The sequence below is a fragment of the Kribbella jejuensis genome, from assembly GCF_006715085.1.
Taxonomy (GTDB): Bacteria; Actinomycetota; Actinomycetes; order Propionibacteriales; family Kribbellaceae; genus Kribbella; species Kribbella jejuensis.
On record NZ_VFMM01000001.1, the window covers coordinates 1,806,764 to 1,921,867 of the forward strand.

The window sequence follows — 115,104 nt, forward strand, 5'->3', positions numbered from 1 at the left end:
CCGAGGTCGCCGAGCTGGTCGAGGATGCGCCAGCTGCCGGCGACCAGGCTGGTGAGGTACTCCTCGTTGTCGGGATAGAGCGGCGCGCGCCAGGCCGAGATGAGCACACTGGCGGCCGACCGGGCCAGGACGAGCTCGCCGATCAGCTCCACCTCGGCGGGCTCGAGCGGCAACACCTGCTGGTAGCCGTCAAGGAACCGGCGGGCGTCGGCCCACAGATCGTCGCCGGACTCGCGCAGCAGAGAGGTCAGACTGATCGCCAGCTCGGCGACCCGGGCGGTGTGGTGCATGTCGCCGAAGTCGATGACACCGCAGATCCGGTCCTCGGCCAGCAGCAGGTTGCTCAACGTCACGTCGCCGTGCAGGGCCGACGCGGGAAGCTCGCGGGTCGCTTCGTCCAGACCCGCGAAGCGATCGAGCAGCCGATGCATCGGAGCGCGGCGGCGTACGTCCGGCAGGTGGTCCGCGTACGGGCGCAGCTCGGCGACGTGGCGCGGGTCCCAGTCGAGCCTGCGGTGCGCCGCCGGGTGCCCGAAGCCCTGGAGCGCGCGGGTCAACCGCGCGCCGATCACACCGAAGCCGGCCGCGAACCAGCTCGGCAGAGCCGTCAGATCGGCCACCTCGCCGGGCAGGACCGTGATGACCCGGACCAGATGAGCGCGGCCGTCCGCGGCCTGAACGGTGGTGACCAGCTTGCCGGTCGTACCGGGGATCAGTCGCGGGATCGGCAACTCCGGGTCGACGACGGCGACATGCTCCATCGCGGCGCATTCCATCGCGATCTGGTCCGCGTCGTCGCCCGTGTTCGACACCTTGACCACGAGCCGCCGCCCGTCGGCCGCGGCGAGGAAGTTCCGGTCACGCTCACTCCGCAGCTCACTCACCACGGCATCCAAGCCGTACTCCGACCGCAACAACCGCGCCGCTGTACGACCGTCGACCGCCGGCGGATCCTCCAGCATGCTCGCGGTCTGCCCCGCGCCGTACGTCATGTCATCGGCTCCTCGACCGTCGGTAGGTGGAACGGCAGCGCCCCGCGCCGGTCATGAGCACCCGGGGCGCTGCCGGCTCAGGTGAGGACGAGTGGCCCGGCGTCGATCAGCAACGACGGGACGACCACGCTGTCCATGAAGGTCTGGTCGCCGATCTCGCGGACCGCGCCGACCGCCAGTACGGCGTTGAGCACCTCGTCCATCCGGAAGGTGAAGCGAAGCTGCGGGTGCCAGGCGACCGGCTTGCCGTCCTCGGCCCAGTAGGTCGCGTCCCTGGTGGTTCCGGTGACCAGCGTCTGCTTGGGGTGCAGCACCCGCAGGTAGTCCAGCCGGTTGACCACCAGACCGCTGCCGCACTCCGCGAGCAGCTCGTCCTCGGTCGCCTCACCGGCGTCGAGCAGCAGGTGCGACGGCACCGGGTCGCCCCCGAACCGCCACCCGTCCGGAACTGCGTGACCGGTCGGCACACCACCGGTCAGGCCGGCCCGGCGCCGGTCGGACACCACACCGGTCAGCACACCGCGGTCGATCAACCGGGTCCGCCGCCGAATGTTGCCTTCAGCATCAAATCCGCTGAGCAGTCCGGCGGTGTCGGTGGCGTCGTCGACCAGCGTCAGCTGTTCACTCACCACCTGCTGTCCCATCCGCCCGGCCAGCACCGACCGGCCGCTCGCGTAGTGCTGGGCGCCGAGGGCCCAGTGGCCGAAGGTGGCGATCAGCGTGTTCACCGCCGACGGCTTCAGCAGCACGCGACAGGTACCGCGGAAGGGCTCGCGGACCGGCAACGGGCGCAAGGCGTCCCGCAGCCGGCCGGGAATGTCGCCGACCGGGATCAGGTCCGCGTCGCGGTGTACCAGCTTCACGCTCGCGGACTGCTCGTCCTGCTTCGCGATCGCCTGGATCGATGCCTTCGTCAACGTTTCGGACCGGAACAGGCCGTCCGAGTCCGCGACCACCCGGTCCAGTACGTCGTACCGAATCGCACCGCCGAGGCGCGCGGACTTGTCGAGGCCGTCGCGCACGGTGGTGAACCACTCGTGCCGTACGGCGGGATCGCAGTCGATGATGGACCTCGCCGGCTCCACCACAGGCTGCTCGAGCTCGGGCGTCGCACCGGACGGATCCACCGGCGGCTCGGCGCCCTTCGCCGCAGCCGGGAGGTCGGCGAGGGCCGCGGTCAGCCGGTCCGCAAGGACCTGGACGGCTGCGGGCTCGAGAGTCTCCAGCGTGCCGCCTGCGGTCCGGCCGTTCCGGTTCACCTTGACGCGCACCCGGAGCCGGCGTTCGCTGTGCTGGGCGGTGATCTCGGACTCGGCGTACCGGAGCAGTTCGGCGTTCTCGCCGAGCACGTCCAGCCGGGTTCCCGGGCCGAGGATGCCGAGCGCCTGCTCGATTTCTGTCCGCTCGATGCTCATCGTCCCACCTGCACGTTCTGGAAACGGCCGGGCACGGTGCCGTGCCCGACGTGGGCCACCTGCAGCGGCTCGCCCTTGTTGCACGACGGAACGCCGTGCACCCTCCACTCGTCCTGACCGCCGAGCGCGTCCAGACTCGCCCAGAACTGCGGGGTGACGCTCTGGTAGCTGCAGTTCTTGAGCAGCCGGCCGAGCTTGCCGTCGCGGATCTCCCAACCGAGCTCGGTGGTGAACCGGAACGACATCCGCTGGTCGTCGATCGAGAAGCCGCGGTTGGTGTCGACCAGGATGCCGCGCTTGGTGCCGGCGATCATCTCCTCCAACGAGGACTCCCCCGGCTCCAGGCAGATATTGGTCATCCGCACCAGCGGCAGCCGCTGCCAGCCGTCGGCGCGGGACGCACCGGTCGGCTGGTCGCCGAGGGCGGCCGCCGACTCGCGGCCCGACATGTAGCCGAGGAAGATGCCGTCCTTGATCAGCTGCGTGCGCTGCGCCGGCACCCCCTCGTCGTCGTACCCGAACGAACCGAGCCCGCCGGGGATCGTCGCATCGGCGTACGCCGAGACGATCGGCGAGCCCCACCGGAAGTTGCCGCGCCGCTCGGGCGTCGCGTACGTCCCGCCGGCCAGGCTGGCCTCGGTACCCAGCGCCCGGTCGGCCTCCATCGGGTGGCCGGCGCACTCGTGCAGCACCATGGCCAACTGGTTGCCACCGGCAATGAGTGTGGTGACCTCGTCCGGGCACTGCGGCGCGGTCAGCAGTGCGACCGCCTCGGCCGCGACCCGGGCCGCGTTCTCCACCAGGCCGAGCGACTCGACGTGCTCCCAGCCGGCGGTGGCGAAGTCCCCGCGCTGGCCGCGGATCTGCCGCGGCACGCCCTGCGGGAACGACCGGCGCTGCAGGTCGTCACCGTTGCCGGCGTTCACCATCAGGCCGCCGCCGCTCTCGGTCAGGGTCTGCTCGATCAGCGCGCCCTCGGTGTTCGCGAACACCTTCTCGTCGCGGTAGAGGTCGATCGACGCCTCGATCTGCTGGACCAGCGGACCGGCCGTCGACGCCTCCTTGACGGTGGCGGACAGCAGGTCGAGCTTGCTGGACAGCGGAACCTCGAACGGATCGATCCGCAGCGGCGACGACCAGGTCGCCCGGGTCATGACCGGATCGCCGAGCGCGACGTGACCGCCGCCACCGGCGGCGCGGGCCTGGCCGACCGCCTGTGCGATCACGCTGTCGAGGCCGTCCGGGTCCAGTCGGTGGGTGGCGGCGAAACCCCAGTGGCCGCCGATCAGCACCCGCAGCCCGAGGCCGAGCGAGTCGTCGTACCCGACCTCCCCCGGGCCGTCGAGCTCGACCAGGACCTGCTCATGGGTACGCCGGACCACCCGGATGTCGCCGTACTGGACGTCCGCGGGCAACAGCGCCAGCACGGTCTCGGCGGTATCTCGCATGTCTCGGACCTCCGATGGTGGGACGAGGTGAAACCTCACCGTAGCAGACACTACGAGATTTTGAATAGAGGTCGTGGATGCTACAGAACGGAGGTGGCGGACAGCGAACGGCCCCGGTCCGCGCGAACGCTTTCCGGGGCCGATCGTCAACAGGAGCAGGGGTTTCAGCGTTTCTTCGGCCGGACGTCGATGACCAGACTGATGCTGAACGCGGCGACGATCAGCGCGCCACCCAGCAGGGTCAGCCCGGTGTCACCGAAGAGCTTGGCGGTCATCGCGACGAACAGCACGACCAGGGCCAGCACCACGGCGACGGCGATCTTCCAGTCGTCACCGATGATGAAGTCGTACCAGAACTGGGCGAAGGACTTGAGGAACTTCATTTCCGCACCTCCACGGCGATGTCGGCCGAACCCGCCGGCGCCGCAGCGACCGGTTTGCGCAACGCGGCGACGAAGATCCGGCTGAGCAGCAGCCAGGCGGCGATCAGGACCAGGATCATCAGGTCGTGGCCCGGCCAGTTCAGGCTCTCCCGGCCGTCGCGGAAGATGCCGATGCCCTCGACTGCCCAGTAGGTACCGAACGAGGCGAGCAGCAGGCCGACGCCGTACTTCAGCAGGTTCTCGTTGATCATCGACAGCGGCCGGCGCAGCGCCACCGCGATGCCCAGCACGAGGACCACGGCCGCGGCGGCACCCAGACTGGCCGCCGGGATGTTGTTCGCATTGAGGCCGAAAGTCAACACGATGAAGACGACCTCCATCCCCTCGAGGAACACGCCCTTGAACGAGACCATGAAGCCGAACATGTCCAGGCCGCCCCTGGTCTCACCGGCCGCCTTCGCCGCCTCCACCTCCTCGCGGTAGATCGCATCCTCGTCGTGCACCGCCTTGCGGCCGGACGATCTGAGGATCGCCTTGCGCAACCACTGCAGTCCGAAGATCAGCAGCAGGCCTCCGATCGCGAGCTGCAGCGCCGACTCGGGCAACCAGGTCGCCAACGCGTAGCCGGCTGCCGCGGTGACCACCGCGAGCGCACCGAGGGCCGCGACCGTGCCGACCAGCGCGGACTTCCAGCCCCGGGTATAGCCCATCGCCATGACGATCGTGGTGGCCTCCACCATCTCCACGAAACACGCGACGAACGTCGCGACGATCAATCCCCACGTTGCCGCGTCCATCTCTCACATCCTCTGGTTGATGAAACATATGTTGCACGCAACGATAGTTACCGCGTTCTGAACGTGTCAATGCGCCGTGGCTTGCGCCGGACGCGGCCGATCCGGGCGTGCCGAAGCACCCGAGATGATCAGGGAGTCACCTCGGGTGCATCGGGAACCGGAGTCAGGCCAGGGCCGCCGCCAGCGTGCTCGCGGAGATGTTGCCGCCGCAGGACACCACCGCGACCCGCTTGCCCTCCAACTCGGTACGCCGGGCCCGCGCGGCCGCGAACGCCATCGCGGCCGAGCCCTCGATCAACTGGTGCTCGGTGTCGATGACCGTCCGCAGGGCGGCACTGATCGCATCCTCACTGACCAGCACCCAGTCGTCGACCAGCTCACGACACAGGTCGAAGGTGATGCTGCCCGGCTCGACGCTGCCCGCCGTACCGTCGGAGAGGGTCTCCTGGGCGTCGACCTGGACGATCTTCCCGGCCCGCACCGACGCAGCCATCGCGTCGTCGCGGACGGGCGAGGCGCCGTACACCTTCAGTTGTGGCAGGTGCTTCTTGAGCACCGAAGCCACGCCGCTGACCAGCCCGCCGCCGCCGACCGCGACGACCACCGCGTCGAGCGGGTCCGAGCCCAGCTGTTCGAGGATCTCCACAGCGACCGTGCCCTGCCCGGCGATGATGTCCGGGTCGTTGTACGGCGGCACGTACGTCAGGCCATGCTCGTCCGCGTAGGCCCGTGCCTTCGGCTCCAGCACCCCGGAGTCGTTGCCCTCGGCCCGTATCTCCAGACCGAGCCGGCGCAGCGCGGCGACCTTGCTCGGCGACGCGTTCTCCGGCAGGTAGACGATGCCGCGTCCGCCGAGCGTCGCGAGCGCGTTCCCGACCCCGAGTCCGTGGTTCCCGGTCGAGGCGGTCACCACTCCGGCCCGCCGCTGCTCGTCGGTGAGGGTGAGGATCTTCGCCAGCGAACCCCGGGCCTTGAACGACCCGGTGCGCTGCAGGTGCTCGCTCTTCACCAGTACGTCGGCGCCGAGCTCGTCGCTGAACGCGCCGTACCGGACGAACGGCGTGGGCGGGAGATGCGCACGCAGCCTCGGGGCCACCCGTTCGGACCGCTCAGCGGCTTCCGCGGGAGTCAACGTCATGCGGTTCTCCTATCCGGTTGCCACTGACAGCTGGGCCCGAAGCCCGGCGCGCAGCGGGATACACATCGGTTTACCACTCACCGGGTGCGGCACGACCTTGGACTCCACCCCGAAGACGTCCCGGATGATGTCGCAGGTGAAGACGTCTTCCGGCGATCCCTGCGTGACGAGGGCGCCGGACTTCATCACGAACACGTGGTCGGCGTACTCCGCGGCCATGTTGAAGTCGTGCAGCACCATCGCGACGGTCTTGCCCTGTTCCTGGTTCAGCTGGTGCAGCAGGTCCAGCACCTCGAGCTGGTAGGCGACGTCCAGGTACGTCGTCGGCTCGTCGAGCAGGATCAGGTCGGTGCCTTGAGCCAGGCACAACGCGATCCAGACCCGCTGTCGCTGGCCACCGGACAACTGGTCCACGTGCTGGTGGCGCAGCTCGGCGGTGCTGGTGACGGCCATCGCCCATTCGACGGCCTCCTTGTCGTCCGCGCTCGGCACCTTCAGCGAGGTGCGGTGCGGGTGCCGGCCGAACCAGACCAGATCCTCGACCGAGATCGACTCCGGCGTGACCAGGACCTGCGGCAGGATCGCCAATAGCCGGGCGACCTCCTTGGTCGGGGTGTCCTGGATCGACTTGCCGTCGAGGATCACGCTGCCCTTGGCCGGTGGCAGCAGCCGGGCCAGGGCCCGCAGCGCGGTGCTCTTGCCGGATCCGTTGGGGCCGATCAGCACGCTGACCTTCCCGTCGGGAATGGTCAAGGTCAGATCGCGAGCGATCACCTTCTGGTCATAGGCGAGCTGAACGCCTTCTGCCTGCAGACGCATGGCGGGTCTCCTACTTTCCGGTCTTCACGAGCAGGTACAGGAAGTACGGGCCACCGACCACGGCAGTCACCAGGCCGGCCGGAATCTCCAGCGGCGGCGCCAGACCACGCCCGATCATGTCGGCGAACAGCATCAGCAGTACGCCGAACAACGCGGCCGCCGGGATCGACGCCAGGTGCTTGCCGCCGAACACGCGACGAGCCATGTGCGGAGCGATCAGCCCGACGAAGCCGATCGTGCCGGCCACCGCGACCGCGGCCGCGGCCAACGCGACCGCGAACAGCAGCAACAGCCGGCGCGTCTTCTCCACCGGTTCACCGAGGCCCGCGGCCAGGTCGTCGCCGAGGCCCAGCACATCGAGCTTGCGCGCCCAGACCACGATCAGCGGTACCAGTACGAGCACCCAGGGCAGGGTCTCCAGGACGGCACTCATCGACCGGCCGAACAAGCTGCCGGTCAGCCAGATCAGCGCCGCACTGACGTCGAGCGGTTTGCGGACCAGCAAGAACCGGATGCCCGCCTCGAAGGCCGCACTCACCGCGATACCGACGAGCGCGATCCGCACCGGAGTCGCGCCACGCCGGTACGCCAGCAGGTACACCAGCGCCGCGGCTGCCAGACCCCCGGTGAACGCCGCCGGTACGACGGCCACCACCGGTACGCCGGGAATCGCGAGCAGCAGCAGCATGCCACCGAAGCCCGCCCCCTTGGTGACACCAACGATGTCCGGAGCAGCCAGCGGGTTGCGGATCACGCCCTGCATCACCGCGCCGGACACCGCGAGCGCCGTACCGATCAACCAGCACAGCAGGACCCGCGGCAACTGGAAGTCGAACACGATCGCGGCCGCCTGGTCGGACTTGTCGCCGACCAGCGCGTGCAGCACGTTCCCGAACGACACCTGGGTCGCCCCGACCTTGAGGCTGTAGATACTGAGCAGGACAGCCAGCGCGCCGAGCGATCCCATCAGAACCGCAGGATGCCGCTTGGCCAGCGACGTACGCCGGACATGCTGCGCGACGATCGAAGTACTCGTCATGAGCTCACCTTCTGTCGACGGGCCAGGTAGACGAAGATCGGTGCGCCGAGCAGGGCTGTGACCACACCGGCGGGTACTTCGAACGGCGGCTTCACGTAGCGGGACACGATGTCCGCGTACAGCACGAGCACACCGCCGCCCGCAGCGCACAGCGGCAACAGCACCGTGTAGCTGGAACCGACGACGCGGCGCATGATGTGCGGCACGATCAGGCCGATGAACGCGACCGGCCCGGCCACGGACACGGCCGCGCCACACAGCACGATCACCAGCACCGAGCCCAGCATCCGGGTCCGTTCGACGTTCTGACCCAGTCCGCGAGCCATGTCGTCGCCAAGAGCCAGCAGGTTCAGCGGCCGGGCCATCGCGAACGCACCGAGCAGCCCGAGCACCAGCCACGGAAGCAGGTTGCGTACGTCCTGCCAGCCGGCGAAGTTGACGCCGCCGACCAGCCAGAACAACACGCTGTCGGTCGAGTTCTCGTCGAAGATGATCAGCACCTGGGTCAACGAGATCAGCAGACTGCTCGCTGTCACACCGGCCAGCGCGAGTCGCACCGGACTGACCCGGCCACGCCCCGAGCCGGCCAGCAGCATCACCGACACGCCCGCCGCGGCCGCGCCGCCGAACGACAACAGGATCGTCGGCGCCCCCGACAGCGAGGGCACGACGGTGATCGCCAGCACGACGACGAACACCGCGCCGGCGTTCACGCCCATGATCTCCGGCGCCGCCAGCGGGTTCGCGGCGACCGCCTGCATCAGGGCGCCGGCCACCGCCAGGGCGGCGCCGACGCAGAGCGCCAGCACCACCCGCGGCATCCGGATGGACTGCAGGATCAGTTCGTCGGAATCGTCGGCCTTGAAGATCGCCCCGGGCAGGTGCGACAACGAGATGTGCTGACTCCCGATCGACACGCCCCAGAGGAATCCCGCGACGACCAGCACGAGCAATACCAACGACGCCCAGGCGACCCGCTGCTTGCTGGTGACGATCTTCGGACGCCGGTGAGCAGCGTCGTCTGTCGGTTGGGGCGCAGTGCCCACGGACACGGACATGTCACTTCCCGTAGAGGAGTTTGACAGCTTCCTGGGCGACCACTTCGGAGGCGATCAGACCTCGCGACCGGGACCACTCGTTCGGGTCGACGTCGTAGGTCGCGTTGTTCTTCACCGCCGGAATGTCCTTCCACAGCGGACTCTTCTTCCACTGGTCCCGCAGCGTCGGTCCGTCGTTGGCCGCGATGAACATGATGTCCGGTTTGGTGACGACCAGTGTCTCCAGCGTGAGCGAGACCGACGCGTCCCCGGAACTGTCCGGCAGCGGTGACTTGATGCCGATCGCGGACAGGACTCCCGGGGTGTAGGCCTTCGGGGGGAACCCGGTGAAGCCCTTCTCCGAGGCGCGGACGAACAACGCCTTGCGGTTCTCGCCGGCCGGCGCCATCGCCTTCAGATCGGCCATCGTCTTGGCGTGCTCGGACAACCGGGTCTTCATCTGGTCGCACTTGTTCAGCGCGATGGCGGTCGACATCTCGCTGTCCAGCACCTGCTGGTAGTTGCCGTTCAGGCTGGCGTAGGCGATCGTCGGCGCGATCTTCGACAGCTGTGCGTAGATGGCCTTGTGCCGGCCGCTGTCGGCCACGATCAGGTCCGGTTTCAGGGCCGTGATCACCTGGATGTTCGGCGTCGCCCGCAGGCCGACGGACTTGTACGTGCCGACCTTGTCCCGTAGGGCGGGAATGATCCGCTTCGGCTGGTTGTCGTCGGCGACGCCGACCGGTGACATCCCGACCGCGACCAGCGCGTCGACGAACGAGTACTCCAGCGCCACCACCCGGGTCGGATTGCCGGTGATCGTGGTGCTGCCGAGGTCGTGCTTGATCGTGCGGGTCGGCTTGCCGCACTGGTCCAGGTTCACGTCCGGGCTGACGCCCTCGGCGGCGGCCGCGCGGTCGGCGTTCGGAGCCGCGCCGGTGGACGGCGAGGCGGAGCCGCCACAGCCGGCCAGGGCGACCGCGGCGGCGGTCAGGGTGACGGCGACGGCGAGACGCCGCAACCGCGAGGTTCGGTGGGACATGGCATTCGCTCCTGAGGTCGACAATGCCTTGCAGGGATGGGATTCATCCGGCCAGGGAGACGGAAGGGGTGCGGGACAGGGCCGGTTCGCCGACGTCCGGGCGGTCGGACGGACCGGGGCCGTCGTACAGGTTCCAGGGAGCCTGCTGGTAGCTGTTCGCGCAGGGCAGGCCGGGAGTCAGCCGGTACGTGCCAGTGGTCAGGTCGACCAGGCTGGACACGATCGTGGCGTAACGGTCGAGCTCGTGCCGGCGCGGATCGACGTGCTGGCAGACGGCGTTGGGATGACTGAAGTGGTCGCTCATCGTGGTCTGCACGATGGTCTCGACGGCCTTCTCGGTGGTGCCGTCGCGGCGGACCTGGTCCAGGCCCTCCTCGACGCGCGGCACCCGGTAGAGCGAATCCACCGAGAACGGCCGGTAGGTGTCCTCGAGCTGCGGTGGGACGAAGGCCTGGAAGTGGTTGCCGTGGACCAGCAGTCCGTCGGTCGGATACATCCAGCCATGCCGTCCGGGGGTGGTCTCGACATCGATGGCGAAACCGTCGCGGTGGGTGAGAAGCAGGTTGCTCGACAGGCTCTGGCGAACTCCGAAGACGACCTGCAGGGCGTCGTACAGGTCCCAGCTCTCCAGCACCATCCGGCGGACGAAGGTCCCCGGTACGGCGAGGCCGCGGCCGAAGCCGGCGCCCAGCCCGTTGGCGTTCAGGGACAGACCGGCCGAGTTCGCACCGTGCCGCGCGAGCTGACCGGCCTCGACGTGCCCGATCACCGTCGGCTTGCCCGGCTGGGAGATCCGCAGCAGCACGATGGTGTCGGCGACTCCGGCCCACAGGTCCCAGTTCTGCCCGGACCAGACGTGCCCGAGCGGATTGGCCGCCGGGAGGATCGCGAACGACGTACAGCCGTCGTCACCTCGGCCGTCGTCCTCGAACGGGTTGCCGCGGGTCAGTTCGCCGCGGCTGTTCAGCGCGAGGATCTCGGCGAACGTCCGGCCGGATCCCTCGGCGATCCCCCGGACCTCCTCCAGCAACTCGGGGGCGTGCGGCTCGATCACCGGGACCCAATGCGGAGCGCGCTCGAGGACCTCGGTCCAGGCCAGGCCGGTGGCCCGCGGGACGGACTCGGCGTAGAACCCCAGCGAGCGCTCGATCAGCGTCCGCGCGGCCTCGCCGTACTGGCGGCCGCGATCGCGGGCGTCGGCGCCGGAGATCTCGATGGTCGGAAGGTGTGCCACGGAAGTCGCTCCAGGGAGTGAGTGGTAGCTGGACACGCGCCGTTCGTTGTGTTCACTACGAATATTCGTCTGACGGTAGTGATTGCTACAATCCCTGTCAACGGGTCGGCTCATCGTTTACCTGCCGGTGACACAGCTGACCGGATGACATGATCTGCGTACTGATCTGCGTACTGACAGGAACGACTGGGAGCCGGAGGAGCCGATGTCCGAAACCAAGGCGCCCACCCTGCCGGAGCGGGTGGCGAGCCGGATCGACTCGTTGACCGCGACCGAGCGGAAGATCGCCGAGTACCTGTCGGCCCATCCCCAGGAGGCCGCGTTCTCGTCCGCCGAGGAGCTCGGCCGGGCCACCGGGACCAGCGACGCCAGCGTGGTCCGCACCGCCAAGGCCCTCGGCTTCGACGGCCTGCCGGGGCTGAAGCGGTCGCTACAGGGTGAGCTGCAGGCGCTGCTGAGCCCGGCGAACCGGCTCAGCAACAGCCTCGCGTCGTTCGACGACGGCGCCGAGGGCATCCTCACCGCGACCCTGCGCGACCACATGGAGCGGCTCGAGCAGGCCGAACGAAGCATCGACCCGCAGGCCTTCGCGCACGCCGTCGAGCTGATCGACTCCGCTCGCGAGACGATCATCTGCGGCTTCGCTGGCCTGGACGGTGTCTCGGCGTACACCGCGACCCACCTGACCCGCATCGGCCGCCGGGCCCGGGCGGCGTCCGACACCGGCTACCGGCTCGCCGACCGGTTGCTGATGCTCGGCCCCGAGGACGTGGTCGTGGTGATCGCCCACAACCGGATCATCGTGGAGACGCGCGTCATCCTCGATCTGTGTGCCGAGGTCGGCGCCCGCGCCGTGCTCATCACCGACACCCTCGGCGAGGCACTGCGCGACCAGGTCGACGCGGTGCTGTCGGCCCCGACGAGCCGTCCGGGGACCTTCACCAGCCAGGCGACCGTGCTGATCCTGCTCGAGGCGCTGGTGATCGCGGTGGCCGCGCGGGACCAGAACCGCTCGCTGCGGACGACCGACCGGATGAACCAGCTCCGCGAGGAGCTGATGGGCTTCTCCCGCGCCGACGAGGTGGCGCTGAACCTGCCGGCCGCGCGCCGCGACCGCAAGCGCGACGCCTAGATCTTGCCCTCGGTGCGCTCGTAGACGTCCGCCTCGAACTCCTCCAGCAGCCGCTCGCAGTCGGCCACCTTGGCCCTGGCCAGCTCCTTGCCGTCGGCATCCATCCAGTCGCGGTCCTCCACCTTGGCGAGCCAGCGGCGGAGCTTCTCCAGGTCCTGGCGGATCTCCTCGGCCTCCTCGAAGGTGTAGTTCTCCCGGAACCGCTCGAACTCGATCTCCTTGACGAACTTGGTCTCGCACTCCTCGACGATCTCGGCGTACTCCTTGGCCGACTGGACCCGGAAGCCCTCGACGAACTGCTCGCGGGCGTCGTCGTCCACCTCGGTCAGGGTCAGGAACACGCTCGAGCCACCCAGCTCGGTGACCCGCTCGCGGACCTTCTCCATCCCGGCCCGCAGCTCGCCGCGGTCCGGTAGCACGCACACGGCCTGCTGCACGTAGAACCCACCCAGGCGCTTGAGCTCCCGCCACACCGCGACCCGGGCCCGGGAAGACTCGCTCGGCACCTTGTAGATGAGCAGCAGCCAGCCCTCGGAGCTCTTGGTCTTGGTACGTCGGGTCGCCATGCCGGACAGGTTATCGGCTGACACAGGACCGCAGTCCGTCGACGAGGTACGGCATCACCTCCTGCCAGTCCGCGACCAGACCGACGTCACAGTGCGCGAAGATCTCCGCGGCCGGGTCGGTGTTGATCGCGACGACGGTCCCGGCGCGGCTTGCGCCGGCCAGGTGGTTCAGGCTGCCGGACAGTCCGACGGCCAGGTACAGGCGCGGGGCGACGCTCCGGCCGGTGATGCCGAGTTGGCGCCCGTGCGGGAGCCAGCCCTGGTCGGTCACCTTGCGGGTGGCGGCGAACTCCGCGTGGAGCAGAGCGCGGACGGGCTCCAGTTCGTCGTACTTCTCCGGCGGTACGCCGCGGCCGACGCCGATCACGACCTCCGCCCGGTCGAGCGCATCGCCGTCGTCTCCGGTACGTCGCTGGGTCCTGGTGATCGCGGCGTCGGGCTCGACGTGGAGGATGTGCTCCTCGAGCGGACGGTCCGCGCGTGGGGCGCGGAGCGGCAGGAGGCCGGTCCTGAGGGTGGCGATCTGCGGGGAACCGTGGCTGACGATCTCCGCGAGCGTGCCGCCACCGGACGGTTTCAGCCCGCTCAGCCGCCCGTCCTTGGCGGACAGGCTGACGAGGTCCGACATCAGCCCGGCGTCGAACGCGACTGCAAGCCGGGCCAGGACCTCGCGATCCCACGGCAATGCGGCACCCAACACAGCCCAGGGCGGCCGCGGTTCCATCCACTCCCACAGAGCCCGGGCCACGGACCGCGGTTCGTCGGCGTCCAGCGTCACAACCGAGTCAGCACCCCAGCAAGCAAGATCGCTGTCCCCGGCAGCCGATCTGACGGCGACCACCTCGCCACCAACCTCAGCGGCAAGCCCAGCAGCCGCCCCGAGCAAAGCACGCGTCCCCTCCACCGGCCCCGGCCCAACCAACACCGCTACCCGCGCCGCGGCGGGCGCAGCGGTGGAGGCCACGGCGGGCTCCTCGTCTGTTCCTCCGCCGCGACGCCCGGAGGGCGTCGCCTTGTGAGGGGCGACAGGTTCTGGGTGGGTGGTGATGGGGGCGGTGAAGCAGCCGCGGGTGAGGAGTTCGGCGATTGCGCGGTCGGCCTGGATCTGGGGTTGGCCGCGGAAGATGACGGGGTTGCGGGTGCGGGGGGCGGGGTGGACCTGGGCGACCTTGGTCGGGCTGGCCGCCAGGCCCCACGAGCCTTCGGTGAGGTCGGCCGTGGTGACCCGGCGGACCGTGTCGGGAGACGGCCAGGTGTCGGCAGGAGCCTTGGCGGGGTCACAGGAGCGTTCGGCTACTGCGACGACCGCGGGGAGGTCGATGGCGACCGATTCCGTCCCGGTGTCGTACTGAACGGTGGTCCGCAGCCGGCCGTCGACCGGATCCAGAGTCAGCACCGGACCGGTGAACGGCAGGCCGAGGAGTTCGGCGAGCATCGCGCCGACGGCTCCGGTGCTGCCGTCGACCGAACTGTTGCCGACCAGGATCAGATCGGGCGGATCGTCGAGCAGCCGGATCGTGGCGGCCAGCGCGCGAGCGGTCACCAAACAGTCCGATCCGGCCAGCGCCGGATCCGACAACTGCACCGCATCGTCGACACCCCACGCCAGCGCCTCACGCAGTACGTCGACGGCAGCAGGCGGGCCCATGGTGATCGCCGTACTGCGGCCACCTGTCGCATCCGCCAGCCGCACCGCCTGTGCCACGGCCCGGCGGCACCACGGGTTCATCTCTGCGACCGCACCGGCCCGTTCGAGCCGGCCGTCGGCGTCGAGACGGCCGCTGTGGTCGCCCTTGGGCACCTGCTTCACCAGGGCCGTGACCACGAGACTCATGACAAGCCTGTCCCGACCGCCAGCCCGATCGCGAACGTGACCGCGGCCGAGATGCCCCCGAGGAGCAGCTGCCGTCCACCGCCGTACCAGAACGGACGGGCGGTGATCTTGCCGACGATGCCGCCGGTGACGACCAGACCGAGCGCGCTCAGCAGCAACGCCGGCAGCACCGAGCCGGCCCCGAAGAAGAACGGCAGCAGCGGGATCACCGCACCGATCGCGAAGGCCGCGAACGACGAGCCGGCCGCGACCCACGGCGACGGCAGATCGTTGGGGTCGACGCCGAGCTCTTCCCGCACGTGCACGTCGAGCGCGACCGCCGGGTTGGACGTCAGCTCGCGCGCGACCTCGGCCGCGAGCTCCGGACGCAGCCCCTTGGCCTCGTACATCATCGCGAGCTCGCGCTCTTCTTCTTCCGGGTGGATCTCGAGCTCGCGCCGCTCGACCGCGATCTCGGCCTGCATCAACTCGGTCTGGGACGACACCGAGGTGAACTCGCCGGACGCCATCGAGCACGCACCGGCGACCAGCCCGGCCAGCCCGGTCATGATCACGACCTTTCCGGTCGCGCCGCCGCCGACCACACCGGCGACCAGGGCGAAGTTCGAGACCAGGCCGTCCATCACGCCGAACGTCGCCGGCCGCAGCCAGCCACCGGTCACATCACGATGCGAGTGGTGGATCTCGGGGGTTTCGGTTTCCGCAACATCCGCGGTCATCAGAGACAGTCCTTCCGCAGGGTAGGTGAGCCTTGCCGCACCAAGGTTTGCGTAACCTCAGTTAAATTGCATCACCTGTTACACAAGTCTATTCGTTACTTCTGGCTGGCGCCAACGGCACCACGGTCCGCGGCCGACAGGTGCTGCACGGTCACTCCGGTGGCGGTCATCGTGCGAGTCACCGCGCGGCCGCCGTAGACCCAGTAGATGACCAGCTCGTCGCTGCCACGGTTGACGAACTGATGGGGTACGCCGGCCGGCACCCAGGTCGCGTCACCCGCCTCCAGGTCGATCCGTTCGCCGTCGATCACCGCGGTCGCCTGCCCGGCGAAGACCAGTACCGATTCCTCCACGTTGTGCGAGTGCATCGGAATCTCGGTGCCCACGGCAAAGATCGTCGTCCCGGTGGTGATCCGGTTCGCGTCGGTGTTCCACGCGCCGACGTACGGGACGGTACGGACGCCGCTGCCGCGGTCGAAGACCTCGGTCTGATCCGGCCGGATCACCAGCCGGGGCGGGGGTTCCGGGGACCAGACGGTCTTGACGTTCATGAACTCGCGCATCCCGTGGACGCCGAGTTCACGGCCGTACCCGGACTGCTTGATCCCGCCGAACGGCAGCCGCGGATCCGACGCCACCATCGCGTTCACGAAGACCGCACCGGCGTCGATGCGCCGTACCAGGTCTGCGGACCGCTCGGGTGAGGTCCACAGTGATGCACCGAGACCGAACTCGGTCTGGTTCGCCAACCGGATCGCCTCGTCGGCATCAGCGGCCCGGACGACCGCCGCGACCGGACCGAACGTCTCCTCGTCGAACGCCGCCATTCCCGGCAGCACGTGGTCGAGAACGGTCGGCAGGTAGTAGTAGCCCGGCCCGGCCGGGGCTCCCCCACAGACGAGGGTGGCTCCGGCTTTGACGGTACGGCGTACCTGGTCGTGCAACGTGTCGCGCAGACCGTCACGGGCGAGCGGGCCGAGCGTCGTCTCGCGCTGCAGTGGATCGCCGACGACGAGATTCTCGATCTCGGCGGTGAAGAGACCGACGAACTCGTCGGCGACGGACTCCTCGACGATCAGCCGTTTGGCGTTCACACAACTCTGGCCGGTGTTGAGGAACCGCGCCTTCACCGCGGCCCGAGCGGCCGCTGCGAGGTCGGCGTCGGCGAGGACGACGAACGGGTCGGATCCGCCGAGCTCGAGGACCTGCTTCTTCAACGCCCGACCGGCCTGGGTCGCGATGATCCGGCCGACCTCGGTGGAACCGGTGAACGTCACTGCGGCGATCCGGTGGTCGGTGATCAGCGCGGCGACCTGTTCGGTCTCGACCAGCGCGACCCCGATCAGGCCGCTCGGCATTCCGGCGTCGGCGAGGACCGACTCGATCGCCAGCGCGCACTGCGGCACGGTGTTCGCGTGCTTCAGGATCGCGCCGTTGCCGGCCGCGAGGGCGGGGGCGGCGAAGCGGAAGAACTGCCAGAACGGGAAGTTCCACGGCATCACGGCGAGGACGACGCCGAGTGGTTCGACCTCGATCCGGCCCTGGGCGGTGACCTGCTCGGCGGCGAGGAAGCCTTCGGCGTTGGCCGCGTAGTACTCGCAGGTGATCGCGCACTTCTCGATCTCGGCCTCGGCCTCGGTGATCGGCTTGCCCATCTCGGTGCTGATCAGCTGCGCGAGGCCGTCCTTGCGCGCGCGCAAGGTGTCGGCGATCGACTGCAGCAGTGCGGTACGTTCGTCCACGGAGGTCAGCCGCCAGTTGCTCTGGGCAACCAGTGCGGCGCCGAGCAGGCGGTCGACGCGGTCTTCGTCGTACGGCTCGAAGCTCGCGAGTTGCTCGCCGGTGGCTGGGTTGATCGAGGCGATCACAGGGTCTGCCCTTCGCTGAGTCTGTGCAGGACGTAGGGGAGTACGCCGCCGTGCTGGTAGTAGTCGTGTTCGCGGGGTGTGTCGAGGCGGACGCGGAGCCGGTACGTGCGGCCCGCGGACCGCGCGGTGGCGAAGCCGTCGTCGTGCAGCTCGATGTCGATGGGGTCCTCGCCGGTCAGGTCGCCGCCTTCACCGGGCAGGAACTCGAGCGGGAGGATGCCGAGACCGACGAGGTTGGAGCGATGGATCCGTTCGAACGACTGCGCCAGGACTGCGCGAATGCCCAGCAACGCAGGGCCTTTGGCGGCCCAGTCGCGCGACGAGCCGGTTCCGTATTCCTTGCCTGCGACGACAACCATGGGTACGCCGGCGGCTCGGTAGGCCATCGCGGCGTCGTAGATCGAGATGATGGCGCCGTCGGGACCCCGGGTCAGCGGGCCTTCGACGTCGACGAGCTGGTTGCGCAGGCGAACGTTGCCGAAGGCACCGCGCATCATCACCTCGTGGTTGCCGCGGCGGGAGGCGTAGGTGTTGAGCTCGGTCACGCCGAGATCTCGCAGGTAGCGTCCGGCGACACTGTCCGGCGGGATGGCGCCGGCCGGTGAGAGGTGGTCGGTCGTCACGGAGTCCCCGAGCCGCACCAGCGCGCGGGTCCCGGTCAGGTCGCCGGTCGGTCTGGTGAAATAGTCCGGTCGGCGGAGGTACGTCGAGTTGCCCCAGGCAAACGTCTCGCCCGGCGGGGCGTCCAGGTTCTGCCACCGTTCGTCGCCGGTGAACAGGTCGTCGTACGCGTGCTCGAACAGTTCGGGCACGAGCACGTCCCGCAGTACCGCGTCGATCTCGGCCGGTTCGGGCCAAAGGTCACGCAGGTACATGTCATCGCTCAGCGGCTCGGTCAGCAGGTCGATGTCGATCCGCCCGGCCAGCGCGTACGCGATCACCAACGGCGGCGAAGCGAGGTAGTTGAGCCGCACGTCGGACTGGATCCGGCCTTCGAAGTTCCTGTTCCCCGACAGCACGGCCGCGACCGTCAGATCCTGCTCGCGCACGGTCCGCGCGACGTCGTCGATCAACTCACCCGACGCGCCGATACACGTCATACAACCGAATCCGGTCAGGTGGAATCCCAGCTTCTCCAGGTACGGCGTCAGACCGGCCGCCTGCAGATAGTCCATCACCACCCGCGACCCCGGCGACAACGTCGTCTTCACCCAGGGTTTGCTCACCAACCCGCGCTCCACAGCCTTCTTCGCCAGCAACCCGGCCCCGACCATCACCGCCGGGTTCGACGTATTCGTGCAGGAGGCGATAGCGGCAACCACCACAGCCCCATGCCCCACGGCCGAGTTGGTGCGGGTGCCGGGCGGTAGTTCGTCTTCGGCGGCTTGTTTCGTGTGAGTCAGCGGGATGCGTTGGTTGGGGCGGCGGGGGCCTGCGATGGAGGGGACGATGGTGGACAGGTCCAGCTCGACGTGTTCGTCGTACCGCAGCTCGGCTGCGGGGTCGTGCCACAGGCCCTGCTCCCGAGCGTAGGACTCGACCAGGGCGACCTTCTCCGCCGAGCGGTTGGTGAAGCGGAGGTAGTCGAGGGTGCGGTCGTCGATCGGGAAGTACGCCACGGTGGAACCGAACTCGGGGCACATGTTCGCGATCGTGGCCCGGTCGGTGACAGGAAGCCCGGCGAGCGCCGGACCGGTGAACTCGACGAACTTGCCGACGACTCCATGCGCACGCAGCGTCTCGGTGATGGTGAGGACCAGGTCGGTCGCCGTGACACCGGCCGGCAGCACCCCCGTGACCGACACACCGACGACCGGCGGCAGCACCATCGAGACCGACTGACCGAGCATCGCGGCCTCAGCCTCGATACCGCCGATACCCCAGCCGAGGACGCCGAGGCCGTTCACCATCGTGGTGTGCGAGTCGGTCCCGAGACACAGATCCGGGAACACCTGACCGTCACGCTCGTCGACGACCCGCGCCAGATGCTCCAGGTTGAGCTGATGCATGATCCCGGCTCCGGGCGGGACCACCTTCAGCTGCCGGAACGTCTGCTGTCCCCAGCGCAGGAAGCGGTACCGCTCGGCGTTCCGCTCGTACTCGCGGGCCACGTTCAGCCGCAACGCGTCCGGCCGGCCGAACACATCAGCGATCACCGAGTGGTCCACCACGAGCTCCGCCGGGATCACCGGATCGACCAGCGCCGGATCCTTGCCCAGCGCAACCATCGCGTCCCGCATCGCCGCGAGGTCGACGAGTACGGGTACACCGTTCGTGTCGTGCAGGAAGACCCGGGACGGGTACACCTCCAGCTCACCGGTGATCCCCGGCTCCCAGTTCCGCAGTACGTCGCTCGCCGTACCGTGCCGCAGCGCGTTCTCCAGCAGGATCCGCAGCGTGCGGGGCAGGTGATCGGGTGCGATGCCCGCGAGCCGCTGGATCACGTCAGCTCACCGATGACGGCCTCGGCGAAGGCCGACGTACCAACTGTTCCGCCGAGGTCGGCAGTTCGCGTACCCCGGGCGACGGTGGCCCGGAGCGCCTGGTCGATCAGGCCGGCCGCGTCGGTCGCACCGAGCCAGTCGAGCAGCATCGCGCCGGAGGCGATCATCGCGGTCGGGTTCGCCAGACCGCGGCCGGCGATGTCCGGCGCCGAGCCGTGCGCGGCCTGGGCCATCGCCCGGTCGAGCGAGGCGTTGATGGACGGCGCGATGCCGAGCGAGCCGGCCAGTTCGCCGGTCAGGTCGGACAGGATGTCGCCGAACATGTTCTCGGTCACGAGTACGTCGAAGTCCGCGCCGTGCCGGACCAGGTGGACGGTCATCGCATCGATGTGGAAGTCGTCGACCTGTAGTTGCGGGTAGTCGGCCGCGATCTCCCGGCAGATCTCCCGGAAGAGGCCGGTCGTGGTCCGCAGCACGTTGGCCTTGTGCACGATGGTCAGGTGCCGGCGCCGCCGGAGCGCGAGCTCGCACGCCTGCCGCGCGATCCGCTCGATCGCCGGCCGGGTGAAGATCCCCATCGCGATCGCGACGTCCTTGGTGGGCATGAACTCGCCGGTGCCGCGGTAGGTGCTGCGGTCGGCGTAGAAACCCTCGGTGTTCTCGCGCACGACCACCAGGTCGAGCCCGGGCACCAGCGCGGGCGTCCCCTCGAAGGCCCTCGCCGGCCGGATGTTCGCGAACAGGTCGAAGTGCTTGCGGAGGAACCCGCTCGGGTTCAGCCGGGCCCGGTGCGCGGCCGGGTACGACGCACTGTCGTGCGGACCGAGCAACCACCCGTCGAGTTTGTCCAGTGTCTCGACCGTGACGTCGGGCAGCGCACTGCCGTGCGTCTCGATCGCCGCGGCGCCGACCGGAAGCGGCACCCACTCGACCGGCTCTGCGCCCGTCGCATTCAGCGCCGCGTCGAGCACCTGGACCGCTGCCGGAACGATTTCCGGCCCGATGCCGTCGCCGTCGAGGACTCCCAGTCGATACGCCATGAGCACGAGTGTGAGTCGTTATAACGACTCACGTCAAGGATACCGTTGCGGTCGTCTCGCGCCTTGATATGCTGCGATCCGGCGTTATAAGCGATCGGAGGTAGGTGTGACGAAGGCGGAGACTGCCTACGAGCTCGTCCGCGACCAGGTGCTGCGCGGCGATCTGCTGCCGGGTGCGGTCATCCCGCAGGCCGCACTCGCCCGCGAGCTCGGTGTGAGCACCACCCCGTTGCGCGAGGCGCTGCGCCGGCTGATGACCGAAGGACTGGTCGAGCTGGACGCACACCGCGATGCTCGCGTCACCCGGTTGACCCTCGAGGAGGCGCGGGACCTGATCGAGGTACGCCGCTCGCTCGATCCGCTGGCGGCCGGCCTGGCAGCAGAACGCCGTACTCGCGAGGACCTCGCGCTGATCCGGCAGACGGCCGACGAACTGCGGCCGCTGCGCACCGATCCCGGACCGGCGGAACTGCTCACGCACCGGCGGTTCCACGTGGCGATCTACACGGCCTCGCACAACCAGTTGCTGATCCAGAGCCTGGACAGCCTGTGGGACAAGGCCGACCGGTACCGGCGGCTCGCCCTCGAGGACGGCCGGACCGAGTCTGACCTGGACCGCACGCACTCCGAGCACCGCGCCCTCGTCGATGCGATCGCCGCCGGCGACTCCGCCACCGCCACGACGGTCATGCTGGCCCATGTCGAAGCCAGCCTCGGCGCCCGCGCGGTGGCCCAGCTCACGTCCGCGGCCGCGGAGCCCGCGGCCCGCTCACTGCGGGGCATCCGAGGAGGACGCGCATGACCGGCGCGCTGTGGACCGGTTTCCGCCACCGCGAGGTCGATACCAACGGCTGGTCGACATTCTGGCGACTGGATCCGCGTGGTCACGACTTCGGTCTGAGCGACTGGATCGGCGCCCCGGACCGCCCGGGCCACCGACTGTGGGAACGTGCCGCGACACCAGCCGGAGTACGTGCGGCCTGGCGTACGTCGGCCGCGCGGGTCGAGCTCGACGTACGTGCCGGCCTCGGCATCTATGCGCGGTTGGCGCCCGTCGATGTGCTGGTCGACGGCGAGCTGCACCACCGGTGCGAGCTTCGCGAAGGTGAGCAGACGTTGCGGATCGCGCTGCCGGCACGCACGTCCACGGTGGAGATCTGGCTGCCACAGTCCGGATCGATCGCGGTCCGGGAGCCGGCATTCGACGGCGCCGCCGAGCCGATCGCGCCGAGCGGACCGCGATGGATCACCTACGGCAGCTCGATCACCCAGTGCAGCGGCGCCGCCGGACCGTCGGAGACCTGGCCTGCCTTGGTCGCCCGGCGGCACGGCTGGGATCCGATCGTGCTCGGGCTGTCCGGGGAGTGCCATCTCGACCCGATCGCGGCGCGGACGATCCGCGACACCCCGGCGGAGCTGATCTCCCTGTGCCTCGGCATCAACATCTACGGCGGAGCGACGTACTCCGGACGCACGTTGCCCAGCGCGGTCGAGGCGTTCGTCGCAACAGCCCGCTCCGGACACCCGCGGACGCGGGTCGTGGTGATCACTCCCCTGCTGGTCCCGGACCGGGAGGGCGAAGCCAACGCGGTCGGCCTGACCCTCGACGACGTCCGCGACTGTGTGACGCGCGGCGCTCAGGTCGATCCTGCCGTCGAGGTGATCGACGGCAGGAAGATCCTGACCACCGACGAAGCCCGGGCCTTGTACACAGACGGTCTGCACCCGGGCCCCGACGGCTACCGCTTGATCGGCGAGCGTCTCGGCGAGCTACTCACGCCGGCCTGATCATTCCGTGGCGCTCAGGCTGGTGCCCAGGGCCTGCCAGTCGAGGACCGGGGCGGCCAGGTGGCTGATGGTGGCGAGGAGGCCCAGGCGGGCGGCGCGAAGGTCCGGCTCCTTCGCCATCACGAGGATGTCGTCGAAGAACGCGTTCACCGGCTCGACCAGGACCGACGTGGCGGTGACGAAGTCGGCCAGACCTGTCGGCGCCTGGCCGATCTTCTGGACTGCCTCGTGCAGTGCGACCTCGGCCGGCTCGGTCAGCTTGCTCGCGTCGTACGTCGGCTCCGTGCCCTCCGGGACGATCCGCCGAACCCGCTGCAGCACCGCGACCAGATCGGCGAACTCGGCGTTCCCGACGAGCTCCTGCAGCGATTTCAGGGTCTCGTCCGCCGCCGCCGGAGCGGTTGCCAGCGGCAACACCGCGGCCACCTGCAGGTGGTCGTCGCCACGATCGAGCAGCTGCTGCTCGTACCGCCGTACGGTGAACTCGGCAACGTCCTCCAGCGACTCCGCCGGTACGTCGATGCCCTGGGCACCGATCTCCGCCGCGGCGGCCTGCAGGCCGATCGGCACGGTGATGGCACTCAGCGTTGGGTGCTCGCGCAGGATCGCGACCACCCCCGCGGCCGCCCGCCGCAACGCGAACGGGTCCGAGCTACCGGTCGGCTTCGCCCCGACAGCGAACAACCCGGCGAGCAGATCGAACCGGTCCGCCAGCGCGAGCAGCGCACCCGGAGTCGTGGACGGGACCGGATCACCGGCCGACCGCGGCAGCTCCATGTCGAACAGTGCCTGCGCGACCGCGTCGCTCTCGCCCGCCCGCTTGGCGTACTCCCGCGCCATCGTGCCGGCCAGGCTGGTCAGCTCGACCACCATCTGCGACCCGAGGTCGAACTTCGCCAGCTCCGCGGCGCGCTGCAACGTGGTCAGCTCGTCGCCGGTGAGATCGATAATCGCGGCCAGCTTCAGCGCGATCCGGCCGATCCGCCCGGCGCGGTCCGCCATCGACCCGAGCCGCTCCTCGAAGGCCAGCTTCTCCAACTCGGCCTTCATCGACTCCAGCGGCGTGTCGAGGTCGGCCCGCCAGAAGAACGCGGCGTCCTCGTAGCGGGCCCGCAGTACGGCCTCGTTGCCGGCCCGGACCACGTCCTCGTCCACCGAACCGTTGGCCACGGCAACAAAGTGCGGGAGCAACTTCCCGTCGTGGTCCCGCACCGGCAGGTACCGCTGGTGCTTGCGCATCACGGTGGTCAGGATCTCGCTCGGCAGGTCCAGGTATTCCGGGGCGAACCCGCCCAGGATCGGCGTCGGCTCCTCGATCAGGTTGACGATCTGGTCGACCAGCGCGGCCTCACCGTCGACGTCCACAGTGCCCTGCACCTTCGCGGACAGGTCGGCCGCGGCCTCGACGATCGTCGCGCGGCGCCGGGCCGGGTCGGCCTCGATGCCGTGGATCCGGAGCAGGTCCAAGTACCCCTCGGCGGACGCGATCTCGACCTTCGGCTGCGCGGCGGTCCGGTGCACCCGCGTCGTACGGCCGGCGGCCAGGCTGGAGACGGAGACCGGGACGATCTCGTCGCCGAGCAGCGCGACCAGCCAGCGGATCGGCCGGGTGAAGGACAGCTTGGCGTCGTTCCACCGCATGTTCTTGTCCGAGCGCAGGCCGGCGACGATCTCGCTCAGTACGCCGCTCAGCACCTCGGCCGCACCACGACCCGGGTCCGGCTTGGTGACCGCGACGTACTCGACGCCGTCGACCTCGAGATCGTGCAGCTCGCTCTCGTCGACCTTCTGCCCGCGGGCGAACCCGGCGGCGGCCTTCGTGAGGTTGCCGTCGGCGTCGTACGCAGCCGACTTCCGCGGACCGCGCACGACTCGCTCCGCGTCCGGCTCACCCGCGTGCACGGAGGCCACGAACGCGACCACCCGGCGCGGCGTCGCGTACGTCGTGATCTTGCCGTGCTCGAGCCGCGTCGCGGCCAGCTTCTCCTCCAGTGCGGCCTGCACTGCCGCCGCGGTCTTGGTGACCTCGGACGGCGGCATCTCCTCGGTGCCGATCTCGAAGGTCAGCTGCCGGGTCCCACTGATCACCGGGAACTCGGTCGGCTCCGGCGCCGCCGGCGGCAGCTCCGCGAGACCGAGCGGGTGCTCCAGTTCCGCGCGGCGCTCGGCCCACAGCCGCGAGACCTCGCGCGCGAGCGTGCGCATCCGGCCGAACGCCTTCGCGCGTTCCGTCGTACTCACAGCACCGCGGGCGTCCAGGACGTTGAACGTGTGCGAACACCGCAGTACCTGGATGTGTGCCGGCACCGGGAGCCGGTCGTCGATCATCCGGCGGGCCTCGTTCGCGTACTCCTCGAACAGCCGCTTCTGCGACTCGACGTCCGCGTCGTCGAGGTAGTACCGGCTCATCTCGTACTCGGCCTGGCCGAAGGCCTCGCCGTACGAGATGCCCGGCGCGTAGGCGATGTCCTTGAAATGCGAGACGCCCTGCAGCGCCATCATGATCCGCTCGATGCCGTAGGTGATCTCCACCGACACCGGGTCCAGCGTCATCCCGCCGGCCTGCTGGAAGTACGTGAACTGGGTGATCTCCAGTCCGTCCAGCCAGACCTCCCAGCCGAGACCCCAGGAACCGGTCGCCGGGTTCGCCCAGTTGTCCTCGACGAAGCGCACGTCGTGCGCATCGATGTCGATCCCGAGCGCCTCGAGGCTGTCCAGGAACAGTTCCTGCGGGTTGCCCGGGTCCGGCTTCAGCACGACCTGGAACTGGGTGTGGGTCTGCAACCGGTTCGGGTTCTCGCCGTAGCGGCTATCGTCCGGCCGGACACTCGGCTCGACGTACGCGACCCGCCACGGCTCGGGACCGAGCACCCGCAGGATCGTTGCCGGGTTCAGCGTTCCGGCACCGACCTCGGTGTTGAACGGCTGCACGACCATGCAGCCCCGATCGGTCCAGTACTTCGTCAGCGCGAGCAGCGCGTCCTGCATGGTGAGCACAGCAAACCTCATGCCATCGTCTGGGGGTTTCCGGTCACGAAGTCTATTCGCTGCGTGTCGGTGCTATTCCCCGGATTGCCAGAGTGAGCAGTCGGGCAGCCTGATCGGGGTCGTCGCCGCTGGCCAGCGAGATGCCGTTGGCCAGCTTGAGCAGGTCCTCGATGCGGGTGTCCTCGGGTACGACGTCCTCTTTTTGAGCGCGGTCGAGGAGCTTCCGGCCGGCGGTCAGCAGGCGGGCGTGGGCGTCCGAACCGCAGTCGCCGCTCATCACCAGCGCCGTCGCCAGACCGCGGCTCCCGGTCGCGTGCGCCACCACGGTGTGCAGCCAGGACGTCAACGCCTGCAGGGGATCCGGGTCGTCCAGCAGCTCGGTGGCCTGTGCGCAGACCGCGTCGATACTGCTCCGGAAGACCGCCTCCAGCAGGGCGATCCGGCCCCCGAAATGCCGATGCAGCGTCGCCGAGCCGACCCCGGCACGCCGGGCGATCTCCTCCAGCGAGGCGTCCGCGCCGTACTGCCCGACCACCTCGGCCGCAACCGCCACCAAGCGATCGCGGTTGCGCTGCGCGTCAGCTCGCATCTCGTCTTTTCCTTGCGTAACCGGGGTGGGCCCCCATATCGTACCGGACATAAATGGGGGGCAACCCCACTTAAATCTTCAGGAGACCGTTCGATGCGTATTGGTATGGCTTTCGGCGACGTCCGCGGACCGAGCCCGCTCCCCGTGATCACCCGCCAGATCCACGAGGCAGCCGCAGCCGGGGTGCGGTCGGCGTGGATCTCGGACGGGGTCGGCTGGGACGCCCTGACCGCCCTCGCCGCCGTCGGGCCGGTCCCGCCTGGGTTGGAGCTCGGCACCGCGGTCGTCCCGTTCCCCCAACGGCACCCGCTACTGCTCGCCCGCCAGGTCCTCACCACCCAGGCGGCCTTGGGCCACCCCCTCACGCTCGGCATCGGCGCCGGCATCGCCCGGATGGTCGAGACGATGTACGGCTTCCCGACAACCCGCCCGGCCGCGCGCCTCCGCGAGTACTTGGAGGTCCTCCACCCCCTGCTCCAGGGCAAACCGGTCGACCACCACGGCGAGTACTACACGGCAGTAGCCGAGCTGACCCGACCCACAGCCGGCCCCGGAGCCGGCGCCGACGGAGTCGGCCTGCCGGCCCCATCGGTTCTGGTGGCTGCGCTTGGGCCGGTGATGTTGAAGGTGGCGGGCGAGTTGGCGGCCGGGACGGTCACCTGGATGACCGGGCCGCGGACGCTCGGCGAGCATGTGGTGCCGGTGATCACGCGGGCGGCAGGTGGGCGGGTGCCGCGGGTGGTGGCGGGGTTTGCGGTGTGTTTGACATCGGACGAGGACGCCGTACGGGCGCGGTTCGGGGCGGAGTTCGCGCTGGCGGGGCAGGTGCCCGAGTACCGGGCGATGCTCGACCGGGAAGGGGCCGCGGGGCCGGCCGACGTACTGCTGGTCGGGGACGAGGCGGCGATCGCCAAGCAGCTCGACCGGATCCGCGACGCCGGCGCCACCGACGTGATGCTGGCGCCGATCGGCACAGCGGACGAACAACGCCGTACGACTGAGTTCTTGTCTACTATCGGCGGGTGACGGTTACTGATGCCGGTGGGGTGGTCGACGCGGTTTGGAGGATCGAGTCGGCTCGGATTATTGCGGGTGTTGCGCGGATCGTGCGGGACGTGGGGCTGGCGGAGGAACTGGCTCAGGATGCGCTGGTGGCGGCGCTGGAGCAGTGGCCCGAGTCGGGCGTACCGAAGAATCCGGGCGCCTGGTTGATGGCGATCGCGAAGCGCCGGGCGATCGACCTGATCCGGCGCAAGGAGACCTACCAGCGCAAGCTCGCCGAGCTGGGACACGAGCTTGAGATCGACGGCGACTCTGTCGAGGACGATGTCGAGGCGATTCTCGAGGACCACATCGAGGACGACTTGCTCCGCCTGGTGTTCACCGCGTGCCACCCGGTACTCACGATGGACGCCCGCGTCACGCTGACGCTCAAGCTGCTCGGCGGCCTGAAGACCGACGAGATCGCCCGCGCGTTCCTCGCCCCGGAGGCGACGATCGCCCAGCGCATCGTCCGGGCCAAGCGCAACCTCGCGAAGGCCGGGGTCCAGTTCGAAGTACCGTCCGGCCCCGACCTGCTCGACCGCCTGCAATCGGTCCTCGAAGTCGTCTACCTCATCTACAACGAGGGGTACTCCGCGACCGCCGGCGACGACTGGATGCGCCCGGCGCTGTGCAACGAGGCGATGCGCCTGGGCCGGCTGCTCGTCGAGCTGATGCCGACCGAACCCGAAGTACTCGGCCTGCTCGCCCTGATGGAGCTCCAGTCCTCCAGAGCGAACGCCCGCACCGGCCCCGACGGGGAACCGGTACTGCTGCTCGAACAGGACCGCCGCCGCTGGGACCGCCTGCTGATCCGCCGCGGCCTCGAAGGCATCGAGCGCGCCTGGGCCCTGGAGAAACCACCCGGCCCGTACCTGCTCCAGGCCGCGATCGCCGCCTGCCACGCCCGCGCCGCCGACCCCGACGACACCGACTGGGCCCGGATCGCGGGCCTGTACGCCGTCCTCGCGCAAGTCACGCCGTCGCCGGTGATCGAGCTCAACCAGGCGGTCGCGATCTCGATGGCGTTCGGCCCAGAACGCGGACTGCAGGCCGTCGACCTGCTTGCCGACGACCCGTCGCTGCAGGACTATCACCTGCTCCCGAGTGTCCGCGGCGACCTGCTGTTCAAGCTCGGCCGCCTGGACGAGGCCCGTGCCGAGTTCGAGAAGGCGGCCGCGCTCACCCGCAACGAGCGCGAACGCAAACTCCTGCTCGAACGCGCCGCCGCCTGCTGACCGCTCCGAACACTACTTGTGCCGGCGAGCCATCCACGCCGCAGCAGCAACGCCGAGGGCGAACGCACCGCCGACCGCAGCGACGGCCCTCGGGTGCCGCTTACCGACCGCCGGCAACTCCTTGACTGCACCAGGCACCTGCTTCACAGCACCAGGCACCTGCTTCACCGCACCGGGCACCTGCTTGACCGCCTGCTCCGCGGTCTGCTTGACCGCCTGACCGGCATGCCCCGCGGTTTCCTTCACCGCCTGCCCGGCGTGCCCGGCGGTCTGCTTCATCGTCTGCCCGGCGTGGCCCGCGGTCTCCTTCATCCGGTGTGGAACGTTGAGGCGCCGGCTCAGCTCCTGCACGGTGTCAGCCAGGTGCTGCCGGGTCTGTTCGAGATCGACGCGCAGCGTCTCGCTCTCGGACATCGGCTCGCGGTGCGCTCCGTTCTTGGTGGTACTCACGAAATGACCTTCCCTTCCGGATGGTGCCCCTTGAGTGCTTCCAGGTCGTCGTGCATGCCGTCGACGGCACGGGTCGGCACCGGCGGACCGGCACGCGTCACGTGCCGCTTGCCGAGCAACGCCGCCACGGCCGCGATCGCGAACAACACAGCGGCCACGATCAGCGCCGACAACCAGGCGGGCAGCGCGGTCGCGAGTCCGAGGATCGCGGCGGCGATCAGTGCGCCGAGGCCGTACAGCGCCAGCGTGCCCGCCCCGCCGAACAAACCGGCGCCGACGCCGGCCTGCTTGCCCTTCTGTTTGAGCTCGACCTTGGCGAGTTCCAACTCGTCACGAACCAGCCGGCTCAGGTCGCTGGTCGCCTGGCTGACCAGTGCCCCGACGTGCGTGCTCTCCTCGATCGGTCCGGCCCGGTGCCGGACGATCTCCGGACGTGTCGTCATGATCGCCTCCCGTGTTCGGCTTCACGCCCGGTACCCAGATCACGTTCCGGCACGCGCGAGTATCCGAATCGAAGTGATCTGGGTCACACCCTGTCGATGACTACCCGGCACGGTCGACGCACGGGTGAACACTTCGACAGTTCGACAAGGAGTCAGGAAATGAACACAGTGGTTTCCAAGGACGGTACGACGATCGCGTACGACCGGCGCGGCACCGGCCCAGCCCTCGTACTGGTCGACGGAGCGCTCTGCTCCCGCGCACAAGGCCCGATGCCGGCCCTCGCCGAGGCGCTCGCGGACCGCTTCACCGTCTACAACTACGACCGGCGCGGGCGCGGCGACTCCGGCGACGCCGGTGAGTACGCCGTCGACCGCGAGATCGAGGACCTGGCCGCGGTGATCGAGGCGGCGGGCGGGTCGGCGTACGTCTACGGCTCGTCGTCCGGTGCGGCGCTCGCGCTGCGGGCGACGGCCGCAGGGCTGCCGGTCGAGAAGCTCGTCGCGTTCGAGCCGCCGTACGTCGTCGACGACAGCCGCAAGCAGATCCCGCGCACCTGGGCCGCGGACCTCGAGGCGCTGGAGCCGGCCGCGGCGATCAAGTACTTCTTCACCAAGGGCATCGGGTTGCCGGCCGCGTTCGTCACGATGATGAAGCTGATGCCGGCGTGGAAGCCGATGAAGGCGCTGGCGCACACGCTGCCGTACGACGCTCAGGTGCTCGGCACGAACTGCTTCGGGGATCCGATGGACGCGGCGCAGTGGGCGCCGATCGACCAGCCGGTCCTGGTGGTCAACGGCGGGAAGAGCCCGGCGTGGATGAAGACCTCGACCCGCGCGCTCGCGGCCGCCGTACCGGGTGCGCGGCACACCGAGGTGCCGGGGCAGAACCACGTGATCAAGGCGTCGGCGATCGCTCCGGTGATCGCGGACTTCTGCCAGTGAACCGCCAGGCCATCACAATCGCGCCCGCCCGCCCGCGACGAGCGGGAAACGGGCGGGCGCGAGCGATTGCGACGGCCTGCGCGTCCGGTGTCAGGCGCCGGTGATCAGCGCGGCGGCGCCGGAGCGGGCCGCGTCGAAGCGGGCCTGCGCATCGGCCCAGTTCACGACGTTCCACCAGGCCTTGACGTAGTCGGGCTTGACGTTCTTGTACTGCAGGTAGAACGCGTGCTCCCACATGTCCAGCATCGCGATCGGGATCTGCCCGGCCGGCAGGTTGCCCTGCTGGTCGTACAGCTGGTGGATCAGCAGCTTGCCGCCCAGCGCGTCCCAACCGAGGATCGCCCAGCCGGAGCCCTGGATCGTGGTCGCGCTCGCGGTGAAGTTGGCCTGGAAGGCGTCGAACGAGCCGAAGAACTCGTCGATCGCCGCGCCCAGCTCGCCGTCCGGCTTGTCGCCACCGTCCGGGGACAGGTTCTTCCAGAAGATGGAGTGGTTGACGTGCCCGCCGAGGTTGAAGGCCAGCGTCTTCTCCAGCCCGACGATCGCGCCGAAGTCACCCTTGTCGCGGGCCTCGGCCAGCTTCTCCAGGGTGTCGTTCAGACCCTTCACGTAGGTCGCGTGGTGCTTGTCGTGGTGCAGCTCCATGATCTCGCCGGCGATGCTCGGCGCGAGTGCACCGTAGTCGTAGGGGAGGTCGGGAAGCGTGTACGTGGTCAACTCTGCTCCTTCGTCGGGGCCCCCGCCCGGGGGCCGATATCTCCGATGCCCAAGTCAGCGGCACCAGCTTGAAACTTCAACCACGGTTGAGGTCAAGTAGCCACGCGGGCGACGCGGCACCTGCCCGGTGCCCGATGCGACCGCGGTCGACCCGCGCACCCACCGGACACCCCCAGCTTCACATACTCCACCTCACGATCCACGCGCGAGTCTCACCTCGGACTGTGGAGAACTTCCAACTGAGCCCGCAGCACCTTCACGAACGCGTCCGGTACGTCGGCGAAGCCGGTGTGGCCGCCCGGGTAGCGGGTGGGTTCGACGCCGAGCCGGTCGGCGAGGGCGGTCGACGTACGGTCGCAGAGCTGGCCGGTCGATTCCTGCCCGATGCCGACCACGATGTCGGCCTGGCGGAGCTTGGCCAGGTCCGGGAGCCAGGTGATAGTCTCGCGCATCTCGTGGCCGAACCAGAACCGCTCGGCGGCCACCTGGACCGGATCCCGGTCGCCGCCGAACATCAGCTCGACCACCTCGTCGGGGATCGGGATGTTCGCGCCACGGAAGAACTGTTTCCACGCGCCGACCACGTCGCCGGCCAGGTAGTCGGCCATCTGCCGCTCGGCCATCGCGAGCAGTTCATCGGCGTCCGGCAGCAACCGGCTGAGCGGCGGCTCGTGCGCGATCACGGTCCGCACGACCTCCGGGTGGTACTGCGCGAGCGCCAGCGCGCTGACCGCGCCGCCGCTGGATCCGAGAACGACGGCAGGCCCGGCGTCCACATGCCGGATCAGAGCCGCCAGGTCGTCGGCGCGCTGGTCCGGTCGCGACGTACCGCCTGGGCTCAGCGTGCTGCGCTTCACGCCGCGCGGGTCCAGCGTCAGCACCGTGTAGTCCGGCGCCAGCAGGTCGGCCAGCGGGGCGAACGCGTCCGCGTCCATCGGTGCGCCGACCAGGACCACCAGCGGTCCGTGGCCGCGCACCTCGTAGTACAGCTCTGCGTCGGAGACCTTTAGCAAATTGTTCATGCCCCTCCCACGAACGGGAGGGGCAGGAATGGACGTCAGCTCGCGAACAGGTCCGAGTCGAAGTCCGCCTCGTCGACGACCCGCCGTACCTCGACCTCGTCGCGGAGTGCCTCGGCCAGCCGGGCGGCCCACTCGATCGCCTCGTCGCGGTTGCGGACCTCGACGACGATCACGCCGCCGACCAGCTCCTTGGTCTCCGCGAACGGGCCGTCGGTGACCGTCCGCTTGCCGCCCTCCACCTTCACCCGGGCGCCGAGCGCGCTGCGGTGCACGCCTTCGGCGAACAGCAGTACGCCGGCCTTCGACAGGTCCTCGACCACCTGCCCGACCGCCTCGCCGACCTCCGCCGGCGGCAACTTCCCCGCCTCGCTGCCCGCATCGGCCTTGTTGATGATCATGTAGCGCATCGCTGCTGCTCCCTCGTCGTGTCGATCGATACTTACTCTCACGTCGAGCGGGTCGTCCCGGGATCGACACTCGGGATCAGAAGAGTTCTAGTTCGGTTGGTCGCCCGAGGGGTTGTAGGCGCAGGCGTCGGCGAGGTTCTGCGTGGGGCCCGGCGGCGGGGTCGTCGTGACGGTGGCCGGCTTGCGCCGGGTCGTCGGCTTCGCGACCGGCGTGGTGGCCGGGGCCGGGTTGGTCTCGAGGGCCTTTTGGACGGTTTCGCGGAGCGCCTTGTAGTCGGGGTGCAGGTACTTGAGCCGGAGTTTCTCCGAGTCCAGCGTGATGTTGGAGACCGTCGCCGACTTGACCTTGAGCGCGAGCTCGACTAGCGCGGGCAGCAGCTCCTGCGGAATGTCGGTACGCAGCAGGTGCTGACCGGCCTTCGCGATCGCCTTGTACTTCGTGACCAGCGTCTGCGGATCCGCCGCGTCGACGATCGCCTTGATCACGCACCGCTGCCGGACCTGCCGCTGGTCGTCGTCGGCGCCGTACCGGCCGCGCGCGAACCACAACGCGTGCCGCCCGTCCAGGTGCTGCCGCGGGCCGGGCTCGATCCATTCCTTCGGCGGGATGTGCGAGCTGCTGATGCCGCCCATCGCGACCCGCTCGTTGACGTTCACGGTGATGCCGCCGAGCGCGTCGACGATCTCCGGGAAGCTTTGCAGGTTGACCTGCAGGTAGTAGTCCAGCTTCAGCCCGGTGGCCTCGCCAACCGATTGCTTCAGTACGTCCGCACCCTCGTTGTCCGAAGGCCCGAGGATGCCGGGGTGCGCGTCCGGGATGTTCTGGTACATCGCGGTCAGCATCCACTCCAGCCGGCCGTCCAGGCTCAGGCCCTCCTTGCCGAACCCGTCCGGGTAGAACTTGTGCAGCGGCGAGTCGGCCGGGAACGGCATGAAGGTCAGGTTCCGCGGCATCGAGATCAGTGCGGTGTTCCCGGTCCTGGTGTCGATGCTCGCGACGATCACTGTGTCGGTCCGGACCCCCTCGCGGCTCGGGGCGTCGTCGCCGCCGAGGAGCAGCAGGTTGAGCCGCGGGCGGTCCTCCCACGGGTCCTTGACGTTGACGGTCGTCGGCCGGGTCGCGCTCCTGCTCTCGGCCTGTCCCTGGAACACGTCCTGGACGAGGGTGCGCTGCGCGAGCACACTCTGGACGCCGATCGCCGACGGGGCCGCGATCCCGAAGCACAGCACACCGACGAGCAGCGCGCCGACCACCCGGCCGCCGGTCCCACCCGTTGCCGGACGCAACGAACGGTGCGAGGCAACGATCACCACGATCCACAGGAACCCGAGCAGGCCGATCGCGACCGAGGTGATCAGCAGCCGGCTCGGTACGACGGCTGCGGCGAGGACCTGGTCGCGCCGGGTCAGGCCGACGTACACGCCGAGGCCGACCAGCGCCAGGAACACCGTGAGCACGAACGCACCAAGCTTCCGGCGCCCGCCGACGATCAGTCCGAGTCCTGGGAGCAGTGCGCCCAACAGGGTGAACCCCAGCAACTTCGGCATCGACCGCGGCCGCCTGGCCGTTGCGCGCGCACTACCCATCGGCTCCCCTGTCCACCCCGTTTGTTCCAGTGTGCCTCGCCCCGGCACACCTTCACCTGTTCAGACGTGTTACAGGGTGATTCGGTTGTCGAACAATCCGGTCGCGCGGGGTAGCGGTGGGGGCTAGGTTGGGCGGTTGTGCGGATTCTGATGCTGGGCGGGAACGGGTTTGTCGGGCGTGCGGTCGTTGACGACGCACTGGCGCGCGGCGCGGAGGTCGCGTCGTTCAGTCGCGGGGTGAGCGGTACGCCGCTACCACCAGGCGTCACGCAGCTCGTCGGGGACCGGACTGCGGGCGACTACTCGGCGCTCCGGGACGGCGAGTGGGACGCGGTCGTCGACACCAGCGGGTTCCGGGCGCGGGACGTGGAGCAGGCGATGGACATCCTCGGGGACCGGGTCGGACGGTACGTGTTCGTGTCGAGCCATGCCGTGTACGTGCGCGACCTCCCGGCCGGGACGGACGAGACCGCGCCGCGCCGTCCACCGATGCGCGATGCCGACGTACTGACGAACGACACGTACGGTCCGTGCAAGGTCGCGTGCGAGGATGCGGTCGTCGAACGGTACGGCGAACGCGCGACGCTGATCCGCCCGGGCCGGGTGACGGGCCCCGGCGACTCCTCCGGTACGGCGCTTTACTGGATCCGCCGCGGCGCGCGCGGCGGCCGGATCGCGCTCCCGACCAAGCCCGAGGCTCCGTTGCAACTGATCGACAGCCGCGACGTAGCGCGGCTCATCACCCAGCTGATCACAGACGACCGCTCCGGCGCCTACAACGCCGTCGGCCCCGACAGCACGATCGCCGAACTGATCCACACCGCCGCCGACCTCTCCGGCACCAAGGCCGACATCATCCCGATCCCGTTCGACGCCGTGCCGCCCCGCTTCCCCCTCATCGACCCCGAATCCGAATGGGGCGAGCGCCGCCGGAACCCCACCAGGGCCCGCGAAGCCGGCATGCCGGTCACTCCCCTCCGCACCACAGTCGAAGACGTCCTCCACTGGGACAACGCCCGCGGAAACCCCGACCTGAAGCTCGGCCTGACAACCGAGCAAGAGCAGCAACTCCTCGCCGACCACTAGGCGCGCGGCAAGCCCGACTCCCTCACCCTCCCCCAGTCCTACTCGGGGAGAGCGAGGGTTCGGCCCGCGTCGCGAGCTGCGTTGATGGAGCGGGTGAGGGTGTCCATGAGAGCCGTAGCTTCGTCGGTGAAGCCTTGGACCACGGAGGTGTCGCCGGCTGGTTCGGTGCGGGCGAGGAGTTCTATGTAGCGATCACCGTCTTCGAGGGCGGCTTCGGCCCGGAGGGCGGCGTCGGCGGAGCGGACGCGGTCGGCGTACTGATCCAGCAGGTCGACCTTGCGTTTGATGGCTTCGACCGACAGCGCCAGAGCACGACGCTGCGGACCGAGTACGGCGTCGAGCTCGGCCGACTTCGCACCACCTGCGATGTCCTTCTGCCGTGCCCGCAGTACGGTCTGCTCGCGCAAGACCTGCGCGATGTCCCACAACTGTTCCGGCAGCACCAGCTCGTTCTTCACGTCGTCGAGCAGCCCGCGCTTCGTGACCGTTGCCTCCAGCACCGTTTTCACCGCGCGCTGCGCCCGCCCGAGCAGCAATCCGGCCTCGCTGTCGAAATCCTCCGGTAGCAGGTACTTCCCGTGCTGCCGGCGTACCGCCTTGTGCCCGCGGTCCTCCCCCATCGTCTTCGCGAGGATCCCGCCGGTCGCCACCACCGCGACCCCGGCCAGTACGAGCGCGGACCACGCCGCGACCGCGGTCGGCAACGTCGCCGCCATCACGATCAGCGCGAGGATCCACCCGCCGACACACACCGCGATCCACACCAGCAACGTGCCGAACGTGTTCCCCGGCGCCACCGACCACGACGTCTCGCGCTTCGGCCGCGGCGCGTCGGCCGCCACGAACAACTCCGGCCTGCGCTCGTACAACCGCCGTACGCCTGCAGGCACACCCGGTGCGAACACAGGCTCCATCGCCACCTCCGGAGAAGTCGTCACCACTCAGCGTAGTGGCTGATCACCCGCGACCAGTACGGGTTCACCGTCGCGCCTCCAACCCGTCCAGAAACACCCCCAGCCCGAACTCGAACAACCGGTCCAGGTCGTAGTCGTAGTCGAACCGGTCTGCCAGCAACTCCCGGAACGCACCCAGGTTCCCCGCCGCGATCATCGCCGCCAACTGCTCGCCCTGCTGCGTCGCCCACTCGTCCGCGGTCACGCCGGTGTCCTGCTCGGCCTGCGCCTCGGCCTCCATCACCAACGCGATCCCCCGCACGTACGCGAACAGGCTGATCACGGTCGACAGCCGCGCCTCCTTCGAGAACCCGCGCAACGCCCCGAGCACCGCGTCGGTATGCGGCAACAACCGCGGCACCAACTGCGGCCGGCTCAAACTGATCGCACTCGCGAGCCAGAGATGCCTGCGGTACGCCGCCCAGTGCACGCGCGCGACCAGTGCGACCACGTCCCGCCAGTGCTCCGGGAGCTCCCCCAGCGGGAACTCTCCGATCGCCTCGTTCACCATCTGTACGACGAGCGACTCCTTGCCGCCGACGTAGCGGTACAGCGCCATCGTCGACACCCCGAGCTCACTCGCGATCCGCCGCATCGACAACGCCGCGAGTCCGTCAGCGTCCGCGATCGCGATCCCGATCCGGACGATCTCGTCCCGATCCAGGCCGTCCGGTACGGCGGCAGCGGTACGACGCGAGCGCGGCGGCGGGCCGACCACCGTGCCGATCCCGGGCGAGGCGTGCACGAGCCGCTCCGCCTGCAGCGCCTGCAACGCCTTCGTCGCGGTCGCCATGGCCACGCCGAAGTCGCGCACCAGCGCCCGCGTCGACGGCACCCGGTCCCCCGGCAGCAGTTCTCCTACCTCGATCCGCCGCCGCAGTTCCGCTGCGATGACCTGGTACGGCGCCTCACTCATAGCGCCCAGCCTAGTGCGCATACGACGTACGCGCACTAGGCAGTGAGATCCCGTTGCCGCTAGCAAGCACCCGGCGACCCCGTGCCGGTATCCGTAGCACCGTGTCAAGATGGGCGGCATGCTGCGCGAACTGCAACTGACCGGCAACCCGGACGCCGACAAACTGCTGAACGACGACCCGTTCGCCTTGCTCGTCGGGATGCTGCTCGACCAGCAGTACCCGATGGAGCACGCGTTCTCCGGACCGCTGAAGATCGCGAACCGGATGGACGGTTTCGACCTGCACAAGATCGCGGCGACCGACCTGGAGACGTTCGTCGAGCTCTGCGTCACCCCGCCGGCCATCCACCGCTACGGCGGCTCGATGGCCCGCCGGGTGCACGCGCTCGCGCAGGAGATCATCGAGAAGTACGACGGGGAAACCGCGAACATCTGGCTCTCCGGCCGCCCGAAGCCCGACGGTGCCGAGGTACTGAAGCGGCTGAAGGCGCTGCCGGGGTTCGGCGAGCAGAAGGCGAAGATCTTCCTGGCGCTGCTCGGCAAGCAGCGCGGCGTGGCGCCGAAGGGCTGGCGTGAGGCGGCCGGCAGCTACGGCGACCGCGGTTCCCGGCGCTCGATCGCCGACGTCACCGATGCCACGTCGCTGCAGGAGGTCCGCAACTTCAAGAAGGCCGCGAAAGCCGCCGCCAAGGCCTGATTCACGCGACATCTGCACCCGATCTGTTGCAGGTCCGACGCGGGATGTCCCTTGTACTCCAGCGATTCCCTGCGAACTCCGCCGTACGCACCTATCGTTACAAGGGCAGCGGGAGGGAGCGCTATGGACATCCGGGATCTGGATCGCAGGGCCGGTGCGGTGCTCGGCGAAGTCGTCATGCAGGTGCGGCCTGAACAACTGTGGTTCCCGACACCGTGCCCCGACTGGACCGTACGGGGGCTCATGCGACACCTGGTCAGCCAGAACAACGGCCTGGCGACGGCCGCGACCAACGGCTCCGCGTCCGTGCACGCCTGGAACGCCGGCCGCCTCGCGGACAACCCGGCCGGCGCCTACCGCCGCTCGAACGTGCGGGTCGCGGACGCCTTCGCCGACGGCGGCGCGCTGGATCGGCTGGTGGAGGTGCGCGAGTTCGGCTCGTTCCCGCGCCGGATCGCGCTCACCTTCCACCAGCTCGACTGCATCGTGCACGCCTGGGACCTGGCCCGCGCGATCGACGTCCCGTACAACCCGCCGCCGGACATGGTCGAGATGGCGCTCACGCTGGCCCGCCGGATCCCCGACACCGACGCGAACCGCGGCCCCGGCTACGCCTTCGAACGCAGTGTCAAGGTCTCCGGCACCGCCTCCGACCTCGACCAGCTACTCGGCCTCCTCGGTCGCAACCCGGACTGGGTCTCGCCGCTCGACTGAGTAGTCGGGCAGGTCGATCGCGTCCGGTTTGCCACCGGCCATCTTCTTCAGTGCGCCGGACATCGGTTTCGACGTCATCACCCGGAGCACGAAGTCGCGGTACGCGATCCCGAACGCCGACATCGGCATCGCCATCTTGATCCCGCCCGGCGGCAGCTCCATCCGCTGCGCGACGTACGCCTGCATCCGCCGCTGGTACGCCGGGAACGCCTGCGTGTGATCGCCCGCCGCCGCAGCGAGCTCGCCCGCCAGGACGTACGCCCCGACGATCGACAGCGCGGTACCGTGGCCGGCCATCGGCGAACCGCAGTACCCGGCGTCGCCGACCAGCGCGACCCGGCCCCGCGACCACTCCGGTACGACCACCTTGCTGGTGGTGTCGAGGTAGAAGTCGTCGGCCGCGTCGAGGCCCTTCAGGACCTGCGGAGTGTGCCAGCCGAGCCCCTCGTACCGTTCGCGGACGAGCCGCTTCTGGGCGTCGACGTCGCGCCGGTCGTAGCTGAGGATCGGCGAGCGGAAGCTCAGCAGGGCCTTCGCGTACCGCGGGTCGCGGTCCGGCCGCAGCGCCACCCAGCGACCGCCGGGCGCGGTGTAGATCTTCATCCAGTCGTCGAGGTTCTCCGGCGTCTCGATCGTGAAGTACGACGTGTAGCCGCCGAGGTGCTGCACGAACTCCTCCTCGGGCCCGAACGCGAGCCGCCGGACCCGCGAGTGCACCCCGTCCGCGCCGATCACCAGATCGAACCGCCGCTGCGTCCCACTCGCGAAGCTGACCTCGACGCCGTCGGCGTCCTGCTCCAGCGCCTCGATCGAGTCGCCGTACCGGAACTCGACGTCGCTCGCGGCCGCGGTCAGGAGCTCGGCCAGGTCGCCGCGGAGGATCTCGATCTCGGCGACCGGACCGGCGCCGTCGAGGGCCTCCATGTGCATGGTCGCGGCCGTCCGCCCGTCGGCCCGCACGTACGCGAGCCCGCGCTCGCGCACCTGCCGCTCGGCCACTGCTGGCATCAACCCCATCCGCTCGGTCACCACCCGGGAGACGCCCCGCAGATCCACGGTCTGCCCACCCGGCCGCGGCCCCGGCGCGATCTCGACGATCGTCGGCGCGAACCCGAACCGCCGCAACCAGAACCCCAACGCCGGCCCGGCAATCCCAGCCCCGGAAATCAACACAGTCTTCATCTCTGCCCCTTAGAACTAGTGCGCGTACGCCGTAAACGGTGCACTAGTTCCAAGGTGGAGCGCCAGCGCGCACTAGTGCACCGCGCCGAGGTGCACCAGGCCGGGAGACCGGCGCGGACCTGTGCCACTCACCAAACGCGAACCGAGGCCGTCCGCGGCCCACGTTCGAGCGTGACGGCGTCCGCGGCGGGCCGGTTGGTGAGTGGCTCAGGTCCGCCTCAGAGCGTGAGGGCGAGTCGGGTTGCCTGTTCTATGGCGCGTTTGGCGTCGAGTTCGGTGGCCACGTCGGCCCCACCGATCAGGTGCACTGGGCGGCCGGCGAGTGCGGCGACCAGGTCGCGGAGTGGTTCCTGGCCGGCGCAGATCACCACGTTGTCGACCGCCAGCACCTGCGGCTTCTCGTGTTTCGGGCCGAAGCTGATGTGCAGACCTTCGTCGTCAATACGCTCGTAGTTGACGCCGCGCAACTGCTCGACCTGCTTGTTCTTCAGCACAGCGCGGTGCACCCACCCGGTGGTCTTCCCCAGCCCGGAGCCGATCTTGCCGGCCTTGCGCTGCAACAAGTACACCTTCCGCAGCGACGGCTCCGGCCGCGGTACGGCCAGAGCGCCGGGCAGTTGGGTCGGATCACCGACACCCCATTCCGCCTTCCACGCCGCGAGATCCGGCGACCTCGTGGTCAGGAACTCGCTGACATCCACCCCGATGCCACCGGCTCCGATGACAGCGACCGAGTCCCCGACAACCGCGCCGTCGCGCACCACATCCACGTACGAAAGCACCTTCGGGTGGTCGATCCCGGGGATCGCCGGCACCCGCGGTACGACGCCGGTCGCGAGAACGATCTCGTCGAACCCGCCCAGATCGTCGGCATCGGCCCGCCGGCCGAGGTGCAGCTTCACGCCGGTGAGCTCGATCCGGCGACGGTAGTACCGGATCGTCTCGGCGAACTCCTCCTTGCCCGGGATCCGCTGCGCGATCCCGAACTGCCCACCGATCTCGTCCGCCGCCTCGAACAACTCGACCCGGTGTCCGCGCTCGGCCGCCGTCACCGCGGCAGCCAGCCCGGCCGGACCGGCACCGACGACCGCAACGTTCTTCGTCCGGCGGGTCGGCAGCAACCGCAGCTCGGTCTCGCGGCCCGCCCGCGGGTTGACCATGCAGCTCGCCTTCTTCTTCGCGAACACATGGTCCAGACACGCCTGGTTACAGGCGATGCAGACGTTGATCTCGTCGGCCCGGTCTGTCGTTGCCTTGAGCACCCACTCGGGATCGGCCAGGAACGGACGGGCCATGCTCACCAGATCCGCGTCGCCGCGCGCCAGGACCTCCTCGGCGACCTGCGGCAGGTTGATCCGGTTCGAGGTGACCACCGGGATGTTCACATGCGGCTTGAACGCGGCGGTGATGCTGGTGAAGGCCGCTCGCGGTACGGACGTGACGATGGTCGGCACCCGCGCCTCGTGCCAGCCGATCCCGGTGTTGATGATCGACGCCCCGGCCGCCTCGATCTCCTTGCCCAGCGCAACCACGTCGTCCCAGGTCTGGCCGCCTTCGACCAGGTCGGCCATCGACAACCGGTAGATGATCAGGAAGTCCTGGCCGACCCGTTCCCGGGTACGACGGACGATCTCGACCGCGATCCGGCGCCGGTTCTCCGCGCTGCCACCCCAACGATCGGTCCGCCGGTTCGTCCGCTCGGACAGGAACTGGTTGATGAAATACCCCTCGGAACCCATGATCTCGACGCCGTCGTACCCGGCCTCGCGGGCGAGCGCCGCGCAGTCGACGTACGCCGTGATCTGCCGCCGGACGCCGCGATCCGAGAGCGCGCGAGGTTTGAAGGGGTTGATCGGCGCCTTGATCGCGGAGGCCGAGACGCTGAACGGGTGGTACGCGTACCGCCCGGCGTGCAGGATCTGCAGCGCGATCCGGCCGCCTTCGGAATGCACCGCGCCGGTCAATTGCCGATGCTGATGGGCCTGCCGTGTGGTCGTCAACCTCGATCCGAACGGCGTGAGCCGGCCGGCGCGGTTCGGCGCGTAGCCGCCGGTGACCATCAGGCCGACGCCGCCGCGCGCCCGCTCCGCGAAGTACGCGGTGAGCTTGGGCAGATCGCTCAACCGGTCCTCGAGCCCGGTGTGCATCGACCCCATGATCACCCGGTTGGGCAGCACGATGTGCCCGAGATCAAGTGGTTCCAGGAGATGCGGGTATGCAGTCATCGGCTGTCCTTCCGGAGAGCGTGGATCACCTCGTCGCACCAGGCGACGAAGGACTCCTCGGCGCGGATGCCGCCGCGCAGCACGAGGTACTGGTGCAGGTCGCGGCCGTGCAGCGTGGCCGGCTTCGGGAAGTCGCGCTTCTGGATGCCGCGGTAGATCTCGAGCCGGGTCGCATGTTCGGCCCGATGCCGTTCGACCTCCTTCAGGACGATGTCCGGAGAGCCGATCGAGGCGCCGCGGAGCTTCACGCCCAGGCTGTCCCGCAGTACGGCAGGGTCCTCCGGCTCGGCCAGCCACCGGGTCAGCTCGGCCTTCCCGGCCGCGGCGATCCGGTACACCTTCTTGTCCGGGCGGCCGTCCTGCGCGATCTCGGTGTGCTTCACCCAGCCGGCCTCGTCCATCCGCCGCAGCGTTCGGTAGATCTGCTGGTGGGTGGCCGGCCAGAAGTACCCGATCGAACGGTCGAACCGCCGGGCCAACTCGTACCCGGAACCGGCCCGCTCGGTCAACGAGACCAAGATCGCGTGCTCCAGCGCCATGCCCGGAGCCTACCTATGCAACTCGTTGCACTGCACCTGATTGCATCTCAGGTCACATCATTTGTCCGGACCTGCCTTGCCCGGGCTGAGAGAATTGATTGCAGACGCCTTGTATTTACGACCAATGGAGTACCTCATGGACGCCCAGGCCCACCCGACCAAGACGACGCTGCCCGGCATCGGCGTCCGCTACGACCTGGTCACCGAGTCCGGCAAGCACGTGTCGGTGGTGGTGCACAACGACGGCCGCCGGTTCCTCGGGTTCCACAAACCCGACGACGACGACACGTGCCAGGCGTCGGTTCCCTTAGGCCCGAGCGACGCGGCCGCGCTCGCCCAACTGCTGCTGCCCGAGCAGATCGATCCGGTCCGCGGTGAGATCGAGATCGACCTGGTCACCGAACACATCCCGGTCAGCGCCCGCTCGCCGTACTCCGGCCGCACGCTCGGCGACACCCAGGCCCGCAGCCGTACCGGCGCCTCGATCGTCGCGGTGCTGCGGCGTACCGGCGCGACTCCGTCGCCGACCCCGGACTTCCGGTTCGCCACCGGCGACACGCTGGTTGTCGTCGGCACCCGCGAGGGCGTCGACGCGGTGGCCGACCTGATCGCGGGGGGCTGAGTATGCACGAAAACATCACCGCCCTGCTGATCGAGCTCGGCGCGGTCATCCTTGCCCTGGGCATCCTCGGTCGGATCGCCGGGCGGCTCGGCTTCTCCCCGATTCCCCTTTATCTGTTGGCCGGGCTCGCATTCGGGCACGGCGGTCTGTTGCCACTGGCAGCGAGTGAGGAGTTCGTTGCCACCGGCGCCGAGATCGGCGTCATCCTGCTGCTGTTGCTGCTCGGGCTCGAGTACACCGCCTCGGATCTCGTCGGCACGTTGAAGACGCAGTACGTCTCCGGGGCGGTCGACTTCCTGCTCAACGCGTTGCCGGGTGCGGCCGTTGCATTGCTGCTCGGCTGGGGCCCGGTCGCGGCGGTCGCGCTGGCAGGTGTCACGTGGATCTCGTCGTCAGGCGTGATCGCGAAGGTGGTCGGCGACCTCGGCCGACTCGGTAATCGTGAAACGCCTGTGGTGCTGGGGATTCTGGTCCTCGAGGACCTGTCGATGGCGGTCTACCTGCCGATCCTGACCGCGCTGCTCGCGGGCGTCGGGCTGGCCGGCGGGAGCGTGACGTTACTGATCTCGCTCGGTACGGTCAGTGTGGTGCTGTTCGTCGCGCTGCGATACGGCCGGGTGATCAGCCGGGCCGTGTCGTCGGACAACCCCGAGATGCTGCTGCTCGTCGTCCTCGGGCTGACGCTGCTCGTCGCCGGGATCGCCCAGCAACTTCAGGTGTCGGCGGCGGTCGGGGCGTTCCTGGTCGGGATCGCGTTGTCGGGCGAGGTCGCGCACGGTGCGCGCAACCTGCTCAGCCCGCTGCGGGACCTGTTCGCGGCGGTGTTCTTCGTGTTCTTCGGGTTGAGCACGGACCCGCGGAAGATCCCGCCGGTGCTGGCGATCGCGTTCGCGCTGGCCGTACTGACGACGTTCACGAAGATCGCGACCGGCTGGTTCGCGGCGCGCCGCGCGGGCATCTCGACGGCGGGCCGCTGGCGTGCCGGCGGGACGCTCGTCGCCCGGGGCGAGTTCTCGATCGTGATCGCCGGTTTGGCGGTCGGCGTGGAGCCGAAGCTCGGTCCGTTGGCGACGGCGTACGTGCTCATCCTGGTCATCCTCGGGCCGATCGCTGCCCGCTACACCGAACCGCTCGCCCGCCGCCTCACCCGAGCAGCCACGCCCGCCGCCGCGGCGCCGGCGGCCGAGCGGCTGGAGGAGGACCCCGCCGGCACCTGAGGCGGACCGCCCGCACTCATCAATCCTCGAGCCGGGGCGCGCGACCGCTCGCCAAGGGCGTGAACGCGCCCGCGCCGCGTCAGTTGATGAGTGCCTGGCGTCCGGCTTCGTGATCGAGCAGCGCCCGTTTGCGTTCGATGCCGCCGCCGTAGCCGGTCAGACTGCCGGTCGACCCGAGCAGCCGATGGCACGGCACGATGATGCTGATCGGGTTCTTCCCGTTCGCGAGCCCGACGGCGCGCGCGGACTGCGGTTTCAGTCCGAGCGCGTCGGCGAGCCCGCCGTACGTCGTGGTCTCGCCGTACGGGATGTCCTGCAACGCGGTCCAGACCTGTCGCTGGAACGGCGTACCGACGAGATGGAGTGGTACGTCGAACACCGTCCGCCCGTGGTGGAAGTACTCGTCCAGTTGCTCCGCGACCGCACGCAGAGTCGAGTCGTCGCGGTCGCCGAATCTGGCCTCGTGGGGCCGGTAGCGCTGCTGGTCCATGTACAGCCCGGTCAGCTCGCCCGCGTCGGTGCCCACGAGCGTGAGCGGACCGACCGGGCTGTCGACGACGGCGTACGTCACCGAGTGGACTCCCACTGCGCGCGGTCGATGCGGTAGAGCACGTGCCGCTTGAGCCGGTGCCCGTCGTCGAGCCGCGGGTGGTCGAAGTCGCCGGCTTCGTCGTGCACCATGCCGATCCGCTGCATCACCCGCTGCGACGGCACGTTCGTGGTCGCGGTGAACGAGACGATCTCGTCCAGCCCGGCCGGACCGAACCCGTACGCGAGCGCCGCCCGGGCCGCCTCGGACGCATAACCGTTGCCCCAGGCACCCTTTGCCAGCCGCCAGCCGATCTCGACCGCCGGCATGAAGTGTGCCTCGAAGCTCGGCACCGACAGCCCGGTGAACCCGATGAACTCACCGGTCTCCCGCACCTCGAGCGCCCACAGACCCCAGCCGCGCTCGTCGATCAGCGGCAGGTTCCGGTCGATCAGTGCGTCGCTCTGCTCGCGCGTCTGCGGCGCCGGAAAGTGCTCCATCACCGCCGGGTCAGCGTTCAGCGCGGCAAACGGGTCGCGGTCGGAATCGCGCCACTGGCGCAGTAGGAGACGGTCGGTGGACAGCTCAGTCATGCTCGCTCCGGGGCAGTTGGATCACCTGGTACGTCACGTCGTCGGCGGCCGGGATCTTGTTGATCGGGTGGTCGCCGGTGGCCCACAGGTACTGCACGGCGTACGCACGCCAAGGCCGCCACGCGCGGGCGTGGTCGGTCAGTGGTTTGGGGGCCTCGGGCAAGCCTAGGTCACGGGCGGCGTAGCGGATACCGAGATCACTGGCCACGAAGGCGTCCGGGTCGCCGAGGGCGCGCATCGCGATCGACTCGACCGTCCACGGGCCGATACCGGGCAGGGCGGACAGTTGCTCGCGGGCGCGGTCCCAGTCGGCCCCGGCGCCGAGGTCGATGTCGCCGTTCGCGAGGGTGCCGATCAGCGTGGTGAGTGTCGTCCGGCGGGTCTTCGGGAACTTGAGGGTCTCCGGGTCGAGGTTCGCGAGCGCCTGCATCGTCGGGAACAGGTGCGTGAGGCCGCCACCGGGGTCCTCGATCGGTTCACCGTGCTGCAGGACCAGGCGGTGCGCGTGGGTGCGGGCCGCGGCGGTCGACACCTGCTGGCCGAGGACCGCGCGAACGGCGAACTCCTCGCCGTCGACCGTGTGCGGGACCCGCCGGCCCGCAGCCTTCGCGATCAGCGGTGCGAGCACCGGGTCCTCGCTGAGCAGGTCGTCGACGGCGATCGGATCCGCGTCGAGGTCGAGCATCCGGCGGCAGCGGCTGATCGCGATCGCGAGGTCGCGCTGATCGGTGAGCGAGAGCTGGCAGGCGATGTGGTCGGGCATCGGCTTCAGCGCGACGACGCCGTGACCGTGCGGGAGCCGGAGCGTCCGGCGGTAGTGGCCGTCGCGCCATTCCTCTACGCCGGGTACGCCGGTCGCGATCAGGTGGCCGAAGAGGTTGTCGGGCGCCAACGGCGCGCGGAACGGGAGGCGGAGCGAGATCGTGCCGGGCGCGGCGGACGACGTACCCCTGCGGGCCCGGCGGCGGAGTTCGGTCGGGGCGACGGCGAAGACCTCCTGCACGGTCTCGTTGAACGTCCGTACGCTGGCGAATCCGGCCGCGAACGCGACGTCGGCCATCTGCAGCTCGCTCGTCTCGATCAGCAGCCGGGCGGTCTGTGCACGCTGCGCGCGGGCGAGCGCGAGCGGCCCGGCCCCGAGCTCGGCCAGGAGTTGCCGTTGCACCTGGCGCACGCTGTACCCGAGCCGGGCGGCGAGTCCTGGTACGCCGTCACGGTCGACGACGCCGTCCGCGATCAGCCGCATCGCGCGGGCGACCAGGTCGGCGCGGTCGTTCCACTCCGGCGAACCCGGGCTCGCGTCCGGCCGGCACCGCTTGCAGGCGCGGAACCCGGCCTGCTGGGCGGCGGCCGCGCTCGGGTAGAACCGCATGTTCTCGACCTTCGGCGGCACCACCGGGCAACTCGGCCGGCAGTAGATCTTCGTGGTCAGCACCGCCGTGAAGAACCACCCGTCGAACCGCGCGTCCTTCGACTGGACCGCGCGGACGCACCGCTCCCTGCACTCGTACACGCCCTCCAGCATCCCTGCCGCCACCGACAATCACTAGCGGATTTACGACATGGAGGTACGGCGCTCGATCAACTCTTCCGTCGACGCCTGGTACGCGTCGGCGGCCTGCGCGAAGTAGCGGAAGAGCGTGGCCTGTTCCGATTCGGAGTACTCGGCGATCACCGCGCCGATCCGGCGACGGGCGCCGGCGACGGCCTTGTCGACGTTCTTCGGCGGCTTGCCCAGCTCGACGACGACCTTGCGGCGGTCGTTCGGATCGTACCCGCGGCGGACGTGCCCGCGCTGCTCGAGGCGGTCGATCATCCGGGTGGTCGCGCCGGTGCTCAGGCCGGTCCAGCGCGCGAGTTCGCCGGAGGTCAGCGGTCCGGTCAGGTCGAGCAGGTTGAGCACGAAGTAGTCGGTCGCGTTCAGTCCGGCCGCCTCCGCGCTGGCCAGGCTGTGCAGCACCAGCGCGCTCAGGTACCGCCGGAAGACGGCGCTCGGGTCAGTTGACACGACTGGACACCTCCGGGTTGAATATCTGCATCAGTGCAGATAATGCTTCAGATCAGATACTGCAGAGGAGAAGATACCATGGAGCAGACCCGGATTCTCGCTGTCCTCGATCGGCTGGCGGCGGCGTGGGAGCGTGGCGACGCAGCGGCGTACGGGCGGGAGTTCACGGCGGACGCGTCGTACGTGACGTACGTCGGGACCGTGTATCGCGGCCGGGACGACCTGGCGGCGGGGCACGCGGCGCTGTTCGGCAAGTTCCTCAAGGGCACGCGGATGTTCGCCGAGGTGGTCGAGGTGCGGCTGTACGACGCCCGCACCGCGGTCGTGGTGACGCGGGGCGATGTCGGGAAGAAGCGGCCGCGCCGGTTGTCGAAGGTGCAGACGTTCACGCTGGTGCTCGAGGACGACGGCGAATGGCGGATCGCCGCGTTCCAGAACACCAAGCACCACACGCTGATGGAGGCGGTGTCGTTCCGGATGCTGCCGGCGAGTGCGCCGCGGTAGCGGTTTTGCGACGCGAGGATCCGGTGTCGGATTCTCGCCAGCTTCCGGGCCGCCGGGCCGATGAACTTGAAACATGAACGAACTACTTGGCAAGAAGGCACTGGTGACCGGCGGCAGCCGCGGGATCGGCGCGGCGACCGCTGTCGCGCTGGCGGAGCGCGGGGCCGACGTCGCCATCACGTACAGCACGTCCGCGGATGCGGCGGCGACAGTGGTGAAGGAGATCGAGGGGCTCGAACGGCGCGGGTTCGTGTTCGCTGTCGACGCGGGTGACGCCGTCGCGGCGGGGGACGGCGTACGGCGGGCCGCAGAAGCCCTTGGTGGGTTGGACATTCTCGTGAACAACGCGGGCGTCGGCGCGATCGCTCCGATCACCGACCTGTCGCTCGAGGACGTGGACCGGGTCCTGGCCGTCAACATCCGCGGGGTGTTCGCGACCACGCAGGCCGCCGTACCGCTGCTGTCCGACGGTGGACGTCTGATCCACCTGGGCAGCTGCGCCGCCGGCCGGGTGACGTCGCCCGGGATGACGCTCTACGCGATGAGCAAGGCCGCGCTGGTGGGCCTCAGCAAGGCGCTCGCCCGCGAACTCGGCGCCCGCGACATCACCTCGAACGTCGTCCAACCAGGCCCCATCGACACCGACATGAACCCCGCCAACGGCCCGTTCGCCGAACCCCAGATCGCCGACCTGGCCCTCTCCCGCTTCGGCACCCCCACCGAGGTAGCCGCCGCCATCACCTACCTGGCCGGCCCCCAAGCCGCCTACCTCACCGGCACCGAACTAACCCTCGACGGCGGCCACACCGCCTGACGTACCGGCAGGTGCATCATCGGAGCATGGTGCACCTGCCGAACCGTTGACAGCGTCGCGGGGGCGGGGGAGACTGCGGGGGATTTGAACGTTCAAACGGTGGTGGGAGGTTGTGTGGCTACGTTGAAGCAGGTGGCCGCCCACGCTGAGGTGTCTGTGCAGACGGTGTCGAATGCGTTGAACGCGCCGCATCGGCTGCGGGCGGACACGCTCGAACGGGTGAACCGGTCGATCGAGCTGCTCAACTACCGGCCCAATCGTAACGCGCGCAGTCTGCGGACCAGTGCGGTCGAGCTGATCGGGTACTGCGTGCCGAACTGGCCGCACCAGACGCATCTCGTGATGGACCAGTTCCTGCACGCGCTGTGCGCCGCCGCGGAACGTACCGGGCGGCACATCCTGCTGTTCACGGCACCGCCCGGTGTCGACGGCATGCCGACGTACGACGATCTGCACGCCCGGCGGATGGTCGACGGGTTCGTGCTGTCGCAGACCGAGACACACGACCCGCGGCACGGGTGGCTGAAGGACGAGGGCATCCCGTTCGTCAGCTTCGGCCGCGTGTGGAAGGAGTCGACCCAGCCCGGACCGTGGGTCGACGTCGACGGTGCGACCGGTTCCGCGATCGCGGTGCGGCACCTGTACGACACCGGCCGCCGCCGGATCGCCTTCCTGGGCTGGCCGAAGTCGTCCGGGCTCGCCGAGGACCGGGTCGCCGGTTGGCGTACGGCGTGCAAAGAACTCGGCCTGCCGACCAACGGGATGGCCGTCCGTTGCCGCGAGGACAGCATCGAGGAAGGTGCCCTCGCCACCGCGCGACTGCTCGACTCCGGCCGCGACCTCGACGGGATCGTTGCCCTCAGCGACGTTCTCGCGCTCGGCGCACTGCGCGAGCTGACCGCGCGCGGGATCGTGCCCGGCCGCGATGTGGGCGTCGTCGGGTATGACGACTCCCCGCTGGCCGAGGTCGTCTCCCCCGGCCTGACCAGCCTGCGGCAACCGATGGACCGGATCGCCGAAGAACTCATCACGATCCTCACGGGCGACCAGCAACCGGCCGAACGGCTGCTGCTACCCGAACTGGTGATCAGGGGCAGCTCCGCCCCTGGCTGATTCCGGCGCTCCCCCCGGCGCCGCGAGAAGGAGGAACCGCCATGACTCCCGATCCGACCAACCGAAGTAGTACACACCCGCCCCAGCGAGGGCCCGTCCGGCGCGAAGCAGTCGGGCGCCTGCCGGTCAGCCGCGGGCCCGTCAGCCGCGGGCCGGTCCGCCGCGCCGTCGGCGTCGCGCTGCTCGCCACCGCGACCGTGCTGGCCGGCTCCGCCTCCGCGCTGGCCGGCCCGTCCACCACCACCTCCGTAGCAGGCCCAACGAACGCAGGAACCGCCTCGGGCGCGGCAGGCGCGGCGAACGCGGGAAGCGCCACAGGCGCTGGTGGTGCGGCGAGTGCAGCGCCGGCTGCGGGCGGCTCTTCCGAGCTCTCGGAGACCACCCGTCTGGCCGACCGGCGGTCGTTGGTGGTGGGCGATCGCGCCTACGCGATGGGTGATGAGACCGGACTCTACCCCGCCGCCGGGTGGCATGTGCGGGGTGAGATGGGCGGGTTCTGGTCACAGCCGATCAAGCTGCTCGACGGGATCTGGTTCGGTCTGGACGGGAACTGGCTCGGCAAGCAGGTCCCGGCCGCGAAGTACACCAGCGGCCACGGCTACAGCCGGATCGACTACCCGGCCGCGGTCGACGTACGCCGTACCGACTTCGTCCCCGACGGCATCCGGGCCACCCTCGTCGGTCTGACATTCACGTCAGGTACGTCGAGAACAGTGAAGCTGAACGTCGACGCGCACTCCGAGCTGATGCAGCCGTACCCGTGGGACTGGACCTCCCCGAGCGCGGCCGCCGCGAACCTGCCGGACACCGGCGACTTCGTCGACGGCGCGCTCCGCTTCCGGGAGCAGGGCACCCCGGCGTACCCGAACGCCACCCGGCACGACTTCGCCGCGTTCGTCGGATCGTCCCTGCGTCCGGCGGCCCACCAGCTCGGTCCGGACCACCGCGGCCCGCAGAGCCCGGCGGTGATCTGCCCCAAGGACGGTACGACGCCCGCGCGGTGCGACGACTCATTGACCGGCAAGGGCACCGGCGGCGGCCTCACGTACGACGTACCGCTGAAGGCCGGCGAGCAGAAGACGATCTGGTTCGCCGTGGCCGGGTCGGACCAGGGCAGCAAGGCTGCCGAGAGCGAGTACCGCAAGGCGCTGAGCAACCCCACCATGTTGCTGCGGGCAAAGAGCGCGGCGCGGCAGCAGATCGACGCGCAGTCCGCAGTGGACCTTCCTGGTGACCGGCTGCTGCAGCAGAGCGTCGAGTGGAGCAAGCAGAACCTCGCGGACTCGGTGCAGCAGGCGAACAACCTGCAGATCCGCGACGTCAACGAGGGCAAGGACTATCCGGCACCGCTCGGGACGGTACCGACCGCCCGCTGGTTCGGCGCGGGCTTCCCGGACTACCCGTGGCTGTTCGCGACCGACGGCGAGTACACCGCGTTCGCGGCCGTGGCCGCCGGACAGTTCGACACCGTGAAGGAGCACCTGCGGGCTCTCCGCGACGTCAGCGATCTCCTCAACAACCGCAGCGGCAAGGTCGCGCACGAGGTGACGCCGACGGGCGACGTGTACTTCGGCTCCAACCAGAGCGCGGGCAACACGGACGAGACCGTGAAGTTCCCGAGTACGGTCGCACTGCTGTGGCGCTGGACGGGTGACAACAAGTTCCGCGACGAGATGTACAACTTCAGCGTCCGGAACCTGCAGTACGTCTACAAGACGCTCGACAAGGACGGCGACGGCTGGCCCGAGGGTCTGGGCAACGTCGAGCGCTCCGGGATGGGCGTGGAGAAGCTTGACAACACGGTCTATCTCATCCGTGGTCTCAGCGACCTCGCGGACATGGCCGCGGCCAAGCACGACACCAAGACCGCGCAGTGGGCGACCGCAAAGGCCACGGACCTGGAGTCCCGCTTCGAGGCGCAGTGGTGGGTACCGCAGGCGATGGGGTACGCCGACTCGATCGACGACCCGGCCGACCCGGCGAACGACAACACCCCGATCTTTCAGCGGCACTGGATCGGCGTCACCCCGATGGAGGCGGTCCTGGGCGGGGGCTCTCCGCTCGCGTCGGACGAACACGCTCAGATCGCGCTCGATCAGCGGGAAAAGCCTTGCTACACAGGAGAATTCGGCCTGTTCCACACCGGCACCGGACCGACCTCGGACCCCAAGGGGAACCCGGGCCCGTCCTGTGACGCCGTGGTGTCCCAGGTACCGAGCGAGCGCAGCATCTTCGGTCTGAACACGTCGATCATGGCGGTTGCGGAAGGCAACTTCGGTCGGCTCGGCCCGAAGCAGCAGCGGGTGTACACCACCGGCAACGCACGGATCCAACTCGACCCGTCGGTCTGGGAGACGCCCGGTGCGATGCCGGAGATCGCCCCGTCGCCGGACTCCCCCGCGAACATCGGCCGGGCGTTCTACGACCGTTCCATGGCGCTGCAGGCCTGGGGTACGTACGGCATCCTGTGGCCGGTGATCCACCAGCAGCTCGGCGTCGACCCGGACCTGGGCCATGGGCGGATCGCCGTCGTACCGCAGCTCCCGACCGGCCAGCACAAGGTGGCCGGTAGCAACATCCGGGTCGGTCGTGGCGCCGTCGACGTGACCGCACGCCTTACAGGTAAGGCATTGTCGACCGAGGTGACGCTCAAGGGCGTCGGCGCGGCGCTCACCGTGGGCGCCGTACTGCCGTCCGGCGCGACGGTGAAGAGCGTGACGGTCAATGGTCACGCGGCGCAGTACAAGTTGGTGAAGACCAGCCGCGGCACGCAGGTGCAGGTGGCCGGGACGGGCTCTCGGACCGAGCTGAAGGTCATGCTCGGCTGAGAGGTTCCACCAGCCGGAACCCCGAGGTCGCTTCGCGGCCTCGGGGTTTCTTTCTGCACTCACCAGTTCCGCTGCGCACAGAAGGGCGAGCCCCTCCGAGTATGAGTCGGAGGGGCCCGCGCAGCTGAAGGAAGGTGACGTCTCCAGCTTCCCGATACGGGTCCGTGGAGGCCGGCAGACCCCGTCACCGGTCTACCTCGGTGGGGATCCCCACCGCGAGGGCTCTCGGTTTCCGTTCGACCCGCCACCTCTGACTGAAGCAGCGTGTCGCCAGTTCTACCGCCGTCGATAGGGTCGGCACAAGCCTTTCCAGGCAACAGATTTGCTCGTCCACACAGATCGTGGATCCATCCACAGGAACAGCCTCAGTTATGCACAGGGGGTGTGCATAACGTGTCTTAGCCCTTAGCTGGTTTGAGCGCCATCGGTTGCAGGATGCGATAACCGGCGTACACACCGAGTGCACTGACGACGAGCACCGCGGGTACTGCGATCGCGAGCGGTGGCCGCTGATACCCGATGTTGTCGAGCACATCGGCAAGCCATTGGGCGACCAACAGGAACTCGGCCGCCGCGGCCGGCAGCAGCGCGAACGGCAGCACCAGGAGCCCGCGCCACGCCCCGAGCCGGACGAACGTGATTCCGAGCAGCCAACCGGTGACCTCGTGCGACAGCACCAGCAGGAAGAACTCGGTGAACACCAGACCGGACTGCGACGGGTCGGTGAACAGGTGCGGGTTGGTCAGCTTGTCGGTCCAGCCCTGCCATCCGTAGAACAAACGTTCCAACTGGTAGACCAGCACCCAGAGCAGCGCGGTCGCGGCCGCGGCGCCGGTCAGGTAGATGCCTGCGGCAACCGAGAACATCTTGCGGGTGAGGCCTTGGGAGATCAGCAGCGAGAAGTACGCCGGCGTGATCGTGATGCCGATCGCGAGCGAGAAGTACTTCGGGGACTGGGTTCCGTAGTCCCACGCGCTGCTCTGGACACCACCGGACAGCGACTGGATGATCAGGCCGCCGGCGAACAGCGCGACCACCATCACCGCCCAGTACCCGGCGAGCATCGGGCGCAGGCCAAGCATCATCGACCAGACCGCGAGCTTGAGCCGGTGCGTTGCGGTGACCCCACGCGGCAGTGCAACCGCCGTACTCATCACTTCACCCCCGTGAGATGGACGAACAGGTCCTGCAGGCCGACCGGACCTACTTCGAGGCCCGCCGACGCGGCCTGAGCGAGCAGGACCGGGTCGAGGTCGCCGAGGACCGTGGTGGACTTCGTACCGCCGAGGCGCTCCTCCGCGAGTACGGTGAAACCGGCGGTGAACTGGTCGACCGCTGCGGCCGGTCCGACGATCGAGGCGCCGCGGCCGCGCAGTGCGTCCACCGCGGACTGCGTGACGAGCCGGCCCTTGTCGAGGATGACGACCTCCTCGAGCATCGTGCTGACCTCGCTCACCAGGTGGGTCGAGAGCACGATCGTGCGCGGCACCTCGGCGTAGTCGGCGAGCAGTACGTCGTAGAACAGGTGCCGCGACGGCACGTCCATGCCGAGGTAGCTCTCGTCGAAGATCGTCAGCGGTGCGCGGCTGGCCAGGCCGACAATGACGCCGAGGGCGGACTTCTTACCGCGGGAGAGCTTCTGGATCTTCTTGTTCTGCGGGATCTCGAAGCGTTCGACGAGTTCGGCCGCCAGGTCGGCGTCCCAGTACGGGCGGAGCGCGGCGGCGAGGCGGAGCGCGTACCGCACCGGCACGCTGTCCGGTACGTCGCCGGACTCGCGGATCAGGCACACACGGCTGGTGACGACGGCGTTCTCGTACGGTTCCTGCGCCGGGCCGAGGTCGCCGCCCTCGATCAGTACTCGTCCTTCGTCCGGCCGCCGGAAGCCGGCGAGCGTGGCTGCCAGCGTGCTCTTCCCCGAGCCGTTGCGTCCGAGCAGGCCGTGAATCTTGCCGGGAGCGAGCCGCAGATCGAGACGATCCAACGCCGGCACCCCGGCGAACCGGACCGACAGGTTCTCGGTCCTGACAGTCAGGGCGGTGGTCATCATGCTTCTCCGTAGCTACGGATGTGGTCGAGGATGTCGGTGAGGGGGATGCCGATCGCTTTCGCCTCGCGGACCATCGGGTCGACGACGTCGGCGAAGAACGAGTCCCGGCGGGCGGTGCGGAGCAGGTCGCCCGCGTTCGGGGCGACGAACATGCCGATCCCGCGCTTCTTGTAGAGGATCCCGTCGTCGACCAGCTGCGCGAATCCCTTGGCCGCGGTGGCCGGATTGATCCGGTAGAAGGCGGCGTACTGGTTGGTCGACATCACTTGCTCGTCCGATGTCAGCGCCCCGCTGACGATGTCGTTCTTGATCTGCTCGGCGATCTGCAGATAGATCGGACTCCGGTCGTCGAACATGCCACCCCCTTCCTCGGTTCTTCGGTTGAGCAACGAACCGTAGCACCGGCGCAGGGTCAATACTGATGCTGCTGGAGAGACTTCTTCAGTGCTGGTACCGCGGGGCCGACGCGGACCGCCAGCTGCGCGAGGCGATCCTTGTGGCGGGCGCGTTGCTCCTTGGTGAGGACCGTTCGGAGGTCTGCGGTTGCCGCGAGTACGACGACGGACGCGTCGCGGAGGTCTACGCGGGAGACGACCCGCGACGGCCTGAGGGTGTCGCGTGCGCTTTGCAGGAGCTGGCGCCGTACGAGCGGGTGCCGGAGCGTGATCCGATCGGCCGGGAAGATACCGAGCACCCGGCGCGGCTCGACCTTGATCAGGTGATCGCGCTCCAACTGGTCGCGTACCCGCCGTACCGTCGCCCCACCCCGCCGATCAATCCAGTACCGCCACCGCCGCGGCCCCACCGCCCGCAACTCCTCCAGCACATCCGCCACCAGCGGATCCCCCGGCACCACTCCGTCGACGACCCGGGCTCGCCTACCATCGTCGACGACATTCCCACTCAGCTGCAGCTCCACCAACACCGCGGCCCGCAACACCTTCCCCAACTTCCCCCGCCCCGTCAGCCTTCCCCGCTCCGGATCGTAAGCGAGCAGAAAAAGCCGCGCACCCAACGCCTCCGGCACCCTCCCCTTGCCAAGCGCAACAACCCGCCCACTCCGCGATCCCCCAGCGCGCCCACCGCCAAACGCAACACTCTGCCCGTCCCGCGTCCCCCCGCCCGTCCGTCCTACGCCCCGACCGTTGCCACGCGCAACGCCCTGCCCCTCCCGCATCCCCTCGCCCGACCGCCCTACACCACTCCACCCGTTGCCAAGCGCAACAATCCGCCACCTCCGTGACCGTGCCGTGCCGCCCCGCCCACTCCCACCCCAACCGGTCCCCCCACCACCAACCCCAGCCGGCCCAGCAGGCAACCGCGCCCCACGCCGCCCAACCCCCGCCGCCTCAGTCGTCCTTCTACTCATCGTCTTCCTCCTCAAGCACCCCACCAACACCACTCGCCTGCACCACTCGCCTGCACCACTCGCCCGCACCACTCGCCCGCACCACTCGCCCGCACCACCCGCCCGCACCACCCGCCCGCCCGCCCCCCCCCCCCCAACACGGCCCCACCTGCACTACCCGCCCGACGCCGCCCGCCAGCCCCACCAACACCACCCGCCTGTACCACCTGCCGCGCCACCAACCGCCCCATCCCACCCGACGCCGCCGATCCATCGAGGAGCCAAACACCTCAGCCCCAGACCGGCGGCTCCTGCCCCCGGCGCGCTCTCGCCGGTGCCGGGGTCCTCCTACTCGTCGTCTTGCTCCTTGGGTGGGCGGCCCGGGCGGCGTTGTTTGGTTACGCCCATCGGGAGACGGCCCGCTTCTGACAGGGCTCGGCGAAGGAGGTACTCGATCTGGGCGTTGGTGCTGCGCAGGTCGTCGTTCGCCCAGCGGGCGAGGGCGTCGTGCACCGCGGGATCCAGCCGGAGCAGGATCTTCTTCCGTTCGACAGCCACGGCGGATCGCTTACTGGTAGAGCGATCCGGTGTTGACGACCGGCTGCGCGTCCCGGTCGCCGCACAGCACCACCATCAGGTTGCTGACCATGGTCGCCTTGCGTTCCTCGTCGAGCTCGACCACCTGGTGCTCGGACAGCCGGTCCAGCGCCAACTCGACCATCCCCACGGCACCTTCGACGATCCGCTGCCGCGCCGCGACGACCGCACCGGCCTGCTGACGGCGCAGCATCGCCTGGGCGATCTCCGGCGCGTACGCCAGATGCGTGATCCGCGACTCGATCACCCGTACGCCGGCCGCGTGTACCCGGGCGCCGATCTCCGCGGACAGCTTCTCGGTGATCTCGTCGGTACTGTCCCGCAGCGACAACACCTCCTCCTCGGAGTGCACGTCGTACGGGTAGCTGTTGGCGATGTGCCGGACCGCGGTCTCGGTCTGGATCGCCACGAACTCGACGAAGTCGTCCACCTCGAACATCGCCTGCGCGGTGTCCTCCACCTGCCACACCACCACCGCGGCGATCTCGATCGGGTTGCCGTCGGCATCGTTGACCTTGGCAACGGCGGTCTCGTGGTTGCGGATCCGGGTGGACACCTCACGCCGGGTCGCGATCGGCACCACCCAGCGCAGCCCGGTGGTCCGCACGGTTCCTGCGTACTGCCCGAGCAGTTGCAACACCCGAGCCCGCCCCGGCGACACCGCAGTCAACCCGGCCGCAACAATCACCGCCGCGAGAACGATCAGAACCCCGAGCCCGACGACCCACCCGTTCCCGTCGCTCACCACAAACACCACGACGGCAAGCACCCCCAACACCAGCACCAGACCCGCGAACGGCCACCCGTTCAGCTCCCACCCACCCCGCTCACTAACCTTCGGCGCCGGCATCTCCACAACATCCGCCATCACAAACTCCTCTCGAATATCTACAAGCTACCAAAGTGATATCACATTAATCAAGCCCCGTCCCCTGCCCCGGGTCGGACGTGCCCACACGTAGGCGGTCGGCAGGCACCCCACGAGGCAGGACACAAGGTCGTACGACCTGCGAGGGCCGCGCGGAGGTCGCCCCGCGCTGCGCGGCACCCGGAGCCGCCCCCGCGAGTTACGGCAAATACCCGAGGTCCATCCCCTGCCGAATGCGCGCGGACCGCGGGGCGCCCTGGGGTGTGCGACCTTGTGCCCTGCCTCGGGGTGTGCGGGGTGCGGCGGTGCGAGGGGTCGGCGGGCGCGAGGGGTGCGCGGGTGCGAGAGGTGCCCGCGGCGCGGGTGCCCGGGGCGCGGGTGCAAGGGGTGCGCGGAGTGCGCGGAGTGCGAGGAGGTGCGAGGGGTGCCCGGGGCGCGGGGGTGCGAGGAGCGCGGGTGCGAGGGGTGCGTGCGGAATGCGCAAAGGCCCGGGTCGGGTGGGGGGTGGGGTGGTTATGGGAGGGGGGTGGAGAGGGCTTCTAGGTGGGATTGCCAGGTGGGGGAGGGGGAGTTGGGGAGGGGGTCGATGGGGGACGGGCCCCAGGCGTGGATGGGGCGGATGCCGTGGAGGGCGTTGAGGAGCCAGGCCTCGTCGGTGGCTTGGAGGGCTTCGGGGGTGATGGGGTGTTCGGAGACCTTGACGCCTTGGGATTCTGCGATCTGGCGGAGGAGGGCGGCGGTGACGGACGGGAGGATCGGGCGGTCGGATGGTGGGAAGCAGAGGGTGTCGCCCTCCCACCAGGCGATCGCGGAGTACGCCGCTTCGAGCACCGTGCCGTCGCTGTCGAGCAGCAGGATCTCGTCCGCGCGATGCGGTGCGTTCTCTCGCAGCTTCCCGAGCAACTCCAGATCAGGCCCCTTCACCCGCGGCGCGGTCCGCGGATCCGGCCCGTCGTACACGGCGACCCGCACCCGCCCACCAACCGGCGGCGCAGGCCGCAACTGCACCGCCAACTCGTCGGCCGCGGTAGCCGACGGGGCGTCGACGGCGGGGGTGGGGTTGGGGGTGTGGAGTTCGAAGCGGGGGAACCAGCGGCCGACGGTGGGGAGGCGGGTTATTTGGTCGTCCCAGAATTGGTCGGCGGAGACTCCGGCGGCGGCGCAGGAGGCGAGGAAGCGGGCTCGGTGTAGGGCCAGGCCGCGGGTCTTGCCGTTGGCTACCAGGAAGGAGTCGGCTACCAATAGGTCAGTCACTTGTGCCGGCCTTTCCGCCCAGGGTGGCTGTTGCCTTGAGCACCATTTCTTCGTATTCGGCGACCGGGTCGGAGTCGAGCACGATCGCACCGCCGGCGCCGATCACCGTCGCGTCCGGGGTGAGGACCGCCGTTCGGATCACCACGCTCAAGTCGGCCCGCCCGTCCACAGTCAGGTAGCCGAGCGCCCCGGAGTACACCCCGCGGGCGCTCGATTCGAGTTCGTCGATGATCTGCATGGTGCGGATCTTCGGTGCCCCGGTCATCGACCCCGGCGGGAAGCACGCGCGTACGGCGTCGACGGCCGTCACCCCGTCACGCAGCCGGCCTCGTACTGTCGTCACCAGCTGGTGCACCGTCCGGTAGCTCTCGACCTGCATCAGCTGCGGCACGTTCACGGTCCCCGGCTGGCTGACCCGACCGAGGTCGTTGCGGATCAGATCGACGATCATCAGGTTCTCGGCGCGGGTCTTGTCGTCCTCGGCGAGCGCCTTCGCGGCCAGCTGGTCCTGCACCGGGTCGGGGTCGCGCGGCGCGGTGCCCTTGATCGGGCGGCACTCGGCCCACCCGTCGGCGTCGACGGTCAGGAACCGTTCCGGCGACGAGCTCGCCACCGCAAGGTCGCCGTACCGCAGGAAGGCTGCGTACGGCGCCGGGTTCGCGGACCGTTGCCAGCGGAAGAACTCGAACGGATCCGGTACGGCGGGCAGCCGGACCCGGTTCGTGAGGTTGACCTCGTACGTCTGCCCCGCCTCGAGCTCGGCCAGCACCCGCGCGATCCCGGCGAGGTACGTCGTACGGTCCTGCTCGAGATGTGACTCCAGGTCGAGCCGCGCGATCGCGGGCGGGTCGACCCAGCTCATCCACCAGTCCGCCGCGGCCGCCTCGGCACGGTCCAGCCACTCCTCCTCCGCATCGAGACCGGCGTCGAGCGCGACCAGGTAGGTGCGGTCGTGGTCGTGATCGATGACGACGAACCGGTTCGCCCAGATCCACAACGCGTCCGGCGTCGCCGCCTGATGCGCGGCCACACCCCCGGTGAGGGCCTTCAGTTCGTACCCGAAGTACCCGACGTACCCACCGCAGAACAGGCCCGCAAGCTCGATCGGCGGCTCCCCGGAAACTGAAGCAAGCAGCTCGTTCAGCTCCGCGAAGACGTCACCGTCGGCGACGTCCCGGGTAATGACGTCGGCACCGACGGACGTACCGAGAACCGAAACACGACGTGGCACCCGATCCGTGAGGCTGCCGTCGAGCCAGTAAGCGACAGGTTCAGCGGCCAGCAGCTCGCGGTAGACCGTCTCACCGTCGAGCGCCCGGTCAAGCGTCCGGACAGACCAGCGCAGCGCACTCACAGGCACACGTTACCGAGTCAGACTGTCAGCGCCACCTTGGTTCGCATCGCGGTGATCCGCCGGATCGGGATCGCCACCTCGAGGCCGTCCTTGGACTCGGCCCGGTCCGCGAGCCAGGCCGCCGCGGTGTCCCGCCGTACGTCGGGCGTACCGGGCAGATAGAGCGCGTTGACGAGCCGGACCGCGTCGTCGCGGCTGCGGATCATGTACACGTACCGCTCGCGCTGGCTCTCCAGCACGTCGAACCCGGCGTGCTTGAGCTGATCCTTCAACTCGGTGATCTCGCCGCCGGCCGGGAACTGTGGCGTCGAGCGCAGCCGCGTGGTCAGACCGCTCAGCGTGCGGATGTCACCGCGCCGCAGCGGCCGGACGGCGGGCACGATCGCGGCCAGTACGCCGCCGCGCCGCAACACCCGCGCCGCCTCGTGGAGCACGTCCGGCAACGGCTGCAGCACCATCAGCCCCATCGAACACGTGACGACGTCGAAGACCTCGTTCGCGAACGGCAGGTGCAGCGCGTCCGCCTGCACCTTCGGACCGGGTGCGCCCGTGAGCTGGGCCGCGTTGTTGTCCACCCCGACCACCCAGCGCCCGTACAGCTCGCGCGCGACCGGCCCGTTCCCGCAGGCCAGGTCGAGGATCCGGCGGGCTTCACCGGAGACCGCCCGGACCAGCCACCGGTACGGCGTGTGATCGCCCGCCACCGCGCGGGACAGCAACGCCTCGGTGCTTCCGGGTGCGGCGGTATGGAACTGCCGCAGGTACTGCGGCCAATCGACAGGATTCTCAGACATCGGGGCCCGACGCTACCGGCAGGACACCCGATGTACCGCATCGGGTGCGCTGCGTTAACAGAGAGTTGAAATATCAGACTCGGCTGACAAAGATGTGGCCGGCGGTCTCGTCGCTGATCACGCCGCCGGCTTCGCGGCTGCCGACCAGGACACCTTCGGCGTCCAGGGTCGAGTCCACCTCGCGACCGGGCAGGGCCCCGGCCTTCCGCAGTACCGCCATCGCGCCGTCGTCGGTCTGCACCGGCTCGGCGATCCGGCGGACCAGCACCCGCACGCTCTCGCCGGTCGCCTGGTCGAGCACCTGGTCCAGCGGCTCGACCCCGATCCGGAAGTCTCCGATCGCGCTGGCCTGGCTGCTGGTCTGCAGCTCCTCCAGGCCCGGGATCGGGTTCCCGTACGGCGACTCGGTCGGGTTGCCGAGCAGCTGCAGCAGCCGCAGCTCGACCGCGTCGCTCATCACGTGCTCCCAGCGGCACGCCTCGGCGTGCACGTCCTCCCACTCGAGCCCGATCACGTCGACGAGCAGCCGCTCGGCCAGCCGGTGCTTGCGCATCACCCGGACCGCCTGCTTGCGACCGACGTCGGTGAGCTCCAGGTGGCGGTCGCCCTCCACCTTGATCAGACCGTCGCGTTCCATCCGCGCGACCGTCTGACTGACCGTCGGACCGGACTGGTGCAACCGCTCGGCGATCCGTGCCCGCAGCGGCACGATGCCTTCTTCTTCCAGTTCGTAGACGGTCCGCAGGTACATCTCGGTGGTATCGATCAGGTCGCTCACGACAACCATTCTCACCTATGTAGGCAAGCCTTACCCAATTGCCGCGGGTACCGGCGGAGGATGAGTCCGGTGACAGCAGTGATGTGGTTCCGGCGTGACCTGCGCCTGGCCGACAACCCGGCCCTGCTCGACGCGGCCGCCTCCGGCCGGGTCCTGGGGCTGTTCGTCGTGGATCCGTTGCTGTGGGGACGATCCGGCGATCCGCGGCGCGAGCACCTGGCCGCATCGTTGCGCAGTCTGTCGGACTCGATGGGCGGGCGATTGGTCGTACGGCGAGGTGATCCTGCGGCGGTCGTACCGGCTGTTGCGGACGAGGTGGGGGCGTCCAGTGTGCACATCAGCGCGGACTATGCGCCGTACGGACAGAAACGCGACGAACAGGTTGAAGCGGCCTTGACGTGCCCGTTGGTGCGGACCGGTTCGCCGTACGCCGTCGCACCGGGGCGGATCCGCAACCAGCAGGGCCGGCCGTACCAGGTCTTCACGCCGTATTTCAAAGCCTGGCTGGCGCACGGGTGGCGGCAACCGGTTGCAGCGCCGGCCGAGGTGACGTGGGTGAAGGCGGCGAGTGACGAACTGCCGCCGGCGAGTGTCGTTGCGGGTGAGCAGGCGGCGCTGCGGCAATGGCAGGCGTACGACGTGTCGGCGTACGAGGACGAGCGGGACCGGCCCGATCTGGACAGCACGTCGCGGATGTCGGTCCCGTTGAAGTACGGCGAGATCCACCCGCGGACGATACTCGCGGGCCTGCGCAGCGACGCCTTCCGGCGTGAGCTGGCGTGGCGCGAGTTCTGCGCGGACCTGCTCGCGCGGTACCCGCAGGCGGCGTGGAAACCGCTGCGGCCCGAGTTCGAGAACATGCGGTACGACGAACCAGGCGAACTGTTCGACGCGTGGTGCGCCGGGCGGACCGGATTCCCGTTCGTCGACGCGGGCATGCGGCAGCTCGCGGAGACCGGATTCATGCACAACCGGGTACGAATGGTCGTCGCGTCGTTCCTGGTGAAGGACCTGCACGTGCACTGGAAGTACGGCGCGCGCTGGTTCATGCGTTCGCTGCGCGACGGCGACCTCGCCTCGAACTCGTTGAACTGGCAGTGGGTGGCCGGCTGCGGCGCGGACGCCGCGCCGTACTTCCGGATCTTCAACCCGGTCGCGCAGGGGCTCAAGTTCGACCCGCAGGGCGAGTACGTCCGGCGCTGGGTTCCGGAGCTGCGGCACCTCCGCGGCAAAACCGCGCACGAGCCGTGGAAGCACGGCGCCGGCACTTATCCGGCCCCCGTCGTCGACCACGCCGAGGCCCGGCGCGAGGCGCTGCGGAGGTACGACGCGATCCGCTCTTGACGGCCCGTTGTTCCATAGCTCTATAGTGCTAGTTACCTAGATGAATGAGGTAACTGATGATCGAGTTCCATCTGGACGGCCGGTCGGGGGTCTCGCCGTACCAGCAGATCGTTCAGCAGGTCCGGAACGCCTTGCGGCTCGGACTGCTGCGTGAGGGGGACCAGTTGCCGACCGTGAAGGACGTCGTCGCGGCGCTGGCGATCAACCCGAACACCGTGCTCAAGGCGTACCGCGAGCTCGAGCACGAAGGCCTGGTCCAGGCTCGCCCCGGGCGCGGCACGTTCGTCACCCGGACCCTCACCGACCACTCGCTGGCCGCCCACGGCCCGCTCCGCCAGGACCTGCGCCGCTGGCTGGCCAAGGCCCGCAAGGCAGGCCTCGACGACGAGAGCATCGAGGCGTTGTTCCTGACAACCTTTCGGTCCGCCTCTCAGGAGGAGCACATAGCATGACGAGCGTTCTGCAGGCCCATGGGCTGGGGAAGAAGTACGGGCGGCGCTGGGCGCTGACCGATTGCGAGCTGGAGGTTCCGGCCGGGCACGTGGTCGGACTGGTCGGGCCGAACGGGGCCGGCAAGAGCACGTTGCTGAACCTTGCCGTCGGCATGTTGTCGCCGAGTGCGGGATCCGTCGAGGTGCTCGGCGCCGCGGCCGGGACACAGCAGGCGAAGGTCGGGTACGTCGCGCAGGACACGCCGACGTACGGGCGGCTGACTGTGGCCGACCACCTGAAGCTCGGCGCGCGACTCAACCCGGCCTGGGACGAATCCCTTGCCCAGCAACGGGTTCAGCACCTCAAGCTCGACCTGAAGCAGCGGGCCGGGCGGCTGTCCGGTGGCCAGCGGGCGCAGCTCGCGCTGACCCTCGGGCTGGCGAAACGGCCCGAGCTGCTGATCCTCGACGAGCCGGTGGCGGCGCTGGATCCGCTGGCCCGGCGCGAGTTCCTGCAGGACCTGATGGAGGCGGTCGCCGAGCAGGAGCTGAGCGTCGTACTGTCCTCGCATCTGGTGTCCGATGTCGAGCGGGCGTGTGACTACCTGATCGTGCTGGTCGATTCGCGCGTTCAGGTGAGCGGCGAGATCGACACGTTGCTCGCGACGCACTTCCGGATCACCGGCCCGCGACGCGACCAGAAGGACCTGCCGCGCTACCAGCACGTCGTCACCGCGAGCCACACCGACCGGCAGTCGACGTACCTGATCCGGACCGAGCGGCCGATCCACGATCCGGCCTGGACGGTCAGCCAACTCACGCTCGAGGACCTGGTGCTGGCCTACATGGGCCGCGACGTCCAGCCCGAGCGCCCGGTCCTGGAGGTGCAGCGATGATCTGGCTGACCTGGCGGCAGTTCCGCGTCCAGTTCCTGGTCGTGGCGACGGTGATTCTGGCCGCGCTGATCTTCCTCGCGTCGACGGGTCCTGGCCTACTCGACGACTACCACCGATCGACCACTACCTTCATTCAGAACCTCGGGTACCAGCGGCTGAACCCCGTGCTGTACCAGGTCGGAATCGTGCTGCTGTACGCCGTACCGCCGGTGATCGGCGCGTTCTGGGGCGCGCCGTTGATCGCCCGCGAACTCGAGACCGGCACCCACCGGCTGGTGTGGAGCCAGAGCATCTCGCGGTGGCGCTGGCTGGCCACCAAGCTCGGCCTGACCGGGCTGGCCGCGATCGGCATCGCCGCGTTGCTCAGCTTCGCCGTCACCAAGTGGTCGGCCCCGATCGACGACGCGATCGCCGCGGGTCAGAACTCGAACATCTACCTGCCACGGATGTTCCCGCTGCAGTTCGGCGCCCGCGGTCTGGTACCGGTCGGGTACGCCGCGTTCGCGTTCGCCTTCGGTGTCGCGATAGGGCTCGTCATCCGCCGAACCGTGGTTGCCCTGGCGGTCACTCTGACGGTGGTGATCCTCGTGGAGATCCTGACGCCGTCGCTGATCCGGCCGCACCTGCTGGCGCCGACGCAGTCCTACGTCACGGTGACGCAGGACAACATCCGCGGCTTCGGGATGACTGGTCCGAACGGCTCGGTCACGCGAATAGAGGTGGCATCCGGGGATGCGGGGGCCTGGAAGTTCTACGACCGGACCATCGACAAGAGCGGCAAGGCGGTGAGCTCGCTGCCGAGCTGGGTCGTCGACTGCGCGCCGACCGCGCCGCCGCCGGGGAACGGCACCGTGTCCTCGCAAGCTCAGGCGTCGCCCAAGGCTGCTGCCTGCTACCAGCGGCTGGCCGATGAAGGTTACCGCCAGCACCTGAAGTACTTCACGGCAAGCCGCTTCTGGGATCTGCAGTTGCGGGAGTTCGGGGTCTTCTTCGCGGTCGCGTTGCTGCTCGCCGGGTTCAGTTTCTGGCGGATCCGGCGCGACCTGTCCTGAACCGCCGTACCAGCAGGCCGGCTGCCAGGACTGCTGCGGCGACCACGGCTGACGTCCACGGGAGGGTGACCGCGAGGACGACGCAGCCGGTCAGGCCGAGGACGTTGACCGCGCGCGGCCAGCGGCGTTGGTCGGCCGGTTGGGTGAACGCGGAGGCGTTGGCGATCGCGTAGTACAGCAGTACACCGAAGGACGAGAAACCGATCACTCCTCGGAGATCGGTGCTGAGGACCAGGACCCCGACCACCACGGCGAGCGCGAGCTCGGCGTGGTGCGGGACCTGGAAGCGGGGATGTACGGCGGCCAGCCAGGACGGCAGGTCGCGGTTGCGGGCCATCGCGAGCGTCGTACGGCCGATGCCGGCGATCAACGCGAGCAACGCGCCCAGACTGGCCAGGGCGGCGCCGATCCGGACGACCGGTACCGCCCAGGCCGCACCGACGGCGTCGACCGCGGACGCGAGGGGCGCCGCGGTCGACGCGGGGTCGCTCGTCCTCAGTAGCGCGAAGGCGACGGCGAGGTAGATGCCGATGGCAATCACCAGCGCGATGCCGATGGCGCGCGGGATGGTGCGAGCCGGTTCGCGTACCTCCTCGCCCATGGTCGCGATCCGCGCGTAGCCGGCGAACGCGAAGAACAGCAGCCCGGCGGACTGCAGCACGCCGTACGCCGAGGTGCTCGCTGTGCTGTGGTGGGTTGGGTGGCTCGAATACAAGACGATCAACACGATCGCCAGCACCACCAGGGTGCAGGTGACAAGCACTCTGGTGAGCCGGGCCGTCCTGGTGACACCGCGGTAATTGACCCCCGCCAACACCACCACCGCCACCAGCGCGACCACCCGCTGAACCCAGTGGTTGGGCACCACGTACGTGGCGAACGTCAACGCCATCGCTGCACACGAGGCCGTCTTCCCGATGACAAAACACCAGCCGGCCGCAAACCCCCACCACTCCCCCAGGCGCTCCCGCCCGTAAACGTACGTCCCACCCGACACCGGATAAACCGCCGCCAACTGAGCCGAAGCCACCGCATTGCAATAAGCAACAACCGCAGCGATGACGAGCCCCACCAGCAGCCCGGACCCCGCCGCCCGAGCCGCAGGCGACCAAACAGCAAACACCCCAGCCCCCACCATCGACCCCAGTCCGATGACCACCGCATCCCCCACCCCCAACCGCCGAGCCAGCCCACCCCCGGCTGAGGAGGACTGGTCGGCTCCGACCTCAGGTGCGGTCATCTCAGTTGGTTTCTGCCAGGGCCTGGGCGATTTTCGCTTCGGCATTGGCTACGGCCTCCTTGGGGGCTTCGGGTAGGACGTTGGCCCAGAGGGCCAGCATCTCGCGTTTGGCTTCGAGCATGCCGAGCGGGCGGGGGAAGAACCAGATGTGGAAATGCGCGGAGCCGTCACCCCACCGGTAGACGTGGACCCGCGCGATGTCACCCAACCCGAGGATGGCTCGCTCGATCCGGGCGACCACCGGGGCGTAGCTGTGCAGCAGGTGGTCCGGCAGGTCGGCGAACGAGTCGTGGTGCGCCCGGCTGGCGAGCCACACCACCCCGGGGATGGTGACGCCGGTCGCGCGGCACAGCGCCCAGTTGTCGTCGTACCAGATCGGCTTCTCGTGGTCGGAGTGTTCGAAGTCGGCCAGCCAGTCACACAGGCCGCAAGGGGCGCCACCGGGCTCGCCGGCGCGCGGCGGTTCGGGGATCACCCGGGGCTGCGGTGCGAGGGCGACGAGCGGTTCGGCGTACGGAAGAGTCATGGTGATCTCCTGCGCAAAGACGACGATGATGCGATCAGTGAAACATGCCTGTTGCAGGAAATGCAACAGGCATGTTTCACGCCTCGACGACTCCGCGCAGCACCAGATCGAGGGTCAGCCGCCGCGCCCGCGACCGCGACCAGTGGTGCCGCCCGCGCATGTGGACGTACGTGAACGCCGCCGACACCAGCAACACCTCCGCGACGTCGCTGATCCGCCCGTGCGGATGCAACGTCCCGTCCGCCTCGCCTTCGCGCAGGAACCGCTCGAAGGGATCCAGGAACGACACCGGCCCGTTCCGCGCCTGCTCCTGGTGGAAGACCAGATCCGACGACAACATCAACGGCAGATGCCGATCGATCACGTCGAACAGCGCCTCGAGCGTGCGGATCAGCCCTTCCCGCCCGGTACCGGAGCCGGCCAGCACCGGCCACATCGTGTCCCGGTAGTCGTCGGCCAGCGCGTCCAGCAGCGAACTCAGCAACGACTCGACCGTCAGCCCCTGCCGCCACAGTGTGACCCGGGACCGCCCGACCTTCTCCGCGACGCGCTCCAGCGTCACGCCGGCCCAGCCGTGCTCGGACAGTACGGCGATGGTCGCCGTACGCAGCGTCTCGTCCACCCGCGACCCCTTGCCCTTGTGCAACATGGTCGTTGCATTGCACCATGACTGTACCAACAGCGAGGAGGGCCGGGCGTGGACGTCCCAGGTCGGGGTGGCGCGGGCAAGGATCGGACCGAGCTCCGGGTGCAGCTCACCGCTCAGGAACGCACCGGGCTGACGGCGCTCGCCGCCGGGCTGCGTGGTGTGGCCGAGTCCGACCTCTCCGAAGAGGACGCCCTGGTCGCGGCGCTCGAGCTGGCGCTGACCCGGCTGATCGACGACTTCGAAGTACCGGACCCGGTCGCCCGGGAGGAGGTCCAGCGGGCGCGCGACGACCTCCGCGCGCACTGGATCCGCGGCGCGGCGACGCTCTAGACAGCCTTCAGCACTCCGAGCAGCCGAGCGACCTCGGCGGCTACCGCGTCACGCGCGGGGCCCAGGTACTTGCGGGTGTCCACCAGCTTGGGGTTGTCCGCCAGGACTTCGCGGACGACCCCGGTGAAGACGTTGTTGAGGTGCGTCGCGATGTTCACCTTGGTCATGCCGGCCTCGACTGCCCGGGTGAGATCGGCATCGGCGACGCCGGACGAACCATGCAGCACCAGCGGAACCGGGACGATTTCCTTCAACTGTGTGATCAGGTCGAAGTCCAGGGTCGCGGTTCGTTCGGTCATGGCGTGCGAGGAGCCCACCGCGACTGCCAGCGCGTCGACGCCGGTGGCCTCGGCGAACGCGAGCGCCTCGTCCGGGCGGGTGCGGGCGCCGGGGGCGTGGACGCCGTCCTTGCCGCCGACCTCACCGATCTCGGCCTCGACGAACACGCCGTGGTCGTGGCAGAACGCCGTCACCTCGGTCGTCGCCGCGACGTTGTCGGCGTACTCGAGCTTCGACGCGTCGTACATCACCGAGGTGAAGCCGAGCGACACCGCCTCGGTCACCAGGCCGCGGTCCATCGCATGGTCCAGGTGGACGACGACCGGCACCTTCGCGTCGGCCGCGGCGGCCAGCGTCGCGACTCCGATCGGCTTGAGCGCGCCGTGGTACTTCACCGCGTTCTCACTGATCTGCAGGATCACCGGCGCACCGGCCTGCTCAGCGCCCGCGATCAACGCCGTCGCGTGCTCCAACTGGATCACGTTGAACGCGCCGACCCCACGACCGGCCTTGGCCGCAGTCAGAACCACCTCGGCACCGGACACCAACGGCATGAGTTCTCCTAATTCACAATTACTTGCGGCTGCCACCGACGGTAGGCAGCCAGATCGATGTCTCCGGCAACGGGCGTCAATACAGCGGCCGCGGACGCCGCGACAGCAGACTTGAGTACGAGGGACCAGTCCGGCTCCGGCGCTTCCGCGACAGCGGCCGCGACCACCGCCGTACACGCATCCCCCGCACCAGTGGGGTTTCCGCGCACCGTCTCGACCGGCAGTGCCCGCCAGACGCCCTTCTTGCTCGCGGCAACCATCCCGCGCGGCCCGTCGGTGATCACGGCCGCGGTCGCCCCGAGCGCGACCAGCTCCGACGCGCCGTCCTCGACCTCCACATCACCCACAGCGGCACGCAATTCGGCAGCATTCGCCCGCACCACCGCACCCGCTCCGGCGGCGGCCTTCAAGGCCTCTCCCCCGACGTCGATCACCGACAGTACGTCGTGATGCCGCGCGCGCACCGCGAGCTCCGCATAAGCGTCAGCCGGAATCCCCGGCGGCAGACTGCCCGAACACGCGAGCACTCCGAGCCGCCCCCAAGGCATCCGGTCCCCGAACGCCCGCCACTCGTCCGGCGACACCGCCGGACCGGCCTCGTTGAAGATCGTCGCGTCCCCGTCCACATCGTTGACGATGGCAACGGTACGGCGGGTCTCACCGGCGATCGGGGTGAGCAGCGCGGTCAGGCCCGCGTCGAACAGCTCCTCCGCGACCAGCTCACCGGTCACGCCACCGACGAAGCCCAGCACCAGCGCGTGGTGCCCGAGCGTCGCGGCGACCCGCGCCACGTTCACGCCCTTACCGCCGGCCCGCCGCCGGATCCGGTCGACGCGGTGACTGCCGCCGACCCGCAGTTCGTCGACCTCGTACGTCACGTCCAGCGCGAGGTTGAGCGTGACGGTTCCGATCAATCCAGCCACGACCCTGCCCGCATCACCTTCTGGACTGTGTACTCGTCGTCGAGCAGCACCAGGTCCGCCCGCTTCCCGGTCTCGATCGAGCCCACGTCGTACCAGCCGAACGCCTGCGCCGGAGTGGTCGACGCCATCCGGGACGCGTCCACCAGCGAGGTGCCGGCCTGCACCGCGTTCCGGAACGCGACGTCCATGGTCAGCGTGGAACCGGCGATCGAGTGGCTGCCGTGCGCGAGCGTCGCCAGACCGTCCGTGACGTCGACCTCGAGGCTGCCGATGTGGTACCGGCCGTTCGGCATGCCGGTCGCCATCATCGCGTCGGTGATCAGCGCGATCCGGTTCACCCCGGCGGCCGCCAGCGCGACCCGGACGACCTGCGGGTCCAGGTGCATGCCGTCGTTGATCACCTCGAGCAGCAGCCGTTCGTCGTTCAGCGCCGCGCCGACCGGACCCGGGTCACGGTGGTGGAACGGCCGCATCCCGTTGAACAGGTGGGTGGCCACGGTCGCACCGGCGTCGGCACCTGCGACCATCTGTTCGTACGTCGCATCGGTATGCCCGAGCGCCGCGACCGCGCCGGCGTCGACAACCTGGCGGATCGCGTCCAGCCCGTTCTCGAGCTCCGGTGCGATCGTCACCATCTTCACCGCGTCGCTGAGCACCTTCGCGACGTCGTCCTTGAGCGGCGGCCGCAGCAACGACGGCTCGTGCGCACCGCAGCGCGCCTCGGACAGGAACGGTCCTTCGAGATGGACGCCCGCGATGACGCCGTCGGTGATCAACTCCGCGAGACACGCGGTCTGCTCGACCAGGTCGTCGAGCGTTGCGGTGACGAGGCTCGCCATCGTGGTCGTCGTACCGTGCTCGGCGTGGAAGGCCGCGACCTTGCGCGCTTCCTCCGGGTCGGTCGTCGAGTACGTCGACCCGCCGCCGCCGTGGGTGTGGATGTCGACGAACCCTGGAACGACGGTCACGTTGCCGAGGTCCTCGGGCCGCTTGCCGTCGGCCGGCATCCCCTCGGACCGGCGGCCGAACGCCCGGATGTCCGCACCGTCGACCTGGATCCAGGCGTTCTCCAGCACGTCGTCCGGCGTCACCACCCGGCCCACCCGGTACGTCGTCATGCCGTCTCCTCCTCATGCGCGCGGTCCCAGGCCATCTGCGCGGCGCCGAGCATGCCGGCTTCCTCGCCGAGCACCGCCGCCACGATCTCCGGCTCGCGCTGGAACGTCAGCCGCGCGTGCACACCTTCGCGGAGCGGCTGCAGCAGCGTCTCGCCGGCGCCGATCAGACCGCCGCCGATGGCGATCCGGGTCGGCGCCACCAGTGTCGTGTACAGCACCAAGGCGTCGATCAGCGCGGCCAGCGCGTCCTTCCACACCGACGCGGCGTCCGGGTCGCCGGCCGCCAGCAGCTGCATCACCTCGCGCGCGCCGTCGACGGTCCGTCCGGTGCGCGCGGTGTACCGGCGGGCCAGCGCGGCCGCGGACGCGACCGTTTCGAGACAGCCCCACTGCCCGCACGCGCAGAGCTCGGCGGCGTCGCCGTGGATGAACTTCGAGTGACCGAGTTCACCGGCGTACCCGTCGCCGCTGACCAGCGATCCGTCCACGATCATCGCGGCGGCGATCCCGGTCCCGAGCGGAAGGAACATCGAGTTCGTGGTCCCGGCCAGGGCCCCCTGGCGGAACTCGGCGTACCCGCCGGCGCGGACGTCGTGGGCGAGCACGATCGGCACGTCCGTGGCCACCGCTGCCCGCAACGAGGCGAGCACCGGCGTACCGACCCACTCCAGATTCTCGGCGCCGACCGTGCCGTGTTCGGCGTCGATCACGCCCGGTACGACGACCCCGATCGCGCGCACCCGGTGACCCTCGGCGGTCGCCTTCTGGCTGAGCTCGACGACGGTTTCCAGCAGGGCGTCGAGCACGGCGCGGCCACCGTCGCGCGGATCGGCCCGGGGCGTCGGTCTGGTCTCGCGGTGCAGCACGGCACCGTCCGCGGCGACCAGGCCGCATTTCATCCGGGTTCCACCGAGGTCGACGGCAACCACGACTTCACAGGGGTCCACGGAGCGCCATTATGCAGCGTTACCCCCGGGTCCGAACATCCATGAGCAAAACACGGACAAAACCGTGGGCAGGGAATCCACGGTTTCCGACCGTCCAACCTTGCTCAGGAGCGCAGACCCTGGTCGAAGGCTGCGACCAGGAACGCCACCAGATTCTCGGCGAGCTTGCCGGGGTCCTCGGTGTTCCCGTGGCCGGCGGCACCCGGCGGCGGGGACAGGGCTTGCGACTGATGCAGCGCCAGCAGGCCCTGCATGTTCAGGTACCCGAAGGCGACCGCTTCCGGCGACGCCTGCGGCAGCGCCTTGCGGAGCGCGGCCAGGTACCTGCTCTCGATCGGATCGGACTCGGCCGCGTACAGCTCCCGGATCCGGCGGCTCGGATCGAACGCGATCCGGCCGATGAACCGCGCCACCACCGCGCCGCGTTCACCACGTCGCAGTACCAGCTCCAGACCGGGCTCGACGAACGCCCGGATGATCTCCTCGGGCGTCGGCTCGCCGCCCGCTTCCAACTGGTCCAGCCGGCGCCGCCGTTCGGTGTTGACCGGCGCCATCGCGCGCCCGACCGCGGCGCGCAGCAGTGCTTCCTTCGAGCCGAAGTGGTAGTTGACCGCCGCGATGTTCGCGGCCGCCGCGACCGTGATGGCGCGCAGCGACGTGCCCTCGTAACCGCCTTCGCCGAACCGTTGCTCGGCGACGTTCAGCAACCGCTCCCTGGTCGTTTCGACCGGTGTTTCCACAGAGTTCTCCTTCCCCCCGGCTACCGCTCGCTCAGGCACCCCACCTGCTCACGCCCAGTAGCCTGCAGTCAGCATAGTTCAAGCGGTCGTTTGAACAGGAGGGGTCAGGCGAAGTTACTCCGAGAAATCCTCACATTTCCCTGAAACCCTTTCCTTCCCACCGTTCTCACCCTTCACACCTCCACCACGGCCCGTGCCCGAGCGGGTGGGATCTGTGAGTGGGTTAGGCTCGTGCGCCATGACTTTCGTGCGGGTCGGGCGGCGATTCCAGGGGCCGGAGCGGTCGGGCAACGGCGGGTACGTCGCCGGTCTGGTCGGGACCGGAATGGCTGCGGAACTGGCCGGATCGCAGGTGGCCAAGGTCACGCTGCGCATGCCGCCGCCGCTGGAGAAGGACCTCGAGCTCACCTCCGGAAAGCTCACGGACGGTGACGCCGTGGTGGCCGAGGGCGTGCCCGTCGAGAGCGAGTTCCTGGCCGACGCGACGATCGACCCGGTGCTGCCCGAAGAGGCGCGCGCGGCCGAGGCGACGTACCGGGGGCTCCACGATCACCCGTTCCCGACCTGCTTCGTCTGCGGCCCGGCGAACGCGCGCGGCCTGCAGTTGAAGCCGGGCCCGATCGGCAGCGGTCGTACGGCGTGCACCTGGCGGCCGGGGGCCGATCTCGCGACCGACGGACTGGTCGACGAGGTGTTCCTCTGGGCCGCGCTCGACTGTCCCGGTGGGTGGACCATCGACCTCGAAGGACGCCCGTCCGTCCTCGGTCAACTGACCGCGTGCATCGACGCGCGCCCGCAGCCGGGCGAGGAGTGCGTCGTGCTCGGCCGCTACCTCGGCGAGGAGGGCCGCAAGTCGTTCACCGCGAGCACGCTGTACGACGCCGACGGGCGCGTGCTGGCCCGGGCCAAGCACACCTGGATCACGGTCGACCCGGCTGCGTTCAACTAGCGAGTGCGCGCTGCGTGCGCGCGGACCTTGGCGCGGTTGCCGCAGGTCGCCATCGAACACCAGCGGCGCCGGCCCCGCGGGTCGAGGAACAGCCAGCCGCACGACGGGCAGGTCCGGACGTGCTCGCGGGACGGGCCGGTGAGCAGGTCGCCCGCGAGCAGTGCGAGGTTGTAGAGCGGGAGCGCGAGGTCCTCCGGGAGTTCCCAGACCGGTCCGTCCTCGGTCTGCACGAGCCGTCGACGGGCGGCGGCCTTTTCGATCAGGCGAGCCGCCGCGTCGAAGGTGGATTCGGTCGCCTGCCCGGTGAGTACGTCGTACAGGTCGACGCGGAAGCCGAGCGTGGCCTGCAGCCGCCGTACCGCCTCGGTCGGGCTGCTGCCGGCCTGCTCGATCAGGCGGAACGTCGTGGCCGGCGACAGCAGGCCGGCGTAGGAGTTCCAGATCAGGAAGGCCTCGTACGACGTCAGCCACTCGGTCCGGGCCGGGCCACGGGTGGTCCACTCGGACCGGGTGTTGACGAAGTCGAGCACCGGATGCGCGCCGACCGGCTTGGGCAGGACGACGCCCTGCACCAACTCCAGATGGGACGGCAGCGCAGTCATGCCGTTATCTTGCCGGTTCTGTCGGCTGCGTGCCGGGCTGCTGCGTGGTGGTCGGCACCGGGATGCTGACGTTGCCGTTCTGCGGGATCACCATGAACTGGATCTTGCCCGACTCGATCGCGGACTTCAGCAGGTAGCCGTTCGCGCCGAGCAGCTTGACCTGCTGCTGGACCGACTGCAGTTCGACCTGGACCTGCTGGTTCTTCTGCTCCTGCGTGGCCTTCGCGAGCTCGGCCCGCTGCTTGGCCTCCAGCCCGTCGATGATGCCCTTGTCCAGCGGCATCGGCTTCTGGATCGTGAACGACAGCTCACCGCAGTCGTTGCTGCCGTTGTAGCCGGGGCCACAGAAGTAGTCGCCGCCGACCGCGGCCGGCAGCAGCCGGGTGAACTCCTTCGCCGCGGCGGTCTGGAACGCGGACTTCTTCGCCTCGTTGTTGTAGAGCTCGGCCCAGTTGTAGTTGGTCGCGACCGCGGACAGCGCCCGGTCGATCTGCGGGCGGAAGTAGCTCTGCAGCATGTCGTTCCAGCCGCGTTCCTCGTACGCCTCGGTCTTCAGGCCGATCCGCTCGTGGAAGGACTTGATCACGTCCTTGTCCCGGTTCAGCGTGAAGTACACCTGGACCCGGACGCCGAGCCGGACGTTGTCCTTGCTGACCACGGTGACCTCGTCGGCGGCGTCGGTGTCGGCGCCGTCGCCGCCGATGATGTACGAGCGCTGGTCGATCGGGTACGTGTAGACCGTGTCGCCCGGGCCGATCAGCTTGTTCGTCGAACCCGGCGGGATGATCGACTTGAACTTCTTGTCCTCGATCACGCCGCCGCCGTAGTGCAGACCGATCCGGTTCGCGTCGGTGTTGGCGAAGTTGAAGATGCTGAACAGGATGATCAGCGCGATCGCCCCGACGATCAGCCCGCCGATCACCTTCACCTTCGCACTGCCCTTGGGCTTGATCGCGGCGGCCGCGTTCCCCAGTTTTGCCATCAGTCGCCTAGCTCCTTGCGTTCCACCATGCGCCGTACGTCGGCGAGGGTCAGGTCGGCGGTGACCGCGACGTCGCGCGGTACCGACGGATGCGAGGAGAGCGTACGCAGGCCCTGCTCGGCAGCCGCGACCGCCCGCTCGAGCGACCTGACCTCGTGCATCAGCGCCCGGTTCTCGGCGTTGACCTCGGCCAGGGCCTGCTCCGCCTGGGCGGCCCGGCGGTACGACGCCCACGCGAACCACGCGGTTCCGATCAGGATCAGCAGCGGAATCAGGCCCAACTCGATCATGTCCTGATTCTCGTTCATCCCTGGGCGAAAACTGGTTGAACGGCGGTGCGCCCGGCAGTAGGTTCGCAGTACACGCGAAGGGAGGTGGTCCAACGCATGAATTGCTATCGGACTCGTGAGGTGGCGGCGGGCTAACCGCCAACCACAAGTTAGTGGGCAAGTGGTCGGCCAATACAACGCCAGCCACCGGGCCCGCGGGCAGTCAGGACAGTCCGCCTGACCCTGAGCACGGCCACCCGGTCGCGTCTCCGGAAGCGCCCGCGGGCTTCTCTCTATTCTGGTTCAGGACAGTCGAGTCCCAGGGCCTGGCCGATCTCGAAGAGCTGCGCCTCGAAGAACGCGGCCGCGTCCGGCAGCACCCAGTGCAGCTGGCCGAAGACCTCCATGCAGATCAGGCCGTACAACCTGGTCCAGTAGTTCAGCGACAGGTAGATGGCGCCGGCCGGCATCCCGTGGAAGTGCTCGGACTCGGCAGTCAACTGCTCGACCAGCACCGATCCGAGGTCGGCGTCGGGCGGATGCGGGAACGGCTTCTGGTGCCAGATCTGCGCCACCAACTCCTTGAACAGCCCGCCGAACCGCATTGCCGCCTGGTGCCCGGGTGTCGCGTCGTGGTCGTCGTCGTCCGGGTTCGGTACGGCGGTACCGAACACCAGCCCGAACTCCGCCGGATGCGCGAGTGCCCAGTCCCGCAGCCCGTTCGCGATCAGGTACAGCTTGGCGCCGAGATCGCCCTCGTCCGCGCTCGCCCGATCCATCAGCGCCGCGGTCAGCTCGTCGTACAGGTCGGTGACGAGGGCACCGACCAGCGCCTCGTGACTCGGGAAGTACCGGTACAGCGCGGGCGGGGTGAGGCCGAGTTCGCGGGCGACCGCGCGCAGGCCGACCGCCGACGGACCACCGGAGACCAGCAGCCGGCGGGCGGCCGCCTTGATCTCCGCCAGCGTTGCCGCCCGGCGCCGGTCCCGGCTGTCCATCGTCAGCTCTCTCCTTGACATCGCGGTGCTACACGACCGTAGAGTGAACACCGTTAACAGTTAACGGTGTTCACTCGGCTGTCTTCCGCTCAATCTACGCCCTGGGGAGAGTTTCGTGTTCGAGACGCTCGGCCATTTCATGTACCGGCGGCGCCGGCTGGTGCTCGCGCTGACCGGAGTTTTCGCCGTCCTCGGGCTCGCCTGGGGCACCGGGGTGTTCGGCTCGCTGGCGAACGGCGGCTTCGACGCCCCGAACACCGAGGCCGCGAACGCGGTCAAGACCATCGAGCAGAACGTCGGCCGCACCGGCACCGACGTGATCGTGCTCTACCGCAGCCCGTCGTCGACGGTCGCCGATCCCGCCTTCCGGCAGTCCGTGGAGCAGCATCTGTCCGCGTTGCCGTCCGCCGACGTGACCGGTGTGGCGACGTACTGGAGCACCAAGTCGCCGGCGTTCGTGTCGAAGGACCAGCACAGCACGTACGCCGTGCTCACGCTGGCCGGCGCGACCCCGGAGGCACGGCTGGACACGTTCCACAAGATCGCTTCGCAGGTACGGTCCCAGGCCGGCGGTCTGGACACCAAGGTCGGCGGCGAGGTCGCCGTCTTCGACGAGGTGAACACGCAGACCGAGCACGACATCGTGAAGGCCGAGTCGATCTCGACACCGATCGTGCTGGTGTTGCTGGTCCTGGTGTTCGGCGGTCTGGTCGCCGCGTCGCTGCCGCTGTTCGTCGGCGCGCTGGCGATCCTCGGCGCGTTCGTGCTGCTCCGCGGCCTGTCGGCGATCACCGACGTGTCGATCTTCTCGATCAACATCGTCACGATGATCGGGCTCGGCCTGGCGATCGACTACGCGTTGTTCATCGTCACCCGGTTCCGCGAGGAGCTTGCTCGCGGCAACGATGTGGAGACGGCGCTGACCGCGACGATGGCGACCGCCGGGCGGACCGTGGCGTTCTCCGGCGTGACCGTCGGCGTCGCGATCAGCAGTCTGGTGCTGTTCCCGGTGATGTTCCTGAAGTCGATGGCGTACGGCGGCGCGGCGGCGGTCGCGATCGCGATGATCGCCGCGTTGACTGCTCTTCCCGCCCTGCTCGCGGTGCTCGGTCACCGGGTGAACAAGCTGCGGATCTTCAAGCCCCGCACGGCTGCCGCTGCTGGGCATGGTGCCTGGTACCGCCTGGCGCACAGCGTGATGCGACGGCCGGTGCGGTACGTCGTGATCCTCGTACCGGTGCTGCTGGTGCTCGGGATCCCGTTCCTGAGCGCACAGCTCGGCGGAGTGGATCACCGGTCGTTGCCTGTGGGCGCGACCTCGCGGACCGTGACCGAGACGCTGCAGCGGGACTTCCCCGGGGCGGGCGGATCGGACATCTACGCGGCCGTGCGGTTCTCCTCTGCTCCAGCGTATCCGGCGGCGGCGCTGGCGCCGTACATCGCTCGGTTGAAGCAGGTGCGGGATGTGGAGGACGTACGGCTCGGTGGGTACGCGCACGGGGTCGCCTCAGTCGTCGTACACACGCACTACACCGGACAGGAGCTACCTGCGCGGGACGTCGTCCACGGTGTGCGCGCGGTGCCGGCGCCGAGCGGTACCTCTGTGCAGGTCGGTGGCGAGACGGCAGCGGTGATCGATCTGCTGCACGTGCTGAAGGAGCGCGCGCCGTACATGGCCGGGTTCATCGTGATCGTCACGTTCGTCCTGCTGTTCGTTGCCTTCGGCTCCTTCGTGTTGCCGTTGAAGGCGTTGCTGATGAACGTGCTGTCGCTGTCGGCGGCGTTCGGGGCGATGGTGTGGATCTTCCAGGAAGGACATCTGTCCGGGGTGCTGGGCTTCACCCCGGCCGGGTTCCTGGACGCGACGAACCCGGTGCTGCTGTTCGCCGTGCTGTTCGGGCTGTCGATGGACTACGAGGTGTTCCTGCTCAGCCGGATCCGCGAGGAGTACGACCGGACCGGCGACAACACCCAGGCGGTCGCGCTCGGGTTGCAGCGGACCGGCGGGATCATCACCAGCGCGGCGTTGCTGCTGATCATCGTGGTGGCGGCGTTCTCCACGTCGGGCATCGTGTTCGTGAAGATGATCGGCGTCGGACTGGTGATCGCGATCGCACTGGACGCGACGATCGTGCGGGCGTTGCTGGTACCGGCGACGATGCGGCTGCTCGGCCGCGCGAACTGGTGGGCGCCGGCGCCACTGGTTCGCTGGTGGCGGCGCAACGGGTTCCGGGAAGAGCCTCAGGGCTGGAGTCTGGACAGCTCCCAGGACGAGTTGGTACGGCGATAGGCCAGGCGGTCGTGCAACCGGCCGGTGCGGCCCTGCCAGAACTCGAACACCTCCGGGGCGACGAGGTAGCCGCCCCAGAAGTACGGGGTGGAGATCTCGGTGCCTTCCGGCCACTGGCGCTCGTACGACTCGTACTGCAGGTCGAGCTCCTCGCGGGACGCGACCGGCTGACTCTGCTGTGAGGCCCACGCACCGAGCTGGGATCCACGGGGACGGCTGGCGAAGTACTCGTCGACCTCGTCGGTGGAGAGCTTGGTGACGGTGCCTTCCACGCGCACCTGGCGTTCCATGGCGTGCCACGGGAACACCAGCGCACAGTGTGGGTTGGCGGCAAGGTCTTCGGCCTTGCGGGACTGCTGGTTGGTGTAGAACACGAAGCCCCGCTCGTCCAGGCGCTTCAGCAGCACAGTCCGGGCCGACGGGCGCCCGTTGGCATCGGCTGTGGCGAGCACCATCGCGTTGGGCTCCGACAGACCGGCTTGGCGAGCCTGCTCCAACCAGACCTCGAACTGCTTCAGAGGGTCGGCGTCCACCTGACTCTCGAGCAGTTCACCGAGACCGTACGTCTCCCGCATCGCCGCTAGATCCACACGCCGAGCCTACGGACTGGCCGAACGGGTCACAAAGCTGTCCGGTCGTCGGCGCGGAGAACTATGCTGCCTGAGCGCCCAGGTGCGCGGGTTCTCCTGGTGAATCCGTGCCCTGACCATGGGGACCATGTGGACAAGGGAGCCGTATGTCTGATCCGAGGACCGAGGTGCAGCACGGGCTGGAGGGCGTGGTCGCGTTCGACACGCAGATCGCCGAGCCGGACAAGGAAGGTTCGGCGCTCCGCTACCGCGGCGTGGACATCGAGGACCTGGTCGGCCGCGTGCCCTTCGAGAACGTCTGGGGCCTGCTCGTCGACGGCGCGTTCACGCCCGGGCTGCCGCCGGCGGAGCCGTTCCCGCTGCCCGTGCACACCGGCGACATCCGGGTCGACGTACAGTCCGCGCTCGCGATGCTGGCACCGGCCTGGGGTCTGCGGCCGCTGTACGACATCGACGACGTCCAGGCGCGTGAGGACCTGTCCCGCGCCGCGGTGATGGCGTTGTCGTACGTCGCGCAGGCGGCCCGCGGAATCGGGCAGCCGATGGTCCCGCAACGTGAGGTGGACAAGGCGACTACGATCACCGAGCGGTTCATGATCCGCTGGCGCGGCGAGCCGGACCCTCGGCATGTGAAGGCGGTCGACGCGTACTGGACCTCCGCGGCCGAGCACGGGATGAATGCGTCGACGTTCACCGCGCGGGTGATCGCGTCCACCGGCGCGGATGTGGCCGCGGCGCTGTCGGGCGCGGTCGGCGCGATGTCCGGTCCGTTGCACGGCGGCGCGCCGGCCCGGGTGCTGACGATGATCGAGGGCGTGGAGCGTTCCGGCGACGCCCGCTCGTACGTGAAGGGCCTGCTGGACGCGGGCGAGCGGCTGATGGGCTTCGGGCACCGCGTGTACCGGGCCGAGGACCCCCGCGCCCGGGTACTTCGGCGTACGGCCCGGGAACTGGCGGCGCCGCGTTACGAGGTGGCCGAGGCGCTGGAGCAGGCCGCGCTGGCCGAGCTGCGCGAGCGGCGGCCGGACCGCGTACTGGAGACGAACGTCGAGTTCTGGGCGGCGATCGTGCTGGACTTCGCCGAGGTGCCGCCGCCGATGTTCACGTCGATGTTCACCTGCGCCCGGACCGCGGGCTGGAGCGCCCATGTCCTGGAGCAGAAGCGAACCGGCCGGCTGATCCGCCCGTCCGCGATCTACTCCGGCCCCGCCTCCCGCCCGGCCGACGCGATCGAAGGCTGGGACCCCAACTGGGCCTAACGGTCCTGACTCGGAGGGCGGCCGGTGCGTTGTTTGTACTGGCGGCTGAAGTACGGGACGTCTGTGTAGCCGAGGGCGGTGGCCGTTTCGGTGACGGTCATGCCGCTCTCGGTCAGGAGCTGGTGCGCGCGGTCGATCCGCGCCTGGATCAGGTACTGCGCCGGCGACATCCCGAACTGTTTGACGAAGCGGCGGGTGAACTGCGCCCGGCTGAGTGCGGCGCGGCGTGACATCTCACTGACGGTCCAGTCCCGGCCCGGGTCCTCCCGGAGCTGCCTCGCGATCTCGTCGACCGCCTCATCGGTCCTGCCACGACCGGGATTGTGAACCGCGTCCCAGATCAGCGCGACCAGTTGCTCGAGGCACAGTTCGGCCTGGCGCCGCCCGATCGGATCACCCCGCCGGTACGCAGCGTCGCTGGTACGGGCCAGTACGCCGAGCAGTTCGCGATCCATCACCTCGCCCCACCGCGGATCCGGCGCGACCGTCGGCGTGGTCACGAAGTGCATGCCGAAGACCAGCAGCCTGCGGTGCGGGTCGTGCGTCGCCCGCGGTGCGTCGCCCGGCTGGAACACCGCGCAGATCCCGGGGTGCAGTTCCTGGCGGCGGCCGTCGAGCTCGAGCGCGCCGCGACCGTCGAGGACACACCAGAGCAGGTGGTCGGCGAGCCGCGGCGAGGTCCAGGACCAACTCGGTTCGCACCGCCAGAACGTCGGGGCGGACATCCGTTCGAGATCGAAGGCATGCAACAAAAGTTCAAGTCCTCGCGTGAATCTTCCGTCGTCCCGCGCCGGGTCTGGGCAAGAAAATAGGATTGTCAGCAGAGTAAGGCACAGACGCGGGAGCCGTGCATGAGCGTTTCATCCAACACCCTCACCCTCCGGGACGAGTTCGAGCAGACTGGGTACACCTTGGTGCGCGGGCTGTTCTCGGTGGCGGAGGCCGAGCGGCTGCGCGACCACTACATGGAGGTCCGGCGGCACGGGCCGCGGTCGCACGACTTCGCCGGCCACACCTCGACCGAGCGGGACCCGTTGAAGCGGTACCCGCGGATGGCGCAGATGCACCGATGGGACGAGGCGTCCCTGCAGTGGATGATCGACCCGCGGATCGACGAGGTGATCACGGCCCTGGTCGGCCGGTCGCCGTACGCGGTCCAGACGATGGTCTACTTCAAGCCGGCTGGATCGCGCGGGCAGGCGCTGCATCAGGACAACTTCTACCTGAAGGCCGATCCCGGTACCTGCATCGCGGCCTGGATGGCGCTCGACCACGTCGACGTCGCGAACGGATGTCTCGAGGTCGTACCGGGTTCGCACCGCTGGCCGATCCTGTGCACTGAGAAGGCCGACACCACGGTCAGCTTCACCGACGTGACGGTACCGCTGCCGCCGGCCGAGGCCGCCGTACCGATCGAGATGGAACCGGGCGACGTGCTGTTCTTCCACGGCGCGCTGGTACACGGCAGCAACCCGAACGTCACCACGGACCGGTTCCGGCGCGCGCTGATCGGGCACTACATCCAGGGCGAGGCGGAGCGCGTCGCGCAGTACTACCACCCGGCGCTGCGGATGGACGGGACCGAGCTTGCACTCGAGGTCGCGGAGGGTGGCGGCGCCTGCGGCGAGTGGACCGACACCCCGGACGGGCCGGTCGCGCTGCTCACCGGCACAGAGCGCACCACCCGCAAACACGAGTAACCCCGGCGCCCCGCCCACCGCCGCTCGCCCGTCCCGCTCCCGCCACGCCGGCCCATCCCGCGTGGCGGGCCCCGGATGGTGGATGGGGTGGGGTGTGCGAAGATGGTGCGGGCTGACAGCGTCGTCGGCGTTCTGGATTGCAGACGACGAAGGGAAAGCGCTGGTGACCAGCGAAATCAAGATTCCTGCAGAGCTCAAGCCCGCCGACGGCCGCTTCGGTGCCGGTCCGTCGAAGGTCCGCCCGGAGGCCGTCGCCGCACTGGCGACCGAGGGCGCGAAGCTGCTCGGTACCTCGCACCGGCAGGCGCCGGTGAAGAACCTGGTGAAGCGCGTCCAGGAGGGCGTCGCCGAGCTGTTCCAGCTCCCCGACGGGTACCAGGTCGTGCTCGGCAACGGCGGTTCGACCGCGTTCTGGGACGTCGCGACGTTCGGGCTGATCCGGGAGAAGAGCCAGCACCTGAGCTTCGGTGAGTTCTCCTCGAAGTTCGCCAAGGCCGCCCAGCAGGCGCCGCATCTCGGCGAGCCGACGATCGTGAAGGCCGAGCCGGGCACCCGCCCGGTCGCGGTCGCCGAGGCCGGTGTCGACCTGTACGCGTGGCCGCACAACGAGACCTCCACCGGTGTGATGGCGCCGGTCAAGCGGGTCGAGGGCGCCGACGAGGGCGCGCTGGTCGCGATCGACGCCACCTCCGGCGCGGGCGGTCTGCCGGTCGACATCAACGAGGTCGACGCGTACTACTTCGCCCCGCAGAAGTGCTTCGCCTCCGACGGCGGCCTGTGGATCGCGCTGCTCAGCCCGGCGGCGCTCGCCCGGGTCGAGGAGATCACCGCCTCCGGGCGCTGGGTCCCGGCGTTCCTGGACCTGGCGACCGCGATCGACAACTCCAGCAAGAACCAGACGTACAACACGCCGTCGCTGTCGACGCTGTTCCTGATGGCGGAGCAGACCGACTGGATCAACAGCCAGGGCGGCTTGAAGTGGAGCGTCGCGCGTACGACGGACTCCAGCAACCGGCTGTACACGTGGGCCGAGAAGTCCGAGTACGCGACGCCGTACGTCACCGACCCGGACGCCCGCTCGCTGGTGATCGGCACCATCGACCTGGACGACTCGATCGACGCGGCCGCGGTCGCGAAGACGCTGCGCGCGAACGGCATCGTCGACACGGAGCCGTACCGCAAGCTCGGCCGCAACCAGCTCCGCGTCGCGATGTTCCCGGCGGTCGACCCGGACGACGTCGAGAAGCTGACCCAGGCGATCGACTACGTGGTGGAGAACCTCAAGTAGGTCATGTGGGTTGAGAGCCGTCGTCCTTTCGCGGGGCGGCGGCTCTTTTCATGAGTGCTGCCGACGGTGCGGGGTACGCGGGGCCCGGCCGGTGAGGCGGTCGTTCTCGGCCTGGCGGTCCGCGCGTTCGCGGCGGCCCGGCGGGAACGTGAAGACCGTGATGACCAGCGCGAACAGCGCGGCGCCGATGATGATCCAGCGCAGGTTGTGGCTCTTGCCGGAGTCCGAGTTCGTGCTGTCGGACGTCGAAGCCGGCTTGGGCGTGCCGGTGGCCGTCGTCGTCTTCGTACCGGTCGCCGCCTTCACGGGCACGGCCAGCTCGTAGATGCCCGGGCTCGTCCCGTCGGACCCGAACACCACGGTCCCGTCGGTGCCGCCGAGCGCGATGCTGTCGCCTTCACCGGGCAGCGTGGCACTGCGGGCGATCGCGTTCGGGTTGTCGCCCCAGGCTACGGTCGCGAGGTCGGTCGTGGTCCGCAGTACGGCTTGCTGACCGTCCGGCAGGAACGTGCCGTCCGTGATCACGCCGTTCGGCGCGGGAGCGAGCTTGGTCAGGTCGTTGGTGCCCTGTCGGGTAGGCGCGGGCGGCGCGGAGTAGATCGCGCCGGCACCCTTGGACGACTTCGTCACGACGTACAGTTGGCTGGTCTCCGGGTCGATCAGCAGCGTCTCGGCATCGTGGGCGCCGTCGGGATACTTGAAGTCGTACTGGTGGTACTTCACGTTGGCGTCCTGCAGGCTGTCCGGTTCCGGGATCGTGTAGATCTCGATCTGCTGCCGGGTCTCCTTGCTGTCGCCGATGTCGGCGATGTACAGCGTGCCGTTGCGATCCATGCCGAGCGCCTCGACATCCTCGACCTTCGCGCCGAACCGGAACACCGCCTCCACCTTGCCGGTCGCGTCGAGAGCGAAGAACCGCCCGGTGTCACCGGAACTGCTCACCGCCCAGTACGTGCCCTGGTGCTTGCTGCTCCGGACCAGTCCGGTCGGCCGCTTGATCCGGTCGTCCTTGATCGAGAACAGCTTCTTCGGCGCGGCGGGTTCCGCGGTGCCGGTGGCGGAGGCCGGTAGTGCGAGACCCGCGAGGGTGCAGAGCGTCGCGCCCACCAGGGCGACTACCGTCCGGAGCTGTCTCACGAATCCACCTCGGCGCCTCGGGGAAGCAGGAGCTGCGCCAGCCGCGGCGTCACCTGCCATTCAGTGACCATCGCCTGGTACTCGGCCCGCAGCTCGGCGGTCGGCTTGGCACCGGTCCGCGCGGCGCGGAGCAGCAGATTGCGCGGCGTGTGCTGACTGTCCACGAATTGCACGACCTCCACCCGGTAACCGACCTGTCGGAGCACCGCCGCCCGCAGGGAGTCCGTCAGTACGTCGGCGAACCGCTCACGAACGATGCCATATCTCGTCATCAACGCATAAGGCGCCGGTGGTGTGACGCTCTTGAGCTGCTTCTGGATGTCGTGATGACAACACGGAGCCGCCAGCACCAGCGCGGCCTCCCACCCGACCGCCCGCGCCAGCGCGTCGTCGGTAGCCGTGTCACACGCGTGCAGCGCCAGTACGACGTCCGGCCGCACGTCCAACTCGGCCCCTTGGATGGTCGCATCCAAAAACCGCAGATGCTCCTGCCACCCGAGTGCCTCGACCACCCTGGTGTTCCGCTTCCGAGCCGCCGGATTGTGGTCGATACCAGTCATCCGCACGTCATATCCCCGCACCGAGAGCAGGTGGTACGCCGCCAGCGTCAAATAGGCATTCCCACACCCAAGATCCACAACCTGCAGCGGCTCCGCCGTACCTGACCCGCCCGCCGACCCGGCCGCGGTGATCCGCCCGGCCTGCACGGCTTCGTCGACGGCCGGAGCGAGCAGCTTGCAGAACTCCTCGATCTGCTTGTACTTCGCCTGCCGCGACGGCTTCACCCGCCCCTGGTGATCACTGATCCCCAGCTCGATCAAGAACGGGGCCGCCGGATCAAGCACCCGCTGCTTCACCCGATCGTGACTGGTCTCCTGCACCCGGGCGTCATCCTGCCGGTGCAGAAGCTCCTTCCCCTTCTTCGTGTACCGCAGCCGCAACGTCTCAGCGGTCGTCTCCACATGCCAAGACCCGTACCCGGTCTCCAGCAACTCGTCGACCACCTTCTCGACGTCGCCGTCGGGCACGTTCCGCGTATGAGCCTGCCGCTCATCAAACTCCGCGACCTGAAGGTGCCGCTCCCCCTTCAAATCCACATACCTGAGCTCAACCCGCAAGTACTCCGGCGCCTCAACCCCTCGCCGCCGCCCCGACCCAAGCCCCCGCACGAGCCCGACCCGATCCACCAGCGCAGCCCGCACCACAGCCCGCGCCCCGGACTCCTCCGGTCCCGCCGACTCGCCCAACCGCACCTGTGCTCGCACCGCGCCATTGTCCCCGACCCCCACCCAAGATCACAAAAGGGTCTCGCCCACTCCCCGTCACCCGGCCACCTCGACCGCCCCTCCAACCGCCCACGCCGAACGTGCAGCTCGGCCTGGGCCGCCCGCGCTGCTTGCCGGGATCCCGAGCTCGACAGCAACCTGCAGCAGCACACCCGAGCTACTCCCACGCGCCGCAGCGGTGGCGAACAGCTGACCATCACCATCGCCAGCCGTCCAGCAGCCACTCTCGGCCCACTGAAGCAGGGACCGTGGCGACACTTCGCCGATGTAGCCACCGTCCTACAACCCCACGCCGACACCGACTGGACGACCGACCGCGATCTCATCGATCAGAACTGAGCCTGAACGCCCCAGGCTTACAGACCGAGCGGCCGAAGGCTCAGAGCCTCAGAAACCCAGCGGGTCTCGTAGTACTCCCGAACACCTCAGCGGCCTCCACCGCCGAGAACACCTCGAACGACGAACCCGCACCTCACAGCGATCCCACGGAATGGCAACCTCAACCGGCGGACCCTCCGTCCCACCGGCCGCCCGCCCCACGACGCAGTGGCACCAGCCCGACGCCTCAGCCGTTCGAACCTCAACCGTCATCCGGAACCATCCACCTCGAGGTACTCCCGCGGCCAGCCCACAAGATCCACCCGATCGGGCGCGTTCCTCAAAGACCAACGAACACTGCGCCATCGCACCAAGCAACCCACACCGCCGTCGAATGAGTTCCCGCGGCGACATCGCCGCCTCCGTTGGCGGCGGGACACCGGCCAAGCCAGCAATCCGTCCGAGCCTGGCCCGAGCCTCTCGTCTCGCTCGTCCGACGCAGCCGAACCAACGGCCGGAGGCGCTCCACCGAGCATGAGTTGCCCTTCGGTCGCATCCTCCCAGAGATAGTCTGTGAGTCCCGTCGGCGCCAGAGCCGAGCCGAGCACCTCGAGATCCCGAATCGCACCGGAACTCAGCGAGATCTCCCATTCGTAGACCTGCGTACATAGAGTCTCGAAGGCGACGAGCCATTCGCCAACGTCGATCAGGGATTGCACATTGGCGAGGTCCTTAAGAGGCAGCCCAGTAGCGGAGTCCATCGCGCCGTGGAGTCGGGCCGTAATCTCACCGGGCGTCAGCTTCAGAGTCATGGGAGCGGACCCCCCCGTGATGACGCCCCTCGCCACAAGGTTCGAGGACCACCCGGCTTAACGCCATCGCGGACAGCGTCAACCGTCTAGCGGACTGGACCTCCGCCCCGTACGTACTCAGCGCCTAGGCGACCAGTCCGTTGGACCCAAGTAAGCGATGGATCAGTCGCTACATCAGAGATCTTTTTCATAATCTTGTCGTCGGACCAGCCCTCCGGGAAATGGGTGTTGCCTTCTTCGCCGCCGTAGCGATCTCCATCAAGGATACGCTCACGTCGCGACTCCGAGGCTAGATCGTTCTCCTTGAATAACTCACTACCCGGGGGTGGATCGGCCTCCTCGAGCGAAGATGCGCGGCCAATCTCCAACCTCAGTCCCACCCGCGGCTCCGCCCTCTCCAACCTCGCCATCTCCCGCTCCGCATCGCCGCCGGCGCCTTAGCCGATGCCTCCGTCTCCGACGGCGCCTCCGTTTTGGGGTGGCCATCTTCTTCCGTGTACGTCGTGGTGGTCTTGAGGTTGTCCGTCTGTTCAATTCTCCAATCTGGGGGCCATCCGCGTGCTCACCGGAAGGGAGACGGCCAGCGCGATCCGAATTCTGACGAACTCCAACCGTAAATCAACTAGCTACGCGCGACGCTAGGTTCCACTCGGCGTCCGATGATACCTATCCGCTATTGGAACCTGTCCCGGCGGGCGAATCCAGAATTTCTCCATGTCCGGGTTAAACTCAGTCAAATGTCCGCGCACCGTATCTCCCACCACATAGTCATCGCCGTCCTCGATGTAGAGAGCGTCGATAAACCCGACGTGCGACAGCTTCAAATCAACGATGATTCCCCAGCGAAAGGCGGCAATCACCACTCCCTCAACTATAGTCCCTATAAGAGCCTGTTCGCTCGCTGGGATCTTAGGTAAGTCCTTCACCGCCCCACCACCGATCGGGGATATTGATTCAATCGCTCGAATTCTTCTTTCGGCACCGCGATCTGACCGTTCTCAAGCCCGTCATAGTTCTGCACGTACTTAGAGAAGTACTGATCGAAGTCTGCGCGCGGAATGCTCACCCTTATCACGGTGAGATCGTAGCCCCCGCGTGTCGAGTAGTCGAATGCTATCTCTTTCCCCTGGTCATGCACGCCGAAGTACGCCTTGCCGTCAGGATATCCATTCCCGGACCCAGGAAAATCTTTCGGATCAAACCCCTCCCTGACGAGCTTGTCAGTCATGCCCTTGCTTGGAGCTTTGTAGATGTTGACGCAGTCGTCCGACTTTCCTGGCTCGCATCCGTTCGGCGGCTGCGCGGCGGCCCCCGATTTATCCTCACCCCCGCCACCATCAGTCGTGTTCTGGGCAAGAGCGGAAGCTATCCCCAATAGTCCTCCGACTACCGCGAGGACCTCTGGCGGAATGATGCCCCCGAGTCCTGCGCCGACGCCGACGCCGACGCCATAGCCGCCGCCAACGCCGCCGCTAGTGCCTCCTCCGCCTTGCGGCTCTTTGAAGTCGGTGTCGAACCAGTTGTAGGTGCCCGTGGAGCTGGCGTCGATGACGGAGCCGGCGGCGTTGAGGGCGTTCTTGTATTGCTGGTCGGACCAGGCGGTGGTTTCGTCTGTCAGGTCGCCGCCGGAGGTTACAACGGTGGCCGGCTGTGACGGGTCGGATGGACAGAGTGGGTTGCCGGTCGCGCAGACGGGGTTGCCTGGTGGTGGCTGCTTGACTGTCTTCGCGTCCTGCTCTAGCTCGTCCTTCTCTTTCTGGATCTTCTTCTTGAGCTGGCATTGGGCGTCGCAGGTCGGTGGGGGCGGCGGCTTAGGCCCGCACTTCGTCGTCTTGCAGGACGGATCGCATTTCGACTTACAGCCAGGGTCACAACTCTTCTTGCAGCCAGGGTCACAACTCTTCTTGCACCCCGGGTCACAGCCCTTGCCCTTGCACTCGCCTGTCGGCGGAGTAACCGGCGGGGGCTTCTGCTGACAGGTGTTGGTCAACGTGCAGGGTTTGACGCAGACCATCACCTGGATCGGAATCTCCGGACCCTTCCATCCGATGGTCTTCATGTAGCAGTTTCCGCCGCCGTCACCCGGGTCCACGCTACTGTGGCCGTCGGGGTCGTTGAGGGTGAGCGGGTTGCCACCTGCGTAGGCGTACAGGTTCAGGACTGAGCTCGCTGCGCCGCCGTCGACGTTGATGGTGTCGCGGGAGTTGAAGGTGCCGGTTCCAGGGTTGTACCAGCGGGCGCCTTCGTTTACGTCGCCGGAGCGGGGGTCGGTCCAGTCGCCTTGGTAGCCGACTCGGTACTTCAAGCCCGCTGCGCTGGTGGAGTTGCCGAAGGGGTCGTAGGTGCGGGAGTCGGGTAGGCCGGCGGTCAGGGTGGTGTCGGTGGGGTCGAAGCCGGCGAAGACGTCGCCGTGGCGGTCGGCCAGGACGAGACGTTTGGTGGTGTCGTAGCCGACAGCGAGGAGCCCGTCGGAGGCGGAGCGGCCGAAGAATTGGGTGCCATCGGAGACGACCTCGTCGCTGAAGCCGTCGTAGCGCATCCGGGCGGTGCCGGCTTGGACGGGACGGTCGAGGGCGTCGTAGGTGAAGTCACGGGCTGACCGGGTGATCATCCGGTCGAACGCGTCGAAGCTGAACGCTTCGGTCGTTGCTCCGGTGGTCTGGGTCAGGAGCGCGCCGCGGGGTGAGTAGGTGTAGGTGGAGGTGCCGTCGTCCAGGAGCCGGTTGCGTTCGTCGTACGACGCGAGCTTGGTTCCGGCGCTGGTGGTGACCTTGGTGCGGTTGGAGTCAGCATCCCACCCATAGGTGGTGGTGCTGGTTCCCTTCGTCCAGGACGTGAGCCTTCCGAGCTGGTCATACACGTACGTGTTGTTGCCGGCGCCGGAGACGCCGGTGGTGTTCTTGGAGGTGATGTTGTTGTCGGCGTCGTAGCCGTAGGTGATCGACGTCACCGACGTTGTGCCTGCTTTGAGGACGTCGGAGTTCATCCGGCCGTACGGGTCGTAGCCGATCGTGCGGACCCGGCCCGAGCCGTAGTCGATCGACGCCAACTGTCCGGCGGCGTTGTAGCCGAGGGTTTGCAAGACACGCGTCACCGGATCCGTGACCGTCGCGGGGCGGCCGTTGACGTAGGTGAAGTCGGCGGTGCCAGCGGCATCGATGCGTTGGGTGAGTTGGCCGTCGGGGTCGTAGCCCTGGGTCGACGTTCCGGACGGACCGTCGGCGCGCAGGAGCATGCCGCGGTCGTTGTAGGTGTAGGTGTTGACGCCGTCGAGCGCGCTCGAGGTTGCGAGGCGTCCGTCGAGATCGTAGGTCAGGTTGCGGGCCGCGGTCGGTGCTTCCGCGTTGGCGCCGGTCTCGGTCTGCAGCCGGCCGGCCGCATCGAAGACCCGGGTCCGGGTGACTCCACCCGGCGACAGTAGCGACACCGCGTTGCCGGCCGCGTCGTACGACGCTGTCCAGGTGCGGTCGGCGAGTGCGGGATGGGCCGTCGTCGATGGTTCGATGACCTTCTCGGGCAAGCCGAGCGTGTTGACCGTGTAGACGGTCGAGTTGCCGCGTCCGTCGGTGTAGCGGGTCCGGTTGCCTGCGGCGTCGTACCCGTACGAGACGTTCACCTGGTCGGTTGCCGACACCGGATCGGTCTGGGTGATGAGCCGGCCGAGCGCGTCGTAGGTGTAGGTCGTCGCGCGGTTCCCTGACGCGGGTGTCGACGAGGTCAGGTTGCCGTCCAGGTCGTACCCAAGCGCGGTGGTGCCGAGCGAGACGCCGGACGCGTTGAGGGTCTTGGACGCGACCAACTGGCCGGCCTGGTCGTACGTCGCGACGCTGCTGCGGTTCATGGCGTCGCTCGAGACCACCTGACGGCCCGCATAGTCGTAGCCCAACTGCGTGACCACGTTGTTCGGGTCCGTGGACTTGATGAGCTGACCGAGCGAGTCGTAGCTGCTCAGTGCAACCGCGCCCGACGGCGACTGCGCAGACACCACGTTGTCCATATCGTCATAGGCGAGCCGGGTGACGAAGTTCGCCGCAGTCGGCTTGCGTTCGACATCGGTTGACGTGACGACCCGGTCGAGGTCGTCATAGGTGTACTGCTTCACCGCGCCCAGCGGGTCGGTGGTCGATGCAACATCCCCGTTCGCGGTGTAGGCGATCTTGGTGACCGCCCGCTCCGTGTTCGTCGTGCCGGGCGCGTCGACCTGGACCTGCTGGTTCAGATGGTCGTAGGTGAAGTTGGTCGTGTTGCCGCGTTCGTCGACCTGCTGGAGCAGGTTGCCGACCGCGTCGTAGCTGAAGCTCGTCTTCGGCGTAACAGCCGTACCGCCCGGCGGCGTATACGTCGGGGCGGTCACCTCGGTCGTGCGACCGAGCTTGTCGAACGCCGACTTCGTGACGCTGCCGAGCGCGTCCTTCGACGAGGTTACCTGCCCGAACGCGCCGTACCCGACCGCAGCCGTCGGCTGCACATCCGCGGGTGTCCCGCCGTCCTGCTCGGCCTTCACCTTCGCTGCGACCGTCTTCACCATCCGGCCGAGCTCGTCGTTCACATACGTCGTAGTGAAGTCCGCCTTCACCGCACCGCTCGCGTTACCCCGCGGCGTCGTCATCGACGTCGCCAGACCACGCTGGTCATACGTCCACGATGTCGTCATGTTGGTCGCCGTGCCGCCGGACGTGTTCTCCACCGTCTGCGACACCCGCCGCCCGGCCGCATCGAACACGTAGTCAGTCGCGTCCGTGACCGTCGTCGGCCCCGCAACGGTCGCATTCGACCAGTTCCCGGTGTTCGTCTCACGCGTCACGTTGCCGGCCAGGTCGTGGTCGTACGTCGTCGCGCGCTTCAAACCAGTCGGGTCGACTGTCTGGCTGGAGACACGACCGGCAGCATCGATTGTGTAGGTCGTGGTGGTCATGCGGTTGTCGGTCTTCGCCGAGATCCGGTTCCCGGCACCGTCGTAGGTGTCGTCCTCGAGCACGTAAAGCCGGGTGGAACCATCCGGGTTGTGGAAATCCTTGAGCGTCTTGGTCTTGAGCGTGTCGTCCAGGTTGTAGTCGTACGTCACGACCCTGCCCATCGCGTCCACCTCGGCCACCTTGCGGCCAGACGGGTCGTACTGCGTCTTCGACCGGACCGCGTAGTCGATCCCTTCCCGCGGCCCGTCGGTCGGCGGGTTGTTCGGGTCGGCCGGGAGGTTCATGTCCCAGACCTCGGTCGGCATGTTCAAATCGCTGTACTTGTACTCGAACCGGTTCCCGTTCGCGTCCTCCGACCACGTCCGGTTCCCGAACTCGTCGTACCCCTGCTGCGACTCCTTGCCATCGGCATCGACCGTCGACGACAACCGGTTCCGGTCGTCATAGGTCATCGTCGTGACCCGCGGATCGTCCGACGTCTTCAGATCCCGCGCGGTCGTCTTCGTGACATTGCCGTCCGCGTCGTACTCCAGCTCAGCCTTCTGCTGGTGCTGTTCTCCCGTCACCGCGTCCGTCGTCACCGGCCCGGTCACGGCAACGACGCGCGACATCTTGTCGTAGTCGTAGGTCGTCGTGACGCCGTTCGGGTACGTGTCGGAGACCTGCGCCTCGGTCTTCTTCCGACCAATCTCGTCGTAGGTGTACTTCGTCACCAGACCCGATGGTGCGGTCGTCTGGACGAGATCGCCGTACTGGTCGTACAGGTACTGCGTTACCGCCGTCGTGGACGCGTTCACCTTCACCGACTCGGTCTTCAACAACCCGGGCGGCATCGGCTGCCCATCCGGGCCCGTCTGCACCCCGTCGGTGTACGTGTAGGTCTTCAACCCGCCGTTCGGGCTGAACTCCGAGGCCACGTCACCGGAAACCGTCAGGTTTCGGTTCACCTTGTAGGTGTCGTCGGTCGGTCCGGACGAGCGGCCGTCGCGAGTCTCCCAGAGTTTGTCCCACCGCGGGTCCAAGGCCGGCCACGAGTCGTTCGCGAAGTAGGTGTTGTACGCCGTATGGCAGTCCGTGCCCCCGGCGCCACGGCACGTCGTCGTCTGCGTCACGTTGCCGCGATCGTCGTACTTCATGCTGACCTCGCCACCCGTCTCGCTGGTCACCTTGGTCAGCTGACCGGTCGGGTCGTGGGTGTAGCTACGGACTCCGTACCCCTTGAGAGAGATCCAGTCCGGAGTGGTGTCGGCAGTCCAGGGCTGATGCGTGTCTTCGCCCAGGGGTCTGCCTGTGCGCACCAGCCAACCGCCGAGTGCGTCGTACTCGTACATGTACGAGGTCGGGCCAGGACCCGTCACCTGCACGTCGCGGAGCAGGTTCGCGCCGGTGAGTTGCGGGGTTCCGATCGTCCAGGAGCCGCCGTTTTCGTCGACGTAGGTCTGGACGCGGTCGTTGGCCGGGTTGTACTCGATCTGCGCTGTCGTGCGGCCGCCGGCTGAGGTGATCGATGACAACTGGTCGGCGGCGTTATGTCCCAATTGCCAATGCGCGACCACATCCCTGGTGGTCAGCGGGTGCGAGTACATCGCAACCTCGTCGATCTGCCCGGTGAAGTACTTCACTGCCTGCGTCCCGTACGACGGCCACGCGGTCGGCGCTGCTGCAACCGCAGCCCCGATCTGATTCGCCGGGAATTGTGCGTGATCGACGACGCTCTGGGTGATCGTGCCGATCGCCGCACCGTCCAGGTACAGCGACTGCCGCGTACCCATCGAGCTCAGCACTACGTGATGCCATTGGTTGTCGTTCACCAGCCCCGCAGACGTCATCGGAGCCGCCGAACCGTGCCAGAACTGGCCACGAAGCTTGCCGTCGGCACCGACGTACAGCACCGGCATACCACCGGTCGTTGGCTTACCCCACGACTCCTTCTGGTACCCCAGCAGTGGCTGACTCGTCGACCCGCTCGTCTTGAACCACAGCTCGACGGCTTCGTCACGGCTCCGCGTCGCCAACCCGTTCGGCAGACCGACCCTTCCCGCACCCGCGAACGAGACGGACTTGTCCGCGTCGCCGACAGCCGCCAACGGGCTGCTCTGACCGAACTGCACGCCCGAGTACGTCCCGAAACCGTCGTTCAACGCGATGTCGATCTCGTTGGTCGCGTTGGCGTCGCTGCCATCATCCGAAAGCCGGAAGTAGCCGTCAGGCCGGCTGTCGAGGACCGTGCTTCGGTAGTGCGAACCTTGCGTGGAGCCGTAGGAGGTGCACTTCTGCTCCGCGTCGCACGACTTCGTCAACACATCGCCGCTGTACTCATAGGTCCAGGTCAGTGGAGAGCCGTTGACCGGCTGAGTGCTGACCGATGCGACGTGCTTGTTGTCGGCCGTCCACGTGAAACTCAGCTTCCGTCCGGCACCGCCCAGGCTCGCAGCGGATTCCAATGTCCCGTCCGCACGGTACGCCATGACAAGCGGCTGGCCTTGAGTGGCGTAAATCTTGCTCAGCTTCCCGGTCCCCGCGGCAAACTCGTACTTGGTGCCAGGCACGATCTGCAACGTCCACGGACCGTTCGCCGACGTAGCCACCAAGGTCGTCTTGGCGCCACGGGGTGCGGCGAACGTTCCATCAGCGTTCGCGCCGAACCTGACCTGCCTGCCATCCGGATAAGTCACCAGCGCGTTGCCGTCGTTCTCGATGACGAGCTGCATGTCGTAGCGGCTCGACCAGCCCGCGCCGAACAAGCCGGTGCGTCGCGGGTCCAGGCTGTTGTAGGTCCGTGCGACATTGAGCTCCGGGCCGGCGACCGGCACGACGACATCGAGAGCCGATGCCGTGTAGTTACCCACAGCCGGGTCGTACGGCTTGTCCTGCGACTTGCCGTCATTGTTCGAGATGTGACTGGTGATCGCCGGTTGCGGAACGTCGGTGAACATCGTGATCGGTGATCCGATCGTGTGCTGCCCATCGTTGTCCTGCACATAAATCTGCCACTGGTACTGACGGTTCCATGCCAGCTTCCCAGCGGGCACGATCCACGTCTTCGACGACGTGTAATCGCCACTGAAGAAGCACCCGACGAGCGGGTTGTCACCGACAACCTCACAGACCCGGAAGCTGTACTTCAAGGTGCTCTCCGGTGCATCCGGATCGATCCCGGCCGCCCACACCTGCGGCGTCAGTGAGTTCGCCTGCGCGCCGTTCAACGGCCACACCTTGGACAGATCGACCACGGGAGGCACGTTCTGGATCGTGATCAACCGCGCCGCCGGTAGCACGCCCCAGTCGGTGTACCAGCGATACACCGAGGTATCTCGATGCACCATCGAGAACTCAAGTTGGTAGTCGACCCCGTCGGCAGTGCCCGGAAGCGGATTGACCGCGACGTCCAAGTTGATCTTTCCGCCATGCGGCACCGACGCGGTCACCGGGGTGTTGAGCACGGCCCAGTTCTGCAACTGCCCGTTCTTGTAGATCCGGTAGCTCATGAAGTCGTCGCCCGGCTGCCAGGTGAAGTCACCGAGGTTCGTGATCGTCATCGGGAACTTGCCGGCCTTGTCCTGCGTGACGTAGTCCTCCGGAGGCTGAGCCCGGAAGGCATAGGCCGCGTGGTAGGGCGAGTGCGTCACTGCAAGCTTCGGCGGGTTCGCGGTACTGATGCCCGCAAGCTTCTTCCATGAGTAGCGGTCCGTGCGCTGGTTCGCGAACAACGCGAACCCGAAGTTCGACCGCTGACCATCCACCAAACTCTGCAGCCAGGACACGCCTACGGAGTTGAAGGGCAGCGCGTCGTACATCGGCTGGCACGCCGTCGTACCAGTCGTGCCCGACACATACCCGCGCGAGAAGCTCTTCGACGCGATCACCGACGGCGTCACCTGCGGACCCGGGTACTTCAAACTCGGCAACGGCGTGGACTGCCAGCCCTCCATCGCGCCGTACACGTCCAGCTGACGCGACGAACACGTGTCCGCTTGGTAGTTGTAGACCTCCAACTGCGCAGCGACGATCGTGTCGTACCGGAACGCATCCACCAGGCTCGGGAACGACAACAACGAGGTGTACGCGTCCCACCCGGAGGTCGACGAACAGTTCGTTGTACCGGCTGCCGGACGGCACCCCACCTGCAGCTCGCTTGCTCCGCTGACCGAACCGTTCACGCCCGCGCTCACCGCATAGTTCGGCGTCACCCGGTCAGTCGGAATCACCGTCGGGTCGATCCGCACCGGGAACACCCGTGCAGGATCGTCCAGCCACGTGCTGTCCGCGGTCACCTTCAGCGCCTGCCGACCATCGACCGTCACCAGCTCGTACGACACCGCGTTCGACGTCGCCGCAACCTCGACCGTGTTCGAATCCTCCATCGTCGCGCCCGGGATCCGCGCCCGCTCGGTGCCGTGCTCATCGGTCAATACGACATCGCGACCGGACAACGACGCCGTCAAGTTGTCGCTCAGATTCAGTGGAAACACGAACGACCGCGGCGCAGTCGCCGCCTTCAGAACGATCGTCTCCTTGATCCCGCGCGGCTGCGAGTCAAGCTCCAGATCAGTACTCGGCAATGCATCCGCGAAAGACACCTTGCTGCCAGCCACCTGACCGGCCACCGCGGCGGCGCCGGACAGACCCCAGTCGATGTTGTGGCCGCCACCAAGCTCCACACCCGCGACCGGATCCGCGTTCGCCTGGGCAGCGATCCAGGAGTAGATCTCCGTCGAGATCGTCTCCCAGCCGCCGCCGTCCCGGGGCTGCAGGTTCGCGTTGATCTCCTCCCACGAACCGTCCGCCTTCTGGAAGTTCAGCGGCGCCGGGGACAGCACACTCGTCTCCGTGCCGTCCACGTTCGCGAACGTCTGCGAGAACCGATCCCGTTTCTCCGGCAGCTCACGGCTCGTCTGCTTGTTGAAACCCTTCACCTGCAAAGGTTTCGACGGCACCGGCTCCGCAGGCTTCGGCGCGGGCTGCTCCGTCGCGGCATTCACCGGCTTCGGCCCGGTGACAGGGAACATGTCCCTCAATGAGGGCGGCTTCACCTTGTTCTGCCCAGGCGCAATCGGCTTCGGCAACTTCCCGGCTCCGAGCTTCTGCACCGGCGCCTTCGCCTCACCCTTACCGGACATCGCCGCCTGCGGAAGAGGTGGCGGGCTGCTAGCAGCAGCCGCGGACGAAACCGGCAACGCCGGCCCGATACCCGTCAGCGGAACCGCCAGAGCAACAAACACCGCCACGAAGCGCGCAATGCGAACCCGACGACGGCGAGCACGAGAAGACAGCCTGGACACGGCCATGAAAGATCCCCCTGGGCGTGGACGACCTGCACTTGAAGCCTGGGGTCCCCCGACCCCACCAGCGCCGACCAGAAAGTATCAGCCACCAATCCATTACGGCCAGCAATCTGCAACTTCCTGCAAAATCCAGAAAATCTGTAACGCTGCCGTGGTCCGTGCCGCTGACGCGGACCCTTGCCTGTTGCCCATCTGTCGTTAATCGTCTGGATGCCAGATAGCCGCACACTTTTCTAGGCCTCGCACTGCCGCAGCTGCGCACCCAGCCGGTCTTGCCTGCATCGGAGCACTCCGAGCCCGAACACGTCACCACTCGCGGCGCATCGCCCGGAGCAGGGTCTACTTCGACGGCAGCCGCATGCATCGCTACCTCGCCGCGCGCCATAGAAGGCGGCCCAAGTCAGCCGTCGGTTCCGTCAGCCCGTGAGTACCCAACGGCGAGCGGCAGACCAGCACACGAGGCGGCGTCCTTTCCACGCGCACCCCGCGACCAGCATCAGCTTCGCCGGCACCCGCACACCGTGGCACTCCCGCGCGCCGCCGAAGGCGGCCAACAACACAGTCGCCGCCACCATCAACCCGCCAGCACCTCACGTTTACGACGGACCCGTGCGCGAGGCGGCGGCCTTCCACGCGCGCCGCGACCAGCATCAGCTTCGCCACTGCCCACACATCCCAACACCTCCCGCGCCGCCGAGGCGGCCAGAAGAGAACAGTCGCCGCTCCCGTCAGCCCGTAGCACCTCACGTGCACGACAAACCGGTACTCGAGGCGGCGGCCTTTCGGCGCGCACGACGCGACCAGCATCTGCTTCGCCAGTGCCCGCGCGCCCTCGCACCTTCCGCGCGCCGCCGAAGGCGGCCAACAAGACAGCCGCCGCTCCCATCAGCCCGTAGCACCTCATGGTTGCGACAGATCAGCACACGAGGCGGCGGCCTTTGCGGCGCGCACGACGCGACCAGCATCTGCTTCGCCAGCACCCGCACACCTCGGCACCTCCCGCGCGCCGCCGAAGGCGGCCCGCAACACAGTCGCCGCCCATCATCCCGGTGGTCGGTTCACGTCTTTGAGTAGGCCCGAGCGCGGCAGGCGGCGGCCTTTGTGGGCGGTGGGTGGTCAGGTTTCGTCGGGGGTGGTGGGGGTTGCGTCTTCGTCGAGGAGGCCTAGGTCTCTGAGGCGGCTGATGATGCCGCCTTCCTGGCGGCCGAGGGTGGCGGCCAGGTGGTCGAACGGGGTGCCGTTGTGGAAGCCCTCGATGAGGGTTTGTTCGTCTTCGGGGGTCCAGCGGCGGAAGGCGTTCGGGGCGGTTCTGCGGGCTTTCTCGATTCGGCGGGTCATTGAGTTGGGGTTGATGGGTTCGAGGGAGCGGATTCGGGACTGGCGGTGGCGGCCTACCTCTTCGCCCTTCTGCCAGAAGATCACCGCGCCTTCGTCGAAGGTCATCAGGTCGGCGGGGACGTCGCAGTAGTCGGCGTCGTCGAGCATCACTCGCATCATCTGTGGTTCTCGCTTTCATCAAGTACGGACCTGTGGTCGACAGAGAAGATGCCGAGGTTTGGGGCAAGCGGGCCACATCACTTGAGACCTGTGGACAACCGATCGCACAACCAGTTTGCAAAAACTCTTTGCAAAGAGGCTTTGCAGTCCTATGCTCGAGATCATGAGCGACGAGAGCAGCGGCGGCGTCCCGCGGACGGTTCGGTTGGATCGGGAGTTGGTGCGGGCGTTGGCCCATCCGATGCGGAATCGGATCCTGGGTCTACTACGGGTGTACGGGCCGCAGACGGCGACGTCGCTCGCTGGGAGGCTCGGGGTGAACACCGGGGCGACCAGCTACCACCTGCGGCAACTGGCGGACGCGGGGCTGGTGGTGGAGGACGACAGCCGCGGGAACGCCCGCGACCGGTGGTGGAAGTCAGCCCACCAGGGCACGGAGTTCGACAAGGCCGAGCTGCTGGATCAGGAGCCCGAGTTGGCGTTGGGGTTCCTGCACGGGGTTGGGCAGACGTACGCCGAGAACATCTTCGGGTTCATCGACGCGATGCAGACGATGCCTGAGGACTGGCGGGACGCCAGCGTGTTGTCGGACTACTTCTTTCATCTGCGGGCCGATCAGCTCGACGCGATGATGCACGAGGTCATGGCTGTGCTCGAGAAGTACAAGACGGACGATCTGACCGCTCCCCTGCCTGAGGGCGCCGAACAGGTCACCGTGCAGATCCAGGCGTTCCCGCGCGAAACCCGGATAACACAATGACCAGGAACCGCGCCCCGCTCGTAGCCTTCCTGGTGGCGAACGTCGTGTCGATCTGCGGTACGAAGGTCAGCGCGATCGCCATCCCCTGGTTCGTACTGATCACCACCGGATCCCCTGTAAAGACAGGCCTCGTGGCGCTCGCCGAGATGGCGCCCCTGGTCATCGTGAAGGCCGTAGGTGGACCGCTCATCGACAAGGTCGGCGCCCGTCGCATCAGCGTACTGGCCGACACCGCGAGTACCGGCGTCGTAGCGCTCGTACCGCTCCTGCACACCGTCGGCCTACTGCACTTCCCCACTCTGCTCGTACTCGTAGCGATCGCCGGCGCGCTCCGCGGACCGGGCGACTCCGCCAAGGAGACCCTGATCCCCGACATCGCCCGAGCGGCCAAGGTCCCGCTCGAACGCGTGACAGGCCTGGAGAGTACGACGGAACGCCTGGCCGGCTTCTTCGCGTACGCGCTCGCCGGCGGACTGATCACCCTGGTCGGATCGGTCAACGCACTCTGGATCGACGCGGCGTCGTTCGGCGTCTGCGCCGTACTGATCGCCCGCTGGATCCCCAAGCAGGACAAGCAACCGACGAACAACGAACTCGAGGAGAGCTACGGCCACCGCCTCCGCGAAGGCTGGAACTTCCTCCGCACCGACCGGCTTCTGCTGCCGCTCGTCGCGATGATCGCCGTCACCAATCTGCTCGACGCGGCCGTCGGCACCGTACTGCTGCCCGTCTGGATCAGGGAGCACGGCTACGGCCCCGGCCACACCAGCCTCATCCTCACCTCGTTCGGTGTGACCGCCACGGCGTTCGCCCTGCTCGCATCGGCCATCGGCGACCGCATCCCGCGCAAGCTGATCTTCACGGTCGCGTTCCTGATCGCAGGAGCTCCGCGCTTCATCGCCATGGCAACGGACGCGCCGGTGTGGACGCTGATGGCGGTGTACGCCGTCGGCGGCATCGGCGCGGGCTTCATCAACCCCGTACTCGGCGCGATCCGCGTCGAGCGGATCCCCGGTTATCTACTCGGCCGGGTCAACTCGTTGTCGAACGCGGTCTGCTGGACCGGCGTACCGCTGGGAGGTGTCGTGGCGGGTGCAGCGATCGCAGGCATCGGTCTGGCGCCCGCACTGCTCGCAGGTGGTGCCATCTACCTGATCGCGACGATGTCACCGGTACTGATAGGCCGCCACGAGAGCTGGAAAGCTACACCGGCCCCTCAGGAGATGGAGGTAGTCCCTGCGCCCTAGCCTTGGCCGCAGCGTCCAGGGCGACACGCATGCGCTCCCGCTCCGCCCGCAGCAGGCCCAGCATCACCAGGTCCAGCAGCATGCCACCGGCGGCCGCGAACTGGGTGGCGGCGAACTGGAAGACCTGGGTCATCAGCAACGACACCAGCACCGCCAGCTCGAACAGCCGGACCGCCCTGGCCCGGTTGCCCTTCCGCAACGCCAGAGCTCCCCGCACCGTGAAGGTTGCCGAGAGCAAGCTCCCGGCGGTCACGCCGAGCACCGGCAGGTGGTTCAGCCCGTTGCCCAGTACGGCGGCGATGACGAGCTCACCGACCGCCTGGATGGCCAGTACGGCGACCGCGATCCGCGGCGCCTTCGGGTGCGTGGCGAGGCGCTCGAAGCCGCGCTGGAGCGCCTGCCAGGCCGCGTCCACGGGAGCGGCCAGCTCGACCTCGTCCGCCGGGCAGGCCGCCAGTAGCTCGGCCGTCTCGCGGCGGCCCTGCACCTCCGGCGAAACGGTGCGCAGCAGCTCCGAGGCCTCGGCCCGGCGCCGGTGCGACAGGCCGCCCGCGACACCCTCGACGGCGTGGTCGATGACGTTGGCCAGCTCCTCGCGCGGGTCGATCGGACGCCTCGTGGCGAGGAACCGGAAGCCCAGCACGATCAGTACGAAGACGATGTAAACGATCGCGGCGGTCGGCTTGTAGAAGTAGTTGTTGTCCGAGGTGACGAACTTCCCCACCTCGTCGATGAACAGCCCGAACCCGATCCCGCCGATCGTCGCCGCGGCCGGCCGTACCACCGGGCCGACGTACCCGAGCAGCAGTGAGATCGCGATCAGCATCAGCAGGCCGCCCGGCAGCACGTGCGCGATGTGCAGGCCCTTGCCGCCGATCTGTGGGTACCCGCTCAGGCTGAGGATCAGCCGCGTGATCAGCACCGTCGCCACGCCCGACACCACGAACGTCGTCAGGTGCTCCCCCGACCGTACGTTCCGGACCATTCCGGCCCGCATCAGGTACGACGAACGTCCACCGGCGGAGGTACTCATACGCGGACGTTACCGGAGGAAGGCTGCCACGACGACGATGGCGACCAGGGCTGCCAGTACGAGCGAGGTCACCAGTCGGCGCGTGCGGGGATCCACCCGGTCAGGGTAGGCGGAAGTTCCCCACGAACATGTCATCGGGGTCCACCCGCAGCTTGATCTGCCGCAACCGGGCCAGGTCCGTGGAGCTGTAGCACTCCTGCAACGAGCCCCACGCAGACAGACCGGTCGGCGGCATCGCACCGGCATGCCACGGAGTCAGCGCCTCCTGGAACGTCCGGAGCGCCGCGATCGCCTGTGGCTGCAACTGCGGATCCTGCACGATCGAGACGGCCAGCACCATGTATTGCGCTGCCGGGTCAGCCGCCGCGACACCAGGGCGTCGGACGCCAGCGCCGGCCCGGAGGTGCCGTACCTGCGCCTGGAAGATCAGCGACGGCTGCCCGCAGTACTCCATCAACGTGCGGATGAGGTCCGGAGTGAGCTCGTCGAACGTACTGCTGATCAGCGACAGCGCCTGCGGCGGAGCAGGCACCGCGTTGAGCTCTCCGACACCGCTGGGCTGCAGTGACTGCACGGTGTCGCTCACCGGAGTACCCGCTGCCCGCACAGTAGAGAGGGCCGCTTCCATGGCCTCGGGGTGGTACGGGGTCATCCCGTCGACCATGCAGAACGACTTGCCCCGCACGCCGTCCGGCACCGCCGGTACGTCGGGGTAGTGGATGAGGTACGCCCACAGTGTCACCTGGGGAGCCGCCTCCTGCGTGGCCTTGCCGTACGCCGTCAGCACGGCCTCGGCCTGCTCGATCGGGAACATCAGCCGTGCGCCGGTGATCGCCGGTGCCGGGTGTAGATCGACCTCCACAGCCGTCAGCACGCCGAAGTTCCCACCGCCGCCACGCAGCGCCCACATCAGGTCCGCGTCGGACGCGTCGTCGATCCACCGGCGCTCCCCGGTTGCATCGACGATCTCTGCGGCCCGCAGACTCGCTGCGCCGCTCCCGTACGGCCGGGCGAACCAGGAGAACCCGCCGTTGGTACAGAAGCCGGCCACGGAGACGTTCCCGCTCGTCCCAGGCAGTCCGGTCAGCCCCGTACCGTCCAGCGCGGTCTGCACAGCCCCCCACCGCACACCGGCACCGACCCGCGCCACCCGGGCGTCGGAGTCGATCCAGATGTCGTCCAGGGCGCCCGTACGTACGACGATCGCCCCGTCCAACGCCCGGGTCGCACCGTGCCCACCCGCCTGCGCAGCCACCTTCAGCCCGCGTGCACCGGCGTACGCGACCACACGTTCGACGTCCTTCGGATCGGCCGCCTCCACCACCGCAGCAGGCCTCTGGTCAACCGACAGGTTCCACCCACGCCGCACCTGCTCCCACTCCACCTCCCCCGGTGTCACGAGCCGCCCACTCAGCACCCGCCCCAAGTCCTCGAACATGCCCACCACCTCCCCTGAGCGACCCCACGTCCAGTCTGCCCACGAGGCGGGTCAAGATCCCGTTCGGTGAAGGTTGAGCAGGGGTTCTGGGCGGTGGACGCCGCGGGGGTGGTAGCCGAGGGCGTCGGACAGGCCTAGGTAGTCGGAGAGGAGCCAGATGATGGCCAGCCACATCTCTGTGCCTTGGAGGCCGGGGAGCGCGCGGTCGTCGGTGCCGTCGGGGGCGAATGCGAAGCCCTCGCCGTCGACCCAGCGGGGCAGGATCGCGCGTAGTTGCTGCTCGGCCCAGCGGCGGGCGTCGGGTTCGCCGTACGACGTCTGTTTGCGGGCCAGCCACAGCGGGTGGATGACGTCGAGGACGTTGCAGGCGTTGTAGTTGTCGCCGGTGAACATCCGCTGGTCGTTGCTATGGGCAAGAACTGTGGCGACGGCCTGTTCGGGGTACGGGAGCGGGAGGCCGAACTGGGCGTACGTGCCGCGCGTCAGCCGGTAGAAACCGTTCACCACCTGCAGCAGTCCGTCGTCGGGATGTTGGTGTCCCCAACCTCCGGTCGTTGGATCGGCCCTTGTGACTAGCCAGCCCATCAGAGCTTCGAGCGGCCCGGATTCCTTGTGGTCATGGAGGTTTCGGGCAATGGCGGTGCCCAGGTGGTCGATACCAGATCCGGCCGACCAAGCTCTTCTTGCCCACGGCAAGTTGTCCAGCTCGGTGAAGGCGAACGACGTGTCGATCGGATGCTCGAAGCTGCTGCCGAGGAGCTGGAGTGCGTAGCCGACGCAGAGCACGTGGTAGCCGGCAGGGCCTTCGAGGACGGACAGTGGGGTGTCGTCCGGGAGGTCCAGCCCGGCGTCGGAGAGGTCTCCTGGTGCGACCAGTCCCGTCTTCGGGTCCTGCCGATGACGCAGCCGACGGACCAGGTCGTCGCGGGTGTGCCCGAGCGGAGTACGGCGTACCAGCAGGTCCGCGATCTCGACGGCGTCGCACCACGGGCGGATCTCCGGCGCGCGCTCGAGGCCGGGGCGATCGACGAAACGCATACCGTCCCAGCAGCGCGCGAGTACGTCGTCCACCTGGGCGCGGGCCTTGGCGGCGAAGTCGGAGAGCAACGTCGTGAGATCACCTGACACGGGGGCTCCTGTCCGCGAACGAAGGATGCGGGCTGGGTTGCCGGCCGCGACGGAGTTGGCCGGGATGTCCTTCGTGACGACCGCGCCGGCGCCGATGATCGTGTGCGGGCCGATCGTCACGCCGTCGAGGATCGTCACGTTCGAGCCGATCCAGACGTCGTCACCGATCGTGATGCCGAGCGAGGTGTGCGGCTGCCGGAAGATCGGCTCGCCCGGCTCGGTGCCGTGGTTGAACGCGAGCAGCGATGTGTGCGCGCCGATCCGGACGCCGTCGCCGATCGTCACCTCGCCGCGGACCGCGGAGAACGGGTTGATCGTGGAGTCGGCGCCGAGTGCGATCCGGCCGGTGACGTAGGCGTGCGCCGCGATGTACGAACGCTCCCCCATCCGGAGCTCGTCGCAGTACACCGCGGCCGACTCGGCGACGTACACGTCGTCCGCGAGCTCGACCGCCCCGCCGAGCCGCGCCTGCCGTTCGGCCTGCCGCTCACGCTCGTCGCCGGACGCCTTCCGGGCAAACTCCCAGGGGAGGAAATCGAGACGCAACGGCTCACGAGAAGGCATGGGAAAACGCTATCCAAAACCTGTCGCTCAGGCTAGCCCCGGAAAGCCGCTGCTAACCTCCCGTCTGACATGAACACTTTTCCGTCTGTGCGAGGGGCGGCCGGGCGATGACGACGAGCGGATCGGTCGCGGACGGCGACGACGGCCACGACGGCCCGTCCGGCGGCACCCGCCGTACCCACCGGGTCACGATCAGCGATCTCGCCCGCCGGTTGCACATCTCCAAGGCCTCGGTCTCGTACGCGCTGAACGGTCGCGCCGGTGTCAGCGAGGAGACCCGGCAACGCGTCCTCGACCTGGCCGAAGAGCTCGGCTTCCACCCGAACTCCGCCGCCGTCGCACTGTCCGCGAGCCGCACCCGGACGATCGGCATCGTGATCGCGCGGGACCCGACGCTGATCTCGACCGAAGCGTTCTACATGCGCACCCTGGTCGGCATCGAGCAGTACCTGAACGAGGTCGACTCGTCACTGTTGCTCCGCCTGACCGGTGAGCACGGCGAGGATCTCGACGTACTGCGTCGTTGGTCGCGCCAGGGCCGCGTGGACGGGTTCATCCTGTTCGACGAACTCGAGGACGACCTGCGGATCCCGTTGCTGACGGAGCTCGGGGTGCCGTGCGTGGTGGTCAGCTCGAACGAGCCGGACGACACCGTCGGGCGGTTGATCAGCTCGTCGACGGAGACGGTCGAACTGCTGCTCGATCACCTCGCGGAGCTCGGGCACACCGACATCGCGCACATCAGCGGGCCGTTCACGTTCATCCACGAGCGGCTGCGCGTCCAGACCCTGCTCGAGCAGGCCGCGCGGCGCGGGATGGTCGTACGGCACCTGGAGGGCACGTACCGGTACGACGACGGCGCCGACCTGACCCGCCGGCTGCTGACCGGGCCGAACCCGCCGACCGCGATCGTGCTCGGCAACGACCTGATGGCGGTCGCCGCGTTGCGGGTCGCGATGGATCTCGGTACGGCGGTACCGGACGAGGTGTCGGTGGTGGCCTGGGACGACTCGCCGCTGTGCGAACTCGCCCGGCCCGGGATCACCGCAGTCGACCAGAAGACGATGGAACGCGGGCGCGCGGCCGCCGATCTGCTGCTCCGGATGGTCACCGGCAACACGGTCCTGCACGAGGAAGCACCCCCGGGTGAACTCCGCCGCCGGGAGTCGTCCGGCCCCGCAAGAAGCTGAAAGCACGCTCCGCTCGGGGCAGGGCCGGGGTGGGCGAACTCCGCCGCCATGCGTCATCCGGCCCCGCTCGACGCTAACCCCTAGATCACATCCTCGTAACGAAGATGGTTCTACTGAACCGGTTAGGGTTTCGAAACTTAACCGGTTAGGTCAGGATGGGCCCGATCCGCCCCCGCAGCTCCGCGGGGGCTCGAAACGGGACGAGGGAGTCCGACGTGAGACTGCGTTCGCTTGTAGCCGCGGTGGCTGCGACCGCCATGGGAATCAGCCTCGCCGCCTGTGGTGGTGGCGACAAGAACGACTCCTCCGGCGGCAGTTCCGGGGACCAGACGCTGACCTACTGGGCCAGTAACCAGGGCACCAGCCTGGACAACGACAAGGAGGTGCTGACCCCGGTCCTGCAGAAGTTCACGCAAGACACCGGCATCAAGGTCAACCTCGAGGTGATCGGCTGGAACGACCTGCAGACCCGGATCCAGACCGCGATCACCTCCGGCCAGGCGCCGGACGTGGTCAACATCGGCAACACCTGGGCGGCCTCGCTGCAGGCCACCGACGCGTTCCTGCCGTTCGACGGCGACGCGATGACCGCGATCGGCGGCAAGGACAAGTTCGTGCCGACGGCTCTGGCGACCGGCGGCAAGGAAGGTACCGACCCGACCTCGGTCCCGCTCTACGGTCTGGCCTACGGCCTGTACTACAACAAGGCGATGTTCGCCGCGGCCGGCCTGCAGCCGCCGAAGACCTGGGAAGAGATGGTCACCGACGCGCAGAAGCTGACCATCCCGGCGAAGAAGCAGTGGGGCATGGCGCTGGCGGCCGGCAGCTACACCGAGAACGTGCACTTCGCGTTCATCAACGCTGCGCAGAACAAGGCCGACTGGTTCAACAGCGAGGGCAAGCCGACCTTCACCGGGGACGGCAACGTGCAGGGCGTACTGCGGTACCTCGACCTGATGCAGAAGGACAAGGTCGCGAACCCGTCGAACGCGCAGTACGACAACGGCACCAAGTCCGTGAACGACTTCGCGACGAAGAAGGTCGCGATGGTGATCAACCAGAACAACGCCGACTCCTCGATCGTCGCCAACGGCATGAAGGCCGGCGAGTACGGCGTCGTACCGTTCCCGGCTCCGGCCGGTGGCGAGCAGGTGGCCAGCCACGTCGCGGGGATCAACCTGTCGGTGTTCAAGAACACCAAGCACAAGGACGCGGCGCTGAAGTTCGTCAAGTACATGACCGACGCGACCACCCAGAGCACGCTGGACAAGCCGTTCGCCGCGCTGCCGGTACTGAAGGACGCGAAGCCGAACTTCACCACCGACGCGACCGAGGCCGCGACCTTCCAGGACGTCTACAACACCAAGTCCAAGCCGCTGCCGCTGGTGCCGGCCGAGGACCAGTTCGAGAGCACCGTCGGCAAGGCGATGAACGCGATGTTCGCCAAGATCGCCACCGGCGGGACGGTGACCGCCGACGACGTGAAGGCGGCCCTCAAGACCGCTGAAGACCAGGTGGCGGCGAGCAGCTGACGATGGCCGTCGCAACCGAGACCGCGGCTCCGGCGCAGACCAAGCGCCGGGGCCGCCCCGAGCACCGTCCCGGGCTGAACCGGTGGTTGCCGTACGCACTGCTGGCCCCGGCGGTCCTGCTCGAACTGCTCATCCACATCATCCCGATGCTGGTCGGGATCTGGATGAGCTTCGTGAAACTGACCAAGTTCTTCATCGCGAACTGGTCCGCCGCGCCCGGCGCCGGACTGAACAACTACAAGGTCGCGCTCGACTTCAACAACGCGGTCGGCCAAGGGCTGCTGAAGTCGTTCGGCGTCACGGTCGCGTTCTCGCTGATCACGGTCGCGTTCTCGTGGGTGCTCGGGATGGCGGCCGCGGTCGCGTTGCAGCCCGAGTTCCGCGGGCGTGGCGTCGTACGGACGCTGTTCCTGGTGCCGTACGCGCTGCCGGCGTACGCCGGGATCCTGACCTGGAACTTCATGCTGCAGCGCGACACCGGCGCGGTGAACCACGTGCTGAACCAGCTGCACCTCAGCGACGGCAAGACGTTCTGGCTGATCGGCGGGAACGCGCTGATCTCGCTGATCACGGTGGCCGGTTGGAAGCTGTGGACGTTCGCGTTCCTCACGCTGATGGCGGGCATGCAGAGCATCCCGCGGGACCTGTACGAGGCCGCGTCGGTGGACGGCGCCGGGAACATCCGGCAGTGGCGCAACATCACGCTGCCGTCGCTGCGTCCGGTGAACCTCGTGCTGGTGCTGGTGTTGTTCCTGTGGACGTTCAGCGACTTCAACACGCCGTACGTGCTGTTCGGTACGGCGCAGCCGCCGGCCGGTGACCTGATCACCTTCCACATCTACAACGCGTCGTTCCTGACCTGGAACTTCGGCACCGGTGCGGCGATGTCCGTGCTGCTGCTGATCTTCCTGATGATCGTCACCAGCATCTACCTGCTCGTCACCGGAAGGAGGTCGCGTCGTGCGTGAAACCAGAGGCTTCAAGATCTACCGCGGTGTGGTGCTGATCGTTCTCGGGCTGTTCGTACTCGTCCCGCTGTACGTGATGGCGACCTCGTCGCTGAAACCGCTGAAGGATGTGCAGGGCGCGTTCACGTGGTGGCCGTCGAACATCACGTTGGCGCCGTTCGTGGACATGTGGAAGACGGTGCCGCTGGCGAAGTACTTCGTGAACTCGACGATCGTGTCGGTGTCCGCGACGGTGTTCTCGGTGGCGATCGCGATCCTCGCCGCGTTCGCGGTGTCGCGGTTCCGGTTCCGTGGGCGGACCGTGTTCACCACGACGGTGCTGTCGACGCAGATGTTCCCCGGTGTGCTGTTCCTGCTGCCGCTGTTCCTGATCTTCGTGAACATCAACAACTCGTTCGGGTTGCAGCTGGTCGGGACACGGCTCGGGTTGATCATCACGTACCTGACCTTCAGCCTGCCGTTCTCGATCTGGATGCTGGCCGGGTACTTCGACAGCATCCCGCGCGAGCTCGACGAGGCCGCGCTGGTGGACGGGTGCGGCCCGATGGGCGCGCTGTGGCGGGTCGTACTGCCGGCCGCTCGGCCGGGCGTGATCGCGGTGGCGATCTACTCGTTCATGACCGCCTGGGGCGAGGTGCTCTTCGCCTCGGTCATGACCACCGAGGCCAACCGAACCCTGTCGGTCGGCCTGCGCCAGTACTCCACCCAGACGAACATCTACTGGAACCAGATCATGGCGGCCGCCCTGGTCGTCAGCGTCCCGGTCGTCATCGGCTTCCTGCTCGCCCAACGCCACTTCGTCGCCGGCGTCACCGCGGGCGCGGTCAAGTAAACAGCTTGTCGCCCCAGAACCCACCCGGCTGCACGCCGGGTGGGCAGGCGAAGATGGCGGAGCCGACGTGGTGGATGTACTCGTTCATCTTGTCGTTCTTGGCCAGTCGGGTCTGGATCGGGATGAACTGTTTGCGCGGGTCGCGCTGGTAGGCCAGGAAGAACAGGCCGGCATCGAGGCGGCCCAGGCCGTCGGAGCCGTCGACGAAGTTGTAGCCGCGACGGAGGAGCTCCGCGCCGTTGTTGAACTGGGGATGCGCGAGCCGGACGTGGGAGTCGGTCGGTACTTTCGGTTCGCCGTCGGAGTTCTTCGCGGTGAAGTCGATCGCGTCGAACTCGTCGGCCTTGCCGAGCGGGGCGCCGGTGCCCTTGCCGCGGCCGATCACGCCTTCCTGTTCGCCGAGCGACGTCCGGTCCCAGGTCTCGATGTGCATCCGGATCCGGCGGGACACCAGGTACGAGCCGCCGACCATCCATTCCGGGCCGTCCTCGGGCTGTACCCACAGTTGCTGCTCGAGCTTGTCGGCGTCCTCGAGCTTGAGGTTGTTCGTACCGTCCTTGAAGCCGAACAGGTTCCGCGGCGTGGCCTGCGCGCGCGACGTGGACGACGTACGGCCGAAGCCGAGCTGCGAGTACCGTACGGCGACCCGTCCGAAGCCGATCCGCGCCAGGTTGCGGATCGCGTGGACGGCGACCTGCGGGTCGTCGGAGCATGCTTGTACGGCGATGTCGCCGTAGGACCGGGCTTCCTCGAGGTCGTCGCCGATGAAGTGCGGCAGATCCACCAGCGCCTTGGGCCGTTTCGCCTTCAGCCCGAAACGGTCGTCGAACAAGCTGGGCCCGAACCCGACGGTGATCGTCAGCCGCGCCGGCGGCAGCCCGACCGCCTCGCCGGTGTCCTCGGGCGGCGCTTCGTCCGGCCCGTTCACCGCGCCGTACTGCCCGATGTCCCGCCCGGCGGTGAGGAGCGCGGCCGCAGCCGTCCACTCCTTCAACAGCCCGATCAACTCCTCGCGCTTCGTCGTCGTCACGTCGAACGCCGCAAAGTGCAGCCGATCCTGCACCGGCGTGGTGATCCCCGCCTGATGCACCCCATGAAACTCCACCGGCCCGTCGTCGCCCGAAGCCTGTGACTTGTCGGTTGCCAGCGCCGAGTGTGCGGCGTACCCGGCGACGCCCGTTGCGACGGCAGCACCCGCGGCCCCGAACAGACCGCGCCGAGAGATCCCTGTGCGTTCGGTCATTTCTTGGCGATTACTCCGGCTACTTGGCTGACTGGTTCGGCGAGGCCGTCTACGGCTGAGCCGAGGGCCTTCTTTTCTGCCTCGGTGGCGGTGTAGGGCTTGAAGCCGTCGCCTACTCGGTACTTGTCCAGGGCCGTGAAGACCGCCTTGAACTGGGCGTCGAGCGTCGTGACGAGCGCGGCGTCGCGGGTCTGAAGGGCCGGGCGGAGCGCCTGGATGGCGGCCTGGGATCCTTCGACGTTCGCCTCGAAGTCCCACAGGTCGGTGTGCGAGTAGCGGTCCTCCTCGCCGGTGACCTTGCCGGTGGCAACTTCGTCGAGGAGTTCCTTCGCGCCGTTCGCGAGCTGCAGCGGCGTGAGCTTCACGACCTTCGCCTTCGCGACGACGGTCTTCACGTCGGTCAGCAGCTGGTCGGCGTACTTCTCCATGCCCTTGGTCGAGTTCGACACCCAGAGCGCCTGCTCGATCCGGTGGTACCCGGTCCACTCGGTCCCGGCCTCGACGTCGTTCACCCGGGCGTCGATCTTCGGGTCGAGGTCGCCGAACGACTCCGCCACCGGCTCGATCCGCTCCCAGTACGTCCGCGACACCGGGTACAGCGCCTTCGCCTTCGCCACATCGCCGGCCTTCACCGCGGTGACGAACTCGGTGGTCTTCTGCTCCAGCGCGACCGCCTGCGAGTTCACGTACCGCTGGTAGCTCTCGGTGGCCTGCTTGAGCAGCGCGTCCGCGGAGACCTGCGACGGCGCGTCACCAGTAACAGTGAGGTCCCCGCGGATCCCGTCGCCGACCATGCCGGGCTTGCAGACCGCCTGGTACTTCCCGGTCGGGAGCTCGACGATCAGGTCCCGCTTCAGCCCCGGACCGATGTTCTCGACCTCACCCATCACCCGGTCGCCGTCGGCGTACACGTAGAACTCGGTGACCTTGCTGCCACCGTTCGACACCGAGAACGTGCTGGTACCGGACTTCACGTCCCGCCGGCTCAGGTCGCACCCGGAGTCGGTGGCCTTCACGGTCACCGGCCCGGTGCCGTCGTCCTTCGCCGCCGGCTCGTCCTTCGCACACGCGGACAGCGCGGCGAGACCGATGACGGCACCAACGATCGAGGCCTTGCGGCCGAATGAGGCAGACATGTTTCTCCTGGGATTCAGGCCGCTTTGTGGGCGGTCGTCGCCGGCACGGCAGGCGGGGCCGGACTCTTCACCGGACGGAAGTACAGGAACAGCACGGGGACCAGGTAGACGACCCAGGCGGTCGCCTCCAGCACGGTCGGCGCCGGGTTGAAGTTGAAGATGCCCTTGAGAAGTACGCCGTACCAGCTGGCCGGCGGGATCACGTGCGAGATGTCGAACGCGAGGTGCCCGATACCGGGCAGGATGCCGGCTTCCTGCAGGTCGTGGAAGCCGTACGCGAAGATGCCGGCCGCGACCAGCACGAGCACCGCACCGGTCCACTTGAAGAACACCGCGAGGTTGACCTTCACCGCGCCCTTGTAGATCGCGACGCCGAGCAGCACCGAGGTGGCCAGACCGAGCAGTACGCCGATCAGCGGTACGGCGCTGGTCGCCGTCGCCGCCGACGCGTACACGATGAACGCGGTCTCGATGCTCTCCCGGAACACCGCCAGGAACGCCAGGATCACCACCGCGCGGGAACCGACCTCGAGGGCCTGGCCCATCCGCTCGCGGAGCTCCTTGGCGATGCTGCGGGACGCCTTGCGCATCCAGAAGATCATCCAGGTGACGAATCCCACCGCGAGGATCGACATCACGCCGCCGACGGTCTCCTGGGTGGTGAACGACTTCGCGGTCAGCGCGGTGACGAACTGCAGCAGACCCCAGGCGGCGGCCGCCACGGCAAGGGCCGTGGCGACGCCGATCCAGACCAGTTTGAGCCGATCCCGATGCCCGGACTTGACCAGGAACGTCGCGAGGATGCTGACCACCAGCGATGCCTCGAGTCCTTCACGCAGTCCGATCAGATAGTTCGCGAGCATGGCGGGAGACCTTCGTCTTCTTAGGTACGGCTAACCTTGATGAGGTTAGCCTAAGAAGTCCCATTCGCCTATCGTGACGTACGCCGCACTGTGGCCCGGGCCCTCCCCCAACCGGGACTCGATCAGCTGCAGACTGCCCGCGGTCCATACCGGGCTCTGGTAGTTCTCGAAGATCCGCACCCACTTGGTGACATCCATCTGCCGCCGCAGTCGCGCCAGGGTCAGGTGCGGCGTGAACTTCCGCCCCTCGACCTCGACACCCGCGCGATTCGCCGCGGCCCGGGTCGTCATCGACAGGTGCTTCAGTGACTCACTGTCATCGCGGACCCGCGCGTACAACACGCGGGCGTCCGGGACACCCGGGAACGCGCCCGCCCCCGACAGTTGCAGCTCGAAGGGTTTCTGCCGGCGCGCGGCCCGCTCCAGCCGCTCCTCGAGCTCCTCGATCTTCCAGTCCGGTACGTCGCCGAGGAACGCCAGCGTGATGTGCCAATGGTCGTCCGTCGCCCACCGGATGTCCTCGTCCGGATGTTCCCGGCGCGGCTCGACGAACTCGGTCAGATCCTCCACAACGTCATTGGGTGGCACCACCGCCACGAACAATCGCATCCCTCGAGGTTAGAGGGTCCCGCGGACGGCTCGCGTGCTAATTTGGCGGAGATCGACTGGACGTGGCTAGGGTTCCGCCGCCTGCGGGCGGGCTGGTCCGAGCGCCACGACCCACCACGACGGTGGGCATCTGAAGGGGCAAAAGCCTGGTAGGGCGACGTCGGCGCACTTGACCGTGCCGTCGAACGCCCGAGGTGATGCCCGATGTTCCGTGCTGTTTCCGCGTTCCGTTCCGTTCTCGCGCTGCCCCGGGTCCGGTGGCTGGCTCTCGGTTCGCTGGTCGCCCGGCTGCCGAAGGGCATGTTGCCGCTGACCCTCGTACTGCTCGTGAGCCGGCAGACCGGGTCGTACGCGCTCGCCGGCACCGTGACCGCGCTGTTCTCGCTGGGTGACGCGCTGACCGCTCCATGGCAGGGGCGACTGGCCGACCGGTTCGGGTACGCGCGGACACTTCTCCCGATCGCGGTCCTGCATGTGGCGGCCGTTCTGGGGATGATCTCGACGGTGTCACCGACGGCGCTGTGCCTGCTGGCGGTCGCGGCCGGACTCGGCGTGCCACCTATCTCCGGGGCGGTGAAGGCGCGGCTCGCGGAGCTGGTCCCGGACGACCGGATGCCGGCGACGTTCGCGCTGGAAGCCCTGTTGCAGCAGAGCTTCTTCCTGGTCGGACCGTTGCTCGCCACCGGACTCATCTCGCTGACCACACCTGCGGTCACCGTGGTGGCCGCCGCCACGATGGTTGCCGGAGGCACCTTTGGCTTCGTGGTCGCGGCCGGCCCGGTCCGACGGGCCCCGCGACGCCGCGGCGGTCACGGCGCGCTTCGGATCCCTGCCGTACGGATGTTGGGCATGACGACCTTGCTGCAGAGCCTGACGTACGGCGTACTCCCGATCGCACTGGTGGCCGCGGCGACCCGGGCCGGTGCGCCGACCGCGGCCGGAGTCGTCCAGGCGACGCTGACACTCGGCGGGGTGATCGGCAGCATGTTCCACCGGCCGGCTGCGTACCTCCGGCTGCTGACGCGGTTCGCGTGCTGCCTCGTCCCGCTCGCAGGGTTCGCGGCGCTCCGTTCACCGGCCGGGCTTGTCGGGCTCGCGATGACGCTGGCCGGCACGGGTCTGCTGGCGACGCCGCTGGCCACCTCGGCGTACCTGCTGATCCAGCGGACGACGCCTGCCGAGTGCCTCACCGAAGCGTTCGCGTGGCAGTCGACGGGCCTGGCGATCGGCACCGCTGCGGGAGCGGCGGCGGGTGGGGCCTTGGTGGACCGCGGCGGTCCGGTGCTCGCGTTCGCGCTGCCACCGGTCGCGGTCGGGCTCGCGGTACTGGTGGTCGTGGTCGTCCGGCGGCGCGTGCCTTCCGTCTTCGGCTGATGGCGGGTCAGACTGCTGGTGTGTCTGAACTGAAGCTGCCGTCGCCTTGTCTGGTCGTTCTGGTGGGTCCGGGGGCCTCGGGGAAGTCGACCTGGGCGACTGAGCACTTCGCGCCGGAGCTGATCGTTTCGAGTGATCGGCTGCGTGCGTTGGTGGGTTCCGGGGAGGACGACATCGCTGCCAGTGCGGATGCGTTCGCGTTGCTGGATGTGGTGGTCGAGCAACGGATCGGCCGACA

At 68.5% G+C, this 115,104-nt stretch carries 104 protein-coding genes (2 of these 104 only partly in view); 33 read left to right on the forward strand and 71 right to left on the reverse strand.

The window, feature by feature from the left end; all coding sequences use genetic code 11:
- The 11 genes from FB475_RS08885 to FB475_RS08935 all read right to left on the reverse strand — a co-directional run.
- Positions 1–992, reverse strand: the start of a protein-coding gene (locus tag FB475_RS08885; protein ID WP_141854275.1) for an aminotransferase class III-fold pyridoxal phosphate-dependent enzyme. Its footprint begins 1,267 nt before the window's first position; 992 of the gene's 2,259 nt are visible here — the first part of the coding sequence; it begins with the start codon at positions 990–992; its stop codon lies beyond the left edge, outside the window.
- Between the two features lie 77 nt (positions 993–1,069).
- Positions 1,070–2,407, reverse strand: a complete 1,338-nt coding sequence (locus FB475_RS08890; protein ID WP_141854277.1) for a metallopeptidase TldD-related protein — start codon at positions 2,405–2,407, stop codon at positions 1,070–1,072.
- Complete coding sequence (locus FB475_RS08895; protein WP_141854279.1) at positions 2,404–3,855, reverse strand: TldD/PmbA family protein; 1,452 nt, start codon at positions 3,853–3,855, stop codon at positions 2,404–2,406. Before FB475_RS08895 ends, FB475_RS08890 begins: the two co-directional genes overlap by 4 nt.
- A gap of 164 nt (positions 3,856–4,019) precedes the next feature.
- The gene (locus FB475_RS08900; protein ID WP_141854281.1) at positions 4,020–4,238 is read right to left on the reverse strand and encodes a hypothetical protein; all 219 of its coding nucleotides are present in this window, start codon (positions 4,236–4,238) and stop codon (positions 4,020–4,022) included.
- Positions 4,235–5,035, reverse strand: a complete 801-nt coding sequence (locus tag FB475_RS08905; RefSeq protein WP_141854283.1) for a COG4280 domain-containing protein — start codon at positions 5,033–5,035, stop codon at positions 4,235–4,237. The genes FB475_RS08900 and FB475_RS08905 overlap by 4 nt, the downstream gene beginning before the upstream one ends.
- 163 nt (positions 5,036–5,198) lie before the next feature.
- On the reverse strand, positions 5,199–6,173 hold the full coding sequence (locus FB475_RS08910) for a threonine/serine dehydratase (RefSeq protein WP_141854285.1): 975 nt from the start codon (positions 6,171–6,173) through the stop codon (positions 5,199–5,201).
- A gap of 9 nt (positions 6,174–6,182) precedes the next feature.
- On the reverse strand, positions 6,183–6,992 hold the full coding sequence (locus FB475_RS08915) for an ABC transporter ATP-binding protein (protein ID WP_141854287.1): 810 nt from the start codon (positions 6,990–6,992) through the stop codon (positions 6,183–6,185).
- 10 nt (positions 6,993–7,002) lie between these two features.
- Positions 7,003–8,031 (reverse strand): FecCD family ABC transporter permease, encoded by a 1,029-nt coding sequence (locus FB475_RS08920; RefSeq protein WP_202878293.1) that lies wholly within the window; start codon positions 8,029–8,031, stop codon positions 7,003–7,005.
- Complete coding sequence (locus tag FB475_RS08925) at positions 8,028–9,089, reverse strand: FecCD family ABC transporter permease (RefSeq protein ID WP_141854289.1); 1,062 nt, start codon at positions 9,087–9,089, stop codon at positions 8,028–8,030. The genes FB475_RS08920 and FB475_RS08925 overlap by 4 nt, the downstream gene beginning before the upstream one ends.
- 1 nt (position 9,090) lies before the next feature.
- Entirely contained in the window at positions 9,091–10,110 is a 1,020-nt protein-coding gene (locus tag FB475_RS08930) for an ABC transporter substrate-binding protein (RefSeq protein WP_141854291.1), read from the reverse strand.
- Between the two features lie 43 nt (positions 10,111–10,153).
- Positions 10,154–11,344 (reverse strand): C45 family autoproteolytic acyltransferase/hydrolase, encoded by a 1,191-nt coding sequence (locus tag FB475_RS08935; RefSeq protein WP_202878294.1) that lies wholly within the window; start codon positions 11,342–11,344, stop codon positions 10,154–10,156.
- Between the two features lie 205 nt (positions 11,345–11,549).
- Between FB475_RS08935 and FB475_RS08940 the strand changes: the two genes are divergently transcribed.
- The gene (locus FB475_RS08940; RefSeq protein WP_141854295.1) at positions 11,550–12,476 is read left to right on the forward strand and encodes a MurR/RpiR family transcriptional regulator; all 927 of its coding nucleotides are present in this window, start codon (positions 11,550–11,552) and stop codon (positions 12,474–12,476) included.
- Here FB475_RS08940 and FB475_RS08945 read toward each other — a convergent pair.
- The 6 genes from FB475_RS08945 to FB475_RS08970 form a co-directional block, all read right to left on the reverse strand.
- Positions 12,473–13,042: a Chromate resistance protein ChrB gene (locus FB475_RS08945; protein WP_141854297.1), complete on the reverse strand. Its 570-nt coding sequence runs from the start codon at positions 13,040–13,042 to the stop codon at positions 12,473–12,475. The two genes, FB475_RS08940 and FB475_RS08945, sit on opposite strands and share 4 nt — an antisense overlap.
- 10 nt (positions 13,043–13,052) lie before the next feature.
- Positions 13,053–14,876, reverse strand: a complete 1,824-nt coding sequence (locus FB475_RS08950; protein WP_141854299.1) for an FAD-binding protein — start codon at positions 14,874–14,876, stop codon at positions 13,053–13,055.
- Positions 14,873–15,595 carry a VIT1/CCC1 transporter family protein gene (locus FB475_RS08955; protein ID WP_141854301.1) on the reverse strand — a complete coding sequence of 241 codons (723 nt, stop codon included), beginning with the start codon at positions 15,593–15,595 and terminating at the stop codon, positions 14,873–14,875. Before FB475_RS08955 ends, FB475_RS08950 begins: the two co-directional genes overlap by 4 nt.
- Before the next feature lie 95 nt (positions 15,596–15,690).
- Positions 15,691–17,463 carry an aldehyde dehydrogenase family protein gene (locus tag FB475_RS08960; RefSeq protein WP_141854303.1) on the reverse strand — a complete coding sequence of 591 codons (1,773 nt, stop codon included), beginning with the start codon at positions 17,461–17,463 and terminating at the stop codon, positions 15,691–15,693.
- A complete protein-coding gene (acnA, locus tag FB475_RS08965) occupies positions 17,460–19,907 on the reverse strand; it encodes an aconitate hydratase AcnA (protein ID WP_202878295.1) in 2,448 nt (815 codons plus the stop codon). The genes FB475_RS08960 and acnA overlap by 4 nt, the downstream gene beginning before the upstream one ends.
- Positions 19,904–20,947: an isocitrate/isopropylmalate dehydrogenase family protein gene (locus tag FB475_RS08970; RefSeq protein ID WP_141854305.1), complete on the reverse strand. Its 1,044-nt coding sequence runs from the start codon at positions 20,945–20,947 to the stop codon at positions 19,904–19,906. The genes acnA and FB475_RS08970 overlap by 4 nt, the downstream gene beginning before the upstream one ends.
- Before the next feature lie 106 nt (positions 20,948–21,053).
- On the opposite strand from FB475_RS08970, the gene FB475_RS08975 reads away from it, so the two are divergent.
- Both FB475_RS08975 and FB475_RS08980 read left to right on the forward strand, forming a co-directional pair.
- Positions 21,054–21,749: a GntR family transcriptional regulator gene (locus FB475_RS08975; protein ID WP_141854307.1), complete on the forward strand. Its 696-nt coding sequence runs from the start codon at positions 21,054–21,056 to the stop codon at positions 21,747–21,749.
- Positions 21,746–22,735 carry a GDSL-type esterase/lipase family protein gene (locus tag FB475_RS08980; RefSeq protein WP_141854309.1) on the forward strand — a complete coding sequence of 330 codons (990 nt, stop codon included), beginning with the start codon at positions 21,746–21,748 and terminating at the stop codon, positions 22,733–22,735. The genes FB475_RS08975 and FB475_RS08980 overlap by 4 nt, the downstream gene beginning before the upstream one ends.
- Here FB475_RS08980 and FB475_RS08985 read toward each other — a convergent pair whose 3' ends face one another.
- Together FB475_RS08985 and FB475_RS08990 are read right to left on the reverse strand one after the other, a co-directional pair.
- A complete protein-coding gene (locus tag FB475_RS08985; RefSeq protein WP_238332039.1) occupies positions 22,736–25,744 on the reverse strand; it encodes a glycine--tRNA ligase in 3,009 nt (1,002 codons plus the stop codon).
- 31 nt (positions 25,745–25,775) lie between these two features.
- Positions 25,776–26,312 carry a TetR/AcrR family transcriptional regulator gene (locus tag FB475_RS08990; RefSeq protein ID WP_141854311.1) on the reverse strand — a complete coding sequence of 179 codons (537 nt, stop codon included), beginning with the start codon at positions 26,310–26,312 and terminating at the stop codon, positions 25,776–25,778.
- 93 nt (positions 26,313–26,405) lie between these two features.
- Between FB475_RS08990 and FB475_RS08995 the strand changes: the two genes are divergently transcribed.
- Entirely contained in the window at positions 26,406–27,338 is a 933-nt protein-coding gene (locus tag FB475_RS08995; protein ID WP_141854313.1) for a TIGR03564 family F420-dependent LLM class oxidoreductase, read from the forward strand.
- Positions 27,335–28,591, forward strand: a complete 1,257-nt coding sequence (locus FB475_RS09000) for an RNA polymerase sigma factor (RefSeq protein ID WP_141854315.1) — start codon at positions 27,335–27,337, stop codon at positions 28,589–28,591. Before FB475_RS08995 ends, FB475_RS09000 begins: the two co-directional genes overlap by 4 nt.
- Positions 28,592–28,603: 12 nt before the next feature.
- Here the strand turns inward: FB475_RS09000 and FB475_RS09005 are convergent, their stop codons facing one another.
- Positions 28,604–29,041, reverse strand: a complete 438-nt coding sequence (locus tag FB475_RS09005) for a DUF3618 domain-containing protein (RefSeq protein ID WP_141854316.1) — start codon at positions 29,039–29,041, stop codon at positions 28,604–28,606.
- Positions 29,038–29,484 (reverse strand): phage holin family protein, encoded by a 447-nt coding sequence (locus tag FB475_RS09010; protein ID WP_141854318.1) that lies wholly within the window; start codon positions 29,482–29,484, stop codon positions 29,038–29,040. Before FB475_RS09010 ends, FB475_RS09005 begins: the two co-directional genes overlap by 4 nt.
- A 159-nt stretch (positions 29,485–29,643) precedes the next feature.
- Here FB475_RS09010 and FB475_RS09015 point away from each other — a divergent pair, with 159 nt between their 5' ends.
- A complete protein-coding gene (locus tag FB475_RS09015) occupies positions 29,644–30,426 on the forward strand; it encodes an alpha/beta fold hydrolase (RefSeq protein WP_141854320.1) in 783 nt (260 codons plus the stop codon).
- Positions 30,427–30,516: 90 nt separating this feature from the next.
- Here the strand turns inward: FB475_RS09015 and FB475_RS09020 are convergent, their stop codons facing one another.
- The 4 genes from FB475_RS09020 to FB475_RS09035 all read right to left on the reverse strand — a co-directional run bounded on the left by FB475_RS09020 (position 30,517) and on the right by FB475_RS09035 (position 34,120).
- Positions 30,517–31,143 (reverse strand): superoxide dismutase, encoded by a 627-nt coding sequence (locus tag FB475_RS09020; RefSeq protein WP_141854322.1) that lies wholly within the window; start codon positions 31,141–31,143, stop codon positions 30,517–30,519.
- 212 nt (positions 31,144–31,355) lie between these two features.
- Positions 31,356–32,165, reverse strand: coding sequence for an alpha/beta fold hydrolase (locus FB475_RS09025; protein WP_141854324.1), 810 nt, complete (start codon positions 32,163–32,165; stop codon positions 31,356–31,358).
- 35 nt (positions 32,166–32,200) lie between these two features.
- Positions 32,201–32,572, reverse strand: coding sequence for a YciI family protein (locus FB475_RS09030; RefSeq protein WP_141854326.1), 372 nt, complete (start codon positions 32,570–32,572; stop codon positions 32,201–32,203).
- 87 nt (positions 32,573–32,659) lie between these two features.
- Positions 32,660–34,120 carry an LCP family protein gene (locus FB475_RS09035; protein ID WP_238332040.1) on the reverse strand — a complete coding sequence of 487 codons (1,461 nt, stop codon included), beginning with the start codon at positions 34,118–34,120 and terminating at the stop codon, positions 32,660–32,662.
- 177 nt (positions 34,121–34,297) lie between these two features.
- On the opposite strand from FB475_RS09035, the gene FB475_RS09040 reads away from it, so the two are divergent.
- On the forward strand, positions 34,298–35,245 hold the full coding sequence (locus FB475_RS09040; RefSeq protein ID WP_141854328.1) for an NAD-dependent epimerase/dehydratase family protein: 948 nt from the start codon (positions 34,298–34,300) through the stop codon (positions 35,243–35,245).
- A 38-nt stretch (positions 35,246–35,283) separates the two neighbouring features.
- Here the strand turns inward: FB475_RS09040 and FB475_RS09045 are convergent, their stop codons facing one another.
- A complete protein-coding gene (locus tag FB475_RS09045) occupies positions 35,284–36,183 on the reverse strand; it encodes a hypothetical protein (RefSeq protein WP_238332041.1) in 900 nt (299 codons plus the stop codon).
- A 40-nt stretch (positions 36,184–36,223) separates the two neighbouring features.
- Entirely contained in the window at positions 36,224–37,114 is an 891-nt protein-coding gene (locus tag FB475_RS09050; RefSeq protein ID WP_141854330.1) for a GntR family transcriptional regulator, read from the reverse strand.
- Between the two features lie 118 nt (positions 37,115–37,232).
- Between FB475_RS09050 and FB475_RS09055 the strand changes: the two genes are divergently transcribed.
- Positions 37,233–37,811, forward strand: a complete 579-nt coding sequence (locus FB475_RS09055) for an HhH-GPD-type base excision DNA repair protein (RefSeq protein WP_141854332.1) — start codon at positions 37,233–37,235, stop codon at positions 37,809–37,811.
- A 123-nt stretch (positions 37,812–37,934) separates the two neighbouring features.
- Positions 37,935–38,525, forward strand: a complete 591-nt coding sequence (locus FB475_RS09060; RefSeq protein ID WP_141854334.1) for a TIGR03086 family metal-binding protein — start codon at positions 37,935–37,937, stop codon at positions 38,523–38,525.
- Here the strand turns inward: FB475_RS09060 and FB475_RS09065 are convergent.
- The 3 genes from FB475_RS09065 to FB475_RS09075 form a co-directional block, all read right to left on the reverse strand.
- On the reverse strand, positions 38,475–39,707 hold the full coding sequence (locus tag FB475_RS09065) for an FAD-dependent monooxygenase (RefSeq protein WP_141854336.1): 1,233 nt from the start codon (positions 39,705–39,707) through the stop codon (positions 38,475–38,477). The genes FB475_RS09060 and FB475_RS09065 overlap by 51 nt on opposite strands.
- A gap of 218 nt (positions 39,708–39,925) precedes the next feature.
- Positions 39,926–41,932 (reverse strand): NADPH-dependent 2,4-dienoyl-CoA reductase, encoded by a 2,007-nt coding sequence (locus FB475_RS09070; RefSeq protein ID WP_141854338.1) that lies wholly within the window; start codon positions 41,930–41,932, stop codon positions 39,926–39,928.
- The gene (locus tag FB475_RS09075; protein ID WP_141854340.1) at positions 41,929–42,471 is read right to left on the reverse strand and encodes a PadR family transcriptional regulator; all 543 of its coding nucleotides are present in this window, start codon (positions 42,469–42,471) and stop codon (positions 41,929–41,931) included. The genes FB475_RS09070 and FB475_RS09075 overlap by 4 nt, the downstream gene beginning before the upstream one ends.
- A 136-nt stretch (positions 42,472–42,607) precedes the next feature.
- Between FB475_RS09075 and FB475_RS09080 the strand changes: the two genes are divergently transcribed.
- Together FB475_RS09080 and FB475_RS09085 are read left to right on the forward strand one after the other, a co-directional pair.
- Positions 42,608–43,093, forward strand: coding sequence for a cation:proton antiporter regulatory subunit (locus FB475_RS09080; RefSeq protein WP_141854342.1), 486 nt, complete (start codon positions 42,608–42,610; stop codon positions 43,091–43,093).
- Positions 43,094–43,095: 2 nt separating this feature from the next.
- Entirely contained in the window at positions 43,096–44,310 is a 1,215-nt protein-coding gene (locus FB475_RS09085; protein WP_141854344.1) for a cation:proton antiporter, read from the forward strand.
- A gap of 79 nt (positions 44,311–44,389) precedes the next feature.
- Here FB475_RS09085 and FB475_RS09090 read toward each other — a convergent pair whose 3' ends face one another.
- Genes FB475_RS09090 through FB475_RS09105 form a run of 4 tightly spaced genes read right to left on the reverse strand, consistent with a single transcriptional unit; the run spans position 44,390 to position 47,440 of the window.
- The gene (locus tag FB475_RS09090) at positions 44,390–44,881 is read right to left on the reverse strand and encodes a methylated-DNA--[protein]-cysteine S-methyltransferase (protein WP_141854346.1); all 492 of its coding nucleotides are present in this window, start codon (positions 44,879–44,881) and stop codon (positions 44,390–44,392) included.
- Entirely contained in the window at positions 44,878–45,432 is a 555-nt protein-coding gene (locus tag FB475_RS09095) for a GNAT family N-acetyltransferase (protein ID WP_141854348.1), read from the reverse strand. Before FB475_RS09095 ends, FB475_RS09090 begins: the two co-directional genes overlap by 4 nt.
- Complete coding sequence (locus tag FB475_RS09100) at positions 45,425–46,945, reverse strand: AlkA N-terminal domain-containing protein (RefSeq protein ID WP_141854350.1); 1,521 nt, start codon at positions 46,943–46,945, stop codon at positions 45,425–45,427. The genes FB475_RS09095 and FB475_RS09100 overlap by 8 nt, the downstream gene beginning before the upstream one ends.
- Before the next feature lie 42 nt (positions 46,946–46,987).
- Positions 46,988–47,440 carry a MarR family winged helix-turn-helix transcriptional regulator gene (locus FB475_RS09105; protein ID WP_141854352.1) on the reverse strand — a complete coding sequence of 151 codons (453 nt, stop codon included), beginning with the start codon at positions 47,438–47,440 and terminating at the stop codon, positions 46,988–46,990.
- 78 nt (positions 47,441–47,518) lie between these two features.
- On the opposite strand from FB475_RS09105, the gene FB475_RS09110 reads away from it, so the two are divergent.
- The 4 genes from FB475_RS09110 to FB475_RS09125 all read left to right on the forward strand — a co-directional run bounded on the left by FB475_RS09110 (position 47,519) and on the right by FB475_RS09125 (position 52,699).
- On the forward strand, positions 47,519–47,944 hold the full coding sequence (locus FB475_RS09110; protein ID WP_141854354.1) for an SgcJ/EcaC family oxidoreductase: 426 nt from the start codon (positions 47,519–47,521) through the stop codon (positions 47,942–47,944).
- Positions 47,945–48,017: 73 nt separating this feature from the next.
- Complete coding sequence (locus FB475_RS09115) at positions 48,018–48,758, forward strand: SDR family oxidoreductase (protein ID WP_141854356.1); 741 nt, start codon at positions 48,018–48,020, stop codon at positions 48,756–48,758.
- A gap of 114 nt (positions 48,759–48,872) precedes the next feature.
- A complete protein-coding gene (locus tag FB475_RS09120) occupies positions 48,873–49,871 on the forward strand; it encodes a LacI family DNA-binding transcriptional regulator (RefSeq protein ID WP_141854358.1) in 999 nt (332 codons plus the stop codon).
- A gap of 41 nt (positions 49,872–49,912) precedes the next feature.
- Positions 49,913–52,699 carry a glucosidase family protein gene (locus tag FB475_RS09125; protein ID WP_238332042.1) on the forward strand — a complete coding sequence of 929 codons (2,787 nt, stop codon included), beginning with the start codon at positions 49,913–49,915 and terminating at the stop codon, positions 52,697–52,699.
- 398 nt (positions 52,700–53,097) lie between these two features.
- Here FB475_RS09125 and FB475_RS09130 read toward each other — a convergent pair whose 3' ends face one another.
- From FB475_RS09130 to FB475_RS09175, 10 genes are all read right to left on the reverse strand, one after another.
- The gene (locus tag FB475_RS09130) at positions 53,098–53,853 is read right to left on the reverse strand and encodes a hypothetical protein (RefSeq protein WP_141854360.1); all 756 of its coding nucleotides are present in this window, start codon (positions 53,851–53,853) and stop codon (positions 53,098–53,100) included.
- Positions 53,853–54,749 (reverse strand): ATP-binding cassette domain-containing protein, encoded by an 897-nt coding sequence (locus FB475_RS09135; RefSeq protein ID WP_238332043.1) that lies wholly within the window; start codon positions 54,747–54,749, stop codon positions 53,853–53,855. Before FB475_RS09135 ends, FB475_RS09130 begins: the two co-directional genes overlap by 1 nt.
- Positions 54,746–55,105, reverse strand: coding sequence for a GntR family transcriptional regulator (locus FB475_RS09140; RefSeq protein ID WP_141854362.1), 360 nt, complete (start codon positions 55,103–55,105; stop codon positions 54,746–54,748). Before FB475_RS09140 ends, FB475_RS09135 begins: the two co-directional genes overlap by 4 nt.
- Positions 55,106–55,161: 56 nt before the next feature.
- Positions 55,162–56,118, reverse strand: a complete 957-nt coding sequence (locus FB475_RS09145; protein ID WP_337678200.1) for a GOLPH3/VPS74 family protein — start codon at positions 56,116–56,118, stop codon at positions 55,162–55,164.
- A gap of 327 nt (positions 56,119–56,445) precedes the next feature.
- Complete coding sequence (locus FB475_RS09150) at positions 56,446–56,655, reverse strand: type II toxin-antitoxin system antitoxin (RefSeq protein WP_141854366.1); 210 nt, start codon at positions 56,653–56,655, stop codon at positions 56,446–56,448.
- Positions 56,656–56,665: 10 nt separating this feature from the next.
- The gene (locus FB475_RS09155) at positions 56,666–57,562 is read right to left on the reverse strand and encodes an SPFH domain-containing protein (protein WP_141854368.1); all 897 of its coding nucleotides are present in this window, start codon (positions 57,560–57,562) and stop codon (positions 56,666–56,668) included.
- A 513-nt stretch (positions 57,563–58,075) separates the two neighbouring features.
- Positions 58,076–58,816 (reverse strand): aminotransferase class IV, encoded by a 741-nt coding sequence (locus FB475_RS09160; RefSeq protein ID WP_141854370.1) that lies wholly within the window; start codon positions 58,814–58,816, stop codon positions 58,076–58,078.
- Positions 58,809–60,170, reverse strand: coding sequence for an aminodeoxychorismate synthase component I (gene pabB, locus FB475_RS09165; RefSeq protein ID WP_141854372.1), 1,362 nt, complete (start codon positions 60,168–60,170; stop codon positions 58,809–58,811). The genes FB475_RS09160 and pabB overlap by 8 nt, the downstream gene beginning before the upstream one ends.
- 17 nt (positions 60,171–60,187) lie before the next feature.
- Positions 60,188–60,964: a class I SAM-dependent methyltransferase gene (locus FB475_RS09170; protein WP_141854374.1), complete on the reverse strand. Its 777-nt coding sequence runs from the start codon at positions 60,962–60,964 to the stop codon at positions 60,188–60,190.
- Between the two features lie 73 nt (positions 60,965–61,037).
- Positions 61,038–61,751 (reverse strand): iron-dependent transcriptional repressor DtxR, encoded by a 714-nt coding sequence (locus FB475_RS09175; protein ID WP_141857893.1) that lies wholly within the window; start codon positions 61,749–61,751, stop codon positions 61,038–61,040.
- A gap of 51 nt (positions 61,752–61,802) precedes the next feature.
- Here FB475_RS09175 and FB475_RS09180 point away from each other — a divergent pair, with 51 nt between their 5' ends.
- Genes FB475_RS09180 through FB475_RS09195 form a run of 4 tightly spaced genes read left to right on the forward strand, consistent with a single transcriptional unit; the run spans position 61,803 to position 65,465 of the window.
- A complete protein-coding gene (locus FB475_RS09180; RefSeq protein WP_141854376.1) occupies positions 61,803–63,086 on the forward strand; it encodes a cryptochrome/photolyase family protein in 1,284 nt (427 codons plus the stop codon).
- Positions 63,087–63,142: 56 nt separating this feature from the next.
- Positions 63,143–63,538, forward strand: a complete 396-nt coding sequence (locus FB475_RS09185; protein WP_141854378.1) for a GntR family transcriptional regulator — start codon at positions 63,143–63,145, stop codon at positions 63,536–63,538.
- A complete protein-coding gene (locus FB475_RS09190; protein WP_141854380.1) occupies positions 63,535–64,413 on the forward strand; it encodes an ABC transporter ATP-binding protein in 879 nt (292 codons plus the stop codon). Before FB475_RS09185 ends, FB475_RS09190 begins: the two co-directional genes overlap by 4 nt.
- The gene (locus FB475_RS09195) at positions 64,410–65,465 is read left to right on the forward strand and encodes an ABC transporter permease subunit (RefSeq protein ID WP_141854382.1); all 1,056 of its coding nucleotides are present in this window, start codon (positions 64,410–64,412) and stop codon (positions 65,463–65,465) included. The genes FB475_RS09190 and FB475_RS09195 overlap by 4 nt, the downstream gene beginning before the upstream one ends.
- On the opposite strand, the gene FB475_RS09200 is transcribed toward FB475_RS09195, so the two are convergent.
- The 3 genes from FB475_RS09200 to FB475_RS09210 form a co-directional block, all read right to left on the reverse strand.
- Positions 65,431–66,750, reverse strand: coding sequence for an APC family permease (locus FB475_RS09200; protein ID WP_337678201.1), 1,320 nt, complete (start codon positions 66,748–66,750; stop codon positions 65,431–65,433). The two genes, FB475_RS09195 and FB475_RS09200, sit on opposite strands and share 35 nt — an antisense overlap.
- Positions 66,707–67,231, reverse strand: a complete 525-nt coding sequence (locus tag FB475_RS09205) for a hypothetical protein (protein WP_141854386.1) — start codon at positions 67,229–67,231, stop codon at positions 66,707–66,709. The genes FB475_RS09200 and FB475_RS09205 overlap by 44 nt, the downstream gene beginning before the upstream one ends.
- A gap of 76 nt (positions 67,232–67,307) precedes the next feature.
- A complete protein-coding gene (locus FB475_RS09210) occupies positions 67,308–67,853 on the reverse strand; it encodes a hypothetical protein (protein ID WP_141854388.1) in 546 nt (181 codons plus the stop codon).
- A 75-nt stretch (positions 67,854–67,928) separates the two neighbouring features.
- Between FB475_RS09210 and FB475_RS09215 the strand changes: the two genes are divergently transcribed.
- Positions 67,929–68,210 carry a hypothetical protein gene (locus tag FB475_RS09215; protein WP_141854390.1) on the forward strand — a complete coding sequence of 94 codons (282 nt, stop codon included), beginning with the start codon at positions 67,929–67,931 and terminating at the stop codon, positions 68,208–68,210.
- Here the strand turns inward: FB475_RS09215 and FB475_RS09220 are convergent.
- The 5 genes from FB475_RS09220 to FB475_RS09240 form a co-directional block, all read right to left on the reverse strand.
- The gene (locus tag FB475_RS09220; protein WP_141854392.1) at positions 68,207–69,043 is read right to left on the reverse strand and encodes a class II fructose-bisphosphate aldolase; all 837 of its coding nucleotides are present in this window, start codon (positions 69,041–69,043) and stop codon (positions 68,207–68,209) included. The two genes, FB475_RS09215 and FB475_RS09220, sit on opposite strands and share 4 nt — an antisense overlap.
- 8 nt (positions 69,044–69,051) lie before the next feature.
- Positions 69,052–69,966: a 1-phosphofructokinase family hexose kinase gene (locus tag FB475_RS09225; protein ID WP_141854394.1), complete on the reverse strand. Its 915-nt coding sequence runs from the start codon at positions 69,964–69,966 to the stop codon at positions 69,052–69,054.
- The gene (gene nagA, locus FB475_RS09230; protein WP_141854396.1) at positions 69,954–71,084 is read right to left on the reverse strand and encodes an N-acetylglucosamine-6-phosphate deacetylase; all 1,131 of its coding nucleotides are present in this window, start codon (positions 71,082–71,084) and stop codon (positions 69,954–69,956) included. Before nagA ends, FB475_RS09225 begins: the two co-directional genes overlap by 13 nt.
- Entirely contained in the window at positions 71,081–72,031 is a 951-nt protein-coding gene (locus FB475_RS09235) for an ROK family protein (RefSeq protein ID WP_238332045.1), read from the reverse strand. Before FB475_RS09235 ends, nagA begins: the two co-directional genes overlap by 4 nt.
- 104 nt (positions 72,032–72,135) lie before the next feature.
- Positions 72,136–72,771: a TetR/AcrR family transcriptional regulator gene (locus FB475_RS09240; protein ID WP_141854398.1), complete on the reverse strand. Its 636-nt coding sequence runs from the start codon at positions 72,769–72,771 to the stop codon at positions 72,136–72,138.
- 238 nt (positions 72,772–73,009) lie between these two features.
- On the opposite strand from FB475_RS09240, the gene FB475_RS09245 reads away from it, so the two are divergent.
- A complete protein-coding gene (locus FB475_RS09245; protein WP_141854400.1) occupies positions 73,010–73,720 on the forward strand; it encodes a hotdog family protein in 711 nt (236 codons plus the stop codon).
- Here the strand turns inward: FB475_RS09245 and FB475_RS09250 are convergent.
- From FB475_RS09250 to FB475_RS09265, 4 genes are all read right to left on the reverse strand, one after another.
- A complete protein-coding gene (locus FB475_RS09250; protein WP_141854402.1) occupies positions 73,717–74,322 on the reverse strand; it encodes a CGNR zinc finger domain-containing protein in 606 nt (201 codons plus the stop codon). The two genes, FB475_RS09245 and FB475_RS09250, sit on opposite strands and share 4 nt — an antisense overlap.
- A 4-nt stretch (positions 74,323–74,326) precedes the next feature.
- Positions 74,327–75,304 (reverse strand): SPFH domain-containing protein, encoded by a 978-nt coding sequence (locus FB475_RS09255; RefSeq protein WP_141854404.1) that lies wholly within the window; start codon positions 75,302–75,304, stop codon positions 74,327–74,329.
- A complete protein-coding gene (locus tag FB475_RS09260; RefSeq protein WP_141854406.1) occupies positions 75,304–75,594 on the reverse strand; it encodes a hypothetical protein in 291 nt (96 codons plus the stop codon). The genes FB475_RS09255 and FB475_RS09260 overlap by 1 nt, the downstream gene beginning before the upstream one ends.
- A gap of 272 nt (positions 75,595–75,866) precedes the next feature.
- Positions 75,867–76,571: a TetR/AcrR family transcriptional regulator gene (locus FB475_RS09265; RefSeq protein WP_238332046.1), complete on the reverse strand. Its 705-nt coding sequence runs from the start codon at positions 76,569–76,571 to the stop codon at positions 75,867–75,869.
- Positions 76,572–76,686: 115 nt separating this feature from the next.
- Here FB475_RS09265 and FB475_RS09270 point away from each other — a divergent pair, with 115 nt between their 5' ends.
- Entirely contained in the window at positions 76,687–78,861 is a 2,175-nt protein-coding gene (locus FB475_RS09270) for an MMPL family transporter (RefSeq protein ID WP_141854410.1), read from the forward strand.
- Here FB475_RS09270 and pdxH read toward each other — a convergent pair.
- Positions 78,813–79,451: a pyridoxamine 5'-phosphate oxidase gene (pdxH, locus tag FB475_RS09275; RefSeq protein WP_337678202.1), complete on the reverse strand. Its 639-nt coding sequence runs from the start codon at positions 79,449–79,451 to the stop codon at positions 78,813–78,815. The genes FB475_RS09270 and pdxH overlap by 49 nt on opposite strands.
- Positions 79,452–79,597: 146 nt before the next feature.
- On the opposite strand from pdxH, the gene FB475_RS09280 reads away from it, so the two are divergent.
- On the forward strand, positions 79,598–80,710 hold the full coding sequence (locus FB475_RS09280) for a citrate synthase 2 (protein WP_141854412.1): 1,113 nt from the start codon (positions 79,598–79,600) through the stop codon (positions 80,708–80,710).
- On the opposite strand, the gene FB475_RS09285 is transcribed toward FB475_RS09280, so the two are convergent.
- Positions 80,707–81,459: an AraC family transcriptional regulator gene (locus FB475_RS09285; RefSeq protein WP_238332047.1), complete on the reverse strand. Its 753-nt coding sequence runs from the start codon at positions 81,457–81,459 to the stop codon at positions 80,707–80,709. The genes FB475_RS09280 and FB475_RS09285 overlap by 4 nt on opposite strands.
- A gap of 102 nt (positions 81,460–81,561) precedes the next feature.
- On the opposite strand from FB475_RS09285, the gene FB475_RS09290 reads away from it, so the two are divergent.
- Both FB475_RS09290 and serC read left to right on the forward strand, forming a co-directional pair.
- Positions 81,562–82,410, forward strand: a complete 849-nt coding sequence (locus FB475_RS09290) for a phytanoyl-CoA dioxygenase family protein (protein WP_141854414.1) — start codon at positions 81,562–81,564, stop codon at positions 82,408–82,410.
- 163 nt (positions 82,411–82,573) lie between these two features.
- Entirely contained in the window at positions 82,574–83,698 is a 1,125-nt protein-coding gene (gene serC / locus FB475_RS09295; protein ID WP_141854416.1) for a phosphoserine transaminase, read from the forward strand.
- A 48-nt stretch (positions 83,699–83,746) separates the two neighbouring features.
- On the opposite strand, the gene FB475_RS09300 is transcribed toward serC, so the two are convergent.
- The 6 genes from FB475_RS09300 to FB475_RS09335 all read right to left on the reverse strand — a co-directional run bounded on the left by FB475_RS09300 (position 83,747) and on the right by FB475_RS09335 (position 98,937).
- Entirely contained in the window at positions 83,747–84,835 is a 1,089-nt protein-coding gene (locus FB475_RS09300; RefSeq protein WP_141854418.1) for a hypothetical protein, read from the reverse strand.
- Positions 84,832–85,932 carry a class I SAM-dependent methyltransferase gene (locus FB475_RS09305; protein ID WP_238332048.1) on the reverse strand — a complete coding sequence of 367 codons (1,101 nt, stop codon included), beginning with the start codon at positions 85,930–85,932 and terminating at the stop codon, positions 84,832–84,834. The genes FB475_RS09300 and FB475_RS09305 overlap by 4 nt, the downstream gene beginning before the upstream one ends.
- Positions 85,933–86,708: 776 nt before the next feature.
- Positions 86,709–87,251, reverse strand: a complete 543-nt coding sequence (locus FB475_RS38365; RefSeq protein ID WP_202878296.1) for a MafI family immunity protein — start codon at positions 87,249–87,251, stop codon at positions 86,709–86,711.
- Between the two features lie 638 nt (positions 87,252–87,889).
- Positions 87,890–88,114 carry a hypothetical protein gene (locus FB475_RS09325; protein WP_141854424.1) on the reverse strand — a complete coding sequence of 75 codons (225 nt, stop codon included), beginning with the start codon at positions 88,112–88,114 and terminating at the stop codon, positions 87,890–87,892.
- A 59-nt stretch (positions 88,115–88,173) separates the two neighbouring features.
- Positions 88,174–97,287 (reverse strand): RHS repeat-associated core domain-containing protein, encoded by a 9,114-nt coding sequence (locus tag FB475_RS09330; RefSeq protein WP_141854426.1) that lies wholly within the window; start codon positions 97,285–97,287, stop codon positions 88,174–88,176.
- Between the two features lie 1,281 nt (positions 97,288–98,568).
- Positions 98,569–98,937, reverse strand: coding sequence for a hypothetical protein (locus FB475_RS09335; RefSeq protein ID WP_238332049.1), 369 nt, complete (start codon positions 98,935–98,937; stop codon positions 98,569–98,571).
- 175 nt (positions 98,938–99,112) lie between these two features.
- Here FB475_RS09335 and FB475_RS09340 point away from each other — a divergent pair, with 175 nt between their 5' ends.
- Together FB475_RS09340 and FB475_RS09345 are read left to right on the forward strand one after the other, a co-directional pair.
- Positions 99,113–99,709, forward strand: coding sequence for a helix-turn-helix domain-containing protein (locus FB475_RS09340; protein ID WP_141854430.1), 597 nt, complete (start codon positions 99,113–99,115; stop codon positions 99,707–99,709).
- Positions 99,706–100,956: an MFS transporter gene (locus tag FB475_RS09345; protein WP_141854432.1), complete on the forward strand. Its 1,251-nt coding sequence runs from the start codon at positions 99,706–99,708 to the stop codon at positions 100,954–100,956. Before FB475_RS09340 ends, FB475_RS09345 begins: the two co-directional genes overlap by 4 nt.
- Here the strand turns inward: FB475_RS09345 and FB475_RS38080 are convergent.
- The 3 genes from FB475_RS38080 to FB475_RS09360 form a co-directional block, all read right to left on the reverse strand.
- Positions 100,913–101,989 carry a hypothetical protein gene (locus tag FB475_RS38080; protein WP_272952058.1) on the reverse strand — a complete coding sequence of 359 codons (1,077 nt, stop codon included), beginning with the start codon at positions 101,987–101,989 and terminating at the stop codon, positions 100,913–100,915. The genes FB475_RS09345 and FB475_RS38080 overlap by 44 nt on opposite strands.
- Before the next feature lie 100 nt (positions 101,990–102,089).
- Positions 102,090–103,427 (reverse strand): FAD-binding oxidoreductase, encoded by a 1,338-nt coding sequence (locus FB475_RS09355; RefSeq protein WP_141854434.1) that lies wholly within the window; start codon positions 103,425–103,427, stop codon positions 102,090–102,092.
- A 51-nt stretch (positions 103,428–103,478) separates the two neighbouring features.
- Positions 103,479–105,119 carry an acyltransferase gene (locus FB475_RS09360; RefSeq protein ID WP_141854440.1) on the reverse strand — a complete coding sequence of 547 codons (1,641 nt, stop codon included), beginning with the start codon at positions 105,117–105,119 and terminating at the stop codon, positions 103,479–103,481.
- Between the two features lie 107 nt (positions 105,120–105,226).
- Here FB475_RS09360 and FB475_RS09365 point away from each other — a divergent pair, with 107 nt between their 5' ends.
- From FB475_RS09365 to FB475_RS09380, 4 genes are all read left to right on the forward strand, one after another.
- A complete protein-coding gene (locus tag FB475_RS09365; RefSeq protein WP_141854442.1) occupies positions 105,227–106,309 on the forward strand; it encodes a LacI family DNA-binding transcriptional regulator in 1,083 nt (360 codons plus the stop codon).
- Positions 106,310–106,524: 215 nt separating this feature from the next.
- Complete coding sequence (locus FB475_RS09370; RefSeq protein WP_202878297.1) at positions 106,525–107,841, forward strand: ABC transporter substrate-binding protein; 1,317 nt, start codon at positions 106,525–106,527, stop codon at positions 107,839–107,841.
- Between the two features lie 2 nt (positions 107,842–107,843).
- On the forward strand, positions 107,844–108,809 hold the full coding sequence (locus FB475_RS09375) for a carbohydrate ABC transporter permease (protein ID WP_141854445.1): 966 nt from the start codon (positions 107,844–107,846) through the stop codon (positions 108,807–108,809).
- A complete protein-coding gene (locus FB475_RS09380; protein WP_141854447.1) occupies positions 108,802–109,641 on the forward strand; it encodes a carbohydrate ABC transporter permease in 840 nt (279 codons plus the stop codon). The genes FB475_RS09375 and FB475_RS09380 overlap by 8 nt, the downstream gene beginning before the upstream one ends.
- On the opposite strand, the gene efeB is transcribed toward FB475_RS09380, so the two are convergent.
- From efeB to thpR, 4 genes are read right to left on the reverse strand one after another with little or no spacing between them, the layout of a single operon-like run.
- The gene (efeB, locus tag FB475_RS09385) at positions 109,634–110,884 is read right to left on the reverse strand and encodes an iron uptake transporter deferrochelatase/peroxidase subunit (RefSeq protein ID WP_141854448.1); all 1,251 of its coding nucleotides are present in this window, start codon (positions 110,882–110,884) and stop codon (positions 109,634–109,636) included. The two genes, FB475_RS09380 and efeB, sit on opposite strands and share 8 nt — an antisense overlap.
- On the reverse strand, positions 110,881–112,020 hold the full coding sequence (gene efeO, locus FB475_RS09390; RefSeq protein WP_141854450.1) for an iron uptake system protein EfeO: 1,140 nt from the start codon (positions 112,018–112,020) through the stop codon (positions 110,881–110,883). The genes efeB and efeO overlap by 4 nt, the downstream gene beginning before the upstream one ends.
- 14 nt (positions 112,021–112,034) lie before the next feature.
- Positions 112,035–112,883, reverse strand: a complete 849-nt coding sequence (efeU, locus tag FB475_RS09395; protein ID WP_141854452.1) for an iron uptake transporter permease EfeU — start codon at positions 112,881–112,883, stop codon at positions 112,035–112,037.
- A 45-nt stretch (positions 112,884–112,928) separates the two neighbouring features.
- Entirely contained in the window at positions 112,929–113,492 is a 564-nt protein-coding gene (thpR, locus tag FB475_RS09400) for an RNA 2',3'-cyclic phosphodiesterase (RefSeq protein WP_141854454.1), read from the reverse strand.
- A 204-nt stretch (positions 113,493–113,696) separates the two neighbouring features.
- Here thpR and FB475_RS09405 point away from each other — a divergent pair, with 204 nt between their 5' ends.
- Together FB475_RS09405 and FB475_RS09410 are read left to right on the forward strand one after the other, a co-directional pair.
- A complete protein-coding gene (locus FB475_RS09405; protein ID WP_141854456.1) occupies positions 113,697–114,866 on the forward strand; it encodes an MFS transporter in 1,170 nt (389 codons plus the stop codon).
- Between the two features lie 20 nt (positions 114,867–114,886).
- Positions 114,887–115,104: the 5' end (the start) of an LLM class flavin-dependent oxidoreductase gene (locus tag FB475_RS09410; RefSeq protein ID WP_238332050.1), read on the forward strand. The gene runs 1,243 nt beyond the window's last position; the window shows 218 of its 1,461 coding nt (coding positions 1–218); its start codon is at positions 114,887–114,889; the stop codon falls past the right edge of the window.

Coding starts and splice junctions, on each gene's coding strand:
- FB475_RS09015 (WP_141854320.1), top strand. CDS start 29,644: ATGAACACAGTGGTTTCCAAGGACGGTACGACGATCGCGTACGACCGG.
- FB475_RS09075 (WP_141854340.1), bottom strand. CDS start 42,471: ATGGCGCTGGAGCACGCGATCTTGGTCTCGTTGACCGAGCGGGCCGGT.
- FB475_RS09375 (WP_141854445.1), top strand. CDS start 107,844: ATGGCCGTCGCAACCGAGACCGCGGCTCCGGCGCAGACCAAGCGCCGG.
- FB475_RS09255 (WP_141854404.1), bottom strand. CDS start 75,304: ATGGCAAAACTGGGGAACGCGGCCGCCGCGATCAAGCCCAAGGGCAGT.
- FB475_RS09030 (WP_141854326.1), bottom strand. CDS start 32,572: ATGCGCTACATGATCATCAACAAGGCCGATGCGGGCAGCGAGGCGGGG.
- FB475_RS09175 (WP_141857893.1), bottom strand. CDS start 61,751: ATGGTTGTCGTGAGCGACCTGATCGATACCACCGAGATGTACCTGCGG.
- FB475_RS08905 (WP_141854283.1), bottom strand. CDS start 5,035: ATGGACGCGGCAACGTGGGGATTGATCGTCGCGACGTTCGTCGCGTGT.
- FB475_RS08940 (WP_141854295.1), top strand. CDS start 11,550: ATGTCCGAAACCAAGGCGCCCACCCTGCCGGAGCGGGTGGCGAGCCGG.
- FB475_RS09405 (WP_141854456.1), top strand. CDS start 113,697: ATGTTCCGTGCTGTTTCCGCGTTCCGTTCCGTTCTCGCGCTGCCCCGG.
- FB475_RS09060 (WP_141854334.1), top strand. CDS start 37,935: ATGGACATCCGGGATCTGGATCGCAGGGCCGGTGCGGTGCTCGGCGAA.
- nagA (WP_141854396.1), bottom strand. CDS start 71,084: ATGACGACGTACCGGGTGGGCCGGGTGGTGACGCCGGACGACGTGCTG.
- FB475_RS09330 (WP_141854426.1), bottom strand. CDS start 97,287: ATGTCCGGTAAGGGTGAGGCGAAGGCGCCGGTGCAGAAGCTCGGAGCC.
- FB475_RS09195 (WP_141854382.1), top strand. CDS start 64,410: ATGATCTGGCTGACCTGGCGGCAGTTCCGCGTCCAGTTCCTGGTCGTG.
- FB475_RS09260 (WP_141854406.1), bottom strand. CDS start 75,594: ATGATCGAGTTGGGCCTGATTCCGCTGCTGATCCTGATCGGAACCGCG.
- FB475_RS38365 (WP_202878296.1), bottom strand. CDS start 87,251: ATGACTCTGAAGCTGACGCCCGGTGAGATTACGGCCCGACTCCACGGC.
- FB475_RS09185 (WP_141854378.1), top strand. CDS start 63,143: ATGATCGAGTTCCATCTGGACGGCCGGTCGGGGGTCTCGCCGTACCAG.
- FB475_RS09115 (WP_141854356.1), top strand. CDS start 48,018: ATGAACGAACTACTTGGCAAGAAGGCACTGGTGACCGGCGGCAGCCGC.
- FB475_RS09290 (WP_141854414.1), top strand. CDS start 81,562: ATGAGCGTTTCATCCAACACCCTCACCCTCCGGGACGAGTTCGAGCAG.
- efeU (WP_141854452.1), bottom strand. CDS start 112,883: ATGCTCGCGAACTATCTGATCGGACTGCGTGAAGGACTCGAGGCATCG.
- FB475_RS09125 (WP_238332042.1), top strand. CDS start 49,913: ATGACTCCCGATCCGACCAACCGAAGTAGTACACACCCGCCCCAGCGA.
- FB475_RS08995 (WP_141854313.1), top strand. CDS start 26,406: ATGCGTATTGGTATGGCTTTCGGCGACGTCCGCGGACCGAGCCCGCTC.
- FB475_RS08895 (WP_141854279.1), bottom strand. CDS start 3,855: ATGCGAGATACCGCCGAGACCGTGCTGGCGCTGTTGCCCGCGGACGTC.
- FB475_RS09145 (WP_337678200.1), bottom strand. CDS start 56,118: ATGAGTAGAAGGACGACTGAGGCGGCGGGGGTTGGGCGGCGTGGGGCG.
- FB475_RS09025 (WP_141854324.1), bottom strand. CDS start 32,165: ATGAACAATTTGCTAAAGGTCTCCGACGCAGAGCTGTACTACGAGGTG.
- FB475_RS09135 (WP_238332043.1), bottom strand. CDS start 54,749: ATGATGACCACCGCCCTGACTGTCAGGACCGAGAACCTGTCGGTCCGG.
- FB475_RS09170 (WP_141854374.1), bottom strand. CDS start 60,964: ATGTCTGAGAATCCTGTCGATTGGCCGCAGTACCTGCGGCAGTTCCAT.
- FB475_RS38080 (WP_272952058.1), bottom strand. CDS start 101,989: ATGAGTACCTCCGCCGGTGGACGTTCGTCGTACCTGATGCGGGCCGGA.
- FB475_RS09070 (WP_141854338.1), bottom strand. CDS start 41,932: ATGACTGCATACCCGCATCTCCTGGAACCACTTGATCTCGGGCACATC.
- FB475_RS09190 (WP_141854380.1), top strand. CDS start 63,535: ATGACGAGCGTTCTGCAGGCCCATGGGCTGGGGAAGAAGTACGGGCGG.
- FB475_RS09095 (WP_141854348.1), bottom strand. CDS start 45,432: ATGACTGAGCTGTCCACCGACCGTCTCCTACTGCGCCAGTGGCGCGAT.
- FB475_RS09345 (WP_141854432.1), top strand. CDS start 99,706: ATGACCAGGAACCGCGCCCCGCTCGTAGCCTTCCTGGTGGCGAACGTC.
- FB475_RS08930 (WP_141854291.1), bottom strand. CDS start 10,110: ATGTCCCACCGAACCTCGCGGTTGCGGCGTCTCGCCGTCGCCGTCACC.
- FB475_RS09220 (WP_141854392.1), bottom strand. CDS start 69,043: ATGCCGTTGGTGTCCGGTGCCGAGGTGGTTCTGACTGCGGCCAAGGCC.
- FB475_RS09245 (WP_141854400.1), top strand. CDS start 73,010: ATGACTTTCGTGCGGGTCGGGCGGCGATTCCAGGGGCCGGAGCGGTCG.
- FB475_RS08915 (WP_141854287.1), bottom strand. CDS start 6,992: ATGCGTCTGCAGGCAGAAGGCGTTCAGCTCGCCTATGACCAGAAGGTG.
- FB475_RS09335 (WP_238332049.1), bottom strand. CDS start 98,937: ATGCTCGACGACGCCGACTACTGCGACGTCCCCGCCGACCTGATGACC.
- FB475_RS09355 (WP_141854434.1), bottom strand. CDS start 103,427: ATGTTCGAGGACTTGGGGCGGGTGCTGAGTGGGCGGCTCGTGACACCG.
- FB475_RS09010 (WP_141854318.1), bottom strand. CDS start 29,484: ATGACGACACGTCCGGAGATCGTCCGGCACCGGGCCGGACCGATCGAG.
- FB475_RS09205 (WP_141854386.1), bottom strand. CDS start 67,231: ATGACTCTTCCGTACGCCGAACCGCTCGTCGCCCTCGCACCGCAGCCC.
- FB475_RS08955 (WP_141854301.1), bottom strand. CDS start 15,595: ATGACCGCGGATGTTGCGGAAACCGAAACCCCCGAGATCCACCACTCG.
- thpR (WP_141854454.1), bottom strand. CDS start 113,492: ATGCGATTGTTCGTGGCGGTGGTGCCACCCAATGACGTTGTGGAGGAT.
- FB475_RS09140 (WP_141854362.1), bottom strand. CDS start 55,105: ATGTTCGACGACCGGAGTCCGATCTATCTGCAGATCGCCGAGCAGATC.
- FB475_RS09365 (WP_141854442.1), top strand. CDS start 105,227: ATGACGACGAGCGGATCGGTCGCGGACGGCGACGACGGCCACGACGGC.
- FB475_RS09065 (WP_141854336.1), bottom strand. CDS start 39,707: ATGAAGACTGTGTTGATTTCCGGGGCTGGGATTGCCGGGCCGGCGTTG.
- FB475_RS09155 (WP_141854368.1), bottom strand. CDS start 57,562: ATGGCGGATGTTGTGGAGATGCCGGCGCCGAAGGTTAGTGAGCGGGGT.
- efeO (WP_141854450.1), bottom strand. CDS start 112,020: ATGTCTGCCTCATTCGGCCGCAAGGCCTCGATCGTTGGTGCCGTCATC.
- efeB (WP_141854448.1), bottom strand. CDS start 110,884: ATGACCGAACGCACAGGGATCTCTCGGCGCGGTCTGTTCGGGGCCGCG.
- FB475_RS09050 (WP_141854330.1), bottom strand. CDS start 37,114: ATGAGTGAGGCGCCGTACCAGGTCATCGCAGCGGAACTGCGGCGGCGG.
- FB475_RS09200 (WP_337678201.1), bottom strand. CDS start 66,750: ATGCCGAAGCGAAAATCGCCCAGGCCCTGGCAGAAACCAACTGAGATG.
- FB475_RS08900 (WP_141854281.1), bottom strand. CDS start 4,238: ATGAAGTTCCTCAAGTCCTTCGCCCAGTTCTGGTACGACTTCATCATC.
- FB475_RS08945 (WP_141854297.1), bottom strand. CDS start 13,042: ATGGCGACCCGACGTACCAAGACCAAGAGCTCCGAGGGCTGGCTGCTG.
- FB475_RS08910 (WP_141854285.1), bottom strand. CDS start 6,173: ATGACGTTGACTCCCGCGGAAGCCGCTGAGCGGTCCGAACGGGTGGCC.
- FB475_RS09250 (WP_141854402.1), bottom strand. CDS start 74,322: ATGACTGCGCTGCCGTCCCATCTGGAGTTGGTGCAGGGCGTCGTCCTG.
- FB475_RS08950 (WP_141854299.1), bottom strand. CDS start 14,876: ATGAGTCTCGTGGTCACGGCCCTGGTGAAGCAGGTGCCCAAGGGCGAC.
- FB475_RS09280 (WP_141854412.1), top strand. CDS start 79,598: ATGTCTGATCCGAGGACCGAGGTGCAGCACGGGCTGGAGGGCGTGGTC.
- FB475_RS09055 (WP_141854332.1), top strand. CDS start 37,233: ATGCTGCGCGAACTGCAACTGACCGGCAACCCGGACGCCGACAAACTG.
- FB475_RS08925 (WP_141854289.1), bottom strand. CDS start 9,089: ATGTCCGTGTCCGTGGGCACTGCGCCCCAACCGACAGACGACGCTGCT.
- FB475_RS09130 (WP_141854360.1), bottom strand. CDS start 53,853: ATGAGTACGGCGGTTGCACTGCCGCGTGGGGTCACCGCAACGCACCGG.
- FB475_RS08985 (WP_238332039.1), bottom strand. CDS start 25,744: ATGAGGTTTGCTGTGCTCACCATGCAGGACGCGCTGCTCGCGCTGACG.
- FB475_RS09080 (WP_141854342.1), top strand. CDS start 42,608: ATGGACGCCCAGGCCCACCCGACCAAGACGACGCTGCCCGGCATCGGC.
- FB475_RS09180 (WP_141854376.1), top strand. CDS start 61,803: ATGAGTCCGGTGACAGCAGTGATGTGGTTCCGGCGTGACCTGCGCCTG.
- FB475_RS08970 (WP_141854305.1), bottom strand. CDS start 20,947: ATGGCGTATCGACTGGGAGTCCTCGACGGCGACGGCATCGGGCCGGAA.
- FB475_RS08990 (WP_141854311.1), bottom strand. CDS start 26,312: ATGCGAGCTGACGCGCAGCGCAACCGCGATCGCTTGGTGGCGGTTGCG.
- FB475_RS09360 (WP_141854440.1), bottom strand. CDS start 105,119: ATGCCTTCTCGTGAGCCGTTGCGTCTCGATTTCCTCCCCTGGGAGTTT.
- FB475_RS08980 (WP_141854309.1), top strand. CDS start 21,746: ATGACCGGCGCGCTGTGGACCGGTTTCCGCCACCGCGAGGTCGATACC.
- FB475_RS09265 (WP_238332046.1), bottom strand. CDS start 76,571: ATGGACAGCCGGGACCGGCGCCGGGCGGCAACGCTGGCGGAGATCAAG.
- FB475_RS09110 (WP_141854354.1), top strand. CDS start 47,519: ATGGAGCAGACCCGGATTCTCGCTGTCCTCGATCGGCTGGCGGCGGCG.
- FB475_RS08920 (WP_202878293.1), bottom strand. CDS start 8,031: ATGACGAGTACTTCGATCGTCGCGCAGCATGTCCGGCGTACGTCGCTG.
- FB475_RS09035 (WP_238332040.1), bottom strand. CDS start 34,120: ATGCCGAAGTTGCTGGGGTTCACCCTGTTGGGCGCACTGCTCCCAGGA.
- FB475_RS09340 (WP_141854430.1), top strand. CDS start 99,113: ATGAGCGACGAGAGCAGCGGCGGCGTCCCGCGGACGGTTCGGTTGGAT.
- FB475_RS09085 (WP_141854344.1), top strand. CDS start 43,096: ATGCACGAAAACATCACCGCCCTGCTGATCGAGCTCGGCGCGGTCATC.
- FB475_RS08890 (WP_141854277.1), bottom strand. CDS start 2,407: ATGAGCATCGAGCGGACAGAAATCGAGCAGGCGCTCGGCATCCTCGGC.